The sequence below is a fragment of the Tianweitania sediminis genome (assembly GCF_017813335.1).
Lineage (GTDB): Bacteria > Pseudomonadota > Alphaproteobacteria > Rhizobiales > Rhizobiaceae > Tianweitania > Tianweitania sediminis.
Genome location: NZ_JAGIYY010000003.1, coordinates 227,055 through 338,809 on the forward strand (window position 1 = coordinate 227,055; position 111,755 = coordinate 338,809).

108 protein-coding genes and 1 pseudogene (2 of these 109 cut by a window edge) are annotated in these 111,755 nt (G+C 61.9%); 62 read left to right on the forward strand and 47 right to left on the reverse strand.

The window, feature by feature from the left end; translation table 11 throughout:
* The 7 genes from J5Y06_RS11580 to J5Y06_RS11610 form a co-directional block, all read left to right on the forward strand.
* Positions 1 to 674, forward strand: the 3' portion of a protein-coding gene (locus J5Y06_RS11580) for a heme-dependent oxidative N-demethylase family protein (RefSeq protein ID WP_209335317.1). The gene continues 232 nt to the left of window position 1, outside the view; the window shows 674 of its 906 coding nt (coding positions 233-906); its start codon lies beyond the left edge, outside the window; it ends in the stop codon at positions 672 to 674.
* A gap of 66 nt (positions 675 to 740) precedes the next feature.
* On the forward strand, positions 741 to 2,186 hold the full coding sequence (locus tag J5Y06_RS11585) for a homospermidine synthase (RefSeq protein WP_209335318.1): 1,446 nt from the start codon (positions 741 to 743) through the stop codon (positions 2,184 to 2,186).
* An 89-nt stretch (positions 2,187 to 2,275) separates the two neighbouring features.
* On the forward strand, positions 2,276 to 2,659 hold the full coding sequence (gene omp10 / locus J5Y06_RS11590) for an outer membrane lipoprotein Omp10 (protein WP_209335319.1): 384 nt from the start codon (positions 2,276 to 2,278) through the stop codon (positions 2,657 to 2,659).
* 168 nt (positions 2,660 to 2,827) lie between these two features.
* On the forward strand, positions 2,828 to 5,131 hold the full coding sequence (locus J5Y06_RS11595) for a 5'-nucleotidase C-terminal domain-containing protein (protein ID WP_209335320.1): 2,304 nt from the start codon (positions 2,828 to 2,830) through the stop codon (positions 5,129 to 5,131).
* 136 nt (positions 5,132 to 5,267) lie between these two features.
* Positions 5,268 to 6,329, forward strand: a complete 1,062-nt coding sequence (hemH, locus tag J5Y06_RS11600) for a ferrochelatase (RefSeq protein ID WP_209335551.1) — start codon at positions 5,268 to 5,270, stop codon at positions 6,327 to 6,329.
* Between the two features lie 85 nt (positions 6,330 to 6,414).
* Positions 6,415 to 7,368, forward strand: coding sequence for an SPFH domain-containing protein (locus tag J5Y06_RS11605; protein ID WP_209335321.1), 954 nt, complete (start codon positions 6,415 to 6,417; stop codon positions 7,366 to 7,368).
* A gap of 5 nt (positions 7,369 to 7,373) precedes the next feature.
* On the forward strand, positions 7,374 to 7,841 hold the full coding sequence (locus J5Y06_RS11610; RefSeq protein WP_209335322.1) for an NfeD family protein: 468 nt from the start codon (positions 7,374 to 7,376) through the stop codon (positions 7,839 to 7,841).
* A gap of 3 nt (positions 7,842 to 7,844) precedes the next feature.
* Here J5Y06_RS11610 and J5Y06_RS11615 read toward each other — a convergent pair whose 3' ends face one another.
* On the reverse strand, positions 7,845 to 8,840 hold the full coding sequence (locus J5Y06_RS11615; RefSeq protein ID WP_209335323.1) for a KpsF/GutQ family sugar-phosphate isomerase: 996 nt from the start codon (positions 8,838 to 8,840) through the stop codon (positions 7,845 to 7,847).
* A 131-nt stretch (positions 8,841 to 8,971) separates the two neighbouring features.
* Between J5Y06_RS11615 and J5Y06_RS11620 the strand changes: the two genes are divergently transcribed.
* From J5Y06_RS11620 to J5Y06_RS11630, 3 genes are all read left to right on the forward strand, one after another.
* Positions 8,972 to 10,678 carry an outer membrane beta-barrel protein gene (locus tag J5Y06_RS11620; protein WP_209335324.1) on the forward strand — a complete coding sequence of 569 codons (1,707 nt, stop codon included), beginning with the start codon at positions 8,972 to 8,974 and terminating at the stop codon, positions 10,676 to 10,678.
* A gap of 121 nt (positions 10,679 to 10,799) precedes the next feature.
* Positions 10,800 to 12,026 carry a lytic murein transglycosylase gene (locus J5Y06_RS11625; protein WP_209335325.1) on the forward strand — a complete coding sequence of 409 codons (1,227 nt, stop codon included), beginning with the start codon at positions 10,800 to 10,802 and terminating at the stop codon, positions 12,024 to 12,026.
* A gap of 32 nt (positions 12,027 to 12,058) precedes the next feature.
* A complete protein-coding gene (locus J5Y06_RS11630) occupies positions 12,059 to 13,303 on the forward strand; it encodes an SGNH/GDSL hydrolase family protein (protein ID WP_342453422.1) in 1,245 nt (414 codons plus the stop codon).
* Between the two features lie 9 nt (positions 13,304 to 13,312).
* Here the strand turns inward: J5Y06_RS11630 and J5Y06_RS11635 are convergent, their stop codons facing one another.
* The 3 genes from J5Y06_RS11635 to gltB all read right to left on the reverse strand — a co-directional run bounded on the left by J5Y06_RS11635 (position 13,313) and on the right by gltB (position 20,416).
* Positions 13,313 to 14,770, reverse strand: coding sequence for a glutamate synthase subunit beta (locus J5Y06_RS11635; RefSeq protein ID WP_209335327.1), 1,458 nt, complete (start codon positions 14,768 to 14,770; stop codon positions 13,313 to 13,315).
* 62 nt (positions 14,771 to 14,832) lie between these two features.
* Positions 14,833 to 15,690 carry a DUF2066 domain-containing protein gene (locus tag J5Y06_RS11640; protein WP_209335328.1) on the reverse strand — a complete coding sequence of 286 codons (858 nt, stop codon included), beginning with the start codon at positions 15,688 to 15,690 and terminating at the stop codon, positions 14,833 to 14,835.
* A gap of 10 nt (positions 15,691 to 15,700) precedes the next feature.
* Positions 15,701 to 20,416 (reverse strand): glutamate synthase large subunit, encoded by a 4,716-nt coding sequence (gltB, locus tag J5Y06_RS11645; RefSeq protein WP_385931799.1) that lies wholly within the window; start codon positions 20,414 to 20,416, stop codon positions 15,701 to 15,703.
* A gap of 344 nt (positions 20,417 to 20,760) precedes the next feature.
* Between gltB and J5Y06_RS11650 the strand changes: the two genes are divergently transcribed.
* A complete protein-coding gene (locus J5Y06_RS11650) occupies positions 20,761 to 21,813 on the forward strand; it encodes a threonine aldolase family protein (RefSeq protein ID WP_209335330.1) in 1,053 nt (350 codons plus the stop codon).
* A gap of 50 nt (positions 21,814 to 21,863) precedes the next feature.
* Here J5Y06_RS11650 and J5Y06_RS11655 read toward each other — a convergent pair whose 3' ends face one another.
* The 3 genes from J5Y06_RS11655 to trxB form a co-directional block, all read right to left on the reverse strand.
* The gene (locus J5Y06_RS11655) at positions 21,864 to 22,328 is read right to left on the reverse strand and encodes an Hsp20 family protein (RefSeq protein WP_209335331.1); all 465 of its coding nucleotides are present in this window, start codon (positions 22,326 to 22,328) and stop codon (positions 21,864 to 21,866) included.
* Between the two features lie 681 nt (positions 22,329 to 23,009).
* On the reverse strand, positions 23,010 to 23,906 hold the full coding sequence (locus J5Y06_RS11660) for a LysR family transcriptional regulator (RefSeq protein WP_209335332.1): 897 nt from the start codon (positions 23,904 to 23,906) through the stop codon (positions 23,010 to 23,012).
* 39 nt (positions 23,907 to 23,945) lie between these two features.
* Positions 23,946 to 24,920, reverse strand: coding sequence for a thioredoxin-disulfide reductase (trxB, locus tag J5Y06_RS11665; protein ID WP_209335333.1), 975 nt, complete (start codon positions 24,918 to 24,920; stop codon positions 23,946 to 23,948).
* 203 nt (positions 24,921 to 25,123) lie between these two features.
* On the opposite strand from trxB, the gene J5Y06_RS11670 reads away from it, so the two are divergent.
* Positions 25,124 to 25,615, forward strand: coding sequence for an Lrp/AsnC family transcriptional regulator (locus tag J5Y06_RS11670; protein WP_209335334.1), 492 nt, complete (start codon positions 25,124 to 25,126; stop codon positions 25,613 to 25,615).
* Here the strand turns inward: J5Y06_RS11670 and J5Y06_RS11675 are convergent.
* The 3 genes from J5Y06_RS11675 to greA are packed head-to-tail and all read right to left on the reverse strand — an operon-like array spanning position 25,612 to position 28,113.
* Positions 25,612 to 26,553, reverse strand: a complete 942-nt coding sequence (locus tag J5Y06_RS11675) for a glycosyltransferase (RefSeq protein ID WP_342453413.1) — start codon at positions 26,551 to 26,553, stop codon at positions 25,612 to 25,614. The two genes, J5Y06_RS11670 and J5Y06_RS11675, sit on opposite strands and share 4 nt — an antisense overlap.
* A complete protein-coding gene (locus J5Y06_RS11680; protein WP_209335335.1) occupies positions 26,550 to 27,692 on the reverse strand; it encodes a glycosyltransferase family 4 protein in 1,143 nt (380 codons plus the stop codon). The genes J5Y06_RS11675 and J5Y06_RS11680 overlap by 4 nt, the downstream gene beginning before the upstream one ends.
* Positions 27,640 to 28,113: a transcription elongation factor GreA gene (gene greA, locus J5Y06_RS11685; protein ID WP_209335336.1), complete on the reverse strand. Its 474-nt coding sequence runs from the start codon at positions 28,111 to 28,113 to the stop codon at positions 27,640 to 27,642. The genes J5Y06_RS11680 and greA overlap by 53 nt, the downstream gene beginning before the upstream one ends.
* Before the next feature lie 246 nt (positions 28,114 to 28,359).
* Between greA and J5Y06_RS11690 the strand changes: the two genes are divergently transcribed.
* The 4 genes from J5Y06_RS11690 (at position 28,360) to J5Y06_RS11705 (ending at position 32,583) form a co-directional block, all read left to right on the forward strand.
* Positions 28,360 to 29,256, forward strand: a complete 897-nt coding sequence (locus tag J5Y06_RS11690) for a DMT family transporter (RefSeq protein WP_209335337.1) — start codon at positions 28,360 to 28,362, stop codon at positions 29,254 to 29,256.
* A gap of 360 nt (positions 29,257 to 29,616) precedes the next feature.
* Positions 29,617 to 30,228: an extensin-like domain-containing protein gene (locus tag J5Y06_RS11695; protein ID WP_209335338.1), complete on the forward strand. Its 612-nt coding sequence runs from the start codon at positions 29,617 to 29,619 to the stop codon at positions 30,226 to 30,228.
* A 169-nt stretch (positions 30,229 to 30,397) separates the two neighbouring features.
* Positions 30,398 to 31,189: an extensin-like domain-containing protein gene (locus J5Y06_RS11700; RefSeq protein WP_209335339.1), complete on the forward strand. Its 792-nt coding sequence runs from the start codon at positions 30,398 to 30,400 to the stop codon at positions 31,187 to 31,189.
* A gap of 83 nt (positions 31,190 to 31,272) precedes the next feature.
* Positions 31,273 to 32,583, forward strand: a complete 1,311-nt coding sequence (locus tag J5Y06_RS11705; RefSeq protein WP_209335340.1) for a hemolysin family protein — start codon at positions 31,273 to 31,275, stop codon at positions 32,581 to 32,583.
* 42 nt (positions 32,584 to 32,625) lie between these two features.
* Here the strand turns inward: J5Y06_RS11705 and J5Y06_RS11710 are convergent, their stop codons facing one another.
* Positions 32,626 to 33,261, reverse strand: coding sequence for an NADPH-dependent FMN reductase (locus J5Y06_RS11710; RefSeq protein WP_209335341.1), 636 nt, complete (start codon positions 33,259 to 33,261; stop codon positions 32,626 to 32,628).
* 160 nt (positions 33,262 to 33,421) lie between these two features.
* Between J5Y06_RS11710 and J5Y06_RS11715 the strand changes: the two genes are divergently transcribed.
* Positions 33,422 to 33,787 (forward strand): winged helix-turn-helix transcriptional regulator, encoded by a 366-nt coding sequence (locus J5Y06_RS11715; RefSeq protein ID WP_209335342.1) that lies wholly within the window; start codon positions 33,422 to 33,424, stop codon positions 33,785 to 33,787.
* A 3-nt stretch (positions 33,788 to 33,790) separates the two neighbouring features.
* On the opposite strand, the gene J5Y06_RS11720 is transcribed toward J5Y06_RS11715, so the two are convergent.
* On the reverse strand, positions 33,791 to 34,177 hold the full coding sequence (locus J5Y06_RS11720) for an acyl-CoA thioesterase (RefSeq protein WP_209335343.1): 387 nt from the start codon (positions 34,175 to 34,177) through the stop codon (positions 33,791 to 33,793).
* Positions 34,178 to 34,319: 142 nt separating this feature from the next.
* On the opposite strand from J5Y06_RS11720, the gene J5Y06_RS11725 reads away from it, so the two are divergent.
* On the forward strand, positions 34,320 to 35,936 hold the full coding sequence (locus tag J5Y06_RS11725) for a GMC family oxidoreductase (protein WP_209335344.1): 1,617 nt from the start codon (positions 34,320 to 34,322) through the stop codon (positions 35,934 to 35,936).
* Between the two features lie 19 nt (positions 35,937 to 35,955).
* The gene (locus J5Y06_RS11730) at positions 35,956 to 37,173 is read left to right on the forward strand and encodes a mandelate racemase/muconate lactonizing enzyme family protein (protein WP_209335345.1); all 1,218 of its coding nucleotides are present in this window, start codon (positions 35,956 to 35,958) and stop codon (positions 37,171 to 37,173) included.
* On the opposite strand, the gene J5Y06_RS11735 is transcribed toward J5Y06_RS11730, so the two are convergent.
* From J5Y06_RS11735 to J5Y06_RS11760, 6 genes are all read right to left on the reverse strand, one after another.
* Positions 37,170 to 37,439 (reverse strand): hypothetical protein, encoded by a 270-nt coding sequence (locus tag J5Y06_RS11735; protein ID WP_245247788.1) that lies wholly within the window; start codon positions 37,437 to 37,439, stop codon positions 37,170 to 37,172. The two genes, J5Y06_RS11730 and J5Y06_RS11735, sit on opposite strands and share 4 nt — an antisense overlap.
* A 72-nt stretch (positions 37,440 to 37,511) precedes the next feature.
* Complete coding sequence (locus J5Y06_RS11740) at positions 37,512 to 38,618, reverse strand: hypothetical protein (protein ID WP_209335346.1); 1,107 nt, start codon at positions 38,616 to 38,618, stop codon at positions 37,512 to 37,514.
* A 119-nt stretch (positions 38,619 to 38,737) separates the two neighbouring features.
* The gene (locus J5Y06_RS11745; protein WP_209335347.1) at positions 38,738 to 39,652 is read right to left on the reverse strand and encodes an NAD-dependent epimerase/dehydratase family protein; all 915 of its coding nucleotides are present in this window, start codon (positions 39,650 to 39,652) and stop codon (positions 38,738 to 38,740) included.
* Complete coding sequence (locus J5Y06_RS11750; RefSeq protein ID WP_209335554.1) at positions 39,649 to 40,464, reverse strand: glycosyltransferase; 816 nt, start codon at positions 40,462 to 40,464, stop codon at positions 39,649 to 39,651. The genes J5Y06_RS11745 and J5Y06_RS11750 overlap by 4 nt, the downstream gene beginning before the upstream one ends.
* A 15-nt stretch (positions 40,465 to 40,479) precedes the next feature.
* Positions 40,480 to 41,700 carry an NAD-dependent epimerase/dehydratase family protein gene (locus J5Y06_RS11755; RefSeq protein WP_209335348.1) on the reverse strand — a complete coding sequence of 407 codons (1,221 nt, stop codon included), beginning with the start codon at positions 41,698 to 41,700 and terminating at the stop codon, positions 40,480 to 40,482.
* A gap of 79 nt (positions 41,701 to 41,779) precedes the next feature.
* On the reverse strand, positions 41,780 to 42,400 hold the full coding sequence (locus J5Y06_RS11760; protein WP_209335349.1) for a flavodoxin family protein: 621 nt from the start codon (positions 42,398 to 42,400) through the stop codon (positions 41,780 to 41,782).
* A 182-nt stretch (positions 42,401 to 42,582) separates the two neighbouring features.
* On the opposite strand from J5Y06_RS11760, the gene uvrB reads away from it, so the two are divergent.
* Together uvrB and J5Y06_RS11770 are read left to right on the forward strand one after the other, a co-directional pair.
* Positions 42,583 to 45,540 (forward strand): excinuclease ABC subunit UvrB, encoded by a 2,958-nt coding sequence (gene uvrB, locus J5Y06_RS11765; RefSeq protein WP_209335350.1) that lies wholly within the window; start codon positions 42,583 to 42,585, stop codon positions 45,538 to 45,540.
* On the forward strand, positions 45,537 to 46,142 hold the full coding sequence (locus J5Y06_RS11770; protein ID WP_342453414.1) for a DUF922 domain-containing Zn-dependent protease: 606 nt from the start codon (positions 45,537 to 45,539) through the stop codon (positions 46,140 to 46,142). Before uvrB ends, J5Y06_RS11770 begins: the two co-directional genes overlap by 4 nt.
* Positions 46,143 to 46,149: 7 nt before the next feature.
* Here J5Y06_RS11770 and clpS read toward each other — a convergent pair whose 3' ends face one another.
* Positions 46,150 to 46,455, reverse strand: coding sequence for an ATP-dependent Clp protease adapter ClpS (gene clpS, locus J5Y06_RS11775; protein ID WP_209335351.1), 306 nt, complete (start codon positions 46,453 to 46,455; stop codon positions 46,150 to 46,152).
* 442 nt (positions 46,456 to 46,897) lie between these two features.
* Here clpS and J5Y06_RS11780 point away from each other — a divergent pair, with 442 nt between their 5' ends.
* The 3 genes from J5Y06_RS11780 to J5Y06_RS11790 all read left to right on the forward strand — a co-directional run bounded on the left by J5Y06_RS11780 (position 46,898) and on the right by J5Y06_RS11790 (position 48,090).
* Positions 46,898 to 47,110 carry a cold-shock protein gene (locus J5Y06_RS11780; RefSeq protein WP_209335352.1) on the forward strand — a complete coding sequence of 71 codons (213 nt, stop codon included), beginning with the start codon at positions 46,898 to 46,900 and terminating at the stop codon, positions 47,108 to 47,110.
* Between the two features lie 230 nt (positions 47,111 to 47,340).
* Positions 47,341 to 47,553 (forward strand): cold-shock protein, encoded by a 213-nt coding sequence (locus J5Y06_RS11785; protein ID WP_209335353.1) that lies wholly within the window; start codon positions 47,341 to 47,343, stop codon positions 47,551 to 47,553.
* Between the two features lie 108 nt (positions 47,554 to 47,661).
* Positions 47,662 to 48,090, forward strand: coding sequence for a BA14K family protein (locus tag J5Y06_RS11790; protein WP_209335354.1), 429 nt, complete (start codon positions 47,662 to 47,664; stop codon positions 48,088 to 48,090).
* 47 nt (positions 48,091 to 48,137) lie between these two features.
* On the opposite strand, the gene J5Y06_RS11795 is transcribed toward J5Y06_RS11790, so the two are convergent.
* Positions 48,138 to 48,791, reverse strand: a complete 654-nt coding sequence (locus J5Y06_RS11795) for an MBL fold metallo-hydrolase (RefSeq protein ID WP_209335355.1) — start codon at positions 48,789 to 48,791, stop codon at positions 48,138 to 48,140.
* A 120-nt stretch (positions 48,792 to 48,911) separates the two neighbouring features.
* Positions 48,912 to 49,808, reverse strand: coding sequence for a branched-chain amino acid aminotransferase (locus tag J5Y06_RS11800; protein ID WP_209335356.1), 897 nt, complete (start codon positions 49,806 to 49,808; stop codon positions 48,912 to 48,914).
* 237 nt (positions 49,809 to 50,045) lie between these two features.
* On the opposite strand from J5Y06_RS11800, the gene J5Y06_RS11805 reads away from it, so the two are divergent.
* The 4 genes from J5Y06_RS11805 to J5Y06_RS11820 all read left to right on the forward strand — a co-directional run bounded on the left by J5Y06_RS11805 (position 50,046) and on the right by J5Y06_RS11820 (position 53,313).
* A complete protein-coding gene (locus J5Y06_RS11805; RefSeq protein ID WP_209335357.1) occupies positions 50,046 to 50,573 on the forward strand; it encodes a MarR family winged helix-turn-helix transcriptional regulator in 528 nt (175 codons plus the stop codon).
* Positions 50,574 to 50,587: 14 nt separating this feature from the next.
* Complete coding sequence (locus J5Y06_RS11810) at positions 50,588 to 51,274, forward strand: response regulator (RefSeq protein WP_209335556.1); 687 nt, start codon at positions 50,588 to 50,590, stop codon at positions 51,272 to 51,274.
* A gap of 184 nt (positions 51,275 to 51,458) precedes the next feature.
* Complete coding sequence (locus J5Y06_RS11815; RefSeq protein WP_245247815.1) at positions 51,459 to 52,760, forward strand: ATP-binding protein; 1,302 nt, start codon at positions 51,459 to 51,461, stop codon at positions 52,758 to 52,760.
* A gap of 118 nt (positions 52,761 to 52,878) precedes the next feature.
* A complete protein-coding gene (locus J5Y06_RS11820; protein WP_209335358.1) occupies positions 52,879 to 53,313 on the forward strand; it encodes a L,D-transpeptidase in 435 nt (144 codons plus the stop codon).
* A gap of 21 nt (positions 53,314 to 53,334) precedes the next feature.
* Here the strand turns inward: J5Y06_RS11820 and J5Y06_RS11825 are convergent, their stop codons facing one another.
* The 3 genes from J5Y06_RS11825 to J5Y06_RS11835 all read right to left on the reverse strand — a co-directional run bounded on the left by J5Y06_RS11825 (position 53,335) and on the right by J5Y06_RS11835 (position 54,851).
* The gene (locus J5Y06_RS11825; RefSeq protein ID WP_209335359.1) at positions 53,335 to 53,691 is read right to left on the reverse strand and encodes a tRNA-binding protein; all 357 of its coding nucleotides are present in this window, start codon (positions 53,689 to 53,691) and stop codon (positions 53,335 to 53,337) included.
* Positions 53,692 to 53,693: 2 nt separating this feature from the next.
* Positions 53,694 to 54,194 (reverse strand): type III secretion system chaperone family protein, encoded by a 501-nt coding sequence (locus J5Y06_RS11830; RefSeq protein WP_209335360.1) that lies wholly within the window; start codon positions 54,192 to 54,194, stop codon positions 53,694 to 53,696.
* Between the two features lie 360 nt (positions 54,195 to 54,554).
* Positions 54,555 to 54,851 (reverse strand): accessory factor UbiK family protein, encoded by a 297-nt coding sequence (locus tag J5Y06_RS11835; protein WP_209335361.1) that lies wholly within the window; start codon positions 54,849 to 54,851, stop codon positions 54,555 to 54,557.
* A 95-nt stretch (positions 54,852 to 54,946) separates the two neighbouring features.
* Between J5Y06_RS11835 and lgt the strand changes: the two genes are divergently transcribed.
* From lgt to J5Y06_RS11930, 19 genes are all read left to right on the forward strand, one after another.
* Entirely contained in the window at positions 54,947 to 55,810 is an 864-nt protein-coding gene (gene lgt / locus J5Y06_RS11840) for a prolipoprotein diacylglyceryl transferase (RefSeq protein WP_245247789.1), read from the forward strand.
* Positions 55,807 to 56,907, forward strand: coding sequence for a class I SAM-dependent methyltransferase (locus J5Y06_RS11845; RefSeq protein ID WP_245247790.1), 1,101 nt, complete (start codon positions 55,807 to 55,809; stop codon positions 56,905 to 56,907). Before lgt ends, J5Y06_RS11845 begins: the two co-directional genes overlap by 4 nt.
* A gap of 118 nt (positions 56,908 to 57,025) precedes the next feature.
* Positions 57,026 to 57,820 (forward strand): peptidoglycan editing factor PgeF, encoded by a 795-nt coding sequence (pgeF, locus tag J5Y06_RS11850; RefSeq protein ID WP_209335362.1) that lies wholly within the window; start codon positions 57,026 to 57,028, stop codon positions 57,818 to 57,820.
* On the forward strand, positions 57,820 to 58,974 hold the full coding sequence (locus J5Y06_RS11855; RefSeq protein WP_209335363.1) for a M24 family metallopeptidase: 1,155 nt from the start codon (positions 57,820 to 57,822) through the stop codon (positions 58,972 to 58,974). The genes pgeF and J5Y06_RS11855 overlap by 1 nt, the downstream gene beginning before the upstream one ends.
* A gap of 72 nt (positions 58,975 to 59,046) precedes the next feature.
* Complete coding sequence (locus tag J5Y06_RS11860; RefSeq protein WP_209335364.1) at positions 59,047 to 59,877, forward strand: hypothetical protein; 831 nt, start codon at positions 59,047 to 59,049, stop codon at positions 59,875 to 59,877.
* A gap of 133 nt (positions 59,878 to 60,010) precedes the next feature.
* On the forward strand, positions 60,011 to 60,943 hold the full coding sequence (locus J5Y06_RS11865; RefSeq protein WP_209335365.1) for a ribose-phosphate pyrophosphokinase: 933 nt from the start codon (positions 60,011 to 60,013) through the stop codon (positions 60,941 to 60,943).
* 16 nt (positions 60,944 to 60,959) lie between these two features.
* Positions 60,960 to 61,325 (forward strand): glyoxalase superfamily protein, encoded by a 366-nt coding sequence (locus J5Y06_RS11870; RefSeq protein ID WP_209335366.1) that lies wholly within the window; start codon positions 60,960 to 60,962, stop codon positions 61,323 to 61,325.
* A 123-nt stretch (positions 61,326 to 61,448) separates the two neighbouring features.
* Positions 61,449 to 62,660, forward strand: coding sequence for an MFS transporter (locus J5Y06_RS11875; protein WP_209335367.1), 1,212 nt, complete (start codon positions 61,449 to 61,451; stop codon positions 62,658 to 62,660).
* Between the two features lie 100 nt (positions 62,661 to 62,760).
* Positions 62,761 to 63,180: a YciI family protein gene (locus J5Y06_RS11880; RefSeq protein WP_209335368.1), complete on the forward strand. Its 420-nt coding sequence runs from the start codon at positions 62,761 to 62,763 to the stop codon at positions 63,178 to 63,180.
* Positions 63,177 to 64,433 (forward strand): RNA polymerase sigma factor, encoded by a 1,257-nt coding sequence (locus tag J5Y06_RS11885; RefSeq protein WP_209335369.1) that lies wholly within the window; start codon positions 63,177 to 63,179, stop codon positions 64,431 to 64,433. The genes J5Y06_RS11880 and J5Y06_RS11885 overlap by 4 nt, the downstream gene beginning before the upstream one ends.
* Before the next feature lie 128 nt (positions 64,434 to 64,561).
* Positions 64,562 to 64,987 carry an SRPBCC family protein gene (locus J5Y06_RS11890; RefSeq protein WP_209335560.1) on the forward strand — a complete coding sequence of 142 codons (426 nt, stop codon included), beginning with the start codon at positions 64,562 to 64,564 and terminating at the stop codon, positions 64,985 to 64,987.
* Between the two features lie 69 nt (positions 64,988 to 65,056).
* Positions 65,057 to 65,452 carry a VOC family protein gene (locus J5Y06_RS11895; protein WP_209335370.1) on the forward strand — a complete coding sequence of 132 codons (396 nt, stop codon included), beginning with the start codon at positions 65,057 to 65,059 and terminating at the stop codon, positions 65,450 to 65,452.
* Between the two features lie 166 nt (positions 65,453 to 65,618).
* Complete coding sequence (locus J5Y06_RS11900; RefSeq protein ID WP_209335371.1) at positions 65,619 to 66,257, forward strand: 50S ribosomal protein L25/general stress protein Ctc; 639 nt, start codon at positions 65,619 to 65,621, stop codon at positions 66,255 to 66,257.
* Positions 66,258 to 66,286: 29 nt separating this feature from the next.
* Positions 66,287 to 67,003: an aminoacyl-tRNA hydrolase gene (pth, locus tag J5Y06_RS11905; protein WP_209335372.1), complete on the forward strand. Its 717-nt coding sequence runs from the start codon at positions 66,287 to 66,289 to the stop codon at positions 67,001 to 67,003.
* 56 nt (positions 67,004 to 67,059) lie between these two features.
* Positions 67,060 to 67,647 (forward strand): exopolysaccharide biosynthesis protein, encoded by a 588-nt coding sequence (locus tag J5Y06_RS11910; RefSeq protein ID WP_209335373.1) that lies wholly within the window; start codon positions 67,060 to 67,062, stop codon positions 67,645 to 67,647.
* A gap of 87 nt (positions 67,648 to 67,734) precedes the next feature.
* A complete protein-coding gene (ychF, locus tag J5Y06_RS11915; protein WP_209335374.1) occupies positions 67,735 to 68,838 on the forward strand; it encodes a redox-regulated ATPase YchF in 1,104 nt (367 codons plus the stop codon).
* 75 nt (positions 68,839 to 68,913) lie between these two features.
* Positions 68,914 to 69,870: a magnesium/cobalt transporter CorA gene (corA, locus tag J5Y06_RS11920; protein WP_209335375.1), complete on the forward strand. Its 957-nt coding sequence runs from the start codon at positions 68,914 to 68,916 to the stop codon at positions 69,868 to 69,870.
* A 29-nt stretch (positions 69,871 to 69,899) separates the two neighbouring features.
* Positions 69,900 to 70,367 (forward strand): MaoC family dehydratase, encoded by a 468-nt coding sequence (locus J5Y06_RS11925; protein ID WP_209335376.1) that lies wholly within the window; start codon positions 69,900 to 69,902, stop codon positions 70,365 to 70,367.
* Entirely contained in the window at positions 70,364 to 70,825 is a 462-nt protein-coding gene (locus tag J5Y06_RS11930; RefSeq protein ID WP_209335377.1) for a MaoC family dehydratase, read from the forward strand. Before J5Y06_RS11925 ends, J5Y06_RS11930 begins: the two co-directional genes overlap by 4 nt.
* Positions 70,826 to 70,836: 11 nt before the next feature.
* Here the strand turns inward: J5Y06_RS11930 and J5Y06_RS11935 are convergent, their stop codons facing one another.
* The 4 genes from J5Y06_RS11935 to J5Y06_RS11950 are packed head-to-tail and all read right to left on the reverse strand — an operon-like array spanning position 70,837 to position 77,657.
* On the reverse strand, positions 70,837 to 72,909 hold the full coding sequence (locus tag J5Y06_RS11935) for a hypothetical protein (RefSeq protein ID WP_209335378.1): 2,073 nt from the start codon (positions 72,907 to 72,909) through the stop codon (positions 70,837 to 70,839).
* 10 nt (positions 72,910 to 72,919) lie between these two features.
* Positions 72,920 to 75,736, reverse strand: coding sequence for a DUF4159 domain-containing protein (locus J5Y06_RS11940; protein ID WP_209335379.1), 2,817 nt, complete (start codon positions 75,734 to 75,736; stop codon positions 72,920 to 72,922).
* The gene (locus J5Y06_RS11945) at positions 75,733 to 76,650 is read right to left on the reverse strand and encodes a DUF58 domain-containing protein (RefSeq protein ID WP_209335380.1); all 918 of its coding nucleotides are present in this window, start codon (positions 76,648 to 76,650) and stop codon (positions 75,733 to 75,735) included. The genes J5Y06_RS11940 and J5Y06_RS11945 overlap by 4 nt, the downstream gene beginning before the upstream one ends.
* On the reverse strand, positions 76,650 to 77,657 hold the full coding sequence (locus J5Y06_RS11950) for an AAA family ATPase (protein WP_209335381.1): 1,008 nt from the start codon (positions 77,655 to 77,657) through the stop codon (positions 76,650 to 76,652). Before J5Y06_RS11950 ends, J5Y06_RS11945 begins: the two co-directional genes overlap by 1 nt.
* 155 nt (positions 77,658 to 77,812) lie before the next feature.
* On the opposite strand from J5Y06_RS11950, the gene J5Y06_RS11955 reads away from it, so the two are divergent.
* The 3 genes from J5Y06_RS11955 to J5Y06_RS11965 are packed head-to-tail and all read left to right on the forward strand — an operon-like array spanning position 77,813 to position 80,309.
* Entirely contained in the window at positions 77,813 to 78,448 is a 636-nt protein-coding gene (locus J5Y06_RS11955; protein WP_209335382.1) for a DUF1285 domain-containing protein, read from the forward strand.
* Entirely contained in the window at positions 78,448 to 79,080 is a 633-nt protein-coding gene (locus J5Y06_RS11960; RefSeq protein ID WP_209335561.1) for a CoA pyrophosphatase, read from the forward strand. Before J5Y06_RS11955 ends, J5Y06_RS11960 begins: the two co-directional genes overlap by 1 nt.
* Positions 79,077 to 80,309, forward strand: coding sequence for a CCA tRNA nucleotidyltransferase (locus J5Y06_RS11965; protein WP_209335383.1), 1,233 nt, complete (start codon positions 79,077 to 79,079; stop codon positions 80,307 to 80,309). The genes J5Y06_RS11960 and J5Y06_RS11965 overlap by 4 nt, the downstream gene beginning before the upstream one ends.
* Here J5Y06_RS11965 and J5Y06_RS11970 read toward each other — a convergent pair.
* Together J5Y06_RS11970 and hemF are read right to left on the reverse strand one after the other, a co-directional pair.
* Entirely contained in the window at positions 80,306 to 80,491 is a 186-nt protein-coding gene (locus J5Y06_RS11970; RefSeq protein WP_209335384.1) for a DUF1059 domain-containing protein, read from the reverse strand. The genes J5Y06_RS11965 and J5Y06_RS11970 overlap by 4 nt on opposite strands.
* Positions 80,492 to 80,565: 74 nt before the next feature.
* Positions 80,566 to 81,480: an oxygen-dependent coproporphyrinogen oxidase gene (gene hemF / locus J5Y06_RS11975; RefSeq protein ID WP_209335385.1), complete on the reverse strand. Its 915-nt coding sequence runs from the start codon at positions 81,478 to 81,480 to the stop codon at positions 80,566 to 80,568.
* Positions 81,481 to 81,616: 136 nt separating this feature from the next.
* On the opposite strand from hemF, the gene J5Y06_RS11980 reads away from it, so the two are divergent.
* Positions 81,617 to 81,868, forward strand: coding sequence for a hypothetical protein (locus J5Y06_RS11980; RefSeq protein ID WP_209335386.1), 252 nt, complete (start codon positions 81,617 to 81,619; stop codon positions 81,866 to 81,868).
* On the opposite strand, the pseudogene J5Y06_RS11985 reads toward J5Y06_RS11980, so the two are convergent.
* Together J5Y06_RS11985 and J5Y06_RS11990 are read right to left on the reverse strand one after the other, a co-directional pair.
* Positions 81,865 to 82,349, reverse strand: a pseudogene (locus tag J5Y06_RS11985) (GNAT family N-acetyltransferase). The gene J5Y06_RS11980 and the pseudogene J5Y06_RS11985 sit on opposite strands and share 4 nt — an antisense overlap.
* Positions 82,342 to 82,827, reverse strand: a complete 486-nt coding sequence (locus tag J5Y06_RS11990) for a tRNA (cytidine(34)-2'-O)-methyltransferase (protein ID WP_209335387.1) — start codon at positions 82,825 to 82,827, stop codon at positions 82,342 to 82,344. The pseudogene J5Y06_RS11985 and the gene J5Y06_RS11990 overlap by 8 nt, the downstream one beginning before the upstream one ends.
* A gap of 286 nt (positions 82,828 to 83,113) precedes the next feature.
* Here J5Y06_RS11990 and J5Y06_RS11995 point away from each other — a divergent pair, with 286 nt between their 5' ends.
* The 8 genes from J5Y06_RS11995 to J5Y06_RS12030 all read left to right on the forward strand — a co-directional run bounded on the left by J5Y06_RS11995 (position 83,114) and on the right by J5Y06_RS12030 (position 91,316).
* Positions 83,114 to 83,455, forward strand: coding sequence for a hypothetical protein (locus J5Y06_RS11995; RefSeq protein WP_209335388.1), 342 nt, complete (start codon positions 83,114 to 83,116; stop codon positions 83,453 to 83,455).
* Positions 83,456 to 83,492: 37 nt separating this feature from the next.
* Positions 83,493 to 85,376 (forward strand): ABC transporter ATP-binding protein, encoded by a 1,884-nt coding sequence (locus J5Y06_RS12000; protein ID WP_209335389.1) that lies wholly within the window; start codon positions 83,493 to 83,495, stop codon positions 85,374 to 85,376.
* 33 nt (positions 85,377 to 85,409) lie between these two features.
* Positions 85,410 to 87,308, forward strand: a complete 1,899-nt coding sequence (locus tag J5Y06_RS12005; protein WP_209335562.1) for an ABC transporter ATP-binding protein — start codon at positions 85,410 to 85,412, stop codon at positions 87,306 to 87,308.
* A 14-nt stretch (positions 87,309 to 87,322) separates the two neighbouring features.
* The gene (locus J5Y06_RS12010) at positions 87,323 to 87,637 is read left to right on the forward strand and encodes a DUF6665 family protein (protein ID WP_209335390.1); all 315 of its coding nucleotides are present in this window, start codon (positions 87,323 to 87,325) and stop codon (positions 87,635 to 87,637) included.
* 274 nt (positions 87,638 to 87,911) lie between these two features.
* On the forward strand, positions 87,912 to 88,475 hold the full coding sequence (gene petA / locus J5Y06_RS12015; protein WP_209335391.1) for a ubiquinol-cytochrome c reductase iron-sulfur subunit: 564 nt from the start codon (positions 87,912 to 87,914) through the stop codon (positions 88,473 to 88,475).
* Positions 88,476 to 88,494: 19 nt separating this feature from the next.
* Positions 88,495 to 89,799, forward strand: a complete 1,305-nt coding sequence (locus J5Y06_RS12020) for a cytochrome b (RefSeq protein ID WP_209335392.1) — start codon at positions 88,495 to 88,497, stop codon at positions 89,797 to 89,799.
* 26 nt (positions 89,800 to 89,825) lie between these two features.
* On the forward strand, positions 89,826 to 90,695 hold the full coding sequence (locus tag J5Y06_RS12025; protein ID WP_209335563.1) for a cytochrome c1: 870 nt from the start codon (positions 89,826 to 89,828) through the stop codon (positions 90,693 to 90,695).
* Between the two features lie 75 nt (positions 90,696 to 90,770).
* Complete coding sequence (locus J5Y06_RS12030; protein WP_209335393.1) at positions 90,771 to 91,316, forward strand: adenine phosphoribosyltransferase; 546 nt, start codon at positions 90,771 to 90,773, stop codon at positions 91,314 to 91,316.
* 7 nt (positions 91,317 to 91,323) lie between these two features.
* On the opposite strand, the gene J5Y06_RS12035 is transcribed toward J5Y06_RS12030, so the two are convergent.
* The gene (locus J5Y06_RS12035) at positions 91,324 to 91,908 is read right to left on the reverse strand and encodes a GNAT family N-acetyltransferase (RefSeq protein ID WP_209335394.1); all 585 of its coding nucleotides are present in this window, start codon (positions 91,906 to 91,908) and stop codon (positions 91,324 to 91,326) included.
* A 244-nt stretch (positions 91,909 to 92,152) separates the two neighbouring features.
* On the opposite strand from J5Y06_RS12035, the gene J5Y06_RS12040 reads away from it, so the two are divergent.
* On the forward strand, positions 92,153 to 93,133 hold the full coding sequence (locus J5Y06_RS12040) for a glutathione S-transferase family protein (RefSeq protein ID WP_209335395.1): 981 nt from the start codon (positions 92,153 to 92,155) through the stop codon (positions 93,131 to 93,133).
* 3 nt (positions 93,134 to 93,136) lie between these two features.
* On the opposite strand, the gene J5Y06_RS12045 is transcribed toward J5Y06_RS12040, so the two are convergent.
* Entirely contained in the window at positions 93,137 to 93,598 is a 462-nt protein-coding gene (locus tag J5Y06_RS12045) for an NUDIX domain-containing protein (RefSeq protein WP_209335564.1), read from the reverse strand.
* A gap of 119 nt (positions 93,599 to 93,717) precedes the next feature.
* On the opposite strand from J5Y06_RS12045, the gene J5Y06_RS12050 reads away from it, so the two are divergent.
* A complete protein-coding gene (locus tag J5Y06_RS12050; protein WP_209335396.1) occupies positions 93,718 to 94,677 on the forward strand; it encodes a metallophosphoesterase family protein in 960 nt (319 codons plus the stop codon).
* Positions 94,678 to 94,686: 9 nt separating this feature from the next.
* On the opposite strand, the gene J5Y06_RS12055 is transcribed toward J5Y06_RS12050, so the two are convergent.
* From J5Y06_RS12055 to J5Y06_RS12115, 13 genes are all read right to left on the reverse strand, one after another.
* Complete coding sequence (locus tag J5Y06_RS12055; RefSeq protein ID WP_209335397.1) at positions 94,687 to 95,286, reverse strand: hypothetical protein; 600 nt, start codon at positions 95,284 to 95,286, stop codon at positions 94,687 to 94,689.
* A gap of 123 nt (positions 95,287 to 95,409) precedes the next feature.
* Complete coding sequence (locus tag J5Y06_RS12060) at positions 95,410 to 96,189, reverse strand: alpha/beta fold hydrolase (protein WP_245247792.1); 780 nt, start codon at positions 96,187 to 96,189, stop codon at positions 95,410 to 95,412.
* A gap of 79 nt (positions 96,190 to 96,268) precedes the next feature.
* Positions 96,269 to 97,945, reverse strand: a complete 1,677-nt coding sequence (gene leuA, locus J5Y06_RS12065; RefSeq protein WP_209335565.1) for a 2-isopropylmalate synthase — start codon at positions 97,943 to 97,945, stop codon at positions 96,269 to 96,271.
* A gap of 342 nt (positions 97,946 to 98,287) precedes the next feature.
* Positions 98,288 to 99,385: an AbrB family transcriptional regulator gene (locus J5Y06_RS12070; protein ID WP_209335399.1), complete on the reverse strand. Its 1,098-nt coding sequence runs from the start codon at positions 99,383 to 99,385 to the stop codon at positions 98,288 to 98,290.
* A gap of 73 nt (positions 99,386 to 99,458) precedes the next feature.
* Positions 99,459 to 100,352, reverse strand: coding sequence for a cation diffusion facilitator family transporter (locus tag J5Y06_RS12075; RefSeq protein ID WP_209335566.1), 894 nt, complete (start codon positions 100,350 to 100,352; stop codon positions 99,459 to 99,461).
* A gap of 82 nt (positions 100,353 to 100,434) precedes the next feature.
* Positions 100,435 to 102,624, reverse strand: coding sequence for an anthranilate synthase (locus J5Y06_RS12080; RefSeq protein ID WP_209335400.1), 2,190 nt, complete (start codon positions 102,622 to 102,624; stop codon positions 100,435 to 100,437).
* A gap of 296 nt (positions 102,625 to 102,920) precedes the next feature.
* Positions 102,921 to 103,952, reverse strand: a complete 1,032-nt coding sequence (locus J5Y06_RS12085; RefSeq protein WP_385931807.1) for an SDR family oxidoreductase — start codon at positions 103,950 to 103,952, stop codon at positions 102,921 to 102,923.
* Between the two features lie 155 nt (positions 103,953 to 104,107).
* Positions 104,108 to 105,286: an MFS transporter gene (locus tag J5Y06_RS12090; RefSeq protein WP_209335568.1), complete on the reverse strand. Its 1,179-nt coding sequence runs from the start codon at positions 105,284 to 105,286 to the stop codon at positions 104,108 to 104,110.
* A 100-nt stretch (positions 105,287 to 105,386) separates the two neighbouring features.
* A complete protein-coding gene (locus tag J5Y06_RS12095; RefSeq protein WP_209335401.1) occupies positions 105,387 to 106,592 on the reverse strand; it encodes a DUF2254 domain-containing protein in 1,206 nt (401 codons plus the stop codon).
* A 114-nt stretch (positions 106,593 to 106,706) separates the two neighbouring features.
* On the reverse strand, positions 106,707 to 108,242 hold the full coding sequence (locus tag J5Y06_RS12100) for a DHA2 family efflux MFS transporter permease subunit (protein ID WP_209335402.1): 1,536 nt from the start codon (positions 108,240 to 108,242) through the stop codon (positions 106,707 to 106,709).
* Positions 108,233 to 108,442 (reverse strand): hypothetical protein, encoded by a 210-nt coding sequence (locus J5Y06_RS12105; RefSeq protein WP_209335403.1) that lies wholly within the window; start codon positions 108,440 to 108,442, stop codon positions 108,233 to 108,235. The genes J5Y06_RS12100 and J5Y06_RS12105 overlap by 10 nt, the downstream gene beginning before the upstream one ends.
* A gap of 2 nt (positions 108,443 to 108,444) precedes the next feature.
* Entirely contained in the window at positions 108,445 to 109,605 is a 1,161-nt protein-coding gene (locus tag J5Y06_RS12110) for an HlyD family secretion protein (protein WP_209335404.1), read from the reverse strand.
* Positions 109,602 to 110,072 carry a MarR family winged helix-turn-helix transcriptional regulator gene (locus J5Y06_RS12115; RefSeq protein ID WP_245247793.1) on the reverse strand — a complete coding sequence of 157 codons (471 nt, stop codon included), beginning with the start codon at positions 110,070 to 110,072 and terminating at the stop codon, positions 109,602 to 109,604. The genes J5Y06_RS12110 and J5Y06_RS12115 overlap by 4 nt, the downstream gene beginning before the upstream one ends.
* Positions 110,073 to 110,302: 230 nt before the next feature.
* Here J5Y06_RS12115 and J5Y06_RS12120 point away from each other — a divergent pair, with 230 nt between their 5' ends.
* Positions 110,303 to 111,755, forward strand: partial view of a pilus assembly protein TadG-related protein gene (locus J5Y06_RS12120; protein ID WP_209335406.1) — the 5' portion only. Its footprint extends 515 nt past the window's final position; 1,453 of the gene's 1,968 nt are visible here — the first part of the coding sequence; the start codon lies at positions 110,303 to 110,305; its stop codon lies beyond the right edge, outside the window.

Genomic DNA, 111,755 nt, shown 5'->3' on the forward strand with positions numbered 1-111,755 from the left:
TTTATCCGGACCGTTATCGCCGCGAGGGGGAGACGGTCCATCTTAGGGCTACTGGAACAACGATCGACCTCGGCAGGTCTGCCCCCTTGCTGGCTGCAGCAGCGCTCGTTCAGGAAGATCTCGTTCTGATGCGGCGCGGCGACGACGGCTGGCGGCTGGCGGCCGCCTCGCTCTGCTTTCCATCATCCTGGAACCTGCGTGACAAATTCGGCCGCACGCTGACCGCCATTCATGATCCCGTGCCAGATTTCGGCGCCGGCTCACGAGCGGACGGGCTCATCAACCGGATGTTCGACAAGCTGCAGCCGGCAAATCCTGTTCAGCGATGGAACTGGTCCTTGCAACCGGATGCCGAGCGCCACAAGCCGCTGTCCGATAGCCTGGTTTCCCACAAAGGCGTGCGTCGCTTCCCGTCGGACGATACGGCAGCCAGCACCTTTATCCGCGTCGAACGACAAACCCTTCGGAAGCTGCCGGCTAGCGGCGACATCCTGTTCACGATCCGCATCTACGTGGATCCGGTGGCAGTTCTCAGCCGGCACGCAGACTGTTCCTCGCTCGCGGCGAGCTTTGCCGAACAGCTTTCCGCGCTGGACACCGCGCAGCTCGACTACAAAGGTTTGTCCGCGGATCGCGACCAGCTGGTAACGATGCTGGAAAGGCTTGGCCGTTGAAGGGGTTTATTGTGACGGACTAATGTGGTGTAGGTCACGCAACGAAACGCAGGAGTTGTGCACAAAATGGCGGAAGCAAACTGGCCGATCTATGGTGAAATAACGGGACCGATCGTGATGATCGGCTTCGGTTCCATCGGACGAGGCACGCTTCCCCTGATCGAAAGGCACTTCAAGTTCGACAAGTCCCGCATGGTCGTGATCGATCCAAAGGACACCGATAAGGCCCTGCTGGACGAGCGTGGCATCCGCTTTATCCAGGAACACGTCACAAAGAAAAACTACAAGAGGCTGCTGAAGCCGCTTCTGACGGAAGGCGGCGGGCAGGGCTTCTGCGTCAACCTGTCGGTTGATACGGGTTCGCTCGACCTCATGAAGCTCTGCCGCAAGAACGGGGTCTTGTATATCGACACGGTCGTCGAGCCATGGCTTGGCTTCTACTTCGACGAAAAGGCGGACAATGCATCGCGCACCAACTACGCTCTTCGCGAAACGGTACGTGCGGAGAAGGCTGCAAACCCCGGTGGCACGACCGCTGTGTCGTGCTGCGGCGCCAATCCCGGCATGGTGTCCTGGTTCGTGAAGCAGGCCCTCGTGAACCTCGCAACCGATCTCGGCATGGACTTCGCCGTACCTTCCACGAGTGACCGGACGGGTTGGGCCAAGCTCATGAAGAAGAGCGGCGTGAAGGGCATCCACATCGCCGAGCGCGATACGCAGCGTTCCAAGCAGCCGAAGCCGCGGGACGTGTTTTGGAACACCTGGTCCGTGGAAGGCTTCGTTTCCGAGGGGCTCCAGCCTGCCGAGCTTGGCTGGGGCACACATGAAAAATGGATGCCAAAAAACGCGCGCGAGCACGAGCATGGCTCGCAGGCCGCGATCTTCCTGGAACAGCCCGGCGCCAACACGCGCGTCCGCACCTGGTGTCCAACCCCCGGACCGCAGTTCGGCTTCCTGGTGACCCACAACGAAGCGATCTCGATCGCCGACTATTTTACGGCCAGCAACAAGAAGAACGAAGTCACTTATCGGCCAACCTGCCACTACGCCTACCACCCGTCCAACGATGCTGTTTTGTCGCTGCACGAGATGTTCGGCGCGGCCGGCAAGCCGCAGGCGGAGTTCCACGTGCTCAGCGAAAACGAGCTCGTGGATGGCGCCGACGAGCTCGGCGTGCTGCTTTATGGACACGACAAGAACGCCTACTGGTATGGCTCGCGCTTGACGCTTGAAGAAGCGCGCAAGCTGGCCCCTTACCAGAACGCAACCGGCCTGCAGGTCACGTCGGCGGTTCTGGCGGGCATGGTGTGGGCGCTGGAGAATCCCGAAGCCGGCATCGTCGAAACCGACGAGATGGACTTCAAGCGGTGTTTGGAAGTGCAGATGCCTTATCTGGGGCCAGTGGAAGGGCACTACACCGACTGGACGCCGCTCGACAGGCGCCCGGGCCTCTTCCCGGAAGACATCGACCGCAAGGATCCGTGGCAGTTTCGGAACATACTGGTACGCTAATCATTGATTCGGATCGCGGGAGCGGATGCGCCCGCGTTCCGAATCATGCCAAGCAGGATCACCGTGTCCTGTCCTTCTGGAGAACGATCATGCGCTTCGCTGCTTCCTTCCGTCTCACGACCGCGCTCCTTTTGGCCGTGGCGGCCGCCGGTTGCGTCGGCGGGAATGGTTCGCCGCAGCGCATGGCGGCCGTTGCCATAGCGCCATCGGGTGTTGATGGCTCCTGGGTCGATGAAACCGGGGTCGGCGTTTCGACCTTCTCCAACGGCACCTTTTCCACCACCGCGCTGGACAACGGCAGCAAGCTTTCGGAAGGCACCTATCGGTTCAACGGGTCGAACACGGTGGCCATCACCGGCACCTCGCTGATCCGCCAGCAGCCGATCGCCTTCAACTGCAACATCGCCTCGCGCTCGCAGCTGAACTGCACGAGTGCGGAAGGCAATCGCTTCATCCTGACCCGTCGGGCTTGAGGTCTAAGACCTTGCGTGACTGAAGCGCTGGTTGAGCAATCAACCGGCGCTTTTCGTTTCGGCTTGCAAGCCATGGCAGCCGATGAAAACATGCAACCCAATGGCAAACTGTAGCAAAAGCGACAAGCAAGAGCGCTACGGATCAAGGCACAAGCGGAGACCATCTCGATGAAAAGAATAGCCCTGCTCGCGGCGCTTTCCACCTCAGTCCTCAGCCTTTCGGCTGGGTTGTCCTATGCCGATTACACGCTCAACATCCTCCACATCAACGACTGGCACAGCCGGATTGAAGGCAACAATAAATACGAGTCGACCTGCTCGCAGGAGGAAAAGGATAAAGGCGAATGCTTCGGCGGCGCAGCGCGCCTCGTAACGGCAATCCGCCAACAACGGGAAAGCCTGAACGGGCAGAACGTGATCGTTCTGAACGCGGGCGACAATTACCAGGGCTCGCTGTTTTTCCAAACCTATCATGGTGACGTCGAGAACGAGTTTTCCAACCTCATCGACTTCGATGCCATGGTCGTGGGGAACCACGAGTTCGACAATGGCGAGGATGGCGTGAAGCGCCTTCTCGACCAAGCGACCTTCCCTGTGCTGGGCGCCAATGTCGACGTTGCCAATGGCGCACAGCTTCCCAAGGACAAGCTCCTGCCAAGCACCGTCGTGGAGATCGGCGGCGAAAAGATCGGCGTGATTGGCGTCGTGACCACGGACACGGCCGACATCGCCACGCCCGGCCCCAACATCTCCTTTGCCGATGACGTGACCGCAATCGAAGCGGAAGTGAACTCCCTGACCGATCAGGGCGTGAACAAGATCATCGCGTTGACCCATGTGGGTTATGTCCGCGATCGCGACGTGCTGGCGAAGATCCCCGGCGTCGACGTCGTGGTGGGCGGACATTCTCACACTGTGTTGTCCAATGACGGCAATGCAGAAGGCCCCTATCCGACAATGGTGGACGGGGCGGAAGGCCGCGATGTACCGGTCGTCACTGCAGGCTCCTACTCGAAGTATCTCGGCAACTTGTCCGTGACCTTCGATGACCAGGGCAATGTCACGTCGGCCAGCGGCGATCCGATCCTTCTCGACAACAGCATCCCGGAAGATCCGCAGGTGCTGGAACGCGTCGCCGAACTCGGCGGCCCGATAGAGGAACTGAAGGCCAAGCAGGTCGGCGAACTGACGGCGCCAGCCGATGGCAGCCGGGAAAGCTGCCGGGCGCAGGAATGCGAGATGGGCAACCTCATCGCGGATGCCATTCTCGACCGCACAAAGGACCAAGGTGTCACCATCGCCATTCAAAACGGCGGCGGGATTCGATCGTCCATCGACGGTGGTCCGGTTACCATGGGCGAAGTGCTCACCGTGCTTCCGTTCCAGAACACGGTGGCGACGTTCCAGCTTTCGGGCGAGGACCTCAAGGCTTCGCTGGAGGGCGCCGTATCGGCGATTGAAGAAGGCAAGGGCAAATTCCCGCAGGTCGCGGGCATCCGCTATACGCTGGACAAGAGCGTTGCGCCGAATGAAGGGCGCATCAAGTCAGTCGAAGTTTCAGAAAGCGGCAACTGGACGCCGCTTGATCCGGCGAAAACCTACACGATCGTCACCAACAATTTCGTTCGCAATGGCGGTGACGACTACGACCTGTTCGAAACAAACGCCCAGAACGCCTATGATTATGGGCCGAGCCTCGAACAGGTCGTGGCGGAATATATCAGCGAAAACAGCCCTTACACGCCGAAGCTCGAGAACCGCATCATCATGGCCGATGCGGCACCAACGTCGCAGCCTGCAGCGGCGGAAACCGTGCCGACGCAAAACAGCGAGCAAACGCCAGCCGAGCCCACTGCTTCCGAGCCTCCGTCGGCCGAGCCTACCAGCCAGCCAACCAACACCGAACCCACCCAGAACAGCGAGCAGACGCCAGTCGAACCCACCGCGTCGGAGCCCCCGTCGGCTGAGCCCACAAGCCAGCCGACCACAACGACGCCGCCGGCCAGCACCACGCCGGCAACGAACGAGGCGGCTCCAGCGCCGGCAATGAACCCCGCACTGGATGCAAACGACATCGACGTGCCGGAACCCGTTGCTCCGGCGCCAACCACGCCGCCAACCAACTTCGGCACCGAGGCGCCGGCTCCGTCGGGCACATCCGCCAATACCCAGCCGACCCAGAACAGCGAACAAACGCCGACGGAACCCACCGCATCGGAACCGCCTTCGGCTGAGCCCACCAACCAGGGCGCGAGCACGACCCCGACGCCCGAAGCATCAGCGGCAACGATGAACGCGCCGGCTGCGTCGGAACAACGGCGCACAGTTCGCCGCGGCGACTCTCTCTGGCGGATTGCGGAAGAAGTCTATGGCGACGGTGCGAAGTGGCGCGTCATTGCCGATGCTAATCCGGCGGTTCGTTCAGGCCGCCTTGCCGTCGGCATGGAACTGGTGATCCCGGCCGCCAACTGAGCACACAGCTTTTGACAAGGGCCTGCGGCATCCGTGCCGCGGGCCCTTTTTGCGTCAACCGCTTCCTTTTGCTCCATTGAACGTGTCGGCCGGCATCGTATGTGTGCAGCTTGAATCAGAAGGAGCATCAGGCGTGATTTCGAGCGCAACCGGGCTGAACAGGCCGGCAGCCAAGGCAACGGGCCCCCTGCCCGCCAACCATCCCGCACTCGCGCCTGACCGGATCGGCGTCCTTCTCGTCAATTTGGGAACACCCGATGGCACCGACGCCAAGTCGATGTGGCGCTATCTGCGGGAATTCTTGTCCGACCCACGCGTGATCGAGCTCAACAAGGCGGTCTGGTACCCGATCCTTTATGGAGCGGTGCTGACCACGCGTCCGAAGAAGTCGGGCGAAAACTACGCGCGCATCTGGAACCGCGACAAGGACGAGTCGCCGCTTCGGACCTTCACCCGCAGCCAGGCAGAAAAGCTCAGCGAGCGCTTCGCTGGGGAGCCGGTGGTGGTTGAATGGGGCATGCGCTACGGCAGTCCATCAATCGCGGATGCCGTGGAGCGGTTGCGCACGGCTGGCTGCCGCCGCATCATGATGGCACCGCTTTATCCGCAATATTCCGCAACAACGACGGGAACCGCAGGGGACCAGCTGTTCCGGGCGCTGATGAAGATCCGCGACGTGCCGGCAATCCGCACCCTGCCGGCCTACCACGACGAGCCCGTTTATATCGACGCGTTGGCCAGCTCCATCGAAACGCATCTCGCCACGCTCGACTTCGAACCCGAGGTGGTGCTGGCGTCCTACCACGGCATCCCCCGAGTCTATTTCGAGCGCGGCGACCCCTACCACTGCCACTGCAAGAAAACGTCGCGTCTCCTCCGGGAGCGGCTCGGCTGGGACAAGAAAAAGCTCATCACCACCTTTCAGTCGCGCTTTGGCGCGCAGGAGTGGCTGCAGCCCTACACGGACAAGACCGTGGAACGGCTCGCCAAGGAAGGTGTGAAGTCCATCGCGGTGATCAACCCCGGTTTTTCGTCTGATTGCATCGAAACGCTGGACGAGATCGGCCGCGAAGTCTGCGAGGAGTTCCTGCACGCCGGGGGCGTCAACTTCAGCCACATTCCATGCCTCAACGACAGCGAAGACGGCATGCGGGTGATCGAACAGGTGGTCCGGCGCGAGCTGGAAGGCTGGCTTTAGCCAAACCGAGCGAAGGATGGCGCCTCGCGTTGGCTTAAGCGCGGCTTTGGACTAGATCTCTGCGGGTAAGCGCTTGGAGGGTTCCATGTTTGGCGGCTTCGATATCGTCATCATCGTGTTGGCGGTTCTTGTGGTGTTGCTCATCTTCGCGGGCATCAAGACAGTGCCGCAAGGACACAACTACACGGTGGAACGCTTCGGCCGCTACACCCGGACACTGACGCCCGGCCTCAACATCATCGTGCCTTTCGTGGACCGCATCGGTGCACGTCTGAACATGATGGAACAGGTGCTCGATGTTCCGACTCAGGAGGTGATCACCCGCGACAATGCGATCGTCGCGGTGGATGGCGTGGCCTTCTATCAGGTGCTCAATGCGCCGCAGGCCGCCTACCAGGTTTCCGGTCTCGAAAACGCGATCCTGAACCTTACCATGACCAACATACGCACGGTCATGGGCTCGATGGATCTCGATGAACTTTTGTCCAACCGTGATGCCATCAACGAGCGACTGTTGCGGGTGGTCGACCAGGCCGCCCATCCGTGGGGGATCAAGATCACGCGTGTCGAGATCAAGGACATCAACCCACCGGCTAATCTGGTGGAATCGATGGCGCGGCAGATGATGGCCGAGCGCAACAAACGCGCGCAAATCCTTGAAGCTGAAGGGCTGAAGCAGGCGCAGGTGCTGGAAGCGGAAGGCCGTCGCGAAGCCGCCTTCCGCGATGCTGAGGCGCGCGAGCGCCTTGCGGAAGCAGAAGCGCGCGCCACGCAGGTCGTTTCCGAAGCGATCGCCAAGGGGGACGTCCAGGCCATCAACTACTTCGTGGCGCAACGCTACACCGAAGCGATGACGAAGATCGGCTCATCGCCGAACTCCAAGATCGTCTTGATGCCCTTCGAAGCGTCCTCGCTGATCGGGTCGCTGGGCGGCATCGGCTCCATTGCGAAGGACCTGTTCGGCGATCAGCCGGCAACCAGCGCGGTGCGCGGGCCTTCGCGCACGCCTACTGTTGTTGTTCCACCCGAACGAAGCTGACGGCGATGATCACCACGACTTTGGGCGAACTCGGACCCTGGAACTGGATCCTGCTCGGCATGGTCCTTCTCGCGGCGGAGATCGTTCTGCCGGGCGTGTTCCTGTTGTGGATCGGCATTGCCGCCCTGCTTGTCGGCGCCCTTTCCCTGCAGATCTGGGAAATGGCCGCCTGGACGTGGCAGTTGCAAACGATCCTTTTCCTGGTGCTTGCGCTGGCGTCAGCCTATCTCGGCTCGCGTTGGGTTCGTGTGCATGACACGGCCAGCGACGAACCGCTCCTGAACCAGCCGGCCACCCAGCTGATCGGGCGAACGGCCGTGCTCGGCGAGCCTATCCGCGAGAACCGGGGACGCATCCGACTGGGCGACACGATCTGGCTGGTTCAAGGGGCCGATGCAGATGCCGGCACGCGCGTGAAAGTGGTCGGGACGCGCGGTTCAGAGCTGCTCGTGGAGCCGACCGAGCGAGCCTGAACCTCAGGCGACGCCGACGCGCAGCAGGTCGTGGAAGTGAACGATGCCAACTGGGCGCTCGTTTTCCACCACCACCAGAGCGCTGATCTTCAGCTCTTCCAGAACGCCGATCGCCGCGCCCGCGAGCGTGTCAGGCGACACGCTTTTCGGGTTCGGCGTCATGATCTCATCCACCGTGAGCGCCGCAAGGTCGCGGTCGATGTGGCGTGCCAGATCGCCATCGGTGATAATCCCGGCAAGCCGTCCATCACCTTCCAGCACGCAAACGCAGCCGAAGCGCTTTTGCGACAGCGTCAGCATGGCTTCCCGCAGAGGTGTGCCGCGCTGGGCGACTGGGATCATCGCGCCGCCATGCATGAGGTCGCGCACGTGGGTAAGGTTTGCGCCAAGCTTGCCGCCTGGATGGAATGTGCGGAAATGATCGGCGGTGAATCCCCTCGCCTCCAAAAGCGCGACCGCCAGCGCATCCCCCAACACAAGCTGCATGACTGTTGAGGTGGTTGGGGCAAGCCCGTGGGGACACGCTTCCTGGACACGCGGCAGGGCAAGCACCACGCTCGCTTCCCGCGCAAGCGCGGACTGCACCCCCGCCGTCATCGCGATCAGGGGAATGTCAAAGCGCCGCGCGTAGTTGACGATGCCCTTCAGTTCCGCGCTTTCCCCCGACCAGGACATGGCGAGGATCACATCGTCGGTGGCGATCATACCGAGATCGCCGTGGTTGGCTTCCACGGGGTGAACGAAAAAGGCCGGCGTGCCTGTGGACGCAAAGGTGGCGGCGAGCTTTGCTCCGATGTGACCGCTTTTGCCCACACCTGTCAGGATCAACCGACCCGACACGCTGCGGATCAGGTCCACGGCTCGGCTGAAGGGCTCGGCAAGGCCGTTTTGCAGGCTCTGCTGAAGTGCGGCCAAGCCAGCCTGTTCGCAGTCAACGGTGCGCAGGGCGGACTGGGTGGCTTCGCCAACAGGCGGACGCATGGTTGCAAGATTGCTCATCGGGGCGCGATTAGCGCTTTCGCAGCAGCTTGTCCAATAAACCGCTGCTTCGCATCGAAAGGAAAGTTTAACCAAACTCGTTTACGAACCGGTAATCCTCGCAATGGGCGCGGGCAATCGTCGAAAAAAACATGGCGCATCGCCGAGACAACCATCTTCAACGAAACAGCGGGTTGCGCGTGTTTCGCTTGGCCTCCGGCACCGCAGCCGCGCTGCTTTTGATGGCGCAGCCTTCGCTTGCGCAAACAAGCGGCCTCCGGACCGCGGCGGACAACGAGGAGGCGCCGAGTGGATCAGCCTTGCAGGCGCTCGCAGCAGCCCCGGTCTACGAGCCGGTCAGCGAAGGCGCCCTGCCACGCGAGCCGCGTGCCTCTTTCGACATCATCTCCGACTCCCCCTCTCTCTTCGACCCCGAGCAAGCCGATCCTTTTTCCGACCGTCTCCCGCGGCCGGCAACACCCACGAACCAGCGGCAAAGGGCGGCGGAAGCGCCTACGGCTGCGGACCCTGCCCAGCCGTCCGGCCGGCGCCAGCTGCGCGCAGGGGGAAGCGTGGCCGACGCTCGCGCGTCCAGTGATGACGTCACCGGAACGATCGACAGCCTGCCCGCGCAAGCACAAGCGCGCTTGGATGCCGATGCGCTTCTGGAAGACACCAACCAGCGCACGCCGGCAATCGAGGCGCGGAGACGCACCTTTGAAGAAACGCCGTTCGCCCCAGTCGGCCTGCGCGCAGGCAAGTTCCTCCTGTTTCCGACCCTGGAACAGGGCCTCGTTTACACCTCGAACGCCAGCTCGAGCGCCGATGGCAAGCCCGCTCTCCTTTCGGAAAGCACATTGCGGCTGAGCGGCACCTCCGATTGGTCACGCCATTCGGCCGCACTCAGCGGCTACGCGACCTACCGCAAGTCGCTCGATGGGGAAGAAACGGAAGACTACTACGGCGGGCTTGATGCCGCCTTGCGCCTTGATCTGGCGAACGACTACGCGCTGGACCTGCGCGGCAACTACCTGATCACGCCGGAATCGGCGACATCGCCGGTTGTGATCGAGGGGACGCTGGACGAGCCGATCCGCCAAACAATGGAAGCGAGTGCCGGCCTTAGCCGATCCTTCGGGCAGCTTCGGCTCAGCGGCACCGGTCGCGTGGAGCGCGAAATCTATGGCGACGCCGATCTTTCCACCGGCGGCACGCTTTCGCAGAAGGATCGGAACTCCACCCTCGCCGCTTTCGTGCTTCGCACCGGTTGGGAACTGTCGCCGGTCCTCATTCCCTTCGTTGAAGGCGAAATCGGCAAACGCTTCTACGACAATGAAGCAGACGCGGCCGGCTACCAGCGCACCTCGCTGCGGACCGGCCTGCGCGCGGGGCTTGAATTCGACTTCACGGAAAAGCTTCAAGGCGAGTTTGCTGCCGGCTGGCTCGGCGAGGAGTTCGACGATGATCGCCTCCAGCGTCTGTCCGGCGCCACGTTCTCTGCCGACCTGACCTGGTCGCCGCTGCGCGGCACCACGGTTGCAATCAATGCCGACACCACCGTGGAAGGCTCCACCACGCCAGGCGACTCCGGCTCGATCTTCTACTCGGCCGGCCTGACCGCGACCCGTGAATTGCGTGCCAACTTGACCGGCACTGCATCGCTGGGCCTCGGCTGGCGCGATTACAAGAACATCGATGGCCGCGACCTGATCTGGAACGGTGAAACCACGCTGACCTACTGGTTCAACCGTTACGCGGGCATCACGGCACGCGGGCGCTATGAACAGGTCAGCAGCAATCTGCCTTTCCGCGATACGGACACCGCAAGCATTTACCTCGGCCTCAAGCTCCAGCGCTGATCACGTTCCTGTCAGGTTCCCCAAAACCGCCGCGATCGCCTGCTGCAAGGCACTATGGTAAACCATCTGATAACCCGGTTGAGCCAAGGTGTGACTTCGTTCTGACTTGAAGGAAAAGACGATGCCTGTTCGCCGCACCGCCCGCACCCTCATAAGCCTTGCACTGGCGGCCGCTTTGGCCGCGCCCGCTGGTTTGATCGCCACTCCGGCGCAGGCTGATGCCGGTTTTCAACGCTGGGTTCAAAGCTTCAAGGCGACCGCGGTGAAAAGTGGCATTTCCGGCAGGACCTTCGATCGCGCCTTTCGTAGCGTAAACGCCATCGATCCGGAGGTTCTGGAAAAAGCCGCCTACCAACCGGAATTTACCGCGCCTGTTTGGGATTACTTCGATAACCGCATCAATGACAACTCCATCATGGTCGGCCGCCAGATGGCGCGACAATGGAAGCCGTGGCTCGATCGCATCGAGAAGGCGTATGGCGTCGACCGCAACATTCTGCTTGCCATCTGGTCCATGGAATCGAACTACGGTGAGATTCTGAAGAACGACAAGGTGATGCGCAGCGTGGTGCGCTCGCTGGCAACGCTCGCCTATGCCGACAAACGCCGTTCGAAGTTCGGCAGCCAGCAGCTGCTCGCTGCCTTGAAGATCCTGGAAAGCGGCGACATCGACGAGAGCCACCTCAGCGGCTCCTGGGCCGGCGCCATGGGTCACACCCAGTTCATTCCGACAAGCTACCTCGCTTATGCCGTCGATGCCGATGGCAATGGCAAGCGAGACATCTGGAACTCGGTTCCTGATGCGCTTGCCACGGCTGCGAACCTCCTGCGCAAGAACGGCTGGCAGTCCGGCCAGACCTGGGGCTACGAGGTCACGTTGCCGGCCGGCCGGAAGTTCCCAGGCGGCTCGCTATCCCTCGCAAAATGGGAGTCGCTCGGCGTGACGCGCGCATCCGGCAAGTCCTTCCCGCGCGGCAACCAGAATGCCGAACTGAAGGTGCTGGACGGCCGCGCGGGTCCAGCGTTTCTGATGACCAAGAATTTCTTCGTCATCAAGCGGTACAACAACGCCGACAAATACGCCTTGGCCGTTGGCCTCCTTGCTGACCAGATTGCCGGCTACGGCCCGCTTGTTCAGGATTGGAACCGGCCGTTCACGCGCCTCACTTTCGAGGAAACGCAGGAACTGCAGCAGCGCCTGACCATGAACGGCTATTACGACGGCAAGATCGACGGCAAGATCGGCAGCGGCTCGCGCGAAGCGATCAAGGCGTTCCAGGCCAAGCGCGGCCTGAACGCGGATGGTCATCCGAGCAAAGAAGTCCTGACCACCCTGCGGTCGAACTAGGAAGCAAAAGAGGAAACGACGACTTGCACCCGGTGGGATGGTTCAAAACAGCGTTGCGCTGCCTGTGCGGCCTTGCTGCACTGGTTGCGGTGCTGGCCGTCCCTTCCGTGCAGGCGCCCACCGCCGCGCAAGCCCAGGCCTTCGACGGCGCCGCCGTCCGCGAACTCTACAACCGGGCGCGCAAGCAGCGCATGGAACAGGGGCGCCCGCAACAGCGAAGCTACACGCGCGAACGCAGCCGCAAGCCGCAGCAGCGAGCAACCCGCACGAAGCGGCGCAGCCAGTCTCCTGTTGTGGCCGCTCCAGCGCCGACTCAGGAGGTTGCCAAGCGCCCTGACGCCAAGACCGTTCTCGTGATCGGCGACTTTCTGGCCAGCGGCCTTGCCGAAGGCCTGACCACGGTGTTTCGTGAGGATGCGGGGGTGCGTGTGGTGGACCGCGCCAATGGTTCATCCGGGATCGTGCGCGACGATTTCTACAACTGGCCGGCGGAGATCGGACCGATCCTCGACGAAGAAAAGCCTGCGGCCGTCGTCATCATGCTCGGCTCGAATGATCGACAGCCGATCAAGGCGGAAAGCGGACTCCTGGAGCCGCGCACGGCGGGCTGGACCGAGGAATACGGTCGGCGTGCCAATCTTCTGGTGACCGCCGTTCAGGAGCGCGGCATTCCCCTGATCTGGGTCGGAATGCCGGCCTTCAAGCAATCCGCCCTTTCGTCCGACATGCTGGCGAACAACGACATCTATCGAAGCCTATCTCGCACGGGCGTCGATTTCGTCGATGTTTGGGACGGCTTCGTCGATGAAAACGGCGCCTTCATTACGACGGGACCGGACATCAACGGGCAACAGGTGCGGTTGCGCGGCAGCGACGGCATCAACATGACGGCTGCGGGCAAGCGCAAGCTTGCCTTCTACGCCGAAAAGCCGCTGCAAAAGGCCTTGGGCAACGCGGCGGCCGCCAGTGTCGGGTTGGCTGGGCCCGCTTATACACCCGGCTCGGATCTGCGCCCCGACTCGCAACAACCGCTCCGGGTCGTGCGCACCGTGCCAATTTCTTTGGCGGACCCGACGCTGGATGGCAGCGCCGAACTGCTAGGCGCCGATCCTGCGCCTGGCGACGGTGTAGACCTGCAGATCCGTCAGGGTCGCGAACAGCCCCGAAGCGGCCGTGCCGACAGCTTCGGAGTTGAGAAACGCGCAACGCCTCTGCCTGAGGCAGACGGGACCGCGTCCATCGGCTCGGCCACCGGCGGCGAACCGGTCAGCCGATAGTCCGCAGCTTCAGCGCGGCAGAACGGACGATCCCATCAGCGCCGCATCAATGGCATGGGCTGCCTGACGACCTTCGCGGATCGCCCAAACCACCAGTGACTGTCCGCGCCGCACATCACCCGCTGCGTAAAGCTTGGGAATGTTGGTGCTGTAGTCCCTGTCATTCGCCACGACATTGACCGACCGCCGGCTGTCGGTGTTGAGCTTCAGCCGTTCACCGAGTTCGGCAATCACGCCGGTGCCGGGCAGAGGGCCAGCGAAACCGATTGCGATAAAGGCGAGATCGGCGCGGATCACGAATTCCGTGCCGTCGATCGGCTTGCGCTTCTCGTCCACTTCGCAGCACTTCACGCCAGTCAGGACGCCGTCCTCTCCGATGAACTCCAGGGTCGCGACCTGGAACTCGCGCTGTGCCCCTTCGGCTTGCGAAGAGGAGGTCCGCATCTTGGTCGCCCAATAGGGCCAGACGCTGAGCTTGTCCTCCCTTTCCGGCGGCTGTGGCCGGATGTCGAGCTGCGTCACGCGCACCGCGCCCTGTCGGAATGCCGTTCCGACGCAATCCGACGCCGTGTCGCCGCCGCCAACCACAACGATGTGCTTGCCGCCAGCTAGGATCGGGTCCCTGCCCCACGCCGTGGACTGGATGTCCTCACCGCCCACGCGCTTGTTTTGCTGCACGAGGTAAGGCATCGCGTCATGAACACCCTCCAGGTCGGCACCCGGGATACCGGCAGGACGGGGGTTTTCCGATCCACCGCAATAAAGAACCGCGTCGTGCTCAGCCAGCAGCGTCTCCACTGTCACATCGACGCCGACGTTGACGCCGCAGCGGAAGGTTACTCCTTCGCCTTGCATCTGCTCGACACGACGATCGATCGTGCCCTTCTCCATCTTGAAATCCGGAATGCCGAAGCGAAGTAGACCGCCAGGCTTGGATTCGCGCTCGTAAACATGGACGTCGTGACCAGCACGCGCCAGCTGCTGCGCTGCCGCCAGACCGGCCGGTCCTGAGCCGATAACCGCAACAGTCCTGCCTGTCTTCACCTCAGGCGGCTGCGGGCGGATGTAACCGAGCTGATACGCCTTGTCAGCGATCGCCTGCTCGATTGTCTTGATGGCAACCGGCATGTCCTCGAGGTTCAGCGTGCAAGCTTCCTCACAAGGAGCGGGGCAGATGCGGCCGGTCCATTCCGGAAAATTGTTGGTGGAATGCAGGTTGCGGATCGCGCCTTCCCAATCGCCGCCGTAGATCAGATCGTTCCAATCGGGGATCTGGTTGTGGACCGGGCATCCCGTCGGACCATGACAATAAGGAACGCCGCAATCCATGCAGCGAGCCGCCTGTTTCTCGACTTCCTTGTCCGACATGGGCAACGTGAATTCACGAAAATGCCGAATGCGATCGGAAGCCGGCTGGTACTTGTGCACCTGCCGGTCGATCTCGAGAAACCCTGTCACCTTACCCATCGTCTACTCCAAGCTGGCAGAAGCGCCGTGATAAGCGCCGACACCCCACTTCGGGATTGTTCTTATCGATTTGCGAGCAGTTTCGCGCTGCGGCGAAGGGCCTCTTCGATCGCAACATCGAACGTTGTCTCGGACGTCGCGAAGCGCTCCGCAACGCCGTCTGGTGCTTCCAGTCGCCAGTCAGTGTTCCAATAGCCCGCCGACGTCACAGTCATCTCGCCGGCCAACTTGACCGGAAACTCTGACAGGGCGGCCTCCTGCGCTGCTTGCGCATCAACCGGATCACCTGATGCCTTCGGGAGAACAACCGGAAGCGCCAGAGCTTCGGAAACGTCGTTCAAGGCAAGCCGCTGACCATAGCCGCGATCCGAGCCTTCGGTCAGGAGGAAGCGCGAAACACTGTCATCGATGATCAAGGCAACGGCGACTTCGGGGCGCTCGCCAGACCAGACTGTCCCGCCGAGCTGTGCCACCATGGCATCTATGGCAGCCGGATCGAAATGCACCGTCAGTTCGAAGCTGCGATCACGGGTCCCTTGTTCATCTGAAATCTGGATCCCTTCCTTGCGGTCGCGGTATTCCAGATCTCGCACCAGCGTTTCCGCCTGATCCTGCAATCCTTGCTCGATCGCCCGCTGCCCCACTGCCGAGTCCGCGCTGAGCCTTGTGATGACGAGGGGCAGAGCTTCGCGAATGCCCCTCGTCCGCTCGGCAAGATTGCTGCGCCCGGTAACGATCACGGTTGCGGCGTGGAGATCCACCGTGGCCGCTGATGCCGGCCAAAGTTGGAAAGCGAGGCTCGCTGCCGCCAACAACGCGGACGCAGCGATGACCCGCGACACCAGAGCGCGACCCTGGTTGGCTCGAAAAGCTCCAATCCGACCGACGCCCTGCAAGTTCGATTGACGAGCAAACCGCATCCCGAGGTTCCTATTCCGCTGCAACACCCATGCGCATGCGCTCCATTTCGATCAGGGCGCGGCGATATTCCACCGGCATGACCTTCCGGAACTTCGGACGATAGCTCGCCCAATCATCCAGGATGGCCTTGCCGCGCGCCGAACCCGTGTAGTGAACATGATTGGAGATCAGCTTTAGCAGGCGCTCCTCGTCGTGCTTGGTCATGTCGCCCGTGACGTCAACCCGGCCCTTGTGAGCGATATCGCCACCGTGGTGATGCAGTTTCTCCAGCATGTCGTCTTCTTCGGGAACCGGCTCGAGCTCCACCATCGCCATGTTGCAGCGTTCCGCAAAATCGCCTGCCTCATCCAGCACATAAGCGACACCACCGGACATTCCTGCCGCGAAGTTGCGGCCGGTTTGCCCGAGCACCACAACCACGCCACCCGTCATGTACTCGCAACCGTGGTCGCCCACGCCCTCCACCACCGCGATCGCACCGGAATTGCGAACGGCAAAGCGCTCGCCCGCAAAGCCGCGGAAATAGCACTCGCCTTCGGTTGCCCCGTAAAGCACGGTGTTGCCGACGATGATCGACTCTTCCGGCACGATCCGCGTGTCTTCGGGTGGACGGATCACGATCTTTCCGCCCGAAAGGCCCTTGCCGACATAATCGTTGCCGTCCCCGATCAGCTCGAAGGAAACGCCCCGCGCCAGGAACGCGCCGAAGCTTTGGCCTGCCGTTCCCGTCAGCTTCACGCGGATCGTATCTTCGCGAAGGCCGCGATGGCGGAAGCGCTTGGCGACCTCGCCCGACAGCATTGCGCCGGCCGAACGATCCACATTGTGGATGGTCGTTTCGATAGCCACCGGCTGGCGGCTTTCAAAAGCCGGCATCGCCTCAGCGATCAGCTTGCGGTCAAGCACGTCATCGATCGGGTGCTTCTGACGCTCGGTCCAATAGGTGGCGGCCTTCGGCGCATCCGGCTTGAAGAAGAGGTTCGTGAAGTCGAGCCCCTTTGCCTTCCAGTGCTCGATCAACTCTTCCTTGGCGAGCAGTTCCGACTGTCCAATGATCTCGTTGATGCTGGTGTAGCCCATCGCGGCGAGCAACTGCCGGACCTCTTCCGCGACATAGAAGAAGAAGTTGATCACGTGCTCAGGCGCGCCCTTGAAGCGCTTGCGCAAAACGGGGTCCTGCGTCGCCACGCCCACAGGACAGGTGTTCAGGTGGCACTTGCGCATCATGATGCAGCCGGCGGCAATCAGCGGCGCGGTCGAGAAGCCGAACTCGTCGGCGCCTAGCAGAGCACCGATGATGACATCCCGGCCGGTCCGCAGGCCACCATCGACCTGCAACGCGACACGGGAACGTAACCCGTTCAGCACCAGGGTCTGGTGCGTTTCGGCAAGCCCCATCTCCCACGGCGAACCCGCATGCTTGATGGAGGTCAGCGGCGATGCACCGGTGCCGCCGTCATAGCCGGAAACCGTGATGTGATCGGCGCGCGCCTTGGCAACGCCGGCGGCAACCGTCCCGACACCAACCTCGGAAACGAGCTTCACGGACACATCCGCCGCCGGATTGACGTTCTTCAGGTCATAAATGAGCTGCGCCAGATCCTCGATTGAATAAATATCGTGATGCGGCGGCGGCGAGATCAGGCCGACACCTGGTGTCGAATGGCGAGTCTTGGCGATCGTCGCATCGACCTTGTGGCCCGGAAGCTGGCCACCCTCACCGGGCTTTGCTCCTTGGGCAACCTTGATCTGCATCATGTCGGAGTTGACGAGATATTCCGTTGTCACGCCGAACCGCCCGGACGCGATCTGCTTGATGGCCGAACGCTCAGGATTGGACGAACCATCCAGCAGCGGCAGGTAGCGATCGGGTTCTTCGCCGCCCTCGCCGGTGTTGGACTTGCCGCCGATCCGGTTCATAGCCACGGCCAAGGTGGCGTGCGCTTCGCGGCTGATGGAGCCGAAGCTCATCGCCCCTGTCGAAAAGCGCTTCACGATCGCGGCAGCCGGTTCAACCGAGTCGATCGGAACCGGGGCTCGGCCGGATTCTTCTGCCAGCCGGATCTTGAACAGGCCGCGAATGGTCTGGGCCCGCGATGCGTGGCTGTCGACCTGCTCCGAATATTCCTTGAAAGTTTCCCAGGAATTCTTGCGAACGGCATGCTGCAGCGTGGCAACCGCGTCGGGCGACCACACATGCGCTTCTCCACGCATGCGGAACATGTATTCGCCGCCAACCTCCAGGGCAGTCCGAAGCACGGGGTCGGACCCGAAGGCATCTGCGTGACGCCGCACGGTTTCTTCCGCCACTTCCTCCAGCCCGACGCCCTCGATCAGCGACGCGGTGCCCGCGAAATACTGGTGCACGAAGTCGGTCTTCAGGCCGATCGCGTCGAAGATCTGCGCGCCGCAATAGGATTGATAGGTCGAGATGCCCATCTTGGACATGACCTTGAGAAGGCCTTTCCCGACGGACTTTATGTAGCGATAAACCAGCTCATGCGTGTCGACTTCCGGCGGGAACTCGCCCCGCTTGTGCATGTCGAGCAGGGTGTCGAACGCGAGATAGGGGTTGATCGCCTCGGCGCCATAGCCGGCGAGGCATGCGAAGTGGTGGACTTCGCGCGGCTCGCCGGTTTCAAGAACCAGGCCAACCGACGTACGCAGGCCCTTGCGGATCAGGTGATGGTGAACGGCCGCCGTCGCAAGCAGCGCGGGAATGGCAATCCGATCCGGTCCGACCTGCCGGTCCGACAAGATGATGATGTTGTAGCCGCCGGCGACCGCCGCTTCCGCGCGCTCGCACAGGCGGTCCACCGCACCACGCATGCCGGCGGCCCCTTCCTGGGCGGCATAGGTGAAGTCGATGGTCTTTGTGTCGAAGCGATCCTCGGTATGGCCGATGGAGCGGATCTTCTCCAGATCACCATTGGTGAGGATGGGCTGGCGCACTTCGAGCCGCTTGCGGCGTGAAGAGCCTTCCAGGTCGAAGATGTTCGGCCGCGGCCCGATAAAGGACACGAGGCTCATCACGAGCTCTTCGCGGATTGGGTCGATCGGCGGATTGGTCACCTGGGCGAAGTTCTGCTTGAAATAGGTGTAAAGCAGCTTCGATTTGTCGGACATGGCCGAAATCGGCGTGTCCGTGCCCATGGAGCCGACGGCCTCCTGACCGGTCGTCGCCATCGGCGCCATCAGGATCTTGGTGTCTTCCTGGCTGTAGCCAAACGCCTGCTGCCGATCGAGCAAGGACACGTCCTTGCGCAGCGCGCGCGGCTCCACCGGCTTCAGGTCTTCCAGAATGAGCTGCGTGTTGGCCAGCCACTGACGATACGGATTGGCAGTTGCGATCTCCGTCTTCACCTCGTCGTCGGAAACGATGCGGCCCTTTTCGAGGTCGATCAGAAGCATGCGGCCGGGCTGCAGGCGCCACTTGGTGACAACATGCTTTTCTTCCACCGGAAGCACGCCGGCTTCCGAAGCGAGGATAACCCGGTCGTCATCGGTGACGATGTAGCGCGCGGGCCGTAACCCATTCCGGTCGAGCGTCGCACCAATCTGGCGGCCATCGGTGAAGCAGACGGCGGCAGGACCGTCCCACGGCTCCATCAGGGCCGCGTGATATTCGTAGAACGCCTTGCGTTCGGCGCTCATCAGCTTGTTTCCGGCCCATGCTTCCGGGATCAGCATCATCATGGCGTGCGCCAGACTGTAGCCGCCCTGCGTCAGGAACTCGAGCGCATTGTCGAAACAGGCAGTGTCTGACTGGCCTTCATAGGAAATCGGCCACAGCTTCGAGATGTCGTTGCCGAACAGTTCGGAATCAACCGAGGCCTGCCGCGCCGCCATCCAGTTGACGTTGCCGCGCAGCGTGTTGATCTCGCCGTTGTGAGCAACCATGCGGTAAGGGTGCGCCAGCTTCCAGGACGGGAAGGTGTTCGTCGAGAACCGCTGGTGGACGAGGATCAGCGCGCTCTCGAAACGCGAGTCCGTCAGATCCCTGTAATAAGCACCGACCTGGTAGGCCAGGAACATGCCCTTGTAGACAATCGTGCGCGCGGACAGGGAAACGATATAGGCGCCGATGTCCTTGTTGCCGTTTTCCTGGAAAATGCGTCCGGAGATCACCTTGCGCAGGATGTAAAGACGCCGCTCGTACTCGTCGTCATCCCCGATTTCGGCTGCACGGCCGATGAACACCTGGCGATGCACAGGTTCGGAGGCCGCGATGTGGGGCGCCTTTGAAAGCGAAGAATTGTCCACCGGAACATCGCGGAAGCCGAGCACCGGCTGGCCTTCCGATTGCGCGGCTTCGCGGATCACGTCTTCGATATGAGCGCGCAAGGTTGGGTCCTGCGGCATAAAGATGTGACCAACCGCATATTGACCAGCAGCCGGAAGATCGACGCCCTGCGCCGCCATTTCCTCGCGGAAGAAGCGGTCGGGGATCTGCACGAGCACGCCAGCGCCGTCGCCCATCAACGGATCAGCGCCGACCGCGCCACGATGGGTAAGGTTCTCCAGCATCTGAAGACCGTCCGCCACGATCTGGTGCGATCTCACGTTCTTCATGTTGGCAATGAAGCCAACGCCGCAGGCGTCATGTTCGTTGGCTGGGTCATAGAGACCACGAGCTTGAGGAAGCGAACCGCCCGGAACGGCGGCAGTTTTCGTGGCAGCAGATCCCAAAGCGGGCTGCGTGACGCGAAGCGTGTCGTCCTTCATCATGGGTCCTGCCTCCAGTTGAGCCACTCGGCGTGAGCGGCGGGCGCATGAAGCCGGTGCGAAAGCAAAGGAGCTTTCGACCGGCCTGAACACTAGGTCTGATTGAGACAGCAATGCTGTCCTAACTCGTATGCCAGATTAACAAATCCCGCACAAGATCGAAACAGCAACAAATCGTCGCTGCGGCGCAATATGCGACAAGCGGTGCCTCGGTCGGCGCAATAAAATTTCGTCGGCTTCCGAATGTCGGCAGGAAGACCATGTGCCTCGCAAGAACGCCTTGCGCCGACGCTTCGTTTCGCGTGATGGTCAGCCTTCCCCTTGACCCCCTCACGGATTTTCTCATGTTTTTCGCTTCCGACAACTGGGCCGGCGCTCACCCGGACATTGTACAAAGCCTTGTGCAGCATGCGAGCGGCTTCGCCCAGGCCTACGGCACCAGCGATCTTGACCGGCGGGTAGAAGCAAGATTCGCGGAAATCTTCGAGCGTGATTGCCAGGTCTTCTTTGTTGGAACGGGCACTGCGGCCAATGCGCTGTCGCTAACGGCCTTCAACAAGGCGGGCGGGGTGACCTTCTGCCACCGCGAAGCGCACGTGATCGAAGACGAATGCGGTGCGCCGGAGTTCTTTCTTGGCGGATCGCGCCTGCACGGGGTGGACGGGCCAGCGGGAAAAATGACCGCTGACACGCTGCAAAAGGCGATCGCTCGCTTCCCGGAAGGCTTCGTTCACAGCGGCAGGCCGATGGGCGTGACGGTCACCCAGGCCACGGAGATCGGGACGCTTTATTCCCTGGCCGAACTCGACGCCATCAGCGCGGTATGCCGGCAACACGATCTGCCGCTGCACATGGATGGCGCACGCTTCGCCAATGCGCTTGCAACGCTTCACGTTTCACCGGCGGAAATGACGTGGAAGCGCGGGGTCGACGTGGTGTCGTTCGGCGGAACCAAGAACGGCTGCTGGTGTGCGGAAGCCATCATCATCTTCGGCGACCGCTTCACGGGGGAACTCCCCTATATCCGCAAGCGCGGTGCACAGCTGTTTTCAAAAACGCGCTTCATCGCAGCGCAGTTCGACGCTTATCTTCGCGATGATCTTTGGCTGCAAACCGCGCGCCACGCCAACGCCATGGCGCGGCAGCTTGCTGATATCCTGGCGCAGTCGCCCGGCGGCAGGCTCGGCTGGCAGCCAGAAGCCAACGAGGTGTTTGCCGTGCTATCCCCGACGGTTGCCGAGCGTCTCCAGGCGGCCGGCGCGGTGTTCTACCCCTGGAAGTTGCCTCGCACGAGCGACATCACCCTTCAAGAGGGCGAGCAACTGTACCGGTTCGTCACCAGCTTTGCGACAACGTCGAGCGATCTCGACCAGGTTAGCCGCCTGCTTCGAAACTGACAAAAAAACGGCGCCAAAAGGCGCCGTTTTTGTCCGCTACGACTTGAAGATCAGGCAGCTTTCGCTTCGATCTGCTTGGAGGTGTTTGCCGCCGAGCCGATGGAAATCTTGCGAGGCTTCATTTCCTCCGGAACGTTGCGCTTCAGCTCGATATGGAGCAGGCCGTTCTTGAGGTTGGCACCGCTGACTTCAACATGGTCTGCCAGCTGAAAACGACGCTCGAAGGTGCGCGAAGCGATACCGCGATAAAGCAGTTCAACGCCTTCTTCGCTTTCGGACTCGTTCTTTTCGCCCTTGATCGTCAGCACATTGCGGTGGGCCTCGATCGAGATTTCCTCATCCGAGAAGCCGGCCACCGCCATGGAGATGCGGTAAGCATCCGTGCCAGTGCGCTCGATGTTGTAGGGCGGATAGCTGGTGCCCGCGTCAGGCTGGCTCAGCGTGTCGAGCATGCCGAACAAGCGGTCGAAACCGACAGTGGAGCGGTAAAGCGGCGAAAAATCTACGTGACGCATGATGTGTTCTCCTGTGAGCAACAAGGTTTGCGTATGGCCGGTTGCAGAACCCACAAGGGCGTTCTTGCCAGCCAGCGGCCCCAAACAGGCGACCGCAACGGATAGGTGGTGAGACCGAAAATCGGTTTCAAGAGGATTTTTTCAGTGCCGGTGCATGAAAATGAACACCGCCTAAACCGCTGTGTCCGGCCCTGTTCAGCCAACGGGGCCTAGAAGCCCGCCAGCGGCAATGGAGCTCTTCCGTGCTGCTGGATGCAGCTTCGGGTGCTACCGTCCCTTCCGCTCGGTGCTGCAAGCCGGGAGCGCCGAAAGGTGCTTCCGGCTTTCCTTTGCTCAGCCCCAGAAAAGAAAAAAGCCCGATCGCAAGGACCGGGCTGAGTTGATGGAGTGCCTAAAAGGCTAACCTCCAGAGGGGAACACTCGCGGGCGCTAATGGGAGGAGAACGCGCCCGGGAGATGACGGTGATATGGGCCGCTTCTGCTTAAACATCAAGCAGGCTGTTTTGCATTGCACCCATGCAGAAACACAAGAACTGTGCATACTGCCAACCAACGATGCAATGAGTGATGATCGCGCTCGCACAAGCGTGCCGCACGAGCGCAAAGCCGGATGCCCAACAACCCAGATTGCATGATTATTGTTCCCGCCCCGGTGTTGCGGCCGCGGGAAGATGCACAGCATCAAAACGCCCAGCTGCGCGCCTTTGACAGAAGAAAGTCGCGGAAGACATGCAGCTTTGCCTGCTGCTTCAGGGCGTCGGGGTAAGCAAAATAGGTGTCATAGGAAGGCACCTCGGTTTCCGGCATCAGCTGCACGAGATTGGCTTCCTTTTCCGCCAGGTAGTCCGGCAGCATCGCCACGCCTGCGCCTCGCTGGACTGCACGCTTGATCGACAGGATATCGTTGATCTGCAGTGTCGCGAACCGGCGCGCGCCTTCCGGCTTTCCGGCTGTTTCAAGCCAGTTGAGGTCGGTCAGGTGAGAGGGCACGGGCTCTCCGAAGGTGACGATCCGGTGGTTGTCGAGATCGGCGACGCTTTCGGGTCTGCCATGCTTGGCGATGTAGGCCGGCGACGCGTAAAGATGAAAATGCACCGTAAAAAGCCGCCGTTGAATAAGATCCGGCTGCTGCGGCTGGCGGAGGCGGATCGCGCAATCCGCATGGCGTAGCGTGAGATCGAGCTCCTCATTGGCCAGCAGGATCTGGAGTTGTATTTCCGGATAAAGGTCGATGAACTCCTGCACCCGCTCCGTCAGCCAGCCAGCGCCCAAGCCGACCGTTGTGGTGACGCGCAGGACACCCGACGGGCGATCCTTTGCTTCCACCAGCTGGGTGCGCACGTTTTCCAGCTTCATCAGCACTTCATGTGCTGTCCGGAAAAGAAGTTCGCCCTGTTCCGTCAGCACCAGGCCGCGGGCATGACGGTGGAACAAGGGCACGCCGACATCGTGTTCCAGCGCGCTGACCTGGCGTGAGATGGCCGATTGCGACAAGCGCAGTTTCTCAGCGGCATGCGTGAACGAGCCTGCTTCAGCTGCGGCGTGGAAGACCCGCAGCTTGTCCCAATCGAGCGCCATCTTGTTTCCCCTCCGGCGCCCCTCTGCGCCGGCTTCTTCTTATTCTGCGGCTTCGCGGTGCACTTCGAGCCCTGCCAGGTAGCGCTCCGCCTCGAGCGCTGCCATGCAACCCATTCCCGCAGCCGTCACCGCCTGTCGGTAAATGTCGTCCGTCACATCGCCGGCGGCAAACACACCTGGGACAGACGTCGCGGTCGAATCAGCGGCCGTCCACAGGTAGCCGTTCGGCTTCATCTTGAGCTTGCCCTGAAACAGTTCCGTGGCAGGCGCATGACCGATCGCAACAAAAACGCCGTCCACCGGCATTTCCTCCACGGCACCTGTGCGGATATTCTTCAGCCGAATGCCGGTGACCGACGGCGGAAGAGGCTTCTGAGCCTGTTTGCCGACAATCTCGTCCACCACCGTGTCCCACAACACGGTGACGTTGTCCTTCGCCATGAGCCGTTCGCGCAGGATGCGCTCGGAGCGGAATTCGTTGCGACGATGAATAACGGTGACGTGGCGCGCGAGGTTCGACAGGTAAAGCGCTTCCTCAACCGCGGAATTGCCGCCGCCGACCACCACCACGTCCTTGCCGCGGTAAAAGAAGCCGTCGCAGGTGGCACAAGCGGAAACGCCAAAGCCCATGAAGGCTGTTTCACTAGGCAAGCCGAGCCATTTCGCCTGTGCTCCGGTGGCAATCACCAGCGCATCACACGTGTAAACGGTGCCGGAATCGCCGATCAGCCGAAACGGGCGCACATCAAGATCCACCGAGGTGATCAGGTCGCTCACCATCTCGGTGCCGACATGCTCGGCCTGTTTTTGCATTTCGCCCATTAACCAGGGTCCCTGTACGGGATCGGCAAAGCCGGGGTAGTTTTCGACGTCCGTGGTGATCATCAACTGGCCGCCCTGCTGCATGCCGGCGATCAGCATGGGCTTCAGCATGGCACGCGCAGCATAGATCGCGGCTGTGTAGCCGGCCGGACCCGATCCGATGATCGCAACAGGAGCGTGACGCGTCGCCATAGGGAATGCCTTTCGTAGCCGTTGCTTGGGGCAACAGCCAAACCATATCTGGTGCGAATGTAAGGCTTGGCACCGATCCCTTGCAAGGCAAGCATGGCCTTTGTCCACGCCCGGATCGGCACGCCGCGCTAGGCTTGGCAACAAGATTGCGTTATGCAGCCCTGCGGTTCCGCCGCAGTGCACAATGCTGTTCGGCGAGCGCCATGCCCCAAAAAATCGATCTCGACGCCATCGACTGGAAGATCCTGCGGGAGTTGCAGGACGATGGCCGCATGACGAATGTGGAACTGTCGCGGCGCGTCGGGATCTCGGCGCCACCCTGTTTACGGCGTGTGAAGCGGCTCGAAGACAGCGGCATCATCCGGCAATATCGGGCGCTGCTCGACCATTCCGCCCTTGGCATGACAGTTGTGGCTTTCGCGCTGGTGGGCTTGAACCGACAGTCCGACGCCGACCTCAAGGCGTTTTCCAAGCTCGTGCAGGATTGGCCGATCGTCAGAACTGCCTGGATGGTGTCGGGGGATTCCGACTTCTTTCTTCATTGCGTCACGACTGATCTCGCAACCTTCCAGTCCTTCGTGATTGAGGTTCTGACCTCCGCGCCTAATGTCGACACCGTCCGCACCGCGCTCACTATCCGGCAGGTGAAGGATGAAGGGATGATCGCCGTAGACGATGCCATGGCGGCTTTCTAGGCAAACAGTTCCGCCACCCGCCGCAGGAAACCTGCGTTTACGGCTTCAAACCGAGCCCTGGCCGCTTCTCCGAGGCGCTGCTTTTCAGCTTCTGGCATGGCAAGGATGCGCTCGACTGCCGCGTCGAAAGCGTGGGGATCCACGTAAAAGTTAGTGCCGAGGTGGCGCGGCTCGCTTCGCCCGAACGGGACGAGAACGCCGCAACTGGCATCAACATGCTCGTTCATGGGCGCGGCATCGGTGGTGAGAACAAGTGCCCCGACCGACAATCCCTCGAGGATGTGGTGCCCCCAGCCCTCCGAGCGTGACGGACAAAGATGCACGCCGCATCCGTTCTGGAGCGCCTGCAGCGCCTGATCGTCCATATAGCCGGAGATCAGTTGCACATTCGCGGGCAAACGGCTCGAGACGTTCACCTGTTTTTGCACCAGAAACAATTCGGGCCATTCGGGATGGCGCGCCCAGGCGGCAAGCACATCTTCCGTGCCTTTCAGCGTGGATCCGCCAGCAAGGTGGAAGAAGCGCCCGAAATCCTTCTGAACACCCGTCAGCAATCGGTCCGGCGATGAGAAGCCGAGATAGCTGGTGCGCACGCCGAGCTCACGGAAGATCGCTTCCGCATGGCGGCTTTTCGCAAGCACGTGCTCGACATGCCGCAGCCGCCCGATCTGTCGCCGCGGAAAGCGCTCCTGGTTGGGGATGAGCCATGTTTCGTTCGCCGCGCCGAACCACGCGGGATGCGCCCGCTCCAGGTGGACGATGCGACGGCCGCGTTTGGTGCCACGGATTCGCTCCAAAAACGAGCGCTCCTTCAGGGTGGCGTAGTCCGCCTGAAGACCAGCATCCGCCAAGGCATCGCGGAGGATAGCGGCGTCGCGTGTCAGTCCATAGCTGTTCGCCTTGCCGAGGATCAGCATCTCTGCGACCGGGCGCGTCACGGCGCTTCTCCCTGCCAAAGGCGATCATAAACAGCGCGGATCGCATCCGCTTCGCGTTGAAGCGGAAATGTCGCGCGCACATGCGCGAGTGCCGCCATCCCGTGAAACTCGGCAAGGCCAGGGGTCTCGAGGTAAGGCTGGATGGCGGCGCGTAGCGCGCCCGCGTCGCCGGCTGGCACTACCTGCCCTGTTCGGTCCGGCAGGATCATCTCGGCATAAGCGCCGGCGTCGCTTGCGACAACCGCAGCACCGCAGGCCATCGCTTCAAGCGGAGTGAGCCCGAAGCCCTCGTTGCGCGACGGCGCGACATACAAGGTCAGGCGCTGATACCACGGCTTGATGTCAGGAACTTCCCCCAAGAAAAGGATGCGATCCGCCAGCCCGGCAGCCCGTATCCGCGCCTGAAGATCGGCCGCAAAGGCCTGGTGTTCCGCCGTAACGCGCCCGGTAATGATCGCGGTCCAGCCAGGATGCTGGGGCAGAAGGTCGAGCATCGCCTCGACAAACAGGTCGGTGCCCTTCTGCGGACGGATACGGCCAAAGCAGCCGATCAGCTTGTGCCCCAAGAAGCCTGCTTCCGCGACTGCCCGATCGCGGTTGACCGCTGGCGTGAAGGTTCCGAGGTCAATGCCGTGCAGCACAACCGTGTGAGGGACCCGGAGAAACCGGCCGGAGCGCGCGCTGGTCGCGATCACGGCATCCATGCGTGCAATCAGCCACCTGGTGAACGGCTTGTGGTGGCGCTGCGCGGCAGACGTGAACACGATCTTCAAAGGCGCCCGGAAAAGATCTCGCAAAAGGAGGCCGCCGATCATCTCGACATTGCGACGCGCGTGCCAGATGCGGAATGACCGTGCTTCAGGCCGTCGAAGAAGCCCAGGCACCTGCTTCCAGCGCATTCGGGGCACGTGGGGTGTCAAGCCTGTGCCGAGGCTTGCAATCGGAAGCGTGCGGGCCTGCAGCGGCACGAGCTGGATGATCGTGCTGGTGACCCCCGAAAGCCGCTTCTTGAAATTGGGCGCCACAACAAGAAGGCGCCCGACGTCGATGTCGCGCGCCTTTTCTTTTGCTGCGGTCGGCCGCTGGTCAGCCAAAGCGGACGTCGACAACCTCGTAGCCGCGAGGGCCGCCGGGCGCATTGACCTCGATCGTGTCGCCGAGCTTCTTCCCGATCAGCGCCCGCGCGATTGGCGAGGAGATGGAGATGCGGCCAAGCTTCACATCCGCTTCCTGGTCGCCCACGATCTGGTAGGTCTTGGTTTCTTCCGTGTCCTCGTCAACAAGCTCGACCGTTGCGCCGAACTTCACCGTGTCGCCGGACAGCTTGGAAACATCAATCACCTCGGCCCGCGCGATGAGATCTTCCAGCTCATTGATGCGGCCTTCGTTCAGGCTCTGCGCTTCCTTGGCCGAGTGATACTCCGCGTTCTCCGAAAGATCGCCATGGGCGCGCGCCTCGGAGATGGCTTCGATGATCCGTGGACGCTCGTCTTGCTGGCGCCACCGAAGCTCTTCCTTGAGGCTCGTGAAGCCGCCGTTGGTCATCGGCACCTTGTTCATTCCCGTCCCTCCGTCATCCGACCCTTGTTTCTGGTCGGCTACCGCGCCTTGAGCGGTACAAAAGAAAACGGCCCGGTAGCGCGTGGCTAGCGGACCCAAATCGGCGTGCTCGAAACAATATAGCGAAGGATTTTCACGATTCCACGTCTATTTGCTACGGTTCTTCGCAGGCCCCGAGGATAGTCGGCCGCAGTCTCCTGACAACGGTGACTTGGCGAAGCATCGGTGTTTCAGCTACAGCGCGGCATGACGCGCATACAGGCCAACCTCCTTCTGCTGCTTGCGGGTGCCATCTGGGGCATGGGCTTTGTTGCCCAGGCGAGCGCAATGGCCGTGATGGGCCCGCTGCTGTTCGTTGGCCTTCGCTTCGCCGTGGCATCGATTTGCGTGCTTCCGTTCGCCCTGCGGGAAAGCCGGGGAAGCACCGTCCCGCTGGAACGCCACCATTGGCTAGCCTTCGCCTGGATCGGTCTCCTGCTTTTCGGAGCAATAGCCTTGCAGCAGTTCGGCTTGTTGAGCACCACGGTGACGAACTCAGGGTTCCTCACCGGGCTTTATGTCGTGTTCACACCGCTTCTGGCGATCCTGCTGTTTCGCCACTTCCCCCACCCCATCGTGTGGCCGGCCGCGCTGGCGGCGCTGGCCGGTATCTTCATGTTGTCCGGCGGAACATTGGTGGGTCTGAGCACGGGAGACTGGCTGACTATCGGCGGCGCCATCTTCTGCGCGGCCCAGCTCATCTTTATCGCGCGCGCGGCGCAGGATGCCGGGCGTCCGGTGACGCTGGCTTGTATCCAGTTCACCGTTTGCGGCGCAATTGGCCTTGTCGCGGCCCTGCTGCTGGAACCGATCGGCTGGGCAGCCATCCGCGGCGCCGCCTGGCAGATCCTTTACGCCGGCATCTTTTCCGGCGGGCTTGCCTTCACGCTGCAGGTGGTCGGGCAGCGCTACACCACGGCCGCGCAAGCTGCCATCTTCCTGTCTTCGGAAGCGGTGTTTGCAGCCATGTTTGGCGCCTTGTTCCTCGGCGAACGCCTGCCGGCGAGCGGTTTGGCAGGCTGCGGCTTGATCCTTGCGGCCATGTTGCTGGTGGAAATCGTGCCGGCAATCCAGGAACGCCGGAGCGCCCGCGCCAGCGCCTGACACTGCGACAAAGAAAGAACGGCAGCGCCTTCTCATTGCCGCATCGGTCCCCTGCGCCAAGTAGATCGCATGGCATGTCCCGCGCGTTCTGGCCGAGTGGCCGCTTTCCTCGCCGCAGCAGCCGCCGCATTCTTGCCGGCGATGGGTGCCGCGCAGGAGAATCCTGAGCTGCCCCAGGTCATGCCGGCTCCTGAAGCTGCGCCTCGGGAAGGAAGTCTGGTACCTGCGGCGCCGGTGGCTCCAGAAACCGGTTCAGAACCGGTGGCTCAGGAACTTCCAGCCACCCCGCCGAAACCGGAAGAACGGCCAAAGGCAGCACCCCCGGAAGAGCCCGCCAGCCCAGCCATTGCAGACCGGCCGATGAAAGCGGACCCGACTGGCCCCAAGCCAGTGCAGGGGCCGCCCCTCCCCGCGTCCCTGGTGGGAGCGTTGCCGGCGGAAGAAATCGCCTGTCGGGCAGACCTCACGAAGCTCGGCGTTTCCTTTGAACCGCGTCCGCCTGAAAGCGGCGAAAACGGGTGCGCGATGCCTTACCCTCTCGCGGTTGCCGAGCTGGGCGGCGGCATTGCCGTGGAACCGCCTTTGATTGCAAATTGCGCCGTCACGAGAGCGGCAGCCGAGTTCATGCAGTCGAAAGGGCAAGCTGCCGCGGAACGGCACCTGGGCGAACGGATCGTGAGCCTAGCGAACGGGTCCGGCTACGTCTGCCGACCGCGACGAGGAACGCAGAAGCTATCGGAACATGCTTTGGGCAATGCCATCGACATCATGAGCTTCGAGCTTTCCGGCGAAGGCAACATCGTCGTTGGGCAAGAAGAGGGCCCGGACGAAGCAGCCTTCATTCAAGAAGTGCGCAAGGAAGCGTGTGGGCCTTTCACCACCGTGCTTGGGCCGGGCTCGGATGCGGATCATTCCGATCATCTCCACCTTGATCTCGCCGATCGGCGAGAAGGGTCAACCTTCTGCCAATAATGCAACTTTGATTCAATTCTGATCATGGTGAAGAGCGGGTTAAAAGCGCATTGCTAACCCCTTGATTTTACATGATCTGGTTTCGTGTGACCGCGATTGCTGAAGCCGCTGCTGAACTTTCCTTTAGGATCTGAGGCTACCTTGGGGCCTCCGTTCGGAAGGAAGTGCCATGCCCGTTCAAGCTTCTCGCAAGGTGCTCTTGCAGGCCAAACATCCCGCTCGCATCGTGCTGCTTGCGTCCGCTCTCATCGGCCTTGTGAGCCTCGCTGCCTGCGGAAGGGCGGAGCAGGCGCGGCCCAGCGCGAGCGTCACCAAGTCAGGCGCTGGCCTGCAGCGCCTCGTTCCATCCAACCCGATGATGGTCGGATATCCCCGCTTGAGCCTGCCGATGTCGCAGCTTGGCGCCGAAACGATGCCGGCGGATGAAGTCGCCTGTCGCCGCGAGTTGAAGCGCCTCGGCGTGACTTACCAGGATCTGGCGCCGATCAACGATGGCGGCGCCTGCAGCATCGACTACCCGGTGAAGGTGTCGCAGCTTTCGGGCGGCATTAACATGGCGCCCGCTGCCACGCTGAGCTGTGACATGGCGGTGGCTTTTGCGAGCTGGACCAAGAATGAACTCGCTCCCAATGCGCGGCGTCGCTACTGGTCAGGCGTCAAGACGATCCATCAGGGCTCCAGCTATTCCTGCCGGCGCATCAACCGCACCAATGTCGCGTCGGAACACTCGAAGGGCAACGCGCTCGACGTGATGCGGATCGAACTGAACAACGGCCGCGACATCAAGGTGGAAAAGCAGGGACTATTTGCATTCCGTGCACGCGGCTTGCTCAACACGGTGCGTGCGGACGGTTGCGATTATTTCACGACCGTCCTGGGCCCCGGCTACAACGCCGATCATGCCGATCACTTCCACTTCGACATCAAGGACCGCCGCAACGGCTACCGCGCTTGCCGCTAAACAGGGGAAACCTTTACCGACCCCGCCTGTTTACGGAGCATTCCCACTTCGCACAGCGCGGCGTGGGGTGATATGGAACGGGCATGGTCTACATTGAAGTTCTTATCGTCGTTGTCTTGATTATCATCAACGGCCTGCTTGCCATGTCCGAATTGGCGATCGTGTCGTCTCGGCCAGCCCGCTTGAAGGCAATGGCTGATAAAGGCTCCACCGGCGCTGCAAAGGCGCTTGTTTTGGCTGGCGATCCGGGCCGCTTCTTGTCGACCGTTCAGATCGGCATCACCATGGTTGGGGTGTTGTCCGGTGCGTTTTCAGGCGCAACACTGGGCCAGCGTTTGTCAGGCCTGCTGATTGAAGCCGATGTTCCTGCCGGAATAGCCAACGCGGTAGGCGTCGGCCTCGTGGTCGCTGCGATCACCTATGGTTCCTTGATCATCGGCGAACTCGTCCCCAAGCAGATCGCGCTGCGCAATCCAGAAGGTGTTTCCGCTCGCGTGGCGCCCGCCATGGCGGTGCTCGCCGTGATCGGCGCGCCGCTTGTCTGGTTCCTCGATGTTTCCGGCCGCGCGGTTTTGCAGCTTCTTGGTCAGAAATCGGATGGGGAGGAACGGGTTACTGATGAGGAGATCAAGTCGCTGATCGCCGAGGCGGAAGGAGCGGGCGTCATCGAAACGGACGAGCGCGCCATGATTGCGGGCGTCATGCGTCTTGCAGACCGTACGGTGCGCGGCATCATGACACCGCGCACAGATGTCGACTGGGTCAATGTGCAGTCGGAGTCTGAATCGGTTCGACAAGCCCTGATCGACACGCCGCATTCCCGGCTGCCGGCCGGGGATGGCAGCGTGGACGACATGGTGGGCGTTATCCAGACCCGCGAACTTCTTGCAGCGATCCTAAGCGGAACGTCGCCACTCGACATCAAGGATTTCGTGCGCCAGGCGCCGATCATCCATGACAACGCTGACGCTCTCGCCGCTTTGACGACGCTCAAGGAAGCGTCGGTGCCCATGGCTCTGGTGCATGACGAGCACGGCCATTTCGAAGGCATCGTCACGCCGGCGGACGTGCTGGAAGCAATCACCGGCGCATTCCGCTCGGATTACACCGACGACGGCAACCCGAACGCCGTGCAGCGCGAGGACGGTTCCTGGCTGCTGGCTGGCTACATGCCGGCCGACGAGATGGCGGATATCCTGAAGCTGACCCTGCCGGAAGACCGCGACTACGAAACGCTCGCCGGCTTCGTTCTCGCGCAACTGGCGCACCTGCCGGCTACAGGTGAAAGCGTGGATGCTCTGGGCTGGCGCTTCGAAGTCGTTGATCTCGACGGCCGGCGCATCGACAAGGTGATTGCGCATCCTCTTGCCGGCGTACGGCTGGCCGCCGGCTGAGTTGATTGGCGCGCGTGAAGCGCGCCCCGCCGATGTCTGAAATCAGGCCGCTTTCGCGCTCTGCGTCAGATCCGCATCGCGTGCGGCCTTGGTCGCCTTTACCCACCATGCAAGCTGCGCGACCGTGTCTTCCGCGGCCTTCACCAGGTGCGGGAAGTCCGAAAGCGATTTGCCGTCATTCACCACCGCAAGATACTCGCCGAACATGATGTGCACTGCGTTGCGCGTGGGCACCATCTGAAGCTCAACCGCATGCAGGCGCAGCTGCTCGATCGCCCGGGCGCCACCGACACCGCCATAGCCCACAAAAGCGGCGGGCTTTTTCGCCCACTGCGGATAGGCCCAGTCCAGCGCGTTCTTCAGGGCCGCAGTCGGGCCGTGCGAATATTCGGCTGCGGTGAAGATGAAACCATCCATCTCCTCGAGCTTCGCCTGCCATTGGCGGGCGACGGGGTTCTGCGAGGCACCGTAAGCAGGTGAAACGGCTTCATCGAAAATCGGGAGCGGAAAGTTCTTGAGGTCGAGGATTTCGACGTCCATCGTGCCGTTCGCGCGGGCAAAATCGGCGATCCAGTTTGCTGGCTTGTCGGCGAAGCGGTTGCTTCGGACGCTTCCGATCACGACGGCGATCTTGGCTTGGGATGAGACATGGCGGCATTCCTTGAGAACCGGGTTCAAGGCCCGGCTTGGCTGAAGACAGGGACCCGAGGCGTGTCTGCCTCTGGTATCGAATGGTAACCGAGGCTATATACGAAACCGCCTTCTCCGCCCGCAAGAAGGCACGTTTCTGAAACCAAGGTTACCTTCGGGTGACTGCCGACCAGGAGGGTCTTGGACCATGATACACGGCAACAGTGCTGATTGTCGCGCCGTCAGCGGGATCCTAGCTCGCGTCGGGGACAAATGGACCGTGCTCGTTGTGGAACTGCTTGGGAAAGGTCCGATGCGGTTCAACGAATTGCGCCGGATGATCGGCGGCATTTCGCAGAAGATGCTGACGGCCACCTTGCGCGGCCTGGAGCGGGACGGCTTCGTCACCCGCACGGTTTACCCGACGATCCCGCCGCGTGTGGATTACGAGCTGACGGATCTCGGGCGAGAGCTGCTTGTACCGGTACATGCGCTTGGCGATTGGGCGCGCGTCAATATCGGCCGGGTTGAAGCTGCGCGAGCCCGCTTTGACTCGAGCCAGAAAGCAGCCTGATCTTTACTCGGTCGGCACGTTCTTCGGTTTGCCCTCGGCATCGAGTGCGACCATGATGATTTCTGCGTTCGTCACCAGTTCGCGCTTATCAGATAGATAGCGCTGCGCCCAAGCCTCCACATGGAGCGTCAGCGACGTGCGGCCGATCTTGGTGATGTCGATGTAGATCTCCAGCGTGTCGCCGATCTTCACCGGCTTCGCGAAGGCCATCTCCCGCACCGCGGCCGTGACGACGCGTCCCCTGGCCCGCTCGGCAGCGCGTATCCCGCAGGCCAGATCCATTTGCGCCATAACCCAGCCGCCAAAGATGTCGCCGGCAGCGTTTGCATCGCCGGGCATGGCGAGCGTCCGCAATGTCAGTTGGCCTCGCGGGCCTGTTGGTTCAGACATGAGGTTTCCTTGTTTGCCCATCGCCACGGCTTCTTAGACCCGTCGCATTTTTCACAAGCAGTGCCGATCACCGCCTAACCTGAGCGCGCCCTGCTGGCTACCTTTGGCACACTTTTATCCAGGCCACGTGACGCGCTTTCCCATGCAGACATACGACTTTGTTATCGTCGGCTCCGGCTCAGCCGGCTCCGTGGTGGCCGAAAAGCTTTCCGCGAATGGACGCTTCTCCGTTCTTGTTCTGGAAGCAGGCGGCACGGATCGTCGTTTCTACGTCCAGATGCCCCTTGGCTACGGCAAGACCTTTTTCGATCCGCGGGTGAACTGGAACTACAAGGCCGAACCCGATCCTGGCCTTGCCGGCAACGTGGACCACTGGCCCCGCGGCAAGATCATAGGCGGCTCGAGCTCCATCAATGCCATGGTCTGGATTCGGGGAGCGCGAGAAGACTATGATGACTGGGCAGCGGCCGGAAATCCCGGCTGGAGCTATGACGACGTGCTGCCCGCCTTCAGGGCGATCGAGGACAATGAAGCAGGCGGGGACGAGTGGCGCGGACGGGGCGGCCCTGTGCATGTCAGTGACAACCACCGCTTCATCCATCCCTTGACAAAGCGCTTCCTTCAGGCCGGCGAAGAACTTGGCCTGCCCCGCAATCCTGACTTCAACGGCAAGGCGCAAGACGGCGTCGGCGTGTACCAGATCACGACGCGCGACGGTCGGCGCATGTCAGCCGCGCGCGCCTTTTTGCGCCCGGCCTTGAAGCGAAAGAACGTGCGCCTTGAAACCGGCGCCCATGCCACTCGCATCCTGTTTGAAGGCAAGCGCGCGGTCGGCGTCGAGTACGTTCGGCGAGGCCAGAAAATGACCGTGCGAGCCGGCCGTGAAGTGGTCGTCAGCAGCGGCTCGGTCAACACACCGCAGCTCCTGCAACTGTCCGGCGTGGGGCCCGCAGCATTGCTGCAAGGCTTCGGCATCAACGTCATTCACGCCAATGAGCATGTCGGCGCCAACCTGCAGGATCACCTTGGCATCAACTACACCTGGCGCGGCAACATCGCGACGTTGAACCAGATCCTGCGGCCTTGGTGGGGCAAGGCGATGGCGGGCGCGCAGTATCTGCTTTTGCGTCGCGGCCCGCTGTCGATGAGCATGAACCAGGGCGGAGGCTTTTTCCGCACCGATCCCGCTCAGAAGCGCGCCAACATGCAGCTTTATTTCCAGGCGTTTTCTACCGTGCTGCCGCGGCCGGGCGAGCGGCCGATCCTGTCGCCTGATCCTTGGCCGGGTTTTTCGATCGGGCTGTCCAATTGCCGGCCGTCCAGCCGCGGCGAGATCATGATCCGCTCCGCAGATCCGATGCAGCACCCCCGCATTTCAGCCAACGCTTTTTCCACGGAAAACGACGTGGCCGAGATGCTCGACGCCGTGAAGTTCCTGCGAAAAATGGCGGCTACAGAGGCCTTCGACGGCGTTCTGGAGGAAGAAATGCTCCCCGGCGCCCGCGTTCAGTCCGATGAGGAACTGGTCGACGACTTTCGCCGTCGCTCCGGCACCGTCTATCATCCCGTTTCGACCTGCCGCATGGGGCCGGACCCGAGCCAGTCCGTTGTGGACGCTCGGCTGCGGGTGCACGGGCTTGAAGGCCTGCGCATAATCGACGCCTCCATTTTCCCGTCCAACATCACCGGCAACACCAACGCCGCCGCCATCCTGACCGGCTGGAAGGGCGGCGAAATGCTGGTCGAGGACCACCGCTGACAGTTGAGGAGCCGCGATCATGAAGATCACTGACGTCAAAACCTGGGTTGTGGGCAATCCGCCGCCCGGCATCGGCGGCCGCTACTTCATCTTTGTCAGGCTGACCACCGACCACGGCGTGGTGGGTTACGGAGAGGCCTATTCCGCCACCTTCGATGCGCATCTGACCGCCAGGATGATCGAGGATCTGGCCGAGCGCTTCTTTATCGGCCACGACCCGCATGACATCGAGGTGTTTTTCCGGCGCTGTTACTCGGTGGGCTTTTCGCAGCGCCCGGACCCGTCCGTGATGGGCTGTTTCTCCGCGCTTGAGATCGCCTGCTGGGACATCATCGGCAAGGAAGCCGGCAAGCCCGTCTACAAGCTGCTGGGGGGGCAGGTGCATGAACGCCTTCGCTCCTACACTTACCTTTATCCGCGAACGGGTTCGGTCCACACCGAAGGCGGCGCAAGCAGCGGTCGCAGCGTGTACAACGACCCCGAACTCGCCGCCGAATGCGCCCTGCATTATCTCGAACAGGGCTTCAAAGCGGTAAAGCTCGACCCTGCCGGCCCCTACACGATCCATGACGGCCACCAGCCCCGCCTCGTGGACATCGAGCTTTCCACCCGCATGGTGAAAGCAATTCGCGAAGCCGTCGGCACCCGCGCCGATATCCTGTTTGGCACCCACGGCCAGTTCACGGCATCGGGCGCGCTTCGCATGGCGCGGGCCCTGGAACCCTATGATCCGCTCTGGTTCGAGGAGCCCTGCCCGCCCGACATGCCCGAAGTCATGGCGCAAATCGCCCGCGGCACGTCGATCCCGATCGCGACCGGCGAGCGCCTGACCACGAAGTTCGAGTTCGCCCGCGTGATCGAGCAGCGCGCCGCCACGATCCTGCAGCCGGATCTCGGCCGGTCGGGCGGGATTCTGGAAACCAAGAAGATCGCTGCCATGGCGGAAGCCTATCACATCCAGATCGCGCCTCACTGCTACTGCGGTCCCATCGTGGGGACCGCGAACATTCAGCTCGCCACGACTTTGCCGAACTTCCTGATCCTCGAGTCACTGAAGCAGTGGGATGGCTTTCATGCCGATCTCCTGAAAACGAAGATCGCGTGGGAAGACGGCTACGTCATTCCTTCAAGCGAGCCGGGCTTGGGCGTGGAACTCGACGAAACCGTTTGCGAGGCCCATCCATGGACGGGCAAAGGCCTCCACCTTGAGATGCAGCAGGTGCCGCTTTCGACCTAGTGGTCCGAGAGCCGCTTCGTGTCGTCGGCCTCCGACGGCAGCTTCAACTCATGCACGGTGAGCTTGCGAATTTCGACCTCGCCGAACTTCGCCTTGCGCACCGTCAAGCGCCCGATGGCGAAAGCACCGACGGCGACCGCGCCGATCGCCAAGGCTCCAAGGGCAATGCTGCCGACGGCGATGGCGCCAGTTGCCGTTGCCCCTTTCGCAGTTGCGCCGGCTGCGCTCGCCAGCTTGAGGGAGAAGGGTCTTGCTGAACGTTTCATGGGGTGGAATTCCGGCTGTCGCGCAACAACGTCCCGGCAGCCGATCAGTTCACGCGGGAAACGCTTGCAGCGTCAGGCTGCACCTGTCTCTTCGGGTTCGGCCTTGAGCGGCTTGGTTTCTCTCGGCTCATCCGCATTTTGTGCGTAGCTGGTCCGGACTTCTTCCGCGCTTGGCGGTGACGCTGGATTGCCTTCCAGAATACCAAACAGGGCTTCCACGTACCCCGCCGGCAGTCCACCCCCGCGCAGCTTGTCGATGAGCGACAATGACCCCACGCCGGGTGCGTCATTGTCCGTCAGGCCCACGAGGTTGCGTCCGGCCGGTTCCACGCGCGTGGTTGTTCCAACAACAACCGTTTCCTGGCCGATCACCATCGTCCGGGTGCCAACCTGAACCTGTTCGGATCCGACAACGACCATCTCCGTGCCGACCTGCACTTGCCGTGTCCCCACCTGGACCTTCTCGACGCCGACCACCTGCGCTTGGGTTGTGCCTGCCTCCAGACCAAGGGCGGCGAGAGGGCTGCCGGTCCGGTTGAACCAGCTCGGCGCAACGTCGGCGATTCGAAGATCCTGAGCATCGTCTGTTTGGAGTTGCAGCCGTCCCCTCTCGTCGAGGCTGGCGCTCAAACCTTCGATGCCATCGAATGCAGCCACGACCGCATCCGCGAACGATCCCTTGTTGGAGTCAAACTCGTACCGAGTTGTTCCCGAGCCGTCGCGAACGGAGATGCTCGACCGGCTTTCGAACGTGATCACGGCATACCCGCCGTCACCCACCCTGACCGCCAGATCGGCGCCGGTTTCGATGTTGGCCTGTGTAAGCGAGCGGATCGAATCGAGGGACCGATCGCCGGCTACGGTCGTGGCACGGAGTTCACGATCCTCATAAACGGCTTCTTCGGCGAAGATCGCCCGCTCCTGCGTAATAGCCCGCTCTTCAAAAACCGCTTCGGTGCGGGTGACATCCCGCGTTTCGGTGACGTCCTCCCGGATTTCCTTCACGGCTTTTTCGTAGATCGGCTGGTAAGTGCCTGGCATCGCCCCCTGCCTGATGCCAAGCTGTGCGGAAGCGCCACTGTTTGCAAGACTGGTCAGGCTGTTTCCAGCTTTGGCCGCTGCGACCTGACGTTGATTCACCAGCGTCACGAGATTGCTTTTGACGGATTCCACGCGCATGCGAGTTGTTCCCCCGTTGAGCGATGCCCAGGATTGCTCCTTGCATCACCTTGGCAGATGCGCGTTGCGGTAGATTTACGGGCGGAGCAGCAGTTCGACCGATCCCACTGATGGATCGTTTACCTTGCGGCGATGAGTGTTCGGGCGAGATCGCGCACGGTTTCCGACAAGAGGCGCGCCCCGCCGGGCTGCCAGCCAAGCGCCTGCAGGCGCGCGCTGGACATCGGATTGAACCCGCTCGTATCGGCGGCTGGGGGCAGTGGATAGGAAAGGCCGCTTTCCTCCTGCACGATGGCCAGCACGTCGCTGCGATCCACCATCAGGTCGGACACGTTGAAGACCTTTCCGGAAACATCCTCCGCCGGGAGCGTGAGCGACAGTTCCACCGCACTGGCGACGTCGCGGCAGTGCACCTCGGTTCCGGCGCGCGGTTCAACCGCTTGACCTGCCATCCAGGCGCGGATCATCGGCGTCCATTTGTCGTCACGGCCTGGCGCGGCCGGACCGTAAACGCCGGTGACCCGCAGCGACGCCGTTATGAAACGGTCGTCTGCCAGGCTCTGCAAGCGACGCTCTCCGGCCAGCTTCACTTCCCCGTAAAGCGTATCGGCATGAGGGCGTGTAGTTTCGTCCAGCACCAGGCCTGGAGGTTGCGTGCCATAAACGGCGCGGGTCGAGAGAAACACCGTGCGTTCCACGCCGCATGCCTTTGCGGCTCGGAACAGCGCTTCGGAGCCGTTGATGTTTCTGATCTTGAAGCTCTCGGGATCATCGCCCTCCCCGCCCCGGAATTTGCCCGGCAGATGGTCGAAGGCGGCATGCACGAAATGGCTGGCCCCCTGAAACGCCGGTGACCAGTCGATCTCGTCGCCGAGACTGGCTGTCATGAAGGCAACGGGACCCACGAAGTCGCCTCGCTCAGGCGCGTGGCGGCCAATGATGCGGACATGGTGACCCGCTTCGATCAGCCCGTTGACGATGAAGCGGCCCACGAAACCCGTGCCGCCAGAAACAACCGAAATGGGAAAGCTCATTGCCGGGCGGGGTTCGGGAGCATGTCGATGGAAGGAATTGCGGTTCCGTCGCGGAAAGCCTGCCACAGCTCGATGAGCGGCTTCAACTGTTCGGCTCGCGGATGATCCGTTTCCCACGGCTTCTCGTACTGGAAGTGCAGAACTGAGATCGCCTTCCAGTCCCAAAGCTCGGGCAGGTTGAACCACACATACTGAAGCATGTTGAAGAACACTGGCAGCCCATGCCATTGCGGAAAAAAGGCTTCCAGGAAGGTCTGGTCCGTCCGCCGCCAGAAAGCGTCGGGTCCGTCCAGTCGCGCGAGCATGGCATCAAAGGTCATGCTGGAGGGTTTCGCGACAAAAACGCCGGAATTCAGGCGGTGGAAGTCACCAAGCCCCTCGTAAACATTCGGAGCAGCGGAAAACTCTGGATATCCGAAAAGCCTGTCGATCGGGCGCAGAACAAGCGTGTCCGCGTCCAGGAAAACCACGGTTTCATATTGCGTGAGCTGCCAAAGCCGTAGCTTCGCAAAATTGTCCAGCGGCGTGTGAAAGCCGGGTTTGCGCCCCTTGGTGAAGGGCGCCGCACCGTGGAGCTTCGCCCGGGCATGGCGCTCGTTGAAGCCGTCCGACGTCGGCAGGAGTTCGGCCTCGATCAGCTTGGCGCCTTCACGCTCCAGCATCTCGAGATCCGTGCTCGCCGCGCCGCCGGTATGCAGCACAACAAGATCGGCCTCGGTCCTCGTGCGCTTCAAGGAGCGCAGCAGAACCGCGGCACCCAGTGCGTAATCGGCATTGGTGACAAGCGTAACGAAGGCGTGGCGGTGAGGCAGCAGGTGCAGCCTCGCTCAGCTGACGCTCTTCAGCCGCTTGCCTTCGGGATCATGCTCCAGCGTCGGCGCGATGTCCTTGGTCCAGGCTGACACGGCCGGAATGCGGCTGCGGTCGACGCGGTAGGCGAACTTCTTTGCAACATCCATGACTTCCGAAAGCAGGCCTTCTTCCAGCGTGATCGGGTTGAGGCCGAGCGCACGGAACTGATCGTTCTTCACCACCAGGTCGTTTTCGGCCGCTTCCTTTCGTGGGTTCGGCAGGTAAGCGACCGTTCCGCCGGCAATCCGGGCCACCATCTCGGCAAGATCGCGCACGCGGTGCGTTTCGGTCATCTGATTGAAGATCTTGACCCGATCACCCTTCTTGGGCGCGTTGTTCAACGCCAGTTCGATGCAGCGCACAGAATCCTGGATGTGGATGAAGGCACGCGTTTGCCCGCCGACCCCGTGAACGGTCAGCGGATAGCCGATCGCCGCCTGGATCAGGAAGCGGTTCAACACCGTGCCATAATCGCCGTCATAGTCGAAGCGATTGACGAGTTGCGGATGCTTTCGCGTCTGTTCTGTATGGGTGCCCCAAACAATACCTTGGTGCAGGTCGGTGATCCGCACGCCATCGTTCTTCGCGTAGAATTGGAACAGCAGCTGATCCAGGCTCTTCGTCATGTGGTAGATGGAGCCGGGATTGGTCGGGTAAAGGATCTCCTGGCTCACGGTTTCACCCGACATCGTCTCAATGCCTACCGGCAGATAGCCTTCCGGAATGGCAGCACCCACGGTGGAATAGCCGTAAACGCCCATCGTTCCGAGATGAATCAAGTGCGCGTCGAGGCCGAGCTCCACCATGGCGTTGAGCAGGTTATGCGTGGCGTTGACGTTGTTGTTGACCGTGTAGTTCTTGTGCCGGTCGCTCTTCATGGAATACGGCGCGGCACGCTGTTCGGCGAAATGGATCACGACGTCCGGACGCTCGGCGGCGAGCCAGTTCTTCAGCACGTCATAATCGCGCGCGAGGTCAATCAGGTGGAAGTGGATACGCCGCCCGGTTTCCTGGTGCCAGATGCGCGTGCGCTCTTGGATCGAGTCCATCGGCGTGAGGGATTGCACGCCAAGCTCGGTATCGATCCAGCGGCGCGACAGATTGTCGAGGATGTGGATCTCGTGGCCCAGTTCTGAAAGGTGAAGCGAAGTGGGCCAGCCGACGAAACCGTCACCACCGAGAACGGCAATCTTCATCGATTCGATCCTTGTCCAATATCTAAGCCGGCATTCCCTTAGCCGGTTTTTGTGACAGGATCACGCCCCGGCTTGAGAACTAGGATTCCACGCCGGGATAAGGCGATGTTTTCAACAAGGCTGCGAGGTGCGCCGCGTTGGACGCAACCATCTCCAGCGTCTGCTTCACCTTGTCGGGCGTGGTCTCCAGATCCTTGTAGTCGGTCGAGCCCATCGCTTCGCCGACCCAGTAGGCACCGGCATTGGCTGGAATCGTGAAGCCGACGTCGCTCAGCGCCTGGAAACACTCGGCATGGACATGGTGGGCGCCGTCCTCGTTGCCAACAACAACAACCACGGCGACCTTGCCCGCCGCCGGCATGCGACCCTTGTCGTCGGTTTCGCCAAGAAAGGCATCCATCCGCTCCAGCACGCGCTTGGCAACGGATGACGGCTGCCCCAGCCAGATTGGCAGCGCGAGAACGAAGATGTCGGCATCAAGCACGCGCTGGCGGAGCGCCGGCCACGCGTCCCCATTACCCATGTCGCTCTCCACACCCGGCTTGATGTCGTGGTCCAGCGCCCGCTCGATCGAACATGAAACGCCCCGCTTCTCAAAGGCTTTGAAGAGATCGTCCGCCAACTTGTCCGTCGAGGAGCTTTCCTTGTTCTCGGAGGCCTTGAGGGAGCAATTGAGCGCAAAGGCAGTGAGGCCGGCCATGTCGTGTCCTTAGGTCGTGTTAAACTCTCTGATGCTGGCGCAACGCCTCAGGCGCTGCTTGGTTCGCTCGACGCGCAGAGCAATCGCGCCTTCTGACAGCCTCCTGTCAGGACGATCAATTCAGGAGCAGCTAACCGGATGCGGCTCTTTTCTCTGTGCGAGACTCCCACCATATTGGCGGTATGGCCAATCCCACCTATCGTAAGACTGCGCCTTCGGGTCCGAAGAAGCGCGGCAATCCGCTGACGGACTATTTGGACGCGTCCGAGCCGCTGCATCGCGGCCGTGCACCCGCGGACACGATCGATCCCGAAGAAGGGCCAGTAGACGCGGCAGATGATGCTGCGCGAGACGGCTTCGGCGAAGCGCCGCAGGCGGACCTGACCGGCACCCCGCTGTCGGGGTCGATCAGCGACTGGGCCAAGCAGATCGAGAAGGAAGCCGAAACGGCGCCGAAGAAGCCGAAGGTTCCGAAGAAGGTGCCGGAGCGCTCGTCTGCCGCCACCAAGTCGGCACGCGGCACATCCATGGGCGGGGCGGCAACGCCGAAGGAGCGCGCCGCGGCCGGCCTCAATCCCGTTGCCGGCATGGACATCAGCCTGGAGGACGCCGCGTCGCTGTCCTCCTCCGGCGTAACTGCAACCGTGGCCGCCCTTTCGGCACTGATCGAAAGCGGTAACCCGCTGCACAAGAATGGCGTGCTGTGGACGCCGCACCGCCCTGCCCGCCCGGAAAAGTCCGAGGGCGGCATTACCCTCAAGATGACAACCGACTTCAAGCCGTCGGGTGACCAGCCAACGGCGATCAAGGACCTCGTCGAGGGCGTCGCTAACGAAGACCGGACGCAGGTGCTGCTCGGCGTCACGGGTTCGGGCAAGACCTTCACCATGGCCAAGGTGATCGAGGAAACGCAGCGACCGGCGCTGATCCTCGCCCCCAACAAGACGCTGGCTGCCCAGCTCTATGGCGAGTTCAAGAAGTTCTTCCCCGACAACGCCGTGGAGTATTTCGTTTCCTATTACGACTACTACCAGCCGGAAGCTTACGTTCCGCGCACCGACACCTTCATAGAAAAGGAATCGTCGATCAACGAGCAGATCGACCGCATGCGCCACTCCGCGACACGCTCGCTGCTCGAACGGGACGACGTGGTAATCGTCGCGTCCGTGTCCTGCATCTACGGTATCGGCTCGGTCGAGACGTATACGGCCATGACCTTCCAGATGACGATCGGCGACCGGCTCGACCAGCGGCAGCTCCTCGCCGACCTCGTGGCACAGCAATACAAGCGGCAGGACATCAACTTCGTGCGCGGATCGTTTCGGGTCCGCGGTGACACAATCGAGATCTTCCCCGCCCACTTGGAAGACCGCGCCTGGCGCATCTCTCTGTTCGGCGATGAGATCGAGCAGATCGTGGAATTCGACCCGTTGACCGGTAAGAAGACCGGTGAGCTCAAGTCGGTGAAGATCTACGCCAACTCGCACTACGTGACGCCGCGCCCGACCCTCAACCAGGCCATCAAGTCCATCAAGGAAGAGCTCCAGGGCCGCTTGGTTGAGCTCGAACGCGCCGGTCGCCTCTTGGAAGCACAGCGGCTTGAACAGCGCACACGCTTTGATCTGGAAATGCTGGAAGCCACCGGCTCCTGCGCCGGCATCGAGAACTATTCGCGCTATCTCACTGGTCGCAAGCCCGGCGATCCGCCGCCGACCCTGTTCGAATACATCCCCGACAACGCACTGGTCTTCATCGACGAAAGCCATGTCACCGTCCCGCAGATCGGCGGCATGTATCGCGGCGACTTTCGGCGCAAGGCGACGCTCGCCGAATACGGCTTCCGCCTGCCCTCCTGCATGGACAACCGCCCGCTGCGCTTCGAGGAATGGGACGCGATGCGTCCGCTCTCGGTTGCCGTGTCGGCGACGCCAGGCGCCTGGGAGATGGAAGAAGCAGGCGGCGTGTTCGCCGAGCAGGTCATCCGCCCCACCGGTTTGATCGACCCGCCAGTCGAGGTGCGTCCGGCGAAAAGTCAGGTGGACGATGTGCTGGGCGAAATCCGCGAAACCACGGCCAAAGGGTATCGCACGCTCTGCACCGTGCTCACCAAGCGCATGGCCGAAGATCTCACGGAATATCTGCACGAGCAGAACATCCGCGTGCGCTACATGCATTCCGACATCGACACGCTGGAGCGCATCGAGATCCTCCGCGACCTGCGGCTTGGCGCCTTCGACGTGCTTGTCGGCATCAACCTTCTGCGTGAAGGGCTCGACATTCCTGAATGCGGCTTCGTTGCGATCCTTGACGCCGACAAGGAAGGCTTCCTGCGGTCTGAAACGTCCCTGATCCAGACCATCGGCCGCGCCGCGCGGAACGTCGACGGCAAGGTCATCCTTTACGCCGACCAGATCACCGGCTCCATGAATCGCGCGATGGCGGAAACCAACCGGCGCCGTGAGAAGCAGTTAGCCTACAACGCCGAACACGGCATCACGCCCGAAAGCGTGAAGTCCAACATTTCCGATATTCTCGATTCCGTTTACGAGCGCGACCATGTACGCGCCGAGATTCCGGGTGCAAAAGAGAAGGGCGGCGCGAACAATCTCGTCGGCAACAATCTCAAGGCGCATCTCGATTACCTCGAAAAGGAAATGCGCAACGCCGCTGCCGATCTCGACTTCGAGAAGGCCGCGCGCATTCGCGACGAGGTGAAGCGCCTGCGCGAAACCGAGCTTGCCATTTCGGACGATCCGCTGGCCCGCACCGTGGAATATGAGAGCCCTGTTTCGGGCCGGGAGAAAGGCAAGCACAACAAGGGGCGCGCCGTGCATCGCGCGGTCGATGAGGAAACCGGACAGTCGCTGTTTGCGAAGCCTCACCTCGATGCGATGGGCACGTCCGGCGATCATGCGGTGCCCGCCGGAGCGGTCGAGCGCTCGCTGTTCCGCAAGAACTCGCTGGACGAAATGACCGTGCGGCGCACGGAAAAGCCGGTGGAAGGCACCAAGCCGCAGAAGCCGGTTGACGATCCGCGTCCGCTGATCCGCGCAAAGGTCGGCGCCGGCTCCTACGAAGATCCTGCGGACCAGCAGCGCCAGAAACGGCGCAAGTCGAAGACGGGGCGCCCGGGACGGTGAGCTGGCGGATCGGTCTCGTTGTCTTCGCCGCGCTGGTGTTTGGGGCGATGCCTGCCCTTGCGCAGGTCAAGGCCAAAGAGGTGGTGAAGACGTATGCCATTTCCGGCACCACGGGCCCCGAACTCTACGATTCGATCGGCGAAAATGGGCCGCGCATCGGCGGCATGGCCGTGACCGGCACCATTGCCCACACCAACTTCGATCTGCGGTGGCGGCGCAACTACCAGCCGGAAGGCAACGGCTGCCGTTTGGTTTCAGCTGTTCCGTTTCTGACGATCACCTACACAGTGCCCAAGCCGAGGGGATTGCTGCCGGCCGAAACCAAGCGCCTGTGGGACACGTTCAGCGACGGCATCCTTGCACATGAAAAGGTGCATGGCGCGCAGATCGAGGACATGGCAAACACGATCTATGCTGAAACGGTCGGCTTCTTTCAGCCTGATGATCCCGGCTGCAAAAAGATCCGCGACGCCATTCAGCCGCTGCTGGCCGCCGCATCAAACAAGCAGCGCGCTGAGGCGCGCGAATTCGATCGCATCGAGATGAGCAATGGCGGCAATGTCCACCGCTTGATCCTCGACCTCGTCAACGGCGGACGCTGAAGCGCACTTATTCTTCCGGTTCGGTGGTAAACAGCAGCGGATAGCCGGCGCGCTTGCCGGCGTCGGTCGCGCGCGTCGCCTTGGTTTCCGCCACGTCCTTGGTGAACACCGCCACGACGCAAACGCCCTTGCGATGTGCGGTGATCATGATCTGGTAGGCTTGGTCGCCCGTGATGCGGAACTCGGCCTTGAGCACAGCCGTCACGAATTCGCGCGGTGTGAAGTCGTCGTTGACAAGAATGACCTTGTGCAACTTGGGCCGCTCGGTTTTCGGGCGCAGCTTCGTGACTGGCGGCGTGACAGTTTCGCTCATGACGATCATAACCAGGAGGTGAACCGGAGCGCTTGCAGCTGTGCCGCAAGAGGTCGCTGGCTCCTGTTTAATCCTCGCAACCGCTTTTCGCAAATGCTGCGCGAGCCGACCTTCTTCGGGATTCGGCCGGTTGCGTGAAGAACGTTTCCTCCCACATCCGCGGCGCAGCGCAGCCAGGGGAGCGTCAGCAAGGATCGTCCAATGTAGAACAAGTACTTGTCAGCGACAGCCACGGATATACCTGAAGTTGTGCACCCTTGCCTAAGAATATCTTCCATGCGATAAACCCGTTACGTTTGGGCATTTGCCGCCGGGGGGAACGGCTCGCATCCATCCTTCCCTGGCTTCAAAATTCTGACGCCCGCATTGCGGGAACACGCACCGGTTTGAGCGCAACCAGAACCGGTGCCGATCAAGGAATGGGATAAGGAGTTTTCCCTCTATGGCGCAGACTGGTACTGTGAAGTTCTTCAACGCAACGAAGGGCTTCGGCTTCATTACTCCCGACGATGGCGCCAAGGATGTGTTTGTTCACATTTCGGCTGTTGAGCGTTCCGGCATGCATACGCTGATGGACGGTCAGAAGGTCAGCTTTGAAGTGGAGCCCGATCGCATGGGCAAGGGCCCCAAAGCCGTTAACCTGCGACCGGCCTGATCTACGCCACAGAATGAGCTTCGGGGAGGCGCGGTCCAGGCCGCGCCTTCTTTTTTGATCGTGCTGATGCAAGGCTGTTGCAGCTTTTCCTTGCCCGCTGCCGTGAAATCGGCCAACTTTCCTCCGGTGCCGGTGGAGGGGTCGCGACAATCGACCGTCGCTGCGCGGCGCCAAGGAACAGCCGGGCGCATGCGTTCCGGGGTCGTTATGCGGAGCGAGGACCAGACTAGATGTCACAAAGCGGGACCGTTAAGTTTTTCAATGAGGATAAGGGGTTTGGTTTCATTACCCCTGACGACGGTGGCAAGGATGTGTTTGTCCACATTTCCGCCGTTCAGTCATCCGGCCTGCCAGGTTTGCAGGACGGGCAGAAAGTGCGTTTCGACACCGAGCCTGACAAGCGTGGCAAGGGTCCGAAAGCCGTAAATCTGACGCTCGGCTAAAGCGCGACGATCAACTTCAATATTCAGCGCGCGTTCACAATATGCGCGCTAATTTTGCCGCTATGCCGGTGAAGAGATGGCTTGCGTGACCGGCGCAGGAGATCTGAGATGAAGCGCTTTCTGAAATCCCTAGTTCTGACGGCGGCGGTTGCTGCCACAACGTTGACCGCCTTTTCACCAGCCGAAGCACGTGATCGCTGGCATCATCGCCATCATCGCGGGAGTGACGCTGCCGTGGCAGGCATTGCCGGCCTGGCCGTCGGTGCTCTTGCTGGCGCAGCCCTTGCGGCGCCGCGCGAGCGCGTCATCATCGACGACGGCTATTACCCCGCCCCGCCTCCCCCGCGTCGCGTTTACGTCGAGCGCCGCTATGAAACCCGCCCGACGGTGGTTTACGGCGGAAGCTACGGCAGCTTCGCGGAACCGTGGTCGCGTGAATGGTATCGCTATTGCGCAGACCGTTACCGCAGCTTCAACCCGTCGGACGGCACCTTTGTCGGCTATGATGGCGTGCGCCGCTTCTGCGAAGCCAACTGAGTTCAGCACATGTGACGACAAGAAAAGCCGCAGCTTCTGCGGCTTTTTTATTGCGCGTCCCCCGTGAGGAATGGGTTGCCACGGCGCTCATCGCCGAAACGGCTGCCAGGACCATGTCCGCAGATGAAGCCGATGTCGTCGCCGAGCGGCAGCAGCTTGTTCCTGATCGAAGCAATCAAGGCGGCGTGGTCGCCCCCCGGCAGGTCGGTACGCCCGATCGATCCGTGAAACAGCACGTCGCCGACATGGGCAAAGCGCGCCTCACGGTTGAAGAACACCACGTGCCCCGGCGCGTGGCCCGGGCAATGCAGCACCTCGAACTGGTGCTCGCCGAAACCCACGACATCGCCTTCGGCAAGGAAGCGATCCGGTGTGCAGTTGCGCACAGCATCGGAAACCCCGAACCGGACAGCTTGCACTTCCAGGTTCTGGAGCAGTGGCGTGTCGGCTTCGTGTGGTCCCACGAGTGGAACCCCGAGCGCGTCCTTCAGGTCCATTGCGCCACCCGCGTGATCGATGTGGCCGTGCGTCAGCCAGATCGCCTGAACCGTGACGCCGTACTGCTCCAGCGCAGCCCGGATGCGCGGGAGGTCGCCACCTGGATCAACGACAACCCCTTCCTTGGTGTCGGCGTCGAAAAGAATGGTGCAGTTCTGCTGGAACGGCGTGACCGGCACGATGGCTGCGTTGAGTTGACCCATGATCCGCGACGTCTCCCTTGATCCCACCGGCTGGAGATAGGCCGCGCCGACCGCGAGGTCCAGAAAGGAAAAGGCGGCACAAGGCCGCCTTCCTGATGGTTTCGCGGTTGCCGCCCGTTGCTATTCGGCCGCGATCACGGACGCTTTCGGGGTCACCTCCGCGGTGTAGTCTTTCATCAGTTGCAGGCTGATCTCGCCCGGCGTGAAACGATATTGGCCGATCTCGGCGACTGGGGTTACTTCCGCGGCCGTTCCCGTGAGGAAACATTCGCTGAAGCTCGACAGTTCTTCCGGCATGATCACCCGCTCGTTCACCGCAAGACCGCGGCGCTTGGCGAGTTCGATCACCGTTTGGCGCGTGATACCGTCCAGGAAGCAGTCCGGCGTTGGCGTATGGAGGGCGCCATCCCTGACGAAGAACACGTTGGCGCCCGTGGCTTCGGCAACATGGCCGCGCCAGTCGAGCATCAGCGCATCCGCATAGCCCTTCGCTTCCGCCGCATGCTTGGACAGCGTGCAGATCATGTAAAGGCCCGCAGCCTTCGCCTTGGATGGAGCGGTGCGAGGATCCGGACGCCGGTACTCTGCCATGTCGAGGCGGATGCCCTTCAGCTTCTGTTCCGGGTCGAAGTAGCTGGGCCACTGCCAGATCGCGATCGCGCAGTTGATCTTGTTCGACTGCGCCGAAACGCCCATCATTTCCGAGCCGCGCCAGGCGATCGGGCGCACGTAGGCGTCGGAAAAGCCCTGCTTGCGCAGAAGCTGGCGGCAGGCATCGTTGATCACCTCCTCCGAATAGGGAATGGTGAAGCCAAGAACCTTCGCAGAATCATGCAAACGCCGCGTATGCTCCTTGAGCTTGAAGATTTCGCCGCCATAGGCGCGCTCCCCTTCAAAAACCGCGCTCGCATAATGAAGGCCGTGCGTGAGCACATGGATCTTTGCATCCGCCCACTTCACGAACTCACCGTTCATCCAGATAAAGCCGTCCAGTTGGTCGAATGGGACCGAAGCCATGGTAATCTCCCTAGGCGCTCTTGTTCTTGTTGATCACACCATTCCGGCAGCTGCCGGAATCTCCTCGCGTCCATTTTGATGCTAGATTGGGCGGCGATGAGGCCGATCAACGATATTTCCGAAACAGCCTGCAGGGGCGTGTTTCATTTCGCGTATCGTCGAAAAGCTTCATGAAAATTACCACAGATGGAATTTGTGTCAACAAGGCTGACATAAATTCGCAAGGAGCGGGTCAGCATGCCTCCAACCAAAGCCCAGACTGCTGGGCATCCCTCCGACCCCAAGGAAGCAGAAGTCATCGACTTCGACCTGATCGAGCTGTTTTTCTTTGCTTACCGTGACTTCACGTCCGACGCTGACCACATGCTGGATCGCATCGGCTTCGGGCGCGCGCATCACCGTATCCTTCATTTCGTGAACCGCCGACCCGGCCTCACGGTCGCGGAACTCCTGGATGTGCTGCAGATTACGAAGCAGAGCCTTGCGCGCGTGTTGAAGCAGTTGATCGACACCGAGCACATCATGCAGGTTCAGGGTCCAAAGGACCGCCGGCAGCGGGAACTGCATCCTACCGCCAAGGGAAAGGCCCTTGCCTTGCAATTGGCCGCGCCACAATCCCGCCGGATCGCCAGAGCATTGGCCACGCTCGGGGGAAACGACCGCCCGCTGATCGAGAGGTTCCTGAAGGAGATGGTGAACCAGGAGCATCGCAACCAGGTTGAGGTTCTCGGCGCTGGCGGTGCATCGAAGGAGAAGAACGCGTGAGCGAAGCTGCCACCATGCTGCATGACGATGCGGCGCACATCCTCGTTGTTGACGATGATACCCGCATCCGCACTCTGCTGAAGCAGTTCCTCGGCCAGAACGGATATCGCGTGACAATGGCTGCGAGCGCTGGCGAAGCGCGGCGCTTTCTTCAGGGTCTGGATTTCGACCTCATCATCCTCGATGTCATGATGCCGGGGGAAACGGGGGTCGAACTCACAAAGGCGCTGCGGGAAACCAAGCAGGTGCCCATCCTCATGCTGACCGCCCTGTCAGAAACCGACAGCCGCATCGAGGGTCTGGAGGCTGGCGCGGACGACTACCTGCCAAAGCCGTTTGATCCGCGCGAACTGCTGCTGCGGATCGGCAACATCCTGCGGCGCGGGGCTGCCCCGCAAACGCCAAAGGTCGAGCAGATCGTTTTTGGCCCCTACACGTTCCAGCTTGCCCGCCGGGAACTGAAGAAGGGCGGCGAAACGCTGAAGCTCACCGATCGCGAACAGGACATTCTGGTGATGTTCGCAGAGCGCGCGGGTGAAACGATCCCGCGCCACGAACTGGTGGGAAATGACGCAGAGGTCGGCGAGCGCACCATCGACGTCCAGATCAATCGCCTGCGCCGCAAGATCGAGCGCGACCCGTCCAACCCTGTTTGGCTTCAAACGGTGCGCGGCATCGGCTACCGCTTGAGCGTGGAATAGGCGCGCAAGCGGAAGGGCGCCTCGCCGCTTTGTTTGCACGCCCGCGATGCGCTAGGACATGGCCGAAGCTCGAGATTTCGCGATGGCCATGTCGTTTCCGCTACCCAAGCGCAAGTTGAGATTCCTGCCAGCCAACCATCCGCTCGCCGTGGCATGGCGCCGCTTCTGGCGGCAGGTGTCGCACATGATGCCGAAGCGCATCTATGCGCGCTCCCTGATTATCGTGATCGCGCCGATGATCCTGCTCCAGTCCGTGGTGGCGTTCGTGTTCATGGAGCGCCATTGGCAAACCGTCACCATGCGCCTGTCCGAAGCGGTGGTGCGCGACATTGCGGCCATTATCGACATGGCCGATACGTTCGTCGCTCCATCGGGAGATTACAGCCAGATCGTGCGGATCGCCCAGGACAGGCTCGGACTTCGTGCCGACATCCTGCCGCCTGATCCACTGCCGGCTCCCGGACCAAAACCGTTCTTTTCCATTCTGGACGAGGCGCTTTCGAGCGAGATCACCAAGCAGATCAACCGGCCGTTCTGGATCGACACGGTCGGCAACTCCAACATCGTGGAAATCCGGGTGCAGTTGCGCGATGGCGTTCTGCGGGTCTTTGCACGCCGCAACCAGGCCTACGCGTCCAACACCCACATCTTCCTTCTTTGGATGGTCGGCACCTCACTCGTGCTGATCACGATCGCGGTGCTTTTCCTGCGCAACCAGATGCGCCCCATCCTTGCTTTGGCGGAAGCCGCAGAAAGCTTCGGCAAGGGCCGCCCTATGCCCGAAGGTTACAAGCCGCGGGGCGCCGAGGAAGTGCGGCGTGCGGGAATGGCCTTTATCCAGATGCGCGAGCGTATTGAGCGCCAGATCGAACAGCGCACCGCGATGCTGACGGGTGTCAGCCACGATCTGCGAACGATCCTGACGCGCTTCCGGCTACAACTCGCTCTCATGCCCGGCAAGAGCGAGAAGGAGGCAATCGAGCAAGACATCAACGACATGCAGTCCATGCTCGAAGGCTATATGGCCTTTGCGCGTGGCGAAGGCGGCGAAAGCACGGGCGTGCTCGACCTCCAAGGCTATTTCGACAAGCTTTCGGAAGAAGCTCGCCTGCGAAAGCGTCGCCTCGTGACCCGACTGGCTGGGAATCCGGAAGTGGTGGTTCGGCCCAACGCGTTTGAGCGACTGCTGGGCAATCTGATCGGCAATGCGTTTCGCTATGCCGGTGTTGTCGAGGTGCAGGCCGTGCACACAAAGGGATCCCTGATCGTTACCGTTGACGATGACGGGCCCGGGATTCCGGAAGATCAGCGCGAAGAAGTATTCAAGCCCTTTTTCCGGCTGGACGAAGCGCGCAATCTCGATGAATCCGGCACCGGGCTCGGCCTGTCGATCGCACGCGACATCGCCCGCTCGCATGGCGGCGACGTAACGCTGGACAAGAGCCCCCTGGGTGGCCTGCGGGCCGTTGTTCGAGTTCCGGCCTGACCCCAGAACTATGAACCTCGGCTTAGCGGCGACAGCAAAGATGCCTTTTCCGCGTTCGGCCAAATGAAACTTCTCATGAGTACGCTCTCGCCATAAAGATCAAAATAGGTGGGGGAACATGAGAAATCTGTTGAGCAGCCTTTTGCTGGGTGCAACGCTGTTGCTGGGCTGGAGCGCCTCGCAGGCGTCCGCAGCATCGATCGTGGCTGACGTCAGCTTATCCAGCCAGACCATGACCGTGTCGCGCAGCGGTCGCGTGCTTTACACGTGGAAGGTCTCCACCGCCGGCGCCAAGAAAGTGACGCCCACCGGCAGCTGGTCGGCGAAGCACCTTTCAAAGAACCACCGGTCGAGCCGCTACAACAACGCGCCGATGCCCTACGCGATCTTCTACAACGGCCATTATGCCGTGCATGGCACCGATCAGATCAGCCGCCTCGGGCGCCCAGCATCCAAGGGATGCATCCGGCTTCATCCGAAGAACGCAGCTGTGCTGTTCGACATGGTGAAGAAGGAAGGCTTGAGGAACACGCGCATCACGGTGCGGCGCTAGATCGTTCGCTCCGCCGGCTGCCTAGAAAAGCTTGCCGCCGTTGGGCACGGGGCGCTCCACCGACGTCAGCACCACCGCGCCTTCTTCATCCGGCATGCCGAGTGTCAGCACTTCCGACATGAACTTGCCGATCTGGCGCGGCGGGAAATTGATGACGGCCAACACCTGCCGGCCGATCAGTTGGTCCGGCTGGTAGTATTTCGTGATCTGGGCCGACGAACGTTTGGTTCCGATCGCCTCGCCGAAATCGATCACCAGCTTGATCGCGGGTTTCCGCGCTTCGGGATACGGTTCAGCCGCCACGATCGTGCCGACGCGAATGTCGACCTTCTCGAAATCGCTCCACGCGATCTCCGGCTGCCGCTCACCACCAGCCATGATCAGGCGTTGCCAGCTGTTTCAAACAGAACGCCATTCAGCGCGTCGCGGGCAGCGCTGCCGGACCAAACAACGAAGCTAAAGGCCTGGTAATAGCACTCGCAAGCCTCAAGCGCGCTTTTCAGGAGCACCTCGACCTGCCGGATGTTGGGCTCCGCCCCACCGCAAAGAAGCAGAGACTGGCGGAACATGATCGCGCCTTCCTGCTCCCACAGGTCGAAATGGCCGAACAACATCTGCTCGTTGATGAGCGACAAGAGGCGCATGACTTCGAGCGTCCGGCTTTCCGGAACCTTCAGATCGAAGGCGCAGGCGAGATGAAGGGCCTCGTAGTCCGCCATCCACGAAAAGGACACGTGGTAATCAGTCCAGCTTCCAGCCACCGAAATGGCGATCTCGTCGTCACCGGTGCGCTCGAAGGTCCAGTCGTTGGTATGCGCAACCTGTTCGATGACATCAACCGGATGGGAGTCTCGCGCCAGATCCGCTGTCTGCAGATTCATCAAAACGTCCTGTTTCTTGCTCGGGAGCCGCAGCCCCGCATGATCGGCTTACGCAACACAGAAACGGTACGCTGGTGGAACACGACGAAGCGCTTTGTCGCCACTGTCCGCCCCCTCACTTGAGCGAGGCTGGAACACTGTCCGGCTTCTCCCGTGCTGCCGACCCGTTTCGAATCATGCAGCAGATTCAGTGTATTGCACGGGAGTCGTGGAGCCAGTGCTTTTTGCTGAATGCTTCAGGGAGATGTGGACAGAAAAAAAGGCCGCGATGACGCGGCCCGGTAAATGACTCAAGCAACAGGATTTTCCGCCCCGCCACCGTTGTGGAAAACTGCCAAGGGCAGCCGGTGTTTCGGCGGCTTAGGAGGCCGGCGGCTCCGATGGCGCGTCGGAAGATGGCGAAGTCGAGGCGAGCTTGGCTTCCAGCGCGTCGATGCGTGCTGCCAACGCGGTGTTTACCGCGCGTGCCTTGATCGCCATGTCGCGCATGGCCTCGAACTCTTCGCGTTTCACCACGTCCATCGAGTTCAGGACCCGCTCGGCCTGGGCGCGAAAGGCATTTTCTGCCTCGCGACGCAGCCCTTGGGCCGCGCCGGCAGCGTCGGTCATCAGCTTGGCGAAATCGTCGAAGATGCGGTTTGGGCCGGTGGTGCTCATGATCGGATCTCCAGTATCGGTTTGGAAGTAGGCGCCAGTTCCAGGGAATGCAAGAGCGGCACTGCCAGCGCTTGACCTCCCAGGAGAGGCTCTGCATGGTCCGGCCGATTCCCGCGGGACACGCTTTCATGCCGCTCAGCCTTTCGGCTCTGACCTTTCCCAACATCGATCCGGTGCTGCTGCAGATCGGCCCGCTCGCCATCCACTGGTACGGATTGGGCTATGTTCTCGGCATCCTGCTCGGCTGGTGGTACGCAAAACGCCTGGTGCAGAACAATAAGCTATGGCGCAACAACACCCCGCCGCTGAAGCCCGAAGACCTCGACGACTTCCTTGTGTGGGCAGCGTTGGGCATCGTTCTCGGCGGGCGCCTCGGCTACATCCTGTTTTACGATTTCGCGGCCTATCGCGCCGACCCGCTCCAGGTGTTTGCCGTGTGGCGGGGCGGCATGTCGTTTCATGGCGGACTGCTTGGCGTGGTTCTGGCCATCGTGATCTTCTGCCGCCGCCGCGCCATTCCGTTGTTCGGCCTGATCGACACGCTTTCGCCGGTGGCGCCGATCGGCATCGGCCTCGTGCGGATCGCCAACTTCATCAATTCCGAACTCTGGGGTCGACCCACCGACGTGCCCTGGGCTTTTGTGTTTCCGAACGGCGGACCGGAACCGCGCCACCCCAGCCAACTCTATGAGGCAGCTCTGGAAGGCCTGCTCCTGTTTCTTGTGCTTCGCCTGCTCACCCATCGCGCCTTGAAGCTGAAACAGCCGGGCTTCGTCGGGGGTGCCTTCATTACGGGCTATGGGATCAGCCGCATCATAGTGGAGTTCTTCCGCGTGCCCGATCCACAACTCGGCTATCTCCTGGGCGGCTGGCTCACGATGGGCATGATCCTGTCTCTCCCGATGATACTTGTCGGGGGGGGAGCCATGATCTATGCGAGCAGGGCGCGTGCGGCTTGAACACGCCCTTGGCGGAGCGGCTGCGCTCCCTGATTGCCGCGCAGGGTCCGATCACGGTGGCCGACTACATGGCCACCTGCCTGTTCGATCCCCAGCACGGCTACTACACCACGCGCGAGCCTTTCGGTCAGTCTGGTGACTTCGTCACGGCGCCTGAAATCAGCCAGATGTTCGGCGAACTGGTTGGCGTGTGGGCCTATTCCACCTGGACAGCAGTTGGTGCGCCTCAGCCGTTCACGCTGGTCGAAATCGGCCCTGGCCGCGGCACGCTGATGAAGGACATGCTGCGGACGCTGAAGCAGATTGCGCCCGACATGCTTCAGACAGCGGATGTGGCGCTGGTCGAAATCAGCCCGCGCCTCCGCGATGTGCAGCGGCAAACGCTAGCGCCGCTGCAGATTCCTGTGACGTGGTATGAAACCATCGCCGACCTGCCGGCCCAGACGCTGATCCTCGTTGGCAACGAGTTGTTCGATACCGTCCCGATCCACCAGTTCGTTAAAAGCCGTCAGGGCTGGCGTGAACGCATGATCACGCTCGACGAGACCAATAGCTTTCAGTTTGCCGCGGGGCTTGGGCAGCTTGACGCAGCGCTCGTGCCGCCCGCCGCCGAGCATGCAGCGGAGGGCGCTGTTTTGGAGACCGCGCCGGCACGCACGGCCGTGATGCAAGAGATCGCCGATCACATCGTTCGGCATGGTGGCGCTGGCTTGTTCTTTGACTACGGATATCTCACACCCGGCATCGGTGACACGCTGCAAGCGCTGCGCCGACACGCGTTTGATGATGTTTTCGCCGCACCGGGCGAAGCAGACCTCACGGCACATGTGGATTTCGCTGCTCTTGCCGCGACGGCGCGGGCGTGCGGTCTGGCCGCCCATCTCACCACCCAAGGCTCCTTTCTGTTGGAGATGGGGTTGTTGGAGCGCGCAGGACAGCTTGGCGCCGCTCGGGATGCGGAAGGCCGCGAAAAGATTTCGGAAACTGTGGAACGGCTGGCCGCACCAGGGCAGATGGGTGAGCTGTTCAAGGTTGTGGCCATGGCTCCGGAAGGCATCCCAGTGCAAGGCTTCGGCCGCCAATCCGACGACGATTGACTTGCTTCCTTCCCTGCCCCACGATTCCACAACAACGAACGCCTGCTTCGCAGCCGCGCCGGGTCTCACCTCGGCGGCGGCAAAACCCGGCAACTCTTCCTTCTTGAACAAGGCTCTCATGTCCGACAACAACCGGCCCGAACCGATCCGGTCCGCGCTGCTCGACGAGGTGGGCGGCACCGTCCTCCGCCACGGCTTCTTCACGAGGCAAGGCGGCGTGTCAGAAGGCATTTACGCGGGCCTGAACATCGGTCTTGGCTCTCAAGATGATCCGGCGCATGTGGAAGAAAACCGCAGGCGTCTCGTCGGATGGTTCGGAAAACCGCTCGCCTCGCTCACCAGCCCTCATCAGGTTCATTCCGCAGAAGCGGTAATCGTGGACAAGCCTTTCGATGGCGAAAGGCCGAAGGTTGACGCCATCGTCACCGCAACACCCGGACTGCCGATCGCCATCGCAACGGCCGATTGCGGACCGATCCTGTTTGCCGATCCGCAGGCACGGGTGATCGGTGCTGCCCATGCCGGCTGGAAGGGCGCCCTCACGGGAGTCCTGGAAGACACGATCGCCAAGATGGAAAGCCTCGGTGCGCGCCGCGAAAACATAGCCGCAGCGCTCGGACCCTCCATCAGTGCGGCCAACTACGAGGTGGGGCCCGAATTCGTGTTGCGCTTCCTCGATGCCGAGAGCGTGAACGAGCGCTACTTCGCTCCGTCGAACAAGGACGGCCATGCGTTGTTTGACCTGAACACCTACACGGTGGATCGCCTGAGACGCGCAGGTGTTCGTGCCGAAGCTCTGTTTCGCTGCACCTATGCGGAAGAAGACCTGTGGTTTTCCTATCGCCGCACCACACATCGACAAGAGCCGGATTACGGGCGGCAGATGTCTGCAATCATGCTGGAGGAACACTGATGGCGCTGCACTTCGAACAAAGCGAATTCGACGCCCGGCGGGACCGTCTCCTGATCGAAATGGGCGCGGCGAAGCTCGACGCCATGCTGCTGTTTGCGCAGGAAAGCATGTATTGGCTGACGGGCTTCGACACGTTCGGCTACTGCTTCTTCCAATGCCTGGTGCTGAAGGCGGACGGCTCCATGGTGTTGCTGACCCGCTCGGCCGACCTGCGGCAGGCCCGCCATACCTCGACCATCGACAACATCGTGCTTTGGACGGATCGGGCAGACGCCGATCCGACGCTCGACCTGCGCAACCTCCTGAACGAGCTGGACCTCCTCGGCGCCCAGATCGGCGTGGAATACGACACCCATGGGCTCACCGGCTTCAACGGCCGCCGCGTGGACGAACAGCTGCAAACCTTCGGCAAGATCAAGGATGCCTCCAAGATCATCCCGCGCCTGCGCCAGTTCAAGAGCCAGGCCGAGGTCAAAAAGGCAGAGCGTGCCGCTCAGCTGGGCGATGATGCCCTTGATGCTGCACTGCCCCTGATCAAGGCCGGCGGCGACGAAGGGGCGATCCTGGCCGCCATGCAAGGCGCGATCTTCGCCGGCGGCGGCGACTATCCCGCCAACGAGTTCATCATCGGCTCGGGCGCTGATGCGCTGCTTTGCCGTTACAAAGCGGGGCGCCGCAAGCTCGGCAAACAGGACCAGCTCACGCTCGAATGGGCGGGCGTGTACCACCATTACCACGCGCCGGTGATGAAGACGGTCCTGACCGGCCGCGCGACCAAGCGGCATGTGGAGCTGTTCGAGGCTGCGCGCGACGCGCTTCTGGCGGTGGAGGCGACCATGATGCCGGGCAAGACCTTTGGCGACGTGTTTGACGCGCATGCCAAGGTCATGGAGTCCTACCAACTGACCAAGCACCGCCTGAACGCCTGCGGCTATTCGGTCGGCGCGCGCTTCAGCCCGTCTTGGATGGACACGCCGATGTTCTACAGCGGCAATGGGGAACAGATCGCGGCGGACATGACCTTGTTCGCGCACATGATCATCATGGATTCAGAAACCGAAACGGCCATGACGCTGGGGCGCACCTACGTCACCACCGATGGTGCGCCGCGCCCGCTTTCGCGTCATGGGCTCGACCTCATCGTCCAAAGCTGATCCGGGCGGTCAGCTCACGCGAAGCGATTGGGTAACAACTCTGGTCTATCTTCCCCCTCCGGAGGGAGACCAATGGTCAACAGCCGAAACATTGCTGCGGTGATCTTGGCGCTGGCACCCGTTGCCGGCTGCAGTTCCGATCACCCGATCCCGCCGCTGGATGTCGGCTCAAGTTCCCGCCTTCTGAGCGTGATGCCGCAAAACGCCAGCCTGGTGGATGAAGCGAGCCCCACCTTCAGCCGAACAACGCCGCCGTCGGCGATCGCCTACCCTCGGAGCGATCTGTCGTCAGCCCAGGCAAGCCTGCCGAGGCTTGAACAAGAACCGTTCACAGACGGAGGCGGCTTTGGCAAGGAAAGCGAGCGCGTCACCTTCGCTGGCCGTGACGACCTTTCGCTCGACGAACGACGCCGAAACGCACCGCAAACCTTGGAAAGCCAGGCGGCAAGCCTCGGCGGAGTTCCGACCGCCGTTTCACGGCAGGAACTGGAAGAAGCCCCGGCGGCAACGACTGAGCCCGCGCCCCTCGCTTCCACCGGTCCGGCGCGCATTGCGCTGGCCGAAGTCAGCGGGGTAGGCGTGGATGCGGCAGCACCGCTAGCCAATCGCTTCGGGGAACAAGCTCGCGCCAAGGGTCTCTCGTTCACCTCGGCCGATGACACATCCGCGACCCACGTGATGAAAGGCTACTTCTCCATCGCCGACTACCAGGGCGAAGCGGTCGTAACCTATGTCTGGGACATCACGGACCGCAACGGCAAGCGTCTCCACCGCATCCAGGGGAGCGAGCCGGGCGGCGGAAAGGCTTCTGGCTGGGCTGGTGTGACTCCGGCCGCCATGCAGCGCATTGCCGATCGCTCGATCGAGGAAACAAGCAGTTTCCTCCTTTCGGAAGCCGGCTGAACGCCCTACGCAAAACTTTTTTCAGGTAAGTTTGGTTAACAACCCGCGCGCGGGTTGCATTGCGCGCTTTCGCCGCTAAAAGCGCCGTCATCCAACCGCCGGCGAAGACCGGCTGTCAGAGCAAGGACCAGCGATGAAGCTTTTTGCGGGCAACTCCAATCGCGTCCTTGCCGAGGCGGTGGCCCGCTACCTGAATGTTCCGCTTGGTCGCGCTTCGGTGCGCCGCTTCGCCGACCAGGAAATTTTCGTTGAGATCCAGGAGAATGTGCGCGGCGAGGACGTCTTCGTCCTGCAGTCAACCTCCTATCCAACAAACGACCATCTCATGGAAATGCTGATCATGATCGACGCCTTCCGTCGATCGTCGGCACGCCGCATCACGGCGGTCATTCCTTATTTCGGCTATGCCCGGCAGGATCGTCGTGCATCCGGCCGCACGCCGATCTCCGCCAAGCTGGTGGCAAACCTGATCACCCAGTCCGGTGCCGACCGCGTTCTGACCATGGATCTCCATGCCGGCCAGATCCAGGGCTTCTTCGACATTCCGACCGACAACCTGTTTGCCGTGCCGGTGATGTCGCGCGATGTGAAACAGAACTACGCTTCGCCCAAGCTGATGGTTGTGTCACCGGACGTCGGCGGCGTGGTGCGCGCCCGCGCGCTCGCAAAGCGCGTGGATGCGTCGCTTGCCATTGTCGACAAGCGGCGCGAACGCCCAGGCGAATCCGAGGTGATGAACATCATCGGCGATGTCGAAGGCGCCGACTGCCTGCTTTACGATGATATCGTTGATTCCGGCGGAACGCTCTGCAACGCGGCCGAAGCTCTGCTTGCGAACGGCGCCAACAGCGTCACGGCCTACATCACTCACGGTGTGTTGTCGGGGGGCGCGGTGGCCCGCATCACATCCTCGAAGCTTAAGGAACTCGTGATCACGGATTCCATCCAGCCCACGTCCAGCGTGGAAGCCGCGCACAACATTCGTGTTCTTTCGATTGCCGACTTGATCGGCGAAGCGATCTCGCGCACCGCGACGGAAGAAAGCGTATCCAGCCTGTTCGATTGAGGAAGGTGGTGCTCGGATGCCCTTGGGTGATGTCACCCCGATCCTGCGTATCTTTGACATTGCCAAGGCCCGCGCCTTCTACATCGATTATCTTGGCTTCGATGAAGCTTGGGAGCATCGCTTCGGCGAAAACTTCCCGCTCTACATGGCTGTGCGCCGCGGCACATGCGAGCTTCACCTGAGTGAACATCATGGCGATGCAACGCCCGGTTCGGCGTGCCGCATCCGCGTCCAAGATGCCATGCGCCTCCATGCAGAACTGAACGCGAAGAACTACGCCTTTGTGCGACCGGGTCTGGAGACACCACCCTGGGGCGGCAAGCAAGTTACCGTTCTGGATCCCTTCGGAAACCGGCTCGTGTTCTTCGAGCCGGACGGCTAGATCGTCAGCAGGGTCTCGTTGGAGACCTTGTGACTGGACCAAGCAATTGCTCAACAGATTGCTTGTTCCTTCTGCTGCAAAAGGTCTAAGCGGATGCCTCTGTTTGCCTGCGGGACCTGAACCATGAGCCAGTCCGGCGCGCTTCGCGTGTCTAAGCCGATCCAGAATGCGACCTTTGGCATCGTTCTGGCTGTCAGCTTCTGCCACTTTCTCAACGATCTGATGCAGACGCTTTTGTCGTCGATCTATCCGATCCTGAAGGAAAGCTACGGGCTGGATTATTGGCAGATTGGCCTGCTCACCATGGCTTTCCAGGTGACGGCATCCTTGTTGCAACCTTTCATCGGGCTCTACACCGACAAGAACCCGCTGCCGTTCTCCTTGCCGGTCGCCATGGCATCCACCATGCTTGGCCTTTTCATCCTGGCTGGTGCAGGAAGCTATTCGGTCCTGCTGGTTGGAGCCTGCTTCATCGGTCTTGGCTCTGCCATCTTCCATCCGGAATCGTCCCGCGTGGCGCGGCTTGCGTCCGGTGGACGCTTCGGCTTGGCGCAATCCGTGTTCCAGCTCGGCGGCAATTTTGGGTCCGCGGTCGGTCCTCTCCTTGCGGCCTTCATCGTTGTGCCGCGCGGGCAAGGCAGCGTCGCCTGGTTCTCCTTCGTGGCCTTCATCGGAATGATCGTTCTTTGGCGCGTCAGCGCCTGGTATGCCGGCGTGCGGCGTGCATCCGCCGGCAAGGGCGCGGCAAGCCTGCTCCCGCCCTTCCCGCGCCGGCGCACGCAGATCGCTTTGGTTGTTCTTGCCCTGCTCGTTTTCACCAAGAACATCTACACCGCCAGCATCGCCAGCTATTTTACGTTCTACGTCATCGAGCGGTTTAGCGTTTCGGTGCAGGACGCACAGCTGATGCTTTTTGTGTATCTGGGTGCGGCTGCAGCGGGCACCATCATCGGCGGTCCGCTCGGAGATCGCTTTGGACCCAAGGTGGTGATCTGGTTCTCCATCCTCGGCGTTCTCCCATTTACGCTGGCCCTGCCCTATGTCGGCTTTGAAGCGACCATCATCCTGAGCGCGCTGATCGGCTTAATCTTGTCGTCCGCGTTCCCGGCAATCGTGGTGTTCGCCCAGGAGCTCGTGCCAGGACGGGTAGGGATGATTGCCGGTATCTTCTTCGGCTTTGCTTTCGGCATGGGCGGCATCGCGGCAGCGGCGCTTGGCACGATCGCCGACGCGAAGGGCATCGTGTATGTCTACCAGCTCTGCTCGTATCTGCCGCTGCTCGGGCTGCTCACGGTGTTCCTGCCCAACATGAGGGATGCTGGGCAAAGCGACTGAAGCACCACGGGCTTTCCGCAGGTGGGGCCTGCGGAAATTATCTTCAAGCCTGTCGGTGTTCGGCCTAGTCTCTCGTCTTCACTTCATGAGGACGAGATCCATGCTCTACGCCATCCTGTGCTATTCCAACGAGGACGAGGTGATGGCCTGGTCCAAGGCCGAAGACGACGCCGTCATGGAGCGCCTGCAGGGCGTGATCGGCCGCGTAGCCCAACAAGGGCGCCTCGGACCTACCGCCCGCCTGCTGCCGACGACCTCCGCAACCACGCTGCGCAAGGGCAAAAGCGAACCCTTGGTGATGGATGGCCCGTTCGCGGAAACCAAGGAACAGCTGCTCGGATTCTACATCATCGATTGCGAGAAGCTTGAAGATGCGCATGACTTCGCCCGCGAGCTGACCGAGGCAAACCACGCACCGGGCTCCTATGAGATCCGGCCGGTCGGCTTCTTCCAGCAGGGTGTGGTGACCGATGGCTCAGCTGTGGCGACACTGCCCGCGCAAAGGACCGCTGCCGAATGAATGATCCAGCCTGGATGGATGCAGCCTTTGCTGCGGCGCGGCCGAAAGCGGTCGCAGCCTTGCTGCGCTACTTCCGCGACCTCGACACGGCGGAAGAAGCCTTCCAGGAAGCCTGCCTGCGCGCGCTGCGTAAATGGCCGGAAAACGGCCCGCCGCGCGATCCCGCTGCCTGGCTGATCATGGTGGGCCGTAACGCTGGGCTCGATGGCAAGCGGCGGGACAAGCGCTTCACCGAACTCCCGCCGGAACACCAGCTGTCGGATCTGGACGATCCCGAAGGCGGCATGGTCGACCGGCTGGATCAGGCGGATTATCGTGACGACATCCTGCGCCTGCTTTTTGTCTGCTGCCACCCCGACCTGCCCGCGACGCAGCAGATCGCATTGGCCCTGCGCATCGTGTCCGGCCTTTCCGTTCGCCAGATCGCCCGGGCCTTCCTTGTGAATGAAAAGGCAATGGAGCAGCGCATCACCCGCGCCAAGGCGCGCGTGGCCGCAGCCGGTGTGCCCTTCGACACACCAGCGCCAGCGGAGCGCGCGGAGCGGCTCGAAACGGTGCTTGCGATGATCTACCTCGTGTTCAACGAAGGCTATTCGGCGAGTGGCGGGGAAATCGAGGCGCGCCAACCGCTTTGCAACGAAGCGATCCGACTTGCCCGGTTGATCCTACGCATGTACCCGGCCGAACCTGAGGTTATGGGTCTAACCGCGCTGATGCTCTTGCAGCATGCGCGCAGCGCCGCTCGCTTTGACCAGAATGGGTCCATCATCCTGCTCGACATGCAGGACCGAGGCTTGTGGAACCCCAAGATGATCACCGAAGGGCTTGCTCTGGTGGACAAGGCCTTTCGCCACCGCCGGCCAGGCCCTTACCAGTTGCAGGCGGCCATCGCAGCGCTTCATGCGCGCGCCGCTCGTCCCGAAGACACGGACTGGCGCGAAATCGATGTTCTTTATGCCATGCTTGAAGAGATTACGGACTCGCCCGTGGTCACCTTGAACCGCGCTGTTGCGGTGTCAAAGGCTTATGGCTTGGATCAGGCGCTGGCCCTGATTGAACCTTTGGCCGAGCGCCTGGACGGCTATTTCAACTATCACGGCGTCCGCGGCGCCTTTCTGCAGCAACAGGGCCGCGCAGACGAGGCGCGCACAGCCTTCAATCGTGCGATCGCCCTGGCTGGTTCGGCTGCGGAAGCCGATCACATCCGCAGCCATCTGGACAGTCTCGAAAAGGTCGCGGCGAACGCCGGTTGATCGAAGAAAATGCGGCACGGTGTCGGATCGCTGCCCCGTCTTTCGTCCTCGAAACATCGCAACAGAAGGAGCACGCCGTGTCCGAAGTCCTGAACAACGAACCCCTCGACCTTGTCTTGACCCGTGTCATGGACGTGCCACGCGAAAAGCTCTTCCGTTGCTGGCACGATCCGGAACTCCTGAAGCAGTGGTTCGTGCCCAAGCCATGGACGATCGCGTCTGCCGAAGTCGACTTGCGTCCGGGTGGACGCAGCCTGGTCGTGATGCAGGATCCCGAGGGCAATCAGTACCCCAACGAAGGGGTCTATCTGGAAGTCGTGCCCAACGAGAAGATCGTCAGCACCGATGCATTCACCGCGGGCTGGAAGCCTTCGGGAAAGGCCTTCATGGTCGCCGAAACACTGTTCGAAGACGCTGGAAACGGCAAGACCCGCTACACCGCGACCGCCCGCCACTGGAACGCAGAGGATCGCGAAGCGCATGCAAAGATGGGCTTTCATGAAGGCTGGGGAATGGCCGCAGACCAGTTGGAAGCGCTGGCGAAGACGCTTTGAAGTGTCCCGAAAGAACTCTGCCGTTTCGCGAACGATGACCCCCTGCATTCAAGATTCGAGGATTGACCTATGGCCAACTACAAGCACCGCGACACCTACCCGGGCGTCACTGCCTATGCGACCGTGACCGATGCACGCAAGGCAGCCGAGTTCTACAGGATCGCGCTCGGCGCCGAGATCGTCGATGCGCGCGAAACTGACGGTGGCAAGATCATGCACTGCGAAGCGCGGATCAACGGCGGCGCCTTCATGTTCAACGATCCATTCCCGGAACACGGGATGGGAGACACTGCCAATGGCTGCGCGATGACATTGATCGTGGAGGACGCGCAGGCTTGGTGGGACCGCGGGGTCGCGGCGGGCATGGCAGTCGAAACCGATCTGCACGTGGCCTTTTGGGGCGACAAGTACGGGCAGTTCAAGGATCCGTACGGTCTCAGTTGGGCGATCGTCGGCCCGCAATGAGGTCCTTGGCTTGCAAGGGAAAAGCCCTTCGGTTATAGGGCCGTCACCCGCGTAGACACCCTTGGAGGCAACGCGGGGCGCAGGCGGCTGATCGCGATCGGCCGCTTTCGACGTTTCCGGGTCGCTGATGATCTCGGCAAACGCTCCACAACCAAAAGGAAAAGCCATGAGCGAGACATACGAGCTCAAGGCCGAGGCGCGCGAAAAGGTCGGTAAGGGGTCCGCCCGCGAAATCCGCCGCAACGGCAAAGTACCAGCAGTCATTTATGGCGAGAAGCAGCCTCCCCTGGCGATCGCTCTCTCCTACAAGGAAATCTTCTACAAGATCCACGGCGGCGGCTTCAAAACCACGGTCGCCACGATTGATGTCGATGGCCAGAAGATCCGCGTCCTGCCGAAGGACTACCAGATGGATCCGGTTAAGGACTTCCCGATGCATGTCGACTTCCTGCGGGTCGGCGAGCATTCCACGGTGACCGTCAACGTTCCCGTCCACTTCCTGAACGACACCAAGTCGCCGGGTATCAAGCGTGGCGGCGTTCTCAACATCGTTCGGCACGAGATCGAGTTGCAGGTTCCCGCCGACCAGATCCCGGACGCGATCGAGATCGACCTCACGGGCCTGAAGATCGGTGACAGCATCCACATCTCGGCTGTCAAGCTTCCAAAGCTTGCCGAACTGACGATCACCGATCGCGATTTCACCATCGCCACCATCGCTGCACCCGCCGTGCTGCTCGAAGGTGCTGACGAAGAACCTGAAAGCACCGAAACCGCGGAAGCGGAAGGCGGCGCCGAGGATTGATCCTCAGCCCTGGCGACAGGAAACCTGCCATGCTTCTTTTTGCAGGCCTTGGAAATCCTGGCGCTCAGTACCAGAACAACCGGCACAATGTCGGCTTCATGGCGGCGGACGCAATTGCCCGCCGCCATTCCTTTTCCCCCTGGTCCAAGAAGTTCCAGGCGCAGGTCGCTGAAGGCACCGTCGGCGGCGAGAAGGTGCTGCTGATGAAGCCGCAAACCTTCATGAACAATTCCGGTCAAGCAGTCGGGGAAGCGGCGCGCTTCTTCAAGCTGGCTCCTGGCGACATCACGGTATTCTACGACGAACTCGACCTGCCCCCGGGCAAGGTCCGGGTGAAAACAGGTGGCGGTCATGGCGGCCACAACGGCATCCGCTCCATCGACGCCCACGTGGCCAAGGAATATCGCCGAGTCAGGATCGGCATCGGCCACCCCGGCGCCAAGGAACTCGTGCACAACCATGTGCTGGGCGACTTCGCGAAAAGCGACGCTGTCTGGTTGGAGCCGCTTCTCGAGGCCCTTGCCGACCACGCGGACCTGCTCGCGAGCGACGACAACGCCTTCATGAGCAAGGTGACCCTGGCGCTTTCAGGCAAGAAGCCGGATCAGCCACCTCCCCCTGCGGCAAGAACGGCGCCCAAGGGTCAAAGCCACATCCGCCAAGCTCGACCTCAACAGCCGCAGGTCAAGATCCCGGAAAGCGGGCCGATGGCCGCCATGTTGAAGCGCCTCTTCAACAAGGATTGAGGCTGCTGTACGGGCGCGCGGATCGCCCTATCTTTTGCTGGCAGCAGGAGCGAGCCATGAGCGGAAAGCACGATCTCCACTCGATGAAGGAAGTGCTGGAGGTTGTCGCCGAAGCGGGCGACGGTGATCAGGTGTCGGTGGACGATGCAGTGAAGGAGATCGGCGACGATGCCTTCGCCCCTCTGCTCCTGATCCCGGCGCTGATCGCAGTGACACCGGCAAGCGGCATTCCAGGCTTGTCGGCCGTGTGCGGCATCATCATCGCCCTGATCTCTGTGCAGATGGTGTTCCGCCGGGAGTGCTTGTGGCTGCCGCAGTTCATTCTCAGGCAATCCGTGTCGCGCAGCAGCTTGCAAAAGGCGCGCGACTGGATGGTCAAGCCTGCAAGGGTAATCGATTGGGTGACAAGGAAGCGCCTATCGTTTCTGGTGCGCTATCCCTTTTCGATTGGTCCTGCCCTGTTTTGCCTGGGGGCGGGATTGTGCATGCCGTTTTTGGAGGTGATCCCGTTTTCGGCAAGCTTCATGGCCGGCGCCGTCTCCTTGTTTGCTCTGGCCCTCGTAACGGAAGACGGCCTTCTGGCGGTCCTCGCATTCGGCCTCATCGTGGCTGCCGGCTATTTTGCGTGGACGACGCTGGTCTAGCCCTGTGGGGAACCGCAAGGCTTGACGATGCGCTGCTTCGTCGCCCATAGCCCTCGCCAAAGCTCTTCCCGATAGGACCGTTCTCTCATGGGTTTCAAATGCGGCATCGTCGGCCTGCCCAACGTTGGCAAGTCGACGCTCTTCAACGCCCTGACGCGCACCGCCGCCGCCCAGGCCGCCAACTATCCCTTCTGCACGATCGAGCCGAACACCGGCGAGGTGGCGGTGCCTGATCCGCGGCTCGCCAGCATTGCCTCGATTGCCAAGTCGAAGGAAGTTGTGCCGACCCGCATCTCCTTCGTGGACATCGCAGGCCTCGTGCGCGGCGCATCCAAGGGAGAAGGGCTCGGCAACCAGTTCCTGGCCAACATCCGCGAAGTGGACGCCATCGTGCACGTCCTGCGCTGCTTCGAAGATGACGACATCACGCATGTGGAAGGACGCATCGATCCGGTTGCCGACGCCGAAACCGTCGAAACAGAACTGATGCTTTCGGATCTCGAAAGTCTTGAGCGCCGCGTGGTTCAGTTTCGCAAGCGCGCGTCCAGCAAGGACAAGGAAGCGCTCACCGTTCTTCCGGTAATGGAAGAAGCGTTGAAGCTGCTCCAGGACGGCAAGCCGGTCCGCATGATGCTGGCCGGGATCGCGCCCGAAGACCTCAAGATCCTGGAAGGGCTGAACCTTCTGACGTCCAAGCCGGTGCTTTACGTGTGCAATGTTGCCGAGGGCGACGCGGCAACCGGCAACGAGCACACAACGGCGGTTGAAGCCATGGCGCAGCAGCAAGGCGCGCGCACGGTTGTGATCTCGGCCGCCATCGAGGCCGAGGTGGCACAGCTTCCGGATGCCGAAGCAAAGGAATTCCTGGACGAGATGGGGCTCGACGAGCCGGGTCTCGATCGCCTGATCCGCGCCGGCTACGAGCTTCTGAGCCTGATCACCTACTTCACGGCGGGACCCAAGGAAACGCGGGCCTGGACAGTGCATAAAGGTGCCAAGGCGCCACAGGCGGCCGGCGTCATCCACACGGATTTCGAGCGCGGCTTCATTCGGGCGCAAACCATCGCCTACGACGACTTCGTCACCCTCGGCGGCGAAGTGGCGGCCAAGGAAGCTGGCAAGGCGCGCGACGAAGGCAAGGAATATGTCGTGCAGGACGGCGACGTGCTGTTGTTCCGGTTCAACACCTGAGCCGTCATCATTCTGCAACGAAGGCACGCATTCTGCTTTTGGCAAAGATCCTATGGGCTAGGCGGGTGATCTGAGATGCTGCGCGCGTTTGCCCACGAGTCCGGCCTCCTTGCGCGGAGGACGGAACTGGATCAGTCCATCATCTGGGTGGACCTGATGGAGCCCAGCAAGGAAGAAGAGGATGCGGTCGAGGCGTGGCTCGGCGCCTTCATCCCCACACGCGAGGAGATGGCGGAGATCGAAACCTCCAGCCGCCTTTACGTGGAGGATGGCAGCACGTTCATGACGGCGACGCTTCCGTCGGGAACGGAAGGCGAGCACACGGTCCTTTCGCCGGTCACCTTTGTTTTGTCCAAGGGGCGGCTCGTCACCATCCGCTACCATGAGCCTCGCGCCTTCGCGACGTTCCCAATGCGGGCTGAACAAGCTTCGCTTGGCTGTTTTTCGGGGGAAACAATCCTCACGGGGCTTCTTGAGGCGATCGTGGACCGTCTGGCAGACATTCTGGAAAGTGTCGGCCGCGACATCGTGAAACTGTCGAATCAGATCTTCCATGCACCGGAAACGAAGGCTTCCGACCGCGACCGCAACTTCCAGCAAATCCTACGGCAGATCGGCCGCAAGGAGGATCTGGTGTCCGGAATGCAGGACAGCCTCATATCCCTGCAGCGACTGGTAAGCTTCCTGACAGCGTTGAAGGTCGGCGACAAAGAAACCAAGTCTCGAGGCAAGACACTGCTGCGCGACATCCAATCCCTGAGCGATTATGCTAGCGCCTTGTCGGGCAAGGTCACCTTCCTGCTCGATGCCACCTTGGGCATGATCAACATCGAGCAGAATGCGATCGTGAAGATCGTGTCGGTGGGCACCGTGGTCTTTCTGCCGCCGACCTTGGTGGGCACGGTATATGGCATGAACTTTCAGAACATGCCGGAACTCAATTGGACCTATGGCTATCCGCTTGCGTTGATCGCCATGGCTTTGTCAGCCATCCTGCCATTCTGGTTTTTTCGCCGCCGCGGCTGGCTTTGACCCGCTGCCGGTCAACATCGGGATCAATCATGACGGACAAGCGCTGGGCCTTCGAGGATTTTGAGGAAGGAGCCACGATCCCGCTGGGCCGCCGCGCGGTGGAAGCCGCCGAGATCATCGAATTCGCTCAGGAGTTCGATATGCAGCCGATGCATCTGGATGAGGAGGCCGGCAAAGCCAGCATCCTTGGCGGACTGTCAGCCTCCGGCTGGCACACATCCGCGATGTTCATGCGCCTGATCTGCGACAATCTTCTTTTGGACTCCACGTCGCAGGGTTCTCCGGGCATTGACTACCTCAAGTGGAAAAGGCCCGTCCTCGCTGGCGACACGATACGCGGCCAGAACACGGTGCTGGCAAAGCGCAGATCGGCTTCGCGGCCAACCCTCGGCTTCGTGACCTTCAAGAGCGAGTTGTTCAACCAGCGCGACGAACTCGTGCTGGAGTTCCAGAACAGCGGCATGTTCCTGTTGCGCAATCCAGGAGCTGCCGCATGAAGCTGGATGAGTATTTTGCGCTTGGCCAGACACAGGATCTTGGCAGCCACATTTTCACGGCGGAGGAGATCATCACCTTTGCCCGCAAGTTCGATCCGCAGCCTTTTCACCTGAGTGAAGAAGCAGCAAAGAACAGCGTGTTTGGCGCACTGTGCGCTTCAGGCTGGCATACGGCGTCCATGTGGATGCGCCACAATCTGCTTCATGCCGCGCCGCGGGAATGGGCTGGTGAAGGCCCGAAGCCGGAATTTGGACCCTCGCCGGGGTTCCAGAACCTACGCTGGCTGAAACCCGCCTATGCCGGGGACACGATCCGTTTTGCACGCACCAGCACAGCCCACCGCGCCCTCACCTCGCGACCCGGCTGGCGCATCCTCAACGCCCACGGCGAAGCCTTCAACTCCGCGAACGAGAAGATCATGGGGATCGACACGGCAGTCCTGATGAAGGTGGCGTAGTAAGGCGAGCCTTATCGGCCTTCGCGATACCACATGGCGCCGATCGCCATCAGCAGAAGAGCGAGGCCGAGGAACCCGCCGAACAAGGGCGTGCGGCTCACCGACTGCAGGATGCTATCGTTCGTGGTGCGGAGCCCCATCCAGTCGCGGCCTGCCGTTTCGCCGCCGGACCGTACCGGCACGATGTTGGGCAGATCAATGCCGGTCAGCCCCGCCTCGATGCGGCGCACCGTACCGCCGCTCGCATCCGCGACCGGGCGGAGCACGGCTTCGGTGGAAATCACGTCTGCAAACTCGGGTGCATTCACCGGACCGACATGCGCGAGAGCCGTGAGATCGCCGTTGGCGACCTGGTACAGGCCAACCTCATCCGCTTCCAGGCTGCCGGTGAACAGGCCAGGCTGGTTCGAGGCCAGCGGGATCTGGAGGCGCTTGCCAGTCGGCGTAATGATGCTCGCAGGTCCGGGCTCGTCGCTCATGGTCTGGCGCGTGACATTCAGCACCATGCCACGCCCATCTGCGGTCAGCCGCTCTTCCTCGAGCTCCGGCTCCTTCATCAGCCAATGCGCGATGCGCCGGTAAAGATCGACATGCGGTCCTCCGCCCTCATAGCCGCGCGCCCAAAGCCAGCCCTGGTCCGACAAGAACATGCCGACCCGCCCCTCCCCAGTACGGTTCAACAGAAGCAGCGGCTGCTCGCCCGCTCCTTTCATGACCACCTCACCTTGAGGATTGTTCACGCTGATCTGGCGGAACCAGCGGCTCCAGCGCGGCGGCTCCTGTCCCGAACCTTCCAGTCCGCGCGTCACTGGATGGCGCTGGCCGACGTCGGTCAAGCGGGGGTAGAAGCCTTCTTCCACCACGTCGCCGGTCGGCAAGGCAGGCAGTGCCGACATCAGCGGCGTGTTGGCGATCGACTGCGGCCCGGCATATTCGGGGCCTGCTGCGATCAGGAGCGCGCCGCCATTTTCGACATACTCCGCGATGTAGTCGTAGTAGAGGATCGGCAGCACGTCGCGATGTTGGTAGCGGTCGAAGATGATCAGGTCGAAGTCGTTGATCTTTTCGACGAACAGTTCGCGCGTCGGGAAAGCGATCAGCGACAACTCGTTGATCGGCGTACCATCCTGTTTTTCCGGCGGACGCAGAATCGTGAAATGCACGAGGTCCACGGACGCGTCCGACTTCAGGAGGTTGCGCCAGGTGCGCTCGCCGGCATGCGGCTCGCCTGACACCAACAGCACCCGCAGGTTCTCGCGAATGCCGTCCACGAGGGCGATGGCGCGGTTGTTGGCAGGCGTCAATTCGTCCGCAGGGCCCTCGACGGCCAGTTCCACGATGTTGCGGCCGGCATTCGGAACCGCGACTTCCAGGGTGGTGGGCTGCCCGACGACTGCCCGTTCCGTAGCCACCAGATCGCCGTTGACGGACACGCGCACGGACACCGTTTCGCCCTCGCCGGCGCTGTCCAGCACCCGGTAGGTCATGGTCACCGGCTTGTCCACGAGGCCAAAGCGGGGCGCGTTTTCCAGCCGGATGCGGCGGTCCCGCTCGCCTTCTTCACCCGTAATCAGGGCGTGGATCGGCGCCGCAAAGCCGGGGCCGTTGCCGGCCGGTACGTCATGAACCTGGCCATCGGTCACCATGATTGCGCCGGCGATGCGCGACGGCGGCACGTCACGGAAGGCACTGTCCAGGCTGTTGAACAGCTCCGTTTCCGTGCGCTCGTCGGCTGAAGCAGCCTGCCCAGTCTCGATCTCGCGCACCTCGAACTGGTCGAAGCGGGCAAGACGCGTCTTCAGTTCGGCAACCGCCGCGTCGGTCTGCGCGGTGCGATCACGGATCTCCTGGCTTTGGCTGCGATCCACCACAAGGGCCACCACGCTTTTCAGCGGCTCGCGCACTTCATCCAGCAGAACAGGGTTGAAGAGGGCGAGCGTCAGCGCCAGCAAGGCCCCGACCCGAAACAGCGCGCCGCGTTGCCGCCGCCACAAGGCGATGGCTGCGAGCAACGCAACAGGCAGGAGCACAAGCGCAAGGAAGGTCCACGACAGCAGCGGTTCGAAGGAAAGCGACCAGTTCACAAGCGGATCCTTACTGACCGAGCCGTTCAAGCAGAACAGGCACGTGCACCTGATCGGATTTGTAGTTGCCGGTAAGCATGTACATCATGATGTTCACGCCGCCCCGCAGGGCATAAACCCGCTGCATCGGGTCGGCCGGCACGGTGGGCAGCATCGGTTCGCCGCTGGCGTCCACGGCCCAGGCTCCCGCGAGATCATTGGCCGTGATCATGATCGGCGTTACGCCATCGCCTGTCCGAACCGGTCGGTCCGCGGCTTCGGTGCTCGTTGGAACAGCCTCCACCCAAAGCGGGCTTCCCGTGAAGCGGCCGTAGAACTCAGGCACGATGAAAAAGGCTTTCGTCAGAACGTGGTCGGCCGGCACCGGCTCCAGCGCCGGCACGTTCAGATTGCCAAGGATGTCCCGCAGCCGCTGCGTCGCAGGCGTAGCGGAACCCATGTCAAAGCCGGTGGAATACTGGTCGCGCGTGTCGAAAAGCACCGTGCCGCCGCCCTGCATGTAGGCATCCACCCGGGCGATGGCTTCCGGCGACGGCATGGCCGCATCGGGATCAATCGGCCAGTAGATCAGCGGGTAAAAGGAAAGCTCGTCCGTCGCGATATCGACGCCGGCAGGTTCGCCCGGTTCAAGCGCGGTCTTGTCGATCAGGAACTGCGTCAGCCCCGTCATGCCCGCCCGGCTGATCGCATCAACGGACGAATTGCCGGTGATCACATAGGCGATGCGGGTCGTGGAGATCGCCTCGATTGCCGCCTGATCATCCGGCTGGCTGTCCTGCGCCTGCGTCGGGTTTGCAAAGGTGGCAAGGCCAAAGGCGAACGCGACAAGCGCCGCGGCGGCAACAGCAACCCCCGTGCGCCGCGGACGGCGTGCAAAAGCGCCGCCCATCCACAACACGGCGAGTGTGTCGAGCACCATCAATAAGGCTGCAAGGGCAAACAAGGGGCCACGAAGGTCGCGCGCCTGGTCAAAGGCGTAGGACGCTTCCGTCACGGGCAGGCCCGTTTCCGGACGAGCCAGGGCAACCAGCTGCGCATCCTTGTTCAAGAGGTTATGCGCCACCACTCCCTCGTCTCCTCCGTAAAGCCCGGGCGGATTTTCGATGGACACGCGGGCAACTCCAGGCTCGAGCGGACGTGCATCCGCGGGAGGCGGCACAAGCACGCCATCTGCGCCGATCATGCGGAACGGCGGCAGACCGCCTCCGCTTGTTTCCGCATTGGCATCAAGCCGGCCTTGATTGCGCGATAGCTGCACCACACGCCGCAACATCTCAACGAAGGTACCGGAAATCGGAAGATTCGACCACGTCGCTTCGGGCGTGACATGGAACAACACCACGGACCCCTCACCTCGCCTCGTGCCCGTGATCAGCGGAGTGCCATCGGCAAGAGTTGCCCAAGTGCGTTCGGCAAGTTCCGCGTTGGGTTCTGCCAGGACCTGCCGCGTGACCGTCACTTCCGATGGCGGCGCCAGATCGGCAAAGGGACCGGTCGCAGGAAACTCACGCACCGTCTGCGGCTCGGTCCAAGACAGGGCGCCACCCAGCGCACGCTCGCCAAGCCGCAGCGGAACCGGCAGCAGCACCTCGTCATTGCCGGCAGCGGCAAGGCGGGAACCGGCAAAGCGAACCAGTGTGCCGCCTTGCTCCACCCAATCGATCAGGGCTTGGCGCGCGCCGTCGGGCACCACGCCCACATCGGCCATGACAATCATGGCCGGGCGTTGTTCAAGCAACTGCGGGATAGCTTGGGCGAGATCCGCACTTGTCGGCTCCACAAGGTCTGCAAAGGGTTGCATCGCCTTGCGGATGTAGAAAAGTGGCGAAAGGAGCGGCTGCGCCTGGTCGGCTTCGGCTTGCGACAACAGACCGACGCGACGGCGCTTGGCGTTTTCATCAAGAACCCGAACAGCGCCCGCCTGCGGTTCGCCGTCGATGGCAACAGAAGCGAAATCGTTGCGGAGCTCGAAGGGCACCGTGAAATCTCCGGTTGCCATGGTTTCACCTGGTCCGAAGCCGAGCGTGGCATCGGCAATGCGGCGGCCGCGCTCGTCGAAGGCGCCGGCCGTCACCGTGCGCGGTGCAGGATCAGCGCTGCTTCGAACCGCGGTGACACGGAACCCGTCGACCTCGTTGTCAGCCGCGGTCAAGGCCAGCGACGTGATCTGCTCGGGCGCGATCCAGATGAGGTTAGATCGCGCGTTTCCGAGAAGAGCCGCGAAGGCCTGCTCGTCGCCTTCGGCAGCAAGCCCGTCCGCAAGCACCGCCACACTCGGTGCAGCAAACCCTGCAAGGGCTTCTGCCACGCGCCCGAAAGCGGTCGGACGATCAACCGGAACCGGCCGGGGAGCCGCTGCGCGCAGGTGGTCGAGCGCAGCCTGCGCTTCGAATGGCCCGATCTCTGTGCTGGGTGGTTCGGCGGTCAGGGCCAGCACCACCGGAATGCCCGCGGCACTTGCGTCGGTAATCAGCCGTTCCGCTGTGGCCACCCGCCGCTCCCAATCGGGTGCGGTCGACCAGCCATTGTCCAACACAATCGCAACCGCGTCACCCGACGCGCTCATGCGTTCGCGCGGGTTGAACACCGGATCCGCCAGCGCGAAGATGATCAAGGCTGCCATCAGAAGCCGCAGCAGCGTGAGCCACCAAGGGCTTGAATGGGGTGTTTCTTCCTTGCGCAGAACGCGCGCTAGGATCTTGAGTGGGGGGAAGGTTTCCGTTTGGGGCTTGGGCGGGGTCAAGCGCAACAGCCACCAGATCAGCGGCAAGGCGAGCAAGCCGGCCAGAACCAGGGGCGCGCCGAAGGAAAGCGGAAGCCAACTCATGCGCCTGCGCTCCCCAAGCCGGCATCTGTGGACAAAGCCAGGTGGATCTTCACGAGCGCTTCGGAGGCAAGACGGTCCGTGTGGTTGACCGTGTAGCTCCAGCCCTGCCGTTTCGCCCAGCTGGCGAGCTCGGCCCGGCGTGCCAGATAAAGGTTCCGGTAGTCAGCGGCCAGAGTTTCGGCACGACCCGCGGTCAAGCGTTCGCCACTTTCGGGATCCTGAAACTCGGTTCGTCCGGCATACGGAAAGCTTTCTTCTGCCGGATCAGCGATCTCGATCAGATGCGCCCGCACGCCACGCCGCATCAGCGGATCGAGCCACTGCATTGCTTCGTCGGGCGTATCGAGGAAATCCGAAACAAGGATCACGTCAGAAAAGCGACGCACGCCGATGAAGTCCGGCCTCGACCCCGAACCGGCAGGGGCATACGCCAACCGCGTGGCCAGCCGCTCGGCGCCGTTGCGTGCCGTGAACGGATCGGTGAGGCCCGGCCAGCCGATGCGCTCGCCGCTGCGCGACAGAAGTTCAGCGAGCGCAAGCGTCAGAACAAGCGCACGCGACTCCTTGGAAACGGTAGCGCCCTTCGACTTGTAAAGCATGGATGGCGACGCGTCCGCCCACAGCCACACCGTGTGGGCTGCTTCCCACTCGCGATCGCGAATGTAGGTGTGCTCGTCGCGCGCAGACCGGCGCCAGTCGATGCGCGAAACGGCGTCTCCTTCGACGAACGGCCGGAACTGCCAGAAGTTCTCACCCACGCCCCGCCGGCGACGGCCGTGCCAACCGGAGATCACCGTGTTCACGACCCGCCTTGCTTCAACAAGGAGGTCCGGCACAAGGGCGGCACGCGTGCGCGCTCGGGCCAGCGCGTCGCGCGAGGCTACGGGAGGAGCAACCTCGCCGATCCCAGCCATCAACCGACCGCTTTCACCAGCCTGGCAACAACGTCACGCACGCTCATGCCTTCCGCGCGGGCTGCAAAGGTCAGCGCCATGCGGTGCTGCAGCACTGGCTCCGCCAGCGCCCGCACATCATCGATCGAGGGTGCGAGCCGGCCATCATAAAGCGCGCGGGCACGGGCACAGAGCGTCAGCGCCTGAGACGCGCGCGGGCCAGGGCCCCAGGCAACATGCTTGTCCGTTTCGGCATGCCCTTGCCCAGGGCGCGCCGAGCGCACGAGCGTCAGAATGGCTTCCACAACGCTTTCCGGCACGGGCATGCGCCGCACGAGGAGCTGGATCTCGCGCAGCCGTTCGGCGTCGAGGACTGTGGCGATGCCGGCTTCGCGCGTGCCGGTGGTTTCCGTCAGGATGCGACGCTCGGCTTCGAGCTCCGGATAAAGGATGTCGATCTGCATCAAGAAGCGGTCGAGCTGGGCCTCGGGGAGAGGATAGGTTCCCTCCTGTTCCAGCGGGTTCTGCGTCGCAAGCACATGGAACGGGGCTGGCAGATCGTGACGGTGGCCAGCCACGGTGACATGGTATTCCTGCATCGACTGCAACAAAGCCGATTGCGTGCGCGGGCTGGCGCGGTTGATCTCATCGGCCATCAACAACTGCGCGAAAATCGGGCCGGGAATGAAGCGAAAGGCGCGACGACCCGTTTCATCCTGCTCCATCACTTCCGAGCCCAGAATGTCCGACGGCATCAGGTCCGGCGTGAACTGGATGCGATTGGATTGCAGTCCGAGCACAGTGCCCAGCGTTTCCACGAGCTTTGTTTTCGCAAGACCCGGCACGCCCACCAACAAGGCGTGGCCGCCGGCAAGAACCGCCGTCAGCGTTTTTTCCACCACGCTTTCCTGGCCGAAAATCACTTGGCCCACGGCATCGCGCACGAGCGAGATGCTGTTCAGCGCTTGTTCTGCCTGCGCAACCATCTGGGTTTCGCTCAGCGCCTTGTCGGACGTCATCACGCTCATCTTTGAATTGGCCCTTCGTTGAAGAGGTTCGCGCGAAGCGGCGGACCGTTTTTCCGTCGAGGATCGCGAACCCGCTGGGGGTAGAAGCAAGGCGCCTCGACCTTAAATGGCTTGCAGGTACTGACAAGCAAAACAACAGTGACTATTTCGTGACCATGACAGCTTCAACGACGACCCCTCCCAAGAGCTTGAAAACAGCCGGCGACACCGCTGGTCTTGAAGCGTTGATCGGTCGCGCGGCGCGCGCTGGCAAGGGACTTCCACCCGTTGATCGATGGAATCCGCAGTTCTGCGGCGAACTCGACATGGAGATCAAGCGCGACGGCACCTGGTTCTATCTTGGCACGCCGATCGGGCGCCCTGCCCTTGTGCAGCTCTTTTCCAGCGTTCTGCGCAAGGACGAAGACGGCAACACCTATCTGGTCACTCCCGTGGAAAAGGTCGGCATCCGCGTTGAAGATGCGGCCTTCCTTGCCGTGGAAGTCGATGCCAGCGGGTCAGGCGACGCGCGCGCGTTGACCTTCCGAACCAATGTCGGCGACGTCGTGGAAGCAGGACCGGATCACCCGCTGCGCTTCGTGGATGAAGCCGAGACCGGCGGGCTGAAGCCCTACCTCCACGTGCGTGGCCGCCTTGAAGCGCTCGTGAACCGGCCCGTGATGTACGAACTTGCCAATCTCGGCGAGGAGATCGAGATCGATGGCCGCCTGATGTTCGCCCTCCGCTCACGCGGTGCCGTGTTTCCCGTGATGCCGGTGGACCAGCTGAACCGCCTTGCTTCCCAAGGATGATGCTACACCGAGCCGATACGCTGTTTAGCGCCGAGGATTTCCGCCGCCGCGCCTTGACGGAACGGGAAGAGCCGGAGCGCGACTTCTACGGCGATCATCGGCTGAACCCCGACTCCCGCGACTGGGTCGTGCGACCGGATCTGCGCGAGGCCGCCGTGATGATCACGGCTGTTGATCATCACGACGGCGCGACCCTGATTCTCACCAAGCGCGCGGACCATTTGCGCAAGCATGCTGGGCAGATCGCCTTTCCAGGCGGCAGCATCGATCCGGAGGACGCTTCGCCCGAAGCCGCCGCCTTGCGTGAAATGGAAGAAGAGATCGGGCTCGATTCGGCTGCGGTCGAGGTTCTCGGACGCTTGCCCGACTACAGCACCGGCAGCGGCTTCCGCATCGCGCCTGTGCTGGGCATTGTCCAGCCGGGCTTCAGCCTTTCCATCAATCCGGTTGAAGTGGATGCCGTGTTCGAGGTGCCCCTCGCCTTCCTCATGGATCCAGCCAACCACGCCCGCAACAGTCTGATCTTCGCCGAACGTGAGCGCTTCTTTTACGAAATGCCTTTCGGCGAACGCCGGATCTGGGGGGTCACCGCCGGCGTGATCCGCACGCTTTACGAAAGGCTCTACGCTTGACCACGATCGCGGGCCGCGCGGCCTTTCTTGACCATCCCGGCTTGCGGGCGCTGTTGGCGGCACTCACGGCCGATGGTGGCGAAGCCCGGGTCGCAGGTGGCGCGGTGCGGGATGCTCTGCTTGGGCGGCCTGTTGGAGACATCGACGTGGCAACAACGGTGCTGCCGCGTGAAACGCTGCGTCGCGCAGAAGCAGCCGGCCTGCGCGCGATCCCGACCGGGCTGGAACACGGCACGATAACGGTGGTCGCAGAAGGCCTGCCGGTGGAAGTGACGACGCTTCGCTCGGACATCGAAACGGATGGACGACACGCGAAGGTGGTTTTCGGCCGGGATTGGCAGGCCGATGCAAAGCGCCGTGATTTCACGATCAACGGGCTTTATGCCGAAGCCGATGGGACAGTGGTCGACCTCGTGAACGGCGTCGCCGATCTCGACAAGCGTGTTCTTCGCTTCATCGGCGAACCCGAACAGCGCATCAGGGAAGATTACCTGCGTGTCCTCCGCTTCTTCCGCTTCTTCGCCTGGTACGGCGAAGGGCGACCTGATGCAGGCGGCCTCAAGGCCTGCGCGCGGCTGAAGGACGGCGTCTCGGGGCTTTCGGCAGAGCGGATCTGGAGCGAGATGCGCAAGCTCTTGTCGGCACCCGATCCCTCGCGAGCGCTTCTTTGGATGCGCACCACGGGCGTGCTCAGCCTCGTGATCCCCGAAACAGAAAAATGGGGCATCGACGCAATTCACGGTATGGTTCGGGCCGAACAAGCGCACGGCTGGGCGCCGGACCCGCTGCTTCGCCTCGCCGCCGTTATTCCGCCGACCGCCGAGCGCGTCATGAGCCTGGAAGAGCGGCTTCGCTTGTCCAAGGCCGAAGCGCGGCGCCTCCACGGCTGGGCCGATGCGCCTGTTCCCGCCGAAACAAGCGCAGCCCTGGCGCGTCAGATCCACACGGTTGGCCGGGAAGGCCTGGTTGACCGGCTAAAACTCCAGATCGCCGCCGACGCGGCGAACGGAACGGACATCCAAGCCAAATTGGCGCTCTTGGATTACGCCAAGACCTGGGATCTACCGGTTCTGCCGGTCACAGGCGCCGATCTCGTGGCCGCCGGCTTTGCTCCCGGACCTGCGCTTGGCAAGGAACTGAAGCGCCTGGAAGCAGAATGGCTGGCGTCTGATTTCCAGTTGGACAAAGCTGCGCTTCTGGAGCGCACAGCCTTGCCACAACCTGATTAGGCAGCGTCTCGCACGCGCTCGATCCGCGAACGGATCGCGTCGATCATGCTTTCACGAATGATCGTCTCACCATGGGTTTGGCGCATGTGGTCTACCGCGCGACGCATGACTTCCGCTTCTTCCTCATGCCTCGTGTGCCATTCGCAGCCGGGCACAAGCGATCCGCATTGGAATTCCTTCATCGCTTCATCCTCCTTGGCAATGATGGACAGACCTTAACTGAGTACCCTCCAGCGGTTTTCAAGGCTGAGGCCGCTCAAGGCCACTTCACCTCGGGCGGCATGCTGGACAGGATTGCATCGATGTTTCCGCCGGTCTTCAGGCCAAAGATCGTGCCGCGATCGTAAAGCAGGTTGAACTCCACGTAGCGCCCCCGCCGGATCAACTGTTCCTCGCGGTCGGCTTCCGTCCAGTTCTCGTTGAAGTTCCGGCGGACGATGTGCTGGTAGGCGATCAGAAACGAGCGCCCGACATCCTGTGCAAAGCGGAAATCCGATTCCCAGCCAAGGTCTTCGCCTTGCGAGTGAAGGTAGTCGAAGAAGATGCCGCCGATGCCGCGATGCTCGCCGCGGTGCGGCAGATAGAAATAATCGTCACACCATTGCTTCAGGCGCGGGTAGTCGGCGACGGCCGAATGCTTCTCACAGGCGAACTGCATGGCGCGGTGAAAGGCTACGGAATCCGGATCTTCCTGCACTCGACGCCGGTCGAGAACGGGAGTCAGGTCGGCGCCGCCGCCGAACCATTGCCGCGATGTTACGACCATGCGGGTGTTCATGTGCACGGCCGGGACATGCGGGTTCCAGGGGTGGCAGATCAGCGAAATCCCGCTGGCCCAGAACCGCGGATCCTCATCGGCTCCGGGCATCTGCTTGCGGAACTCCGGAGAAAACTCGCCGTGAACGGTGGAGGTGTGAACGCCAACCTTCTCGAAAACGCGGCCATACATCATGGACATGACGCCGCCCCCGCCTGCGCCCCCTTCGCGCTGCCAGGGGGTCCGCTCGAAGCGGCCGGGCGACCACGTCGCCTGCGGCCCGGTCACCTCGTCCTCCAACCCTTCGAAGGCCGCGCAGATCCGGTCACGCAACTGCTCGAACCAGGCGCGCGCAATGTCTTTTTTGGCTTCGATGTCATCCGGCAACCCGGCTGGGATTTGGTCGCGGTCCATGATGTCGTGCATTGCTCCGTCGCAAACCACCTACTCCGCAGACCCTCCTGCGGGCAAGACCGGCCACGTTTGCGCCACAAAGGACTCGTCAAGCGCCCTTCACCTCCCTAATCTAGCGGGAAGAACGGAGTTCCGCATGCGCCCGCCGGTCCGCCCGCCGCTTGATGGATTGAAAACGCGTCTTGCTGAAGGACGCGCCGGAAAGTTTCGCAGCGACGGCTTTTTGCGGGAAACATTTCGCTTGCCGCGCCCCGATGCGCGCGCCAAAGCGCGCGAATGGTTCGACCGCTGGCCGCGGCAGGCTTACTGGACCGAGATCGAAAGCTGGTTCGAGCGACCGGGCGACGAGATCGAGTTCACGATCCGCCGGCTGCCGACGGCCGATTAAACATCCCGGACGAAATAGCGCACGGTCTTCGCTCCGTCGTGGATACGGGCCGATCCAACCTCCCGGAAGCCGAGGGCCGCGTGAAACGCGTCGGAAGCCGGGTTGGGAGGCTCGGCATTGACCTCGCAGCAGACCAGGGTGTGTCCGTAGCTGGCTGCACGGGCAAACAGATCCTCGTATAGGGTGCGCGCAAGCCCCGACCGCGGGCCAAAGGCGCAACTGCGATGCGGTCGATGTAAACGAAGCGCTGGTAGCGGGACTGAAACCACAGAAAATTGGGGCTCGCGTAGTCGGCGTCCTGGTCGAAGGCGAGCAGAAAGGCCTCCCCCTCGCCGATCTGTTGCGCGTAGAAGGCGCGCTCCCTCATCTGCCGGAGATCAACAGCCTCGAGCCATGACAGTTCGGCGGCATGCGCGTTGTTGAGCTGGAGCACCGCCGCCATCGAACGGTCGTCCAGAGCCTGAATCAGCGCCTCAGCCATGCGTCGTAAACTCCTGAGCCTGGAGCATAAGTTGGCGCTTGGCCTCGCTGGCGACGATCGCTGCGGAAACGGAAAGATTGAGGCTGCGTGCGTTGGGCTCCATGGGGATCAGAATGCGCGCATCGACAAGGTTGTGGACCTCATCCGGCACACCGGCGGATTCGCGACCCAACATCAACACGTCGTTCGGGCGAAAGGCAAAGTCGAGATAGGAGATCGCGGCCTTCGTGGACAGCAGCACCAGCCGGCGGCCTTCTTCGCGTCTCCAGGCATCGAACCGGCTGAAATCAACGTGGCGGCGCAGTGCAGCCATCTCGAGATAGTCCATGCCCGCACGCTTCAGGTTCTTGTCGGAAATGTCGAAGCTGGTCGGCTCGATCACGTCAATTGCCAGGCCAAGACAGGCGCCCAGACGCAACACAGCCCCTGTGTTGCCGGGAATCTCCGGCTGGTAGAGCGCCACGCGCAGGTTGTTCATGCTGGTGCTCCGCTTGGAGGTGAACCCCGCTTCTGCCCTGTCACAAAAAACTTCTCCCTGCGACTGGTAGTCGCGCCTTGCAGCGTGTATAGGGGTCCCGACTTCAATGCGAACCGGAAGGAGGCAGTGATGGAGTTCATGATGACCGTAGATATTCACCGCCCCCGCTCGTCCTCGAACGGCACACCAGCCTGACGACGGCCTCGCGACACTTGTTCCTCCTGCATTAAACGAGAACACGTCCCGAGCGCCGTCGGATCGAAACGATTCCGAAGGTTCTACTGCGATGTTCTCCCTGTTTCCTTTCGAGCCCGATCGTCGATTCCGCCAGCTTGAGTCCCGTGAAAACGCGCGTCGTCTGGCACGCGGCCAGATAAGTTCTCCCTCCCGCGGCGCCGCCGCGACGCGAGCCGATCTTCCCGACGTCGATGTGTCGAGGGTCACCTACCTGCCGCGCCGCTCGTTTCTGCAGGGCCTTGCGGCACTGCTCGGCCTTCGCAGCGTGATCCTTGCTCCGACTGTGTCAGGAGCGGGTGTGGCAAGCAGTGGCGAAACCCACTCCGGCGCCTATCTGCACGCAACGAGTACCGAGCACACCGTGTCATCAGAGCCGCGCCTCGCTGCTTGAGCGGCAACGCCCTCGCGCTTCAAAAAAGAGATTGTTGATGTTCCGCTGGTTCGAAGCCCGCCTCAACCCGTTTCCGGCCGAAGAGCCTGTGGAACCGCCGAAAACGCTGGTTGCGTTCTGCCTGCACTACACCAAGGGATCCTGGCCCTATATCGCGCTTGCCACAGTCCTGATGGCTGCCATTGCTTTGGCGGAGGTCTGGATGTTCGCCTTCATGGGCAACATCGTCGATTGGCTTTCCGCACAGAACCGCGAAACCTTCCTGCAAACGGAAGGCTGGAAGCTCGCCGGCATCGGCTTCATCGTCTTGTTCTGCCTGCCGGCCATGGTGACGCTCCATTCCCTGGTGAGTCAGCAAACGCTGATGGGCAACTATCCCATGCGCATTCGCTGGCAAGTGCACCGCTACCTGCTGAAGCAGTCGATAAGCTTCTACCAGGACGAGTTTGCCGGCCGCATCGCCACCAAGCTGATGCAAACGGCGCTGGCAGTGCGCGAATGCGTGATCAAGCTGATCGACGTCCTGAACTACGTGATCGTTTATTTCCTGGGCGTCCTGTTTATCGTCGGGTCGGCTGACATCCGCCTTGCCATTCCGCTTGCGGTTTGGGTGCTCGCCTACATCGGGCTGTTGTTTGTGTTCGTGCCGCGCCTCGGCAAGGTTTCCGCCGAACAGGCGGATGCGCGTTCGGTGATGACGGGCCGCGTGGTCGACAGCTATACCAACATCCAGACCGTGAAGCTCTTCAGCCATGCCCGTCACGAGTCGACCTATGCCCGCGAGGGCATGTCGACCTTCCTTCAGACGGTCTACCGCTCGATGCGGCTGGTGACCGGACTGTATGGTTCGCTTTACCTGCTGAATTCCGCCCTTCTTGCGACGATTACGGGCTTGTCGATCTGGCTTTGGCTTGGAAACCTCATCTCGATTGGCGCAGTGGCCGTGGCACTCGGCCTGGTGCTTCGGCTTTGGGGCATGTCCCAGTGGATCATGTGGGAAGTTTCCGCTCTGTTCGAAAACATTGGCACTGTAAAGGACGGCATCGGCTCCATTTCCATGCCGCGCCTGGTTGAAGACAAGCGCGGGGCCAAGCCGATCGTCGTCTCGAAAGGCGCCATCACGTTTGACCGCGTCGGATTCCACTACGGCAAAGGCAAAGGGATCATCAGCGACCTGTCGCTCGACATCAAGCCGGGCGAAAAGGTCGGTCTGGTTGGCCGCTCCGGGGCGGGCAAGTCCACCATGGTGAACCTGCTTCTACGCTTCTACGATGTCGAAAGCGGTCGCATCCTGATCGACGGTCAGGACATTGCAGATGTCCAGCAGGATACACTGCGCGCGGCGATTGGCATGGTGACGCAGGATACGTCCCTGCTGCATCGCTCGGTGGCCGACAACATCCTTTACGGCCGCCCTGATGCCGACCAGTCGATGGTCGAGGAAGCGGCGCGCCGTGCCGAAGCCGATCGCTTCATTGCCGGCCTCCGCGACCACGTCGGTCGCACGGGCTATGACGCCCATGTCGGCGATCGCGGGGTGAAACTTTCCGGCGGTCAACGTCAGCGCATCGCGATTGCCCGGGTGATGCTGAAGGACGCGCCGATCCTCATCCTCGACGAGGCGACCTCCGCACTCGACTCCGAGGTGGAAGCAGCGATCCAGGAGAACCTGTACCGCCTGATGGAGGGCAAGACGGTGATCGCGATCGCCCACCGCCTGTCCACCATCGCGGCCATGGACAGGCTGATCGTAATGGATCGCGGCCGCGTGATCGAGGAAGGCACGCATGATGCCCTGGTGGCAAAGGGCGGGCTTTACGCGCAACTCTGGCAGCGCCAGTCCGGCGGCTTCCTTTTGCATGATGAGCCCGAACCTTCTGAAAGCGAGGCGGTGAGGTCGACAGAATTGGCAGCGGAATAGCCCGCGGCTTTCATGAGGAAGATCACACCCTACATGAGAGACGTGTTGACCTCTCCCGAAACACCGCGAGCCTCCTTCCGCGAACGTGCCTGGCAAGGCGCGGAAAACGTGATCGAGCCTTTTGCCGACACCGACCGTGACGTGCTGCCACGGGATGCCTGGCGCTTCATCTGGTTTTTCGCGCGCCAAGCGAAATGGCCTTTCATCCTGCTCCTCCTCGCGGGCGGCCTTTCGGGTGCGGTGGATGCAGCGCTTTACTGGTCGGTCGGGCAGCTGATCGACATTCTGGACGTCGCGACGCCTGCCACCCTCTTGGCCGACTACTGGCCGCATCTTGCGGCGTTCCTTGTGCTGGTTCTGTTCGTGCGTGCGGTCATCATGATCGGCAACGCCGTTGTGGAACAGCAGGTTGTGGTACCGAACTTCTACCAGCTCGTGCGTTGGCAGGCGTTTCGCCGCGTGATCGATCAGCCCTACGAGTTCTACCAGAACGATTTTGCTGGCCGCATCGCAACCAAGATCCTCCAGGGCGGCGAAGCCACGGGCGACTTCATCGTCAGTTCGCTCCAAACCATGTGGAGCTTCATTACCTTCCTGATCCTTGCCGCAACCATCCTGTCCACGCTCGATCCGCTGATGGGCGTGGTTCTGGTGCTGTGGCTGGCGAGCTATCTCGCCGCCGCCTGGTATCTCTTGCCGCCGCTCCGCGCAGCGGGACGACGCACGGCCGATGAACGCTCGCTGGTGAATGGCCGGCTGGTGGATGCCTTCACCAATATTATGGCCGTGAAGCTCTTCGACAGCGGACGGCGCGAACATGGCTTCGTCCGCGAAGGCATGGCGCAATACCTTTCGGCCGTAAAGCAGATGACCCGCGGCATCACCCGGGTACGCGCGGCCGTCGCCATCCTCAACGGCTTCATGATGGCGGCCGTATCGCTGCTGGCAATCTGGAGCTGGTCGAAAGGCGAAGCCTCCACAGGTCAGATCGCTGCAGCCATTGGGCTCGTATTCCGGTTGAACCAGATGTCGGGCTACATGATGTTCAACATCAATGGTTTGATCCGCAACTTTGCCACCGTTCAGGACGCCACGGGCACGGTGTCTGTGCGCCCGGGCATCCAGGATGCACCGAACGCCATGGCAATGCCTCGCGCAACCGGTGACCTGCGTTTCGAAAACGTGTCCTTCCATTACGGCAAGACCGATGGCGTGATCGACAAGTTGAACCTCCATGTTCGGCCAGGCGAACGAGTAGCGCTGGTCGGTCCGTCGGGTGCCGGCAAGACCACCCTGGTGAACCTCGCCCTGCGCTTGTTCGAGGTGGAATCGGGGCGCATCCTTGTGGATGGGCAGGACATCCGCACCGTGACCCAATCTTCCCTGCGCCAGCAGTTCGGCGTCGTCAGCCAGGATCCCATGCTGATGCACCGCTCGATCCGTGACAACATCGCATATGGTCGTCCTGAAGCAACGGAAGCGGAAATCATCGCCGCCGCGAAGCAGGCGAAGGCGCATGACTTCATCCAGGGCGTTCGCGATCCGAGAGGACGCACGGGCTACGATGCGCATGTGGGCGAACGCGGCGTGAAGCTGTCGGGCGGTCAGCGCCAGCGCATCGCCATCGCCCGCATGATGCTGAAAAACGCGCCAATCCTCATCCTCGATGAAGCCACGTCTGCGCTCGACTCCGAGATCGAGGCCGCCATACAGGACAGCTTGAGCGAGTTGATGCGCGAAAAGACCGTCATCGCCATCGCGCACCGGCTGTCCACCATTGCAGCGCTCGACCGCATCGTCGTGCTCGACGAGGGTCGCATCGTGGAGGAAGGCAGTCACGATGCGCTTGTTGCCGGCAACGGCCTTTACGCGCAGCTTTGGAAGCGCCAGTCAGGCGGCTTCCTCGGTGGCGAAGCCTTGGCTGCCGAGTAGAAGGGTTTTCGGCGATGTCGCTCAGGCTTCCTTCTTTCACGGGCAGTGCTTCAGCCGGCGACGTGCTGTTTGACGCCCTCAATGCTGAAGTCGCTTCGGAGAAAGCGTCTGCCCTTGGACATGCAGGCGAAAAAGCAGCCAAGGCCTTGGCCGAACTCGCTTCCGCGTCCAGCAAGGAGCTTCGCTACCCCGCCCTGCTGAAGGCTGCCTCGGATGCGGTTTACGCGCTGTTCATTCAACGGGAACTGTGCGGCATGCGCCGCCACGACGCGGTGATCCGCGACCTCCGGATCCCAAACGCAGTTCTCGCGCGGCTCGGCGCGGGATAGTCGAAAGCGCCGATCCAGCTGTTGCACCGGCTTGCGAAAAGCGATGCTTCGGTGATCTTCTAGGCTGGGGAAAAGAGGCTTGCGACAAACTGCCCACCATTTCTCGACCGTATGGACATGTCATTCCGACACGCCTAGAAAATGCCGCAAACTACCATGGATTCCGTGGCGGCTTCACGGCGCGCGTGCATGACAGGGTGGTGCTCTGGCGGCTTTTTGCCGCCAGGGTTTAGAGACAACGGAGCCATCGGCTCGACGGTCAGGAGGACGTTCCGTGAGCGCAGAAGAAACCGCCGAACCCACGCGGCGCGATTTCCTTTACATCGCCACCGGCATGGCAGGCGTTGTTGCCGCCGCAAGCGTGGCTTGGCCTTTCATCGACCAGATGCGCCCCGACGCTTCCACGCTCGCCTTGGCGACGGTGGACGTGGACGTGTCCAGTGTTGAACCCGGCATGTCCATTACCGCTAAGTGGCGCGGCAGCCCGATCTTCATCCGCAACCGCACGGATGCCGAGGTGGAACAAGCACGCGAGGTCCCGCTCACCGCGTTGAAGGACCCAATCGCCCGCAATGCCAACGTGCCCGGCGACGCACCGGCGACAAACGACAATCGTTCGGCCGGCGAAGGCCGCGAAAACTGGATCGTCATGGTGGGCACCTGCACCCATCTTGGCTGCGTGCCGCTCGGCCAGTCCGGTGATTTCGGCGGCTGGTTCTGCCCATGCCACGGCTCGCACTATGATACGGCTGGCCGTATCCGCGTCGGACCGGCGCCGCTGAACCTGCCCATTCCAACGTTCGAGTTCATCTCGGACACGACGGTCCGTATCGGTTGAGCCGAGGAAGCGAATAGCCATGAGCGGTGGACACTCAACCTACACTCCCACAAGCGCAGTCGGACGCTGGATGGATGCTCGCATGCCGCTGCCGCGGCTTGTGCACGATTCCTTCGTTTCCTACCCGACGCCGCGCAACCTCAACTATGCTTACACGTTCGGCGGCATCCTTAGCGTCATGCTGGTCGCGCAGATCGTGACCGGTGTCGTGCTGGCGATGCACTACACGCCAAGCACGCTGCTGGCGTTCGACTCCGTTGAAAAGATCATGCGCGACGTCAACTCTGGTTGGCTCCTGCGCTATCTGCACTCCAACGGCGCGTCGATGTTCTTCATCGCCGTTTACATCCACATTTTCCGGAGCCTTTATTACGGCTCATACAAGGCACCGCGCGAGCTGCTTTGGATCCTCGGCTGCATCATCTACCTCCTGATGATGGCCGCCGGCTTCATGGGCTATGTTCTACCCTGGGGCCAGATGAGCTTCTGGGGCGCAACGGTGATCACCGGCTTCTTCACGGCCGTTCCTGTGGTGGGTCAGTCGATCCAGCAATTGCTGCTCGGTGGCTTCTCTGTCGATAACCCGACGCTGAACCGCTTCTTTGCGCTGCACTACCTGCTGCCCTTCATGATCGCAGGCGTGGTGGTGCTTCACGTCTGGGCCTTGCACGTGACGGGCCAGACCAACCCCACCGGCATTGAGGTGAAGTCGAAAACGGACACGGTGCCGTTCACGCCTTACGCGACCCTGAAGGACGCGCTTGGCATGATGGTGTTCATGCTGTTGTTCGCTTATTTCGTCTTCTACCTGCCGAACTTCCTCGGCCACCCCGACAACTACATCGTCGCCAATCCGCTGAAGACGCCTGCTCATATCGTGCCGGAATGGTACTTCCTGCCCTTCTACGCCATCCTGCGTGCCATCACCTTCAACATCGGCCCGATCGACTCCAAGCTTGGCGGCGTGCTCGCCATGTTCGGCGCGATCGCCGTGCTGTTCTTCGTGCCCTGGCTCGACACGTCGAAGGTGCGCTCGGCCGTGTACCGTCCCTGGTACAAGCTGTTCTACTGGCTCTTCGCGATCAACGCGATTTTTCTGGGCTGGCTTGGCTCACGTCCGGCCGAAGGTGCCTACGTGATCATGTCGCAGCTTTCGACGATCTACTATTTCGGCTTCTTCCTGGTGATCATGCCGCTCCTCGGCTTGATCGAAACGCCACGTCGCTTGCCCAACTCGATCACGGAAGCCGTGCTGGCCAAGCACAAGGGTAGTGCTGCGGCTCACCCCGCGGGTGCCACTGCCGCGCCCGAAACGAAAGCGTGAGCGGCAGGGCTCGAAAGGACCAGATGATGAAGAAGATCCTCGTGGGATTGGCCGCCCTGTGCCTCGGCGCCGCCCTTGGAACAGGGGCCTTTGCTCAGGAAGAAGCGCACGGCGGCCACGATGAAGCCAACCCGACGCATTTCCCGATCCTGAAGCCGGAAGAGCTTGATTGGAGCTTCGCCGGACCGTTTGGTCGCTACGACAAGGCGCAGCTGCAGCGTGGTTTGAAGGTTTACCGCGAAGTCTGCGCGGCCTGCCATTCCATGCGGCTGGTGTCCTTCCGCAACCTGGAAGATCTCGGCTATTCCGAAGCCCAGATCCGCACCTTGGCAGCGGAATATGAGGTGCAGGACGGTCCAAACGCCGACGGTGAGATGTTCACCCGCGCGGCCATTCCTTCGGACCACTTCCCTTCGCCCTACCCGAACGACGAGGCTGCCGCAGCGTCCAACAACGGCGCGGCACCCCCTGATCTTTCCCTGATGGGCAAGGCGCGAACGGTGGAACGTGGCTTCCCGACCTTCGTGTTCGACGTGTTCACGCAGTACCAGGAAGGCGGACCCGACTACGTCCATGCCCTGCTGACCGGCTATGACGAGACGCCGCCGGAAGGCATGGAGATCCCGGAGGGGACCCATTACAACCCCTACTTCATCGCGGGCAAGTCGCTGGCGATGCCGAAGCCCATCACCGACGGACAGGTCACGTATGACGATGGTGCGCCGCAAACGGTGGACCAGTATTCACGCGATGTGTCCGCCTTCCTGATGTGGGCGGCTGAGCCGCACCTGGACGAGCGCAAGATGATCGGCTTCCGGGTGGTGCTGTTCCTTTTGCTCTTCATCGGCTTGCTGTGGATGACCAAGCGCAAGGTTTGGTCGGATGTTCCTCACTGAAGCCTGAAACCAGAACACGAGCGAAGGCGCCCAAGCGGCGCCTTTGCTTTTTGCGGCTCGCTGCGAGGTGCCTGCATGAAACCCTCTCTTGAAGATTTCCTCCTGTCGGCGATCCGCACCATTCCGGACTACCCCAAGCCCGGAATCCTGTTTCGCGACATCACCACCCTGCTCGGCAACGCGCGTGCCTTTCGTCGCGCGGTGGACGAGCTGGTGCACCCCTATGCGGGACTGAAGATCGATAAGGTGGCCGGCGTGGAAGCGCGAGGCTTCATCCTGGGCGGCGCCATGGCTCATCAGCTTTCATCCGGATTTGTACCGATCCGCAAGAAGGGCAAGCTGCCGCATGACATCGTGCGGGTTGCTTACAGCCTTGAATATGGTGTGGATGAGATGGAGATGCATCGCGATGCCATCCGCGCAGGCGAGCGCGTCATTCTGGTGGACGATCTGATTGCAACCGGCGGCACGGCGGAAGGCGCCGTGAAGCTTTTACAGCAGATGGGCGCAAACATCATTGCGGCCTGCTTTGTGATCGATCTTCCGGACCTTGGCGGGCGCAGCAAGCTTGAAGCTTTGGGTGTCGAGGTCAACACCCTGATCTCGTTCCCCGGCCACTGACGCCACATCAGCCCGCGGCGCGCAGCCGCTCCACGCCGGTTTCCGCCTCGTCGGTGAACGCTTGAAAAGGCTTCGGGCTCCGTACGATTTGATCGACATGATCCAGATCGCCGGTCAGCTGCGCGGCTGCCCCTGGCGTGAACTCACAAACGAGAAGGCGGTCCGGATCAACCGGTCGAGGCATTTGCACCTGGTTGCGAGGCATGCGCGCAAAGCCCAGCGGTCCATAATACGGGGCGTCGCCGACCAGCATCACCAGCGGTGATCCGGCCTTCCGAGCAGCATCGAGCCCGAGTGCAACAAGGGTGCGCCCGATCCCGGCATTCTTGAAGGCGGGGCGCACCGCAAGCGGTCCCAACATGTGCCCCCTGCCCCGTCCCGCGGCAATCGGGGTCAGCCGTACCGATCCGATGACAGTTCCGGCCGATGCCGCAACAAAGGAAAGGGCGCGATCATGCGGGCCGCCTTCACGGATCTTGGAGGCCGCACGTGCAAAGCGGCCCGGACCGAACGCTTCCTCGTTGATCAGCTCGATTTCAGGATCGTGTTCGGCCGTTTCCGGCAAGTAGGCAATGGTAGAGCCAGGGACCATGGGAGTTCATCCGAGATGAGGTAGGCTGTTTGCCGCGCAAGGGCGCGACTTCCATCTGCGCTTGATTTAAGCGCCGAAGCCCATTCGTCGTCGGATGCTGCGGATCATGAAGGTCCCTCCGACCTCCCGCTACCACCGATTCGCCGCGGCGTCTATGCCCGGGCTGCAACCGATCTGTTCAATGGATGGCCCTTCTGTCAGCGTGCCCATGTCCTAGATGACGGGGAAACAAGAGGAGCGCGCAATGGGTTTGCTGATCGACGGTGAGTGGAGCGACGCCTGGTATGACACCAAGAAAAGCGGCGGGAAATTCGAACGCGACGAAGCGCGCTTCCGCGACTGGGTCACGGCCGATGGTGCGCCTGCGGCGGGACGCGAGCGCGGGTTCAAGGCCGAACCCGGACGCTACCATCTCTATGTTTCGCTCGCCTGCCCCTGGGCGCATCGGACGCTGATCCTGCGCAAGCTGAAGAAGCTCGATGACCTGATCTCGGTCGACGTGGTTCACTGGTGGATGGGCGACAACGGCTGGACCTTCAAGGCCGAGGACGGTGCAACCGGTGACAGCCTCTATGGCGCCGACTACCTGCATCAGATCTATACGCGCGCGGCTCCAAACTACACGGGGCGCGTCACCGTGCCGGTGCTCTGGGACAAGCAGCAGGAAACCATCGTTTCCAACGAGTCGTCCGAGATCATCCGCATGCTGAACAGCGCCTTTGACGAATGGGGCGATGCCTCGCTCGACTTCTATCGGCAGGATCTTCGCGGCGACATTGATGCGGTGAATGAGCTCGTTTACCCCAACGTCAACAATGGTGTTTATCGCGCCGGTTTCGCCACGAAGCAGGACGCCTATGAAGAAGCCTTCAAGGACCTGTTTGCGACGCTGGATCAGCTCGAAGCACGCCTCGGTCAGCACCGCTATCTGGTGGGCAGCCGCTTGACCGAAGCAGACTGGCGCTTGTTCACCACGCTCGTCCGTTTTGATCCGGTTTATGTCGGCCACTTCAAGTGCAACCGGCAGCGCATCGCCGATTATCCGAACCTTTCGAACTACTTGCGTGATCTTTATCAGGTGCCGGGCGTGGCCGAAACGGTGGACCTGTTCCACATCAAGCATCATTATTACGGCAGCCATCCGACCATCAACCCGACGCGGATCGTTCCTGTCGGGCCTGCGCTGGATTACTCCGCCCCGCATGACAGGGCGCGGTTCGGCTGAACCTCACCAATCCTCGCTGGGTTCGACGCCACCGAGTATTTCGGCGATCCGCCTGCGGGTTGCAGGCGTGACCTCGGGAGGCAAGGCATCAAGCGCAAAGAAGCGTGCTTCGGCGATCTCGTGATCCGCCGGCCGAGGTCCGAGCAGCTTGAAGGTTGTGACAAGGTAGAGTGCCACGTGGTCGCGGCGGCTCGCTTGGCGGTTGAAGTGCATGGACTTTAACAGCGGGCGGCCGATGATCTCGATGTTGCACTCTTCCATGATCTCGCGGCGGAGCGCTTCCAGGGCGGTCTCGGCTGCTTCGACGCCGCCACCCGGCAACTGCCACCCGGGCACATAGGTGTGGCGGATCAGGAAAACGGCCTTGCCTTGCGGATCGTAGATCAGCGCCCGAACACCCAGCGTCATGGGCCGGGTCAGCACGAACCAGAGGTGGAACACGCGCATGCGCAAGCGACGCAGCATTTCGCGCGAACCCTTTCGGGCATGTTGTGCGTTCAACGGAAAGATCCGGCGGCAAAAAGCCGGTCATTCGGCAACGCAAAGTTCTTTCGTGGTCTGGCAACCGGCACTAAGAAGGCTCCATGTTTCGTCTTGCGCATCTTTCCGACATCCATCTGGGCCCTCTTCCGGAGGTCACAGTCCGTCAACTCGCCTCCAAGCGCATCACGGGCTACGTGAATTGGCAGCGCAATCGCAAGAACGTTCTCGACGACAAGGTCTTGGACGCGCTGACGAACGATATCAAGGCGATCCACCCGGATCACATCGCCTTGACCGGCGACCTTGTGAATCTCGCACTTGATGCCGAGATTCAAGTGGCCCGCCTCTGGCTTCAGGAATTCGGCGGCTCGGAGGCTGTTTCGCTGGTGCCCGGCAATCACGACGCTTATGTGCCCGGCGCCTTCGACAAGATCTGCAAAGCGTGGGGCAAATACATGGCTGGCGATGGCGAAAAAGGGCCGACCAGCCGCAAGTCGTTTCCTTACCTGCGCGTGCGCGGCAACGTCGCCTTTATCGGCGCGACCTCCGCTCGTGCGAGTGCACCATTCATGGCCAGCGGGTATTTCCGCGATGATCAGGCCGAGCGGATGGACACGCTTCTGGAGGAGGCCAAGGAGCGCGGGCTGTTCCGCGTCGTGATGATCCACCACCCACCCGTGCATGGCGCGACGGCAGGGCACAAGCGCTTGTTCGGCATTGCCCGGTTCCAAAAGGTTATCAAGGAGCACGGCGCAGAACTGGTTTTGCACGGGCATACGCATCTCTCCACCGTGCACTGGATTCAGGGTCCGAAGCAGCGGGTTCCCGTGGTCGGCGTTGCTGCCGCAGGAGAATCCGTCGGCGAAGGCAAGCCGCTTTCGCAATACAACCTGTTCGACATCAGCGGCGAACCGGGCGGCTGGTCGATCCGGATGACACGGCGGGGATTGTCATCGAAGACGCGGCTGATCGACGAACATTCGAGCTTTCAGCTGGTGGGCCGGGAAACGCAAGCCGACCGGCCGGTCGGCAACCAGCCGGTTCGCACCCTGGCGACCTGAGGACGGACGCTACAGCGCAGAAAACGGGACGCCGCTCAGCCAGGCAATCGTTGCACCGGCCAGCAAGCCGACCAGCACGCCGGCGCCCATCAGAGCGAGACCACCCAGCAACATGCTCCAGTCACGCGGCATGTCGCGGCGGGTTGCCTTCAGGGCCTGAGCCAGGCGCGAAGGAAGAACGGGAACAACGTCGCCTTCGATGGTACGTTGCCGTTCAACGACGCGTTCTGCGATGTAGCGCGTTACCTGGTCGGCAACGGATTTCATGTCGCTTGATTCCGCCAGAACCACCCGACCGATGCGTGTGTCCCGCACGAAGCGATAGGTCCTGCGATCCCGGCCCATCGCCACATGGCTGACGGCATCGATCCAGAAGCGAGGCTGCAATCCTGAAGACACCACAAAGTCGAAGCGCGGATCGTCTTCGCCCACGTCCTTGAGCACCGGCTCGAGTTCCTGCACAAAAAGATCGAGCCGCATCCGATCGGCATCGCGGAGGTCGACAACTACGTCGGCGCGATCCGCTTCGGCTGTTCGCACCTCGCGAATGGCGCTGAGAAGGCTACGGCCTGCCTTGGGACCCGTGGCCCCACGATGCGCGTCACTCATACTCATGACTCCAGCTCACCATAGATGGTTAAGCATACGTAAACAGGAGGCAAGATATGGCAGTCGGGTGCGTTTGTCGCGGGTTCTTTCGCGGGAGCGGCCGAAACCCACCGCGTGGCGGGTTTAGAGCTTCCGACGCAGGATCCGCAGCACTGGCTCGCGGGCTTCTTCCATCAGCATGTGCCCTTTGCCCGGCAGCACTTCGAGCTTGAACGAGGAAGGCAGTCCATCCGTTTGATGGAACGGCAGCACGGTGTCTTTTGTCCCCCAGACGACCGTCACGGGCATGGAAAGCGTCGCCAGCATCTCGCGCGGGATTTCGCCCTGCCTTCCATCTTTGGTGATGGTGGAAGCGATCTCGACCAGCTTGTCGTGTTGTCCGGGGAGGCGACGAGTCGCCGACAAGCCGACCACATATTTTGTGGGCATTTCGAAGCCCGGCGCGGACATCTCGTTAAGGCAGCATCGCAACTCGTCGGCGTTGGTGGCGGCCCCGTAGCGGCGCAGGAGATCCGCGTTGATCTCAGGTCCGAAACCTCCGGGCGACAGGAGCGTCAAGCTTTGCGCCATCTCGGGCGCCCGCAGACCGATCAGCGTGGCGATGGCTCCTCCCATGGAATGGCCGATGAAATGAGCCTTGGTGATGCCCCTCAACTGGAGATCCGCCAGGATCGCTTTCACCGCCACCCCGGCTGAACCGTTTGTAGGTACGCGGAGAGAGCGATTGTGCCCGGGCAGGTCATAAGCAAGCACAGTTGCGCCGCTGACGAGACCCGGCTGGATCTCGGTCCAGGCTCCGTGAAAACCGCCAAAGCCATGCAAAAGGACGATGGTGTTGGCGCCCGCGCCTTTCACGAAAGCATACGGGCGCGGTGCAGGAGTCGCAGGTGTCGGCTTGGTCAATGAAGATCCCCCGTGTCGCCTCGCCTTAGCCGACCTTTGCGGGCAAATGGAAGGGCTGGTGTCAGCCCTCCCAGTTTGATCAGCGCTTTGCGAGGATCCGGTTCGCCGCCGAGCAGATCGCTTCCAAGGAAGCCGCCACGATGTTGGTGTTGATGCCGGCACCAAAAAGCTTGCCGCCGGGATGCTCCATCTCGACATAGGAAATCGCCGCTGCATTGGAGCCGCGCTGAAGCGAATGCTCGGAATAATCGAGCACGCTCATGTCGATGCCGAGATGGCGCGACAGCGCATCCACGAAGCCGTCGATCGGGCCGGTACCCGTGCCGGTGATCGTCACCTCGTGTCCGCCATCGCTGATCTGCGCTTCAAGGATCCGGCGCTGGCGGTTTGCCGGGTCGGTCTGCGTCGTGTGATCCACGAACTTGATGCGGCCAGCGGGCTGCTCGACATATTCACGCATGAACTCATCGTGGATGCGCTTGACCGGCAGTTCCTTGCCTTCGGTGTCGGTGATCTGCTGGATCACCTGGCTGAACTCCACCTGCAGCGCGCGGGGCAGGTTGAGGCCGTAGTCGGCTTGGAGAACATATGCGATGCCGCCCTTTCCCGACTGCGAGTTGATGCGGATGATCGCCTCATAGGTGCGGCCCACATCGGCCGGATCGATCGGCAGGTAAGGCACTTCCCATTGCGGCTTGTTGGCGGTCTTGATCGCCTTCATGCCCTTGTTAATGGCGTCCTGGTGCGACCCCGAGAAGGCGGTGTAAACCAGCTCGCCCACGTAAGGGTGGCGCTCCCCGATCTTCATCTCGTTGGAATATTCGTAGACCGCCTTCATCCGGTTGATGTCGGAACAGTCCAGTTCCGGATCGACGCCCTGCGTGTACATGTTGAGCGCCAGCGTCACGATGTCGACATTGCCGGTGCGCTCGCCATTGCCGAACAAGGTGCCCTCGACGCGATCAGCGCCTGCCATCAAACCAAGTTCGGTCGCGGCAATGCCGGTGCCGCGGTCATTGTGCGGATGCAGGGACAGAATGATCGAGTCGCGGCGGTCGAGATTGCGGCTCATCCACTCGATCATGTCGGCGTGGATGTTAGGCGTCGACATCTCAACGGTCGCTGGCAGGTTCAGGATCAGTTTGTTTTCGGGCGTCGGATCGATAATCTCGGTGACCGCGTTGCAGATCTCCAGTGCCACGTCCAGCTCGGTGCCGGTGAAGCTTTCCGGCGAATACTGGAAGCGGAAATCGTCCTTGGAGCCTGCCTTCGCCGCCATGTCGACGATCATCCTAGCGGCATCGGTGGCTATCTGCTTGATCCCTGCCACATCCTTGCCGAACACCACGCGGCGCTGCAGCTCGCTCGTGGAGTTATAAAAGTGCACGATGGGCTTATGCGCGCCCTGCAGCGCCTCGAACGTCCGCGTGATCAGTTCCGGCCGGCACTGCACCAGAACCTGCAAGGACACGTCGGCGGGTACCCCACCTTCTTCGATCGCCCAGCGGCAGAAATCGAAATCCGTTTGCGAAGCCGAAGGGAAACCGATCTCGATTTCCTTGAAGCCCATGTCGAGCAACAGCTTGAACATGCGCGCCTTGCGGTCATGCCCCATTGGATCAACCAGAGCCTGGTTGCCGTCGCGCAGATCAACGGAGCACCAGATCGGCGCCTGCTCAATGCGCTTGGATGGCCAGGTGCGGTCCGCGATGTCGATTTGCGGATAAGGCTGATACTTGCGTGACGCATCAGGCATGCCGCGACGGGCAGGCGTTGCCGTGTCCGTATTGAAGGGAGGATTGGCATTCATGGCGATATCTCCTGCGCTGGCTTCAGCGCGTCTTCTCGATGATTGTGGTGAAAGCGGGCAAAGGAGCAGGTCGCCTGGCGGCACAACGACCGCCGGGTGCTCCTTAGCGAGCCCGGCGGTCGCCGCTAAGAAGGAGAAGCTTGGAAAGCGCGCGCGCGGTCGCAGCCGAAGAAGCGGCAGCAAAAACAATGGAGGGCGCGGCAAAAATCGACATTAAGCGCTGCATAGCGCAGGCGCATGAAAGAAACAAGACTCAAGCTTTCCGCGCAGGATTTATACGCAGGAGGCTCAACTCTGGCCACCTCGGTTAACGAGCCGTGCCACGCCGCGGGCAATGGCGGGCCCGAAGACCAGGACGATCAGGAAGCGAAGCATCTGCACGCCCATCACAAAGGACAGGTTCACGTTCTGAGCGGACGCCGCGATGATGGCGATGGAGTCCATGCCGCCCGGGCTGGTCGCCAGATAGGCGGTCAGCGGATCAACATCAGCAAACGCGATCAACAGCGAAGCAAGCCCACCGCAGAACACGACAAGCAGCAGGATGGAGGTCGTGATCTGGGGTAGGACGCGCACCACATGGCGCAGGATGGGACGGGTAAACCGCAAGCCGATCGCCCAGCCCACCACCATGTAGGAGCCGGCAAGGAGCCACGGCGGGAGCTGGAAGGCGACCCATCCCGCAAACTCCAGCACCACGCCGAGGATCATCGGCCCTAGGAAGAAAGGTGATGGCATCCTGAGGGCGTTCCCGACCAGGCCGCCTATCACGGCAACAAGAAGGGTTGCACCGAACTCCGGCCAGACCAGCGGCGGAAACCACGGCACCACCTGCTCAACTGCGCCAGACGTATCAACAAAGAGCCGCGCCAGGAGGGCAGCCACGGCCGTGACGATTACGACCCGTAGATACTGCATGAAGGCGACAAGGCGACTGTCAGCACCGAACGCTTCCGCCATGATCACCATTGCCGTGGCAGCGCCGGGCGCAGACCCCCAAACGCCCGACGTCCCCGGCATGATGTGCCAACGGCTGATCAGGTAGCCCGCCAGGCTGCTGGCAAGGATCGTGGCCAACACCACGAAGCCGAACAGAAACCAGTTCGCCAGAAGCGAACTGAACAGATCCGTGGTCAAGGACGCCGCGATCAGAACGCCGAGAATGGCTTGGGCACAATTGAAGGCCAGGCGCGGCGGCTGCACGGTTGCGCCGCAAACCCCCGCAACCACCCCGCACAACATCGGCGCGAGCAGAAACGCCGCCGGCAGATGGAGGTGGTCGAACAAAAGCGCGAGCGCCACTGAGGGCGGGAGGAGGAAGGCCCATTGCGCCAGGATCTTCCAGCGGGATGGGCTTTGAGGGTGAAGGTCCTCAGGAAGATCCATGCTGCCCCGTAACGTGTTTGCACCGCAAACGGAACATGCAAAGCTCAGCTCATCGAAAGAAGAAGTCCCCGCGTCAGGCGAACGGCACGGCGCTGGTGCCGTGTGGAAGCTTGGCTTCATCATCCGGTTCGACATGGATGATGACGCGCACGTTGGAGATCACCGCCTGCAGGGCGTCTTCGATGCGGTCGCAGATGACGTGGCTTTCCCCCACCGTCATCTTGGCGTCCACCACCATATGAAACTCGATGAAGGTGGCGCGCCCGGCGATACGAGTCTTCAGGTCGTGAACCTCCAGTGCGCCGGCCGAATGCTGTGAAATGATGTCGCGAATGCGCATGTGCTCGTGCGGATCGACGGCAACATCCATCAGCCCGCTCAGCGACCCGGTGATGACCTTGTATCCCTGGTACAGGATGTTGATCGCAACCAGGCCAGCAAGCAGGGGATCCAGAACACTGATCCCGGTGAACACGGCCGCCACAAGGCCGGCAATCACGCCAACCGAGGTCACCACGTCGGTCATGATGTGATGGCCATCCGCAACAAGTGCAGGCGAGCGGGCCTGTCTCCCCCTGCGGATCAGGACCGAAGCCCAAGCTGCGTTGATTGCGCCGGCCACTGCATTGATGCCGAGCCCAAGCCACGGCTCCTCGAGCGGCGCGGGCGCCGTCCACTTCCGCCATACCTCAAAAAGGATCAGCAAGGCTGCCATCACGATCAGCACGCCTTCCAGAACGGCCGAGAAGTACTCGGCCTTGTGGTGGCCATGCTGGTGATCGTCGTCCGCTGGACGATAACTGACGGTGACCGCCCAAAGCGCAGCCACCGCAGCGACGACGTTGACGATGGATTCCAGCGCGTCGGAATAAAGCGCAACCGATCCGGTCACCCACCACGCCAGGAACTTCAGCGCCATCACGCCCAGCCCGACCGCGATAGAAGCGGCAGCCAACCGCCACACCATCTGCTGCGACGATGACCTGTCTTCAACTGCGCTCAACGACATCACCTCTGCGGGAACGGCGCTTGAAACCGCCTGACGAAACTCAGGCGGCCTTGACCTTGGCCCGGCGGGGCAGATGGGCGACGATGTTCTCGATCATCCGCATGCCGGCATTTCCGCCGAGCGTCATGATGGATTCGGGGTGGAATTGCACGGCAGCCACCGGTTCTGATCTGTGCTCAAAGGCCATGATGATGCCGTCTTCGGTTTCCGCCGTGACGACGAAGTCCTCCGGCAGGCGCACCGGATCGGCAAAGATCGAGTGGTAGCGGCCAACCGTGACCTCTTTTGGTAGCCCGGAGAAGATCACGCCCTGTTTCGACACGCTGATACGCGACGGCTTGCCGTGCATGGGAATGTGCAACTGGCGCAGCTCGCCGCCGTAAGCTTCAGCCAACGCCTGCAGGCCAAGACACACGCCGAAGATCGGCAGATCGCGTGCCCGCGCCTTCTTGATGGTGGCCTTGCAATCGAAGTCGCTCGGGGTTCCCGGCCCCGGCGAAAGCACCACCAGATCCGGTTTGATCCGATCAAAAACCTCTTCCGGCACCGGCGAGCGCACGGTTGAAACCTGTGCACCTGTTTGGCGGAAATAGTTGGCCAGCGTGTGCACGAAGGAATCCTCGTGGTCCACGAGCAGGATCGATACGCCCTCGCCCACATTGGCTGTTTCGCGCGAAACGCCTACCGTGTTGCCTGCTTGCGCCTCGCGGATCGCCGCCAACATGGCCGATGCCTTCAACTCGGTTTCGGCTTCCTCTTCTTCGGGAACAGAGTCGTACAAGAGAGTCGCGCCGGCGCGCACTTCCGCGATGCCGTCCTTGATGCGGATGGTCCGCAGCGTCAGGCCCGTGTTCAGGTCGCCGTTGAAATGCACCATGCCGATGGCGCCGCCATACCAGGCGCGCGGGCTTTTCTCGTTCTGCTCCAGGAACCGCATCGCCCACAGCTTCGGCGCGCCGGTGACCGTTACGGCCCAGGCATGGCTCAAAAACGCGTCAAACGCATCCATGCCTTCGCGCAGCCGACCCTCAATGTGATCGACGGTGTGGATCAAGCGAGAATACATTTCGATCTGGCGGCGGCCGATCACCCGCACCGATCCCGGCTCGCAGACGCGGCTTTTGTCGTTGCGGTCGACGTCGGAACACATGGTGAGTTCCGATTCGTCCTTCTTGGAATTCAGGAGCTGCAGGATCTGCTCGGAATCCGAGATCGCATCATCGCCGCGCTTGATCGTTCCTGAAATCGGGCAGGTTTCCACCCGCCGGCCCGACACGCGCACGAACATTTCCGGCGAGGCACCAACCAGATATTCGTCTTCACCGAGATTGATGAAGAAGGAATAAGGCGATGGATTGATCGCCTTCAACCGCCGCGCGATCTCAGACGGCTTTGACTCGCAACGCTCGTAGAAGGTCTGCCCGGGCACCACTTCGAACAGGTCACCTCGGCGGAAGCTTTCCTTGGCGCGCCCCACGAGCCTGGCGTATTCACCCGGTTCGTGATCGCCGCGAGGGGGGATCCGGTCGGCAGTCCGAAAAGGTTGCGCAGCGCTTTCGCGCGCAATGCCGGCCGTGTCGAGATCACCCACGGCGAAGTCATACCGGTCGTGCCAGGCTTGTGCTGTGTAGTGATCAACCACAAGGATTTCGTCGGGCAGGTAAAGCACGAGATCGCGCTGGCTCGAAGCCCGCCGGAGCTTCAGGTCGACAGGGTCAAACTGGAAGGCAAGATCATAGCCGAAGGCGCCATAAAGGCCGAGATTGGCGTCGTCTCCGGATCTGAACAGGTTGGTGACGGCGCGCAAAACGGTGAATACGGAAGGGACGCGGGAGCGCTCTTCTTCCACGACGACCTGGTCGGGCTCGCTGATTTCGAGCTCGATCAGCCGCGCGCTGCTTTCCGCAACGCGAACGCCTGTGAGGTCCTGCAGCGCAGGGGCAACGATGGCGAGTAGCGTTTCGCCGCGTGCGTTCAGCGCCTCCACCTTCATGACACGGGCGCGTGAACTGATCACCAGGGGCGGATCGATGATGGCAGTGTCCCAGCGGGTGTAACGACCGGGATATTCGTAGTTGGACGAGAACACCGCGCCGCGCCGTTCGTTCAGGCCATCCACATAGGCTTCAATGGCACCGCCGTAGGCGGTTGCGTGACGCTTGCGTTGAACAAGGACGCCACCCGCGGTGACGTAGCGTTCAGATCCGTCTTCAAGCTGTTCGAGGCTCATAACTCACTCCGGCCAAAGGGCTTTGCCGTAGGTCACCCGGGAGGTCCACAAACAAAATGGCCGCCCGGACTTCTCCTGCGGCCATCCAAATTTCGCGCATGCGCGTCTGGTCGGCCGCTTAAGCGGGCCACCACCAGAGCATCGAGGAAGCGCTGTTCTTCATAACGTCGATCCATAGCGCGGAAGGCTTGGTCCGGCAAGCACCCGTTGGCTCGACGGCGCGCCCAAACCTGAGCTCAGAAATGGAGCATCGGCGCACCGATGCTCCATTTTGTTGCTCCGGTGGGGAGGCCCGCCTACGGACCGCCGCTGCCGCCGACCGCGCCGTAAACCTGACCCGTGGCATAGCTGTTCTCATCAGAGGCCAGCAGCACGTAGATCCCGGCAAGCTCAACTGGCTGACCGGCACGGCCGAGCGGCTGATCGGAGCCGAACTGCGGAATATCTTCGGGAAACTGCCCCCCGCTCGGCTGCAATGGCGTCCAGATCGGGCCGGGTGCAACGCCATTGATGCGGATGCCTTGTGAGCCCAACTGCTTGGCCATGCTTTTTACGAAGTTGCGGCCGGCTGCCTTCGTCATGGCATAATCGACCAGCATCTCCGGCGGATCATAAGCCACCACAGATGTCGTGACGATGATTGTCGACCCCGGCTGGAGATGCGGCAGGGCAGCTTTGGTCAGCCAGAACATCGCATAGACATTTGTCTTCAGCGTCCAGTCGAACTCGTCGTCCGAAATGTCACTCAGTGACTTCTTCGCCTGCTGCCGTGCGGCATTGCTGACCAGGATGTCGAGCCCGCCGAGTTCGCGCACCGCGTCCTCGACCAACTGCCGGCAAAAGGCGGCATCCCGCAGGTCGCCTGGAAGGGCAACAGCCTTGCGCCCTTCCGCTTCGATCAGCGCGATCACCTCGCGCGCATCGGACTCTTCCTGCGGCAGGTAGTTGATGGCCACGTCGGCGCCTTCACGGGCATATGCTATCGCGGCTGCGCGACCCATGCCAGAGTCGCCGCCGGTGATCAGTGCCCTGCGGCCTGCAAGCCTGCCGGAGCCGATGTAGCTTTCCTCGCCGTGGTCGGGGCGAGGATCCATCTTGCTCACAAGACCCGGCCAATCCTGCCTCTGTTCGGGATAAGGGGGTTGCGGATATTTGCTTCGCGGGTCGCTCAGCGCCGGCTCCGCGGGTGAGGCTTGTGCGGTCGCTGCCGCTTGGCTGCCGGTTTTTTCTTGTGCTGCTGCTCGACCGGCCAGCGCGGTCATGAGGCCGGCGGACATGCCGCCAACCAGCATCCGCCGCGACGGATCTGCTTTGTCAGAATTCACGATTGTCTCCATAGTCAGTGGTGAGGACACTCGGGTAAGCCAGGCGGGCGCCGTGTGTTCCACCTCACGGGAAACGTGAACGACCGCGCCAATCTCCAGCGACTGAGGTGCTGGAACACACCGGTGACCGTAATCCTTCCGCTGACTTTGGAAGCGCCCTACTCCGCTGCGGCAGGAACCGTGATGGTAGCCTCCCGGCGGTCGAGCTTGTGGGACCAGACAGCAAGACCAAGCGCGATCAAGGCCGTCGCGGATGACACGAACGGAAGCTTGTCGTAGCTCAAGCCCAGCGTCAAAGCGAGGCCGCCCACCCAGGCGCCGGTCGCGTTGCCGGCGTTGAAAGCGCCTTGGTTCAGGGTCGCAGCGAGGTTCGGCCCCTCCGCCGCCGTTTCAACCACGCGCATCTGGAGCGGCGGCACGATCACGAAGGTCAGCACGCCCCATACGAAAACGAGCGGGATCATGACGCTGGGGCTACCGCTGAACTCCGCAAGCGCCACATGGATCATCGCGATCAGAACCAGCGTCCCGATCGCAGTCGGCATCAGCTTCCAGTCGGCGAGCTTGCCACCCAGGATATTACCCACCGTCATCCCCGCACCGAACAGGAGGAGGATCCACGTAACGGAGGGAACCGCGATGCCTGTGACATCGGTCAGCAGGGGCTTGATATAGGTGAAAACGGTGAACAGGCTGACCGACGTCAAAGCCGAGATGATCATGGCAAGCCACACCTGAAGGCGCCCGAGCACCCTCAATTCGCTCACGATCCCCTCGCCTGAAGGCTTTGCCACGCCGGAAGGCACAAACCACGCGATGGCGGCCACGGCCAGAAGACCGATGCCCACCACTGCAACGAAGGTGGACCGCCAGCCATAGACCTCGCCAAGTGCGGTTCCGGCCGGGACTCCCAGGATGTTGGCGAGCGTCAGCCCGGCAAACATCAAGGCCATCGCGCTGGCGCGCTGGTTACGCGGCACGAGGCTGGCCGCAACCACGGAGCCGATGCCGAAATAAGCGCCGTGCCCGAACGCGGTGACCACGCGCGCCACCATCAAGGTCCAGTAGTTCGGCGCCAGGGCGCAGAAAAGGTTGCCGACCACGAACATGGTGGCGAGCCCGATCAGAACCGCCTTGCGCGGCATTCGGGCCGTCAGGATCGCAAGGATGGGTGCGCCGATCACCACGCCGAGCGCATAACCTGTCACCAAGAGCCCCGCGGCCGGGATCGACACGTGCAGATCCGCGGCGACTTCCGGCAGAAGCCCCATGATCACGAACTCGGTAGTGCCGATCACGAAAGACGTGACGGCTAGAGCATAGATTGGCAAAGGCATCATGGTCGCGGCGTCTCAGGCTTCGATCGAGATTCCATGCGCTTGTTCGGAACGGCCTTCAACCCTGATGCTGCATTGCAGAATTGCGCGGCCTGCAGGGCTAGTGTTCAGCGGCCCACGCATGGGCAGCAACAAGCTGGTCGCGATCGAAGGCCGAAAACGCGCTGAAGTCGACGCGCTCGCGCGCCCGCTGAGCGGCCGCTGCCGCCGCCTGCTTCATGGTCGGTGACCCTGTGGCATGAAGCGCGTTCAGCGATTTCTGCAGGCGGATCTGCACCTCCAGGGAGCGGGCTCCATCCCGTCCAATCGGGCCGAAGAAGTCTTCCAGCAGGTCCTGCAGGTTGAGGTCCGAAACAAACAAGCGCGGCAGCTGCACCTCCTGCCGCTCGTCAGGCCTCCATTCCGATAGAACGCGAACGCCGCGTCCGAGCACATCAATTGCGGTGCCCGTATCGTTCAATGCCGGAGACAGAGCGCGCGAAGCGATCTCAGCAAGCACGATGAGGCCGAAGCGCGGATCCTGATCAAAGGAGCGTGTCTCGCCGACCGAAAAACAGGAAAGGATCCGCTCGCGCATCTTGTCATCGCCATCAACGGCCTTCGACAACCGCACCAGCGGCTTCGCCGGGTGGACGAACTGGCCCGGGACGCCGAGCAGAAGAATCACGAGGTCGCAATCATCGCCGATCGCGTTCAGCTGTTGCACATCCACATACTGCACGTAGCCAACTTCCTTGGAGCAGATAACGTGCGGCGATCGCATCAGGAGGTGGCTGTCCCGGCAGCGGTTGCCGCCGAAATAAGGCTCTTCCCGTCGGTCCTTCAACGCTCGACGCGCGACCTGTTCGACATTCTCGGTTGTTTCTCCAACCCGCCCGAAATGCAGGAGGTAATCAATCCAGCGCAGCAGGGTCACCACCATGATGGCGACCACCACCAGGGTTACCAGAAACAGCGCTACGCGTCCTTTCTCACCGTAAGCACCGGTCGACAAAAGGATCAGGGTTGTCAGGCTGTAAAGAAACACGCCGACGAACACGGACAACGTAGTCTGCGCCGTGCTGTCTTCAATCAGCAGCTTTGTGGCGCGCGGAGTCACATTGCTGGTGGCGGCGCTGTAAGCTGACACAACCGTGCTGAGCGAAAAGGTTGTAACCGCCAGCATGCTTGACGCGATGATGCCGAGGATGTTGTCGGCCGCGTCTGCGCCGATGGAGGTTGCGTTGCTGTCCGGAATAAGAGCCGCGAACGGCATCGACACCAATGCGGCACCGACTCCAACCATGGAAATTAGGGTGGTTCTCACCCAAAGTTTGCGTGTGAGCAGGCGCAGCTTCTGTCGGAACGCGGACAACATCTGCGGTGATATGCTGTCCCAAGGACCGTTTCCAAGGTGCGGCCCCACCGGAGCTTCTGAAAATCAATCCATGTGAACAGCCGGCGCTGCGCTGGCTGCCTTTGGCTTCCGCAGCAGAAGCGCCAGGGGGATGGCGCACAGGGTGACGATCATCATCAGCTTGAAGTCATCGACATAGGCGATCATCAGCGCCTGCTGGTTGACGAGCTGGTCCATCTGCGAAAGCGCAGCTGGATTGCTGGCAACAGCGCCGGGCGAAATACCCTGAAGCGCCGGATTGAACGGGTTGATCGCGGTCGACAAGTCTGCATGGTTGATCTGCATGTTGCGCGTCAGCATCACGGTCACCACGGAAATGCCGATGGAAGAGCCGATGTTTCGGACCAGGCTGAACAGGCTGGCGGCGTCTGTGCGGTAGCGCGGCTCCATCGTGGCAAAGGCTACGGTGGACAGGGGCACGAAAACCAGGCCGAGACCCAGCCCCTGGATCACACCTGACTGGATGATCAGCCAATCGTCCATCTGCGGCGAAAAGCCTGTCATGTCGTGCAGCGACCATGCCGTGAGCGCCAGTCCCGTAACAACCAGCAGGCGCGCATCCACAACTCGCACGAGGCGGCCGACGAGGATCATGGAGATCATGGTGCCGACACCACGTGGCGCCATAACCAGACCGGTCAGGATCGTTGAGTGGTTGAACAGGCGCGACAGCATCGGCGGCAGGAGCGCCAGGCTTGCGAGCAGGATCACGCCGATCACGAAGATGAAAACGAGCCCTGTCACGAAGTTGCGGTCCCGGAAGATCGCTGCAGGGATGAAGGCGTCCTCGCGGGTGGCGAGATGCACGATGAAGATCCAGAAACCAGTGATCGCAAGGCCGAGCTCGATCCAGATTTCCACGGCGGAAAACCAGTCGACCTCTGCGCCGCGATCCAGCATCAACTGCAGGGCGCCGACCCCAAGCGACAACATGGCGAAGCCGAAGAAGTCGAACCCGCGCAAGCGCTTGGCCACACGCGGCAAGTAAGCGGCACAGCCCAAAAAGGCGACGATGCCGACCGGGAGATTGACGAAAAAGACGTAGCGCCAGTCAAGCGTTTCGGTGAGCCAGCCGCCGAGCGTCGGCCCGATGATAGGGCCAACCATGATGCCCGCACCCCACATCGCCATGGCCTGGCCATGCTTTTCCTTCGGGTTGATGTCGAGCAGGAAGGTTTGCGACAGCGGCACGATGGCGGCACCGAACAAGCCCTGCAGGACCCGGAACAGCACCATCGACTCAAGGCTCCACGAAATGCCGCAAAGCATGGAGCTCGCCGTGAAACCCACCACGGCAACAAGAAAAAGTTCGCGCCGGCCTATCCGATCCGACAGCCAGCCGGTGACGGGCGTCATGATGGCGGCGGCCACGATGTAGGAGGTCAGGACCCAGTTGATCGTGTCTTGCGACGCGCCGAGATCACCCACCATGTTGGGCAAGGCAACATTGGCGATGGTGGTGTCGAGCACCTGCATGATCGTCGCCAGCATGATGGAAAGCGTGATCAGCCCGCGATGCGGAACCTCACCCACGCTCTCAGCGCGCGCGTTCACAGCCATTGACCTCGGAGAAAGGTGCAAGCGCCAGGGCGCTGCGTTTCGATTTCCAGCATGGCTGGCAGCGTGGTCATCACGTCTTCCGCAAGAGCCACCGAACGTCGGCGCTCAAGAACGTCATTGCTTTCCAGCGGCAGCCAAATTGTGAAGCTGCAGGGTTCGGCAGCTTCCGCCGTGTGCGAGAGATCGATCTCGATAGCCATGGCTAGTCCCTTTCGGCCTGGGTCGCAGCGTCGGAAGCGTATGCCGGGCCACCGAACAGGCTTGCCCAACCGCGGGAAACGCGCGTGTCAACGGTTACGGTGGCGCTCATCCCGGTTCGCAGCAGAAGATCCGCGCCTTCCTTGTCGATCTTCAGGCGCACTGGGATCCGCTGGGTGACCTTGACCCAATTGCCGGTGGCGTTCTGCGCCGGAAGCAACGAGAACTCCGCGCCTGTGCCCGCACCGATGCTTTCAACGGTCGCTTCCAGCGGCTGGCCGGGGAAGGTGTCGAGTTCGATCTCGGCCGTTTGGCCGACCTTCATGTGCGTCAGCTGCGTTTCCTTGAAATTGGCTTCCACCCAGCTCTCGTCGGTTTCAACCAGCGCAAACAGCGACGAGCCAGCCGCAACAAACTGACCCGGCTTGAAAGAGGAAGCCTGCGAGATGATGCCGTCGGCCGGCGCGCGCACTTCCGTCTGCGCCAATTGATACGCAGCCTTGTCGCGGGCCGCCTGTGCCGACAGGACGCTTGGATGCGCGTCCGTCGGCAGCTCGGGGTTGCCACCAAGGGCCGCCTTTGCGCCGATCACCGCCTGTGCCGCCGCACGCTCGGCATCGCGAGCTTTCACGAGATTGCGGCGCGCTGTGTCCAGAGAGGATTGTGTCGTGACGCCCTTGCCGGAAAGCGCCGATTGGCGCTCCAGCTCTCCTTCCAGATAAGCGACTTCGCTCTGGGCCGAGCGCTGTTGGGCTTCAGCGCCGCCCAATGATGCGCGAAGCTGTTCCACATTGAGGCGCGCTGAAGCCAAAGCGGCATCCGCTTGTGCTAGCGCGATCCGGTAAGGCTCAGCTTCCACGGCAAAAAGAAGGTCGCCCGCGTGCACAAGCTGGTTCTCAGCAAGATTCACGGCCGTGATGCGCCCGGCGATCTCGGAAGCCATCGTCACGCGAGGTTGGCGCAGATTGGCGTTCTCGGTTTCCTGATACCGGCCGCCCGTCACCCAAACATAGCTGCCGCCCGCAACGAGCGCGAGCGGTACGGCAGCCATTACGAGGTAGCGGAGCTTGCCGCGCTTGCGTGGCGCTGCGGCAACCTGCTCACCGCCAACAATCGACTGGCTGTTGGCCCCTGCGGGGCTGACGGCGTGGGTTTCGTCGCTCATGGTTGATCCTCCATGCCAGCTTCTCGGGGCTGGCCTTCCTTGTTGTTGCTGCAGACGGCCGTGAGGTCGGCGCCGCCGCCAAGATTTCGGGCCATCGTTTCCAGCCCGTCATAGATGATGTCCCGCGCTTCGCTGGGAACGCCTGCGAGCGCTTCTTCCATCACTTGGGCGGCCGTATCCTTCACCGCGTCGCGGATGCCGCGCGTCTTTTCAGTCGTGAAGATCTTGCGCACGCGCCGGTCGCGGGCGTCCTGCCGCCGCTCGATCCAGCCGCCCTGCTCCATCCGATCGAGCAAACGCGAGATGCTGATGGGCTCGACCTCGAGGATCTGCGCCAAACGAGCTTGCGTCGCGCCTTCTTCCTTCCACAACCGCATCAAAAGGCGCAGCTGGGCTTCCGACAGGCCGTGCCGCCCCACCCGCGCTTCGATACGCCCTCTGAACAGGCGCGCTACTTCGTGCAACATGAAGCCGAACGGCTTCCTGGGTTCCAAGGTCATCATGATCTGGAAAATAGATAAGCACGCTTATGATAAGCAGATCAAATATCGCATGGCTGCCATGCGCTTTTGCTCAGCGTGCGGGGTAGCCGGTTACCGTCCAATTTGAGCGGTCGTTCTTGTAGTACGGTAATCATACTTCGGCACGGTGCTTTAAGGCAGTTCCGCTAAGGTCAGGATCGCTCAAGGGTCCTGACATGACAAAGCCGACGCACTCCTTCCCCAGAATCCTGACCCGATTTGCGCATGCGCGGAATGGCAACATCCTCATCACGACGGCGCTCGCACTTCCCATTCTGATCGGCATGGTGGCGCTTTCGGTGGAATATGGCGGCGGCCTGATGAAGCGCGTGGAAAACCAACGCGTCGCCGATCTCGCTGCATTCGCGGGCGCAACCGCCTATGGCGCGAAATCAACGGAAGCCGCCATGCTCAACGCTGCGAACAATGTCGCACGGCTGAACGGGCTTGATCCCGCTGCAATGACCGTCACTCTCGTGGACTCGCCGCGATCGGCGGGCACAAAAGCCGTGGATGTAGATGTCGCCACCCAGCAGAACCTCTACTTTGCGCGCGTGCTGGGCGACTTCGAGCAGCTCCAGGTCAAGGCCGGGGCGGTCGCGGAAGTCGGCGTCACGCCATCCCAGCCCGGCTGCGTGTATGCGCTGAGCAGTTCCGAGACAGGCATCACAATGAGCGGTGGCACATCGCTGAATGCGTCAGGTTGTGCGGTTTCCTCGAACACCACGATGACGGTTCCCTGTGGCACGAAGATCGTCACCACAGGTGCGAACTACAATACGACCGTCCCTAACCAGCCCTGCAACGGGATTGAAAAAACTGGCGGCGGTGCAGCACCGGTCGTCAAGCAAGCGACCACTGACCCGCTGGCGGGACACACTGGCATTGCCGATGCAGTGGCGCGGCTGACCACGGTCCGAAGCATGACGGGGCCGAGCGCGCCGATCACTCCCACAGGCTTTGACATTCGTTTCGCTTACGACACCTCACAGACAGAAACGCAGGCGATAGCAGCTGGCTGCACCGCCGCCCGGCTGTCGAACAACAGTTGGAGGCTGACCTGCCCGACGAATAAGACCACTCACAGCTTCCGCAAGATCACACTTGGTGGGGGCATTCACGTCGATTTCAATTCCAGCGGCCCGGCCAGCACGACCTACACCTTCTCCGACGTCGTCACCAATGCGGGAAACTCGCTGACGTTTGGACCTGGAACATTCAAGTTGGCGAAGGGCTTAGTGACAGAAGGCGGCAGCACAACGACCTTCGGGGCGGGAACCTTCCTGATCGGACAGTCGGACAGCGACTGTAACGGTTCGGGCCGCTACTCGATCTGCAACACAAGCACTCTGACCATCGGCGGTCCTAGCACCTTCGAGCTGTCAGCCGGCGTCTACAATTCCGGTGGCGCCACGCTGACGATGGGAAGCGGCGTGCTGAACAGCTACAAGTTCGGTCCAAGCAGCACCGGCAATGCCGTTCTTCTTGGCGGCGGTTCTCACGTCAGGATGGCCGACGCCACAGGTGTTTCAAGCTTGTTTCAGGTGGTCGGCGACTTCGTTTCCGATGGCGGTAGCTGCTTCACCATCCCCGCTGCTGCGCATCACGACATCAAGGGCGCTTTGCGAG

Excerpts from the sequence above, each read along its gene's own strand:
- J5Y06_RS11745 (WP_209335347.1), bottom strand. The coding sequence starts at position 39,652 with ATGAGCTTTCCCATTTCGGTTGTTTCTGGCGGCACGGGTTTCGTGGGC.
- J5Y06_RS12110 (WP_209335404.1), bottom strand. The coding sequence starts at position 109,605 with ATGAGCGACGAAACCCACGCCGTCAGCCCCGCAGGGGCCAACAGCCAG.
- leuA (WP_209335565.1), bottom strand. The coding sequence starts at position 97,945 with ATGCCTGATGCGTCACGCAAGTATCAGCCTTATCCGCAAATCGACATC.
- J5Y06_RS11735 (WP_245247788.1), bottom strand. The coding sequence starts at position 37,439 with ATGAAACGTTCAGCAAGACCCTTCTCCCTCAAGCTGGCGAGCGCAGCC.
- J5Y06_RS11715 (WP_209335342.1), top strand. The coding sequence starts at position 33,422 with ATGATACACGGCAACAGTGCTGATTGTCGCGCCGTCAGCGGGATCCTA.
- J5Y06_RS11605 (WP_209335321.1), top strand. The coding sequence starts at position 6,415 with ATGTTTGGCGGCTTCGATATCGTCATCATCGTGTTGGCGGTTCTTGTG.
- ychF (WP_209335374.1), top strand. The coding sequence starts at position 67,735 with ATGGGTTTCAAATGCGGCATCGTCGGCCTGCCCAACGTTGGCAAGTCG.
- J5Y06_RS11810 (WP_209335556.1), top strand. The coding sequence starts at position 50,588 with ATGCTGCATGACGATGCGGCGCACATCCTCGTTGTTGACGATGATACC.
- J5Y06_RS12055 (WP_209335397.1), bottom strand. The coding sequence starts at position 95,286 with ATGAGTGACGCGCATCGTGGGGCCACGGGTCCCAAGGCAGGCCGTAGC.
- gltB (WP_385931799.1), bottom strand. The coding sequence starts at position 20,416 with ATGAAGGACGACACGCTTCGCGTCACGCAGCCCGCTTTGGGATCTGCT.
- J5Y06_RS11695 (WP_209335338.1), top strand. The coding sequence starts at position 29,617 with ATGAAAGCGGACCCGACTGGCCCCAAGCCAGTGCAGGGGCCGCCCCTC.
- J5Y06_RS12050 (WP_209335396.1), top strand. The coding sequence starts at position 93,718 with ATGTTTCGTCTTGCGCATCTTTCCGACATCCATCTGGGCCCTCTTCCG.
- J5Y06_RS11585 (WP_209335318.1), top strand. The coding sequence starts at position 741 with ATGGCGGAAGCAAACTGGCCGATCTATGGTGAAATAACGGGACCGATC.
- J5Y06_RS11875 (WP_209335367.1), top strand. The coding sequence starts at position 61,449 with ATGAGCCAGTCCGGCGCGCTTCGCGTGTCTAAGCCGATCCAGAATGCG.
- J5Y06_RS11885 (WP_209335369.1), top strand. The coding sequence starts at position 63,177 with ATGAATGATCCAGCCTGGATGGATGCAGCCTTTGCTGCGGCGCGGCCG.
- J5Y06_RS11815 (WP_245247815.1), top strand. The coding sequence starts at position 51,459 with ATGATGCCGAAGCGCATCTATGCGCGCTCCCTGATTATCGTGATCGCG.
- J5Y06_RS11780 (WP_209335352.1), top strand. The coding sequence starts at position 46,898 with ATGGCGCAGACTGGTACTGTGAAGTTCTTCAACGCAACGAAGGGCTTC.
- J5Y06_RS11680 (WP_209335335.1), bottom strand. The coding sequence starts at position 27,692 with ATGCGCCCGGCGGCCCTCGCGGCTACGAGGTTGTCGACGTCCGCTTTG.
- J5Y06_RS12030 (WP_209335393.1), top strand. The coding sequence starts at position 90,771 with ATGAAACCCTCTCTTGAAGATTTCCTCCTGTCGGCGATCCGCACCATT.
- J5Y06_RS12070 (WP_209335399.1), bottom strand. The coding sequence starts at position 99,385 with ATGGATCTTCCTGAGGACCTTCACCCTCAAAGCCCATCCCGCTGGAAG.
- J5Y06_RS11995 (WP_209335388.1), top strand. The coding sequence starts at position 83,114 with ATGTTCTCCCTGTTTCCTTTCGAGCCCGATCGTCGATTCCGCCAGCTT.
- omp10 (WP_209335319.1), top strand. The coding sequence starts at position 2,276 with ATGCGCTTCGCTGCTTCCTTCCGTCTCACGACCGCGCTCCTTTTGGCC.
- J5Y06_RS12020 (WP_209335392.1), top strand. The coding sequence starts at position 88,495 with ATGAGCGGTGGACACTCAACCTACACTCCCACAAGCGCAGTCGGACGC.
- J5Y06_RS11615 (WP_209335323.1), bottom strand. The coding sequence starts at position 8,840 with ATGAGCAATCTTGCAACCATGCGTCCGCCTGTTGGCGAAGCCACCCAG.
- J5Y06_RS11865 (WP_209335365.1), top strand. The coding sequence starts at position 60,011 with ATGAAGCTTTTTGCGGGCAACTCCAATCGCGTCCTTGCCGAGGCGGTG.
- J5Y06_RS11805 (WP_209335357.1), top strand. The coding sequence starts at position 50,046 with ATGCCTCCAACCAAAGCCCAGACTGCTGGGCATCCCTCCGACCCCAAG.
- J5Y06_RS11635 (WP_209335327.1), bottom strand. The coding sequence starts at position 14,770 with ATGGGTAAGGTGACAGGGTTTCTCGAGATCGACCGGCAGGTGCACAAG.
- J5Y06_RS11980 (WP_209335386.1), top strand. The coding sequence starts at position 81,617 with ATGCGCCCGCCGGTCCGCCCGCCGCTTGATGGATTGAAAACGCGTCTT.
- J5Y06_RS11670 (WP_209335334.1), top strand. The coding sequence starts at position 25,124 with ATGCCCCAAAAAATCGATCTCGACGCCATCGACTGGAAGATCCTGCGG.
- J5Y06_RS11890 (WP_209335560.1), top strand. The coding sequence starts at position 64,562 with ATGGACGTGCCACGCGAAAAGCTCTTCCGTTGCTGGCACGATCCGGAA.
- J5Y06_RS11790 (WP_209335354.1), top strand. The coding sequence starts at position 47,662 with ATGAAGCGCTTTCTGAAATCCCTAGTTCTGACGGCGGCGGTTGCTGCC.
- J5Y06_RS11945 (WP_209335380.1), bottom strand. The coding sequence starts at position 76,650 with ATGGCTGGGATCGGCGAGGTTGCTCCTCCCGTAGCCTCGCGCGACGCG.
- J5Y06_RS11910 (WP_209335373.1), top strand. The coding sequence starts at position 67,060 with ATGAGCGGAAAGCACGATCTCCACTCGATGAAGGAAGTGCTGGAGGTT.
- J5Y06_RS11925 (WP_209335376.1), top strand. The coding sequence starts at position 69,900 with ATGACGGACAAGCGCTGGGCCTTCGAGGATTTTGAGGAAGGAGCCACG.
- greA (WP_209335336.1), bottom strand. The coding sequence starts at position 28,113 with ATGAACAAGGTGCCGATGACCAACGGCGGCTTCACGAGCCTCAAGGAA.
- J5Y06_RS12025 (WP_209335563.1), top strand. The coding sequence starts at position 89,826 with ATGAAGAAGATCCTCGTGGGATTGGCCGCCCTGTGCCTCGGCGCCGCC.
- J5Y06_RS11970 (WP_209335384.1), bottom strand. The coding sequence starts at position 80,491 with ATGAAGGAATTCCAATGCGGATCGCTTGTGCCCGGCTGCGAATGGCAC.
- J5Y06_RS11795 (WP_209335355.1), bottom strand. The coding sequence starts at position 48,791 with ATGGGTCAACTCAACGCAGCCATCGTGCCGGTCACGCCGTTCCAGCAG.
- J5Y06_RS11730 (WP_209335345.1), top strand. The coding sequence starts at position 35,956 with ATGAAGATCACTGACGTCAAAACCTGGGTTGTGGGCAATCCGCCGCCC.
- J5Y06_RS11610 (WP_209335322.1), top strand. The coding sequence starts at position 7,374 with ATGATCACCACGACTTTGGGCGAACTCGGACCCTGGAACTGGATCCTG.
- J5Y06_RS11620 (WP_209335324.1), top strand. The coding sequence starts at position 8,972 with ATGGCGCATCGCCGAGACAACCATCTTCAACGAAACAGCGGGTTGCGC.
- J5Y06_RS12080 (WP_209335400.1), bottom strand. The coding sequence starts at position 102,624 with ATGAGCCTCGAACAGCTTGAAGACGGATCTGAACGCTACGTCACCGCG.
- pgeF (WP_209335362.1), top strand. The coding sequence starts at position 57,026 with ATGTCCGACAACAACCGGCCCGAACCGATCCGGTCCGCGCTGCTCGAC.
- J5Y06_RS11690 (WP_209335337.1), top strand. The coding sequence starts at position 28,360 with ATGACGCGCATACAGGCCAACCTCCTTCTGCTGCTTGCGGGTGCCATC.
- J5Y06_RS11950 (WP_209335381.1), bottom strand. The coding sequence starts at position 77,657 with ATGAGCGTGATGACGTCCGACAAGGCGCTGAGCGAAACCCAGATGGTT.
- lgt (WP_245247789.1), top strand. The coding sequence starts at position 54,947 with ATGGTCCGGCCGATTCCCGCGGGACACGCTTTCATGCCGCTCAGCCTT.
- J5Y06_RS11625 (WP_209335325.1), top strand. The coding sequence starts at position 10,800 with ATGCCTGTTCGCCGCACCGCCCGCACCCTCATAAGCCTTGCACTGGCG.
- J5Y06_RS12010 (WP_209335390.1), top strand. The coding sequence starts at position 87,323 with ATGTCGCTCAGGCTTCCTTCTTTCACGGGCAGTGCTTCAGCCGGCGAC.
- J5Y06_RS11640 (WP_209335328.1), bottom strand. The coding sequence starts at position 15,690 with ATGCGGTTTGCTCGTCAATCGAACTTGCAGGGCGTCGGTCGGATTGGA.
- J5Y06_RS11825 (WP_209335359.1), bottom strand. The coding sequence starts at position 53,691 with ATGGCTGGTGGTGAGCGGCAGCCGGAGATCGCGTGGAGCGATTTCGAG.
- J5Y06_RS11650 (WP_209335330.1), top strand. The coding sequence starts at position 20,761 with ATGTTTTTCGCTTCCGACAACTGGGCCGGCGCTCACCCGGACATTGTA.
- corA (WP_209335375.1), top strand. The coding sequence starts at position 68,914 with ATGCTGCGCGCGTTTGCCCACGAGTCCGGCCTCCTTGCGCGGAGGACG.
- J5Y06_RS11940 (WP_209335379.1), bottom strand. The coding sequence starts at position 75,736 with ATGAGTTGGCTTCCGCTTTCCTTCGGCGCGCCCCTGGTTCTGGCCGGC.
- J5Y06_RS12105 (WP_209335403.1), bottom strand. The coding sequence starts at position 108,442 with ATGGCTATCGAGATCGATCTCTCGCACACGGCGGAAGCTGCCGAACCC.
- J5Y06_RS11700 (WP_209335339.1), top strand. The coding sequence starts at position 30,398 with ATGCCCGTTCAAGCTTCTCGCAAGGTGCTCTTGCAGGCCAAACATCCC.
- J5Y06_RS11595 (WP_209335320.1), top strand. The coding sequence starts at position 2,828 with ATGAAAAGAATAGCCCTGCTCGCGGCGCTTTCCACCTCAGTCCTCAGC.
- J5Y06_RS11990 (WP_209335387.1), bottom strand. The coding sequence starts at position 82,827 with ATGAACAACCTGCGCGTGGCGCTCTACCAGCCGGAGATTCCCGGCAAC.
- J5Y06_RS11870 (WP_209335366.1), top strand. The coding sequence starts at position 60,960 with ATGCCCTTGGGTGATGTCACCCCGATCCTGCGTATCTTTGACATTGCC.
- J5Y06_RS11930 (WP_209335377.1), top strand. The coding sequence starts at position 70,364 with ATGAAGCTGGATGAGTATTTTGCGCTTGGCCAGACACAGGATCTTGGC.
- J5Y06_RS11725 (WP_209335344.1), top strand. The coding sequence starts at position 34,320 with ATGCAGACATACGACTTTGTTATCGTCGGCTCCGGCTCAGCCGGCTCC.
- pth (WP_209335372.1), top strand. The coding sequence starts at position 66,287 with ATGCTTCTTTTTGCAGGCCTTGGAAATCCTGGCGCTCAGTACCAGAAC.
- J5Y06_RS11820 (WP_209335358.1), top strand. The coding sequence starts at position 52,879 with ATGAGAAATCTGTTGAGCAGCCTTTTGCTGGGTGCAACGCTGTTGCTG.
- J5Y06_RS12000 (WP_209335389.1), top strand. The coding sequence starts at position 83,493 with ATGTTCCGCTGGTTCGAAGCCCGCCTCAACCCGTTTCCGGCCGAAGAG.
- J5Y06_RS11785 (WP_209335353.1), top strand. The coding sequence starts at position 47,341 with ATGTCACAAAGCGGGACCGTTAAGTTTTTCAATGAGGATAAGGGGTTT.
- uvrB (WP_209335350.1), top strand. The coding sequence starts at position 42,583 with ATGGCCAATCCCACCTATCGTAAGACTGCGCCTTCGGGTCCGAAGAAG.
- J5Y06_RS11960 (WP_209335561.1), top strand. The coding sequence starts at position 78,448 with ATGCTACACCGAGCCGATACGCTGTTTAGCGCCGAGGATTTCCGCCGC.
- J5Y06_RS12045 (WP_209335564.1), bottom strand. The coding sequence starts at position 93,598 with ATGCTGCGTCGCTTGCGCATGCGCGTGTTCCACCTCTGGTTCGTGCTG.
- J5Y06_RS11755 (WP_209335348.1), bottom strand. The coding sequence starts at position 41,700 with ATGAAGATTGCCGTTCTCGGTGGTGACGGTTTCGTCGGCTGGCCCACT.
- J5Y06_RS11705 (WP_209335340.1), top strand. The coding sequence starts at position 31,273 with ATGGTCTACATTGAAGTTCTTATCGTCGTTGTCTTGATTATCATCAAC.
- J5Y06_RS11720 (WP_209335343.1), bottom strand. The coding sequence starts at position 34,177 with ATGTCTGAACCAACAGGCCCGCGAGGCCAACTGACATTGCGGACGCTC.
- trxB (WP_209335333.1), bottom strand. The coding sequence starts at position 24,920 with ATGGCGACGCGTCACGCTCCTGTTGCGATCATCGGATCGGGTCCGGCC.
- J5Y06_RS12040 (WP_209335395.1), top strand. The coding sequence starts at position 92,153 with ATGGGTTTGCTGATCGACGGTGAGTGGAGCGACGCCTGGTATGACACC.
- J5Y06_RS11955 (WP_209335382.1), top strand. The coding sequence starts at position 77,813 with ATGACAGCTTCAACGACGACCCCTCCCAAGAGCTTGAAAACAGCCGGC.
- J5Y06_RS11855 (WP_209335363.1), top strand. The coding sequence starts at position 57,820 with ATGGCGCTGCACTTCGAACAAAGCGAATTCGACGCCCGGCGGGACCGT.
- J5Y06_RS11900 (WP_209335371.1), top strand. The coding sequence starts at position 65,619 with ATGAGCGAGACATACGAGCTCAAGGCCGAGGCGCGCGAAAAGGTCGGT.
- hemF (WP_209335385.1), bottom strand. The coding sequence starts at position 81,480 with ATGGACCGCGACCAAATCCCAGCCGGGTTGCCGGATGACATCGAAGCC.
- J5Y06_RS11760 (WP_209335349.1), bottom strand. The coding sequence starts at position 42,400 with ATGGCCGGCCTCACTGCCTTTGCGCTCAATTGCTCCCTCAAGGCCTCC.
- J5Y06_RS12090 (WP_209335568.1), bottom strand. The coding sequence starts at position 105,286 with ATGCCTTTGCCAATCTATGCTCTAGCCGTCACGTCTTTCGTGATCGGC.
- J5Y06_RS11660 (WP_209335332.1), bottom strand. The coding sequence starts at position 23,906 with ATGGCGCTCGATTGGGACAAGCTGCGGGTCTTCCACGCCGCAGCTGAA.
- J5Y06_RS11800 (WP_209335356.1), bottom strand. The coding sequence starts at position 49,808 with ATGGCTTCGGTCCCATTCGACCAACTGGACGGCTTTATCTGGATGAAC.
- J5Y06_RS11860 (WP_209335364.1), top strand. The coding sequence starts at position 59,047 with ATGGTCAACAGCCGAAACATTGCTGCGGTGATCTTGGCGCTGGCACCC.
- J5Y06_RS12005 (WP_209335562.1), top strand. The coding sequence starts at position 85,410 with ATGAGAGACGTGTTGACCTCTCCCGAAACACCGCGAGCCTCCTTCCGC.
- J5Y06_RS11880 (WP_209335368.1), top strand. The coding sequence starts at position 62,761 with ATGCTCTACGCCATCCTGTGCTATTCCAACGAGGACGAGGTGATGGCC.
- J5Y06_RS12075 (WP_209335566.1), bottom strand. The coding sequence starts at position 100,352 with ATGGTGTGGCGGTTGGCTGCCGCTTCTATCGCGGTCGGGCTGGGCGTG.
- J5Y06_RS11835 (WP_209335361.1), bottom strand. The coding sequence starts at position 54,851 with ATGAGCACCACCGGCCCAAACCGCATCTTCGACGATTTCGCCAAGCTG.
- J5Y06_RS11830 (WP_209335360.1), bottom strand. The coding sequence starts at position 54,194 with ATGAATCTGCAGACAGCGGATCTGGCGCGAGACTCCCATCCGGTTGAT.
- J5Y06_RS11895 (WP_209335370.1), top strand. The coding sequence starts at position 65,057 with ATGGCCAACTACAAGCACCGCGACACCTACCCGGGCGTCACTGCCTAT.
- J5Y06_RS11655 (WP_209335331.1), bottom strand. The coding sequence starts at position 22,328 with ATGCGTCACGTAGATTTTTCGCCGCTTTACCGCTCCACTGTCGGTTTC.
- J5Y06_RS12100 (WP_209335402.1), bottom strand. The coding sequence starts at position 108,242 with ATGGCTGTGAACGCGCGCGCTGAGAGCGTGGGTGAGGTTCCGCATCGC.
- J5Y06_RS12035 (WP_209335394.1), bottom strand. The coding sequence starts at position 91,908 with ATGGTCCCTGGCTCTACCATTGCCTACTTGCCGGAAACGGCCGAACAC.
- clpS (WP_209335351.1), bottom strand. The coding sequence starts at position 46,455 with ATGAGCGAAACTGTCACGCCGCCAGTCACGAAGCTGCGCCCGAAAACC.
- J5Y06_RS11740 (WP_209335346.1), bottom strand. The coding sequence starts at position 38,618 with ATGCGCGTGGAATCCGTCAAAAGCAATCTCGTGACGCTGGTGAATCAA.
- J5Y06_RS12115 (WP_245247793.1), bottom strand. The coding sequence starts at position 110,072 with ATGTTGCACGAAGTAGCGCGCCTGTTCAGAGGGCGTATCGAAGCGCGG.